Origin of the sequence: Rhizobium leguminosarum, from assembly GCF_004123835.1 — a bacterium.
GTDB classification, from domain to species: Bacteria; Pseudomonadota; Alphaproteobacteria; order Rhizobiales; family Rhizobiaceae; genus Rhizobium; species Rhizobium leguminosarum_M.
The window spans coordinates 284,803-399,897 of record NZ_MZMU01000010.1 but is presented as its reverse complement, the minus strand read 5'-3'; the positions used below and the strand labels follow the sequence as shown (position 1 = coordinate 399,897).

The 115,095-nt window shown below is 61.9% G+C and carries 106 protein-coding genes and 1 pseudogene (2 of these 107 cut by a window edge); 57 read left to right on the top strand and 50 right to left on the bottom strand.

Annotated features, from left to right (window positions below; all coding sequences use genetic code 11):
* A protein-coding gene (gene hutC, locus B5P46_RS15330) for a histidine utilization repressor (protein ID WP_011654961.1) crosses the window boundary here: on the top strand, positions 1-172 show its end. Its footprint begins 584 nt before the window's first position; the window shows 172 of its 756 coding nt (coding positions 585-756); its start codon lies off the left edge, out of view; its stop codon occupies positions 170-172.
* Between the two features lie 35 nt (positions 173-207).
* Here the strand turns inward: hutC (B5P46_RS15330) and hutC (B5P46_RS15325) are convergent, their stop codons facing one another.
* Positions 208-930, bottom strand: coding sequence for a histidine utilization repressor (hutC, locus tag B5P46_RS15325; protein ID WP_129419394.1), 723 nt, complete (start codon positions 928-930; stop codon positions 208-210).
* 60 nt (positions 931-990) lie between these two features.
* A complete protein-coding gene (locus B5P46_RS15320; protein WP_129419393.1) occupies positions 991-2,337 on the bottom strand; it encodes a formimidoylglutamate deiminase in 1,347 nt (448 codons plus the stop codon).
* A gap of 122 nt (positions 2,338-2,459) precedes the next feature.
* Between B5P46_RS15320 and hutI the strand changes: the two genes are divergently transcribed.
* The 6 genes from hutI to B5P46_RS15285 all read left to right on the top strand — a co-directional run bounded on the left by hutI (position 2,460) and on the right by B5P46_RS15285 (position 9,344).
* Positions 2,460-3,722: an imidazolonepropionase gene (gene hutI / locus B5P46_RS15315; RefSeq protein ID WP_129419392.1), complete on the top strand. Its 1,263-nt coding sequence runs from the start codon at positions 2,460-2,462 to the stop codon at positions 3,720-3,722.
* Entirely contained in the window at positions 3,719-5,254 is a 1,536-nt protein-coding gene (hutH, locus tag B5P46_RS15310; RefSeq protein WP_129419391.1) for a histidine ammonia-lyase, read from the top strand. The genes hutI and hutH overlap by 4 nt, the downstream gene beginning before the upstream one ends.
* 202 nt (positions 5,255-5,456) lie before the next feature.
* Positions 5,457-6,260 carry an N-formylglutamate deformylase gene (gene hutG, locus B5P46_RS15300; protein WP_129419390.1) on the top strand — a complete coding sequence of 268 codons (804 nt, stop codon included), beginning with the start codon at positions 5,457-5,459 and terminating at the stop codon, positions 6,258-6,260.
* Positions 6,261-6,284: 24 nt separating this feature from the next.
* Positions 6,285-7,958 (top strand): urocanate hydratase, encoded by a 1,674-nt coding sequence (gene hutU, locus B5P46_RS15295; RefSeq protein ID WP_129419389.1) that lies wholly within the window; start codon positions 6,285-6,287, stop codon positions 7,956-7,958.
* Positions 7,959-7,963: 5 nt separating this feature from the next.
* Positions 7,964-8,539 (top strand): HutD/Ves family protein, encoded by a 576-nt coding sequence (locus B5P46_RS15290; protein ID WP_129419388.1) that lies wholly within the window; start codon positions 7,964-7,966, stop codon positions 8,537-8,539.
* Positions 8,540-8,714: 175 nt separating this feature from the next.
* Entirely contained in the window at positions 8,715-9,344 is a 630-nt protein-coding gene (locus B5P46_RS15285) for a J domain-containing protein (protein ID WP_129419387.1), read from the top strand.
* Positions 9,345-9,358: 14 nt separating this feature from the next.
* Here B5P46_RS15285 and B5P46_RS15280 read toward each other — a convergent pair whose 3' ends face one another.
* Positions 9,359-10,060, bottom strand: a complete 702-nt coding sequence (locus tag B5P46_RS15280; protein ID WP_129419386.1) for a DUF899 family protein — start codon at positions 10,058-10,060, stop codon at positions 9,359-9,361.
* A 288-nt stretch (positions 10,061-10,348) separates the two neighbouring features.
* Entirely contained in the window at positions 10,349-10,609 is a 261-nt protein-coding gene (locus B5P46_RS15275; protein WP_129419385.1) for a DUF982 domain-containing protein, read from the bottom strand.
* Positions 10,610-11,127: 518 nt separating this feature from the next.
* Here B5P46_RS15275 and B5P46_RS15270 point away from each other — a divergent pair.
* From B5P46_RS15270 to B5P46_RS15260, 3 genes are read left to right on the top strand one after another with little or no spacing between them, the layout of a single operon-like run.
* On the top strand, positions 11,128-11,472 hold the full coding sequence (locus tag B5P46_RS15270; RefSeq protein WP_028756051.1) for an ArsR/SmtB family transcription factor: 345 nt from the start codon (positions 11,128-11,130) through the stop codon (positions 11,470-11,472).
* Positions 11,453-11,938, top strand: coding sequence for an SRPBCC family protein (locus B5P46_RS15265; RefSeq protein ID WP_129419384.1), 486 nt, complete (start codon positions 11,453-11,455; stop codon positions 11,936-11,938). The genes B5P46_RS15270 and B5P46_RS15265 overlap by 20 nt, the downstream gene beginning before the upstream one ends.
* Positions 11,931-12,551 (top strand): glutathione S-transferase family protein, encoded by a 621-nt coding sequence (locus B5P46_RS15260; protein WP_206735357.1) that lies wholly within the window; start codon positions 11,931-11,933, stop codon positions 12,549-12,551. The genes B5P46_RS15265 and B5P46_RS15260 overlap by 8 nt, the downstream gene beginning before the upstream one ends.
* A 332-nt stretch (positions 12,552-12,883) precedes the next feature.
* Here the strand turns inward: B5P46_RS15260 and B5P46_RS15255 are convergent, their stop codons facing one another.
* Positions 12,884-13,066 (bottom strand): hypothetical protein, encoded by a 183-nt coding sequence (locus B5P46_RS15255; protein WP_027687741.1) that lies wholly within the window; start codon positions 13,064-13,066, stop codon positions 12,884-12,886.
* Positions 13,067-13,136: 70 nt separating this feature from the next.
* Here B5P46_RS15255 and B5P46_RS15250 point away from each other — a divergent pair, with 70 nt between their 5' ends.
* On the top strand, positions 13,137-13,778 hold the full coding sequence (locus B5P46_RS15250; protein WP_129419383.1) for an alpha/beta hydrolase family protein: 642 nt from the start codon (positions 13,137-13,139) through the stop codon (positions 13,776-13,778).
* 45 nt (positions 13,779-13,823) lie between these two features.
* On the opposite strand, the gene B5P46_RS15245 is transcribed toward B5P46_RS15250, so the two are convergent.
* From B5P46_RS15245 to pcaQ, 3 genes are read right to left on the bottom strand one after another with little or no spacing between them, the layout of a single operon-like run.
* Complete coding sequence (locus B5P46_RS15245; RefSeq protein WP_129419382.1) at positions 13,824-14,495, bottom strand: RES family NAD+ phosphorylase; 672 nt, start codon at positions 14,493-14,495, stop codon at positions 13,824-13,826.
* Positions 14,492-15,013, bottom strand: coding sequence for an MbcA/ParS/Xre antitoxin family protein (locus B5P46_RS15240; protein ID WP_129419381.1), 522 nt, complete (start codon positions 15,011-15,013; stop codon positions 14,492-14,494). The genes B5P46_RS15245 and B5P46_RS15240 overlap by 4 nt, the downstream gene beginning before the upstream one ends.
* 57 nt (positions 15,014-15,070) lie before the next feature.
* The gene (gene pcaQ, locus B5P46_RS15235) at positions 15,071-15,991 is read right to left on the bottom strand and encodes a pca operon transcription factor PcaQ (RefSeq protein WP_129419380.1); all 921 of its coding nucleotides are present in this window, start codon (positions 15,989-15,991) and stop codon (positions 15,071-15,073) included.
* A gap of 95 nt (positions 15,992-16,086) precedes the next feature.
* On the opposite strand from pcaQ, the gene pcaD reads away from it, so the two are divergent.
* The 5 genes from pcaD to B5P46_RS15210 all read left to right on the top strand — a co-directional run bounded on the left by pcaD (position 16,087) and on the right by B5P46_RS15210 (position 19,914).
* The gene (pcaD, locus tag B5P46_RS15230; protein WP_129419379.1) at positions 16,087-16,896 is read left to right on the top strand and encodes a 3-oxoadipate enol-lactonase; all 810 of its coding nucleotides are present in this window, start codon (positions 16,087-16,089) and stop codon (positions 16,894-16,896) included.
* Positions 16,893-17,297 carry a 4-carboxymuconolactone decarboxylase gene (gene pcaC / locus B5P46_RS15225; protein ID WP_128402476.1) on the top strand — a complete coding sequence of 135 codons (405 nt, stop codon included), beginning with the start codon at positions 16,893-16,895 and terminating at the stop codon, positions 17,295-17,297. The genes pcaD and pcaC overlap by 4 nt, the downstream gene beginning before the upstream one ends.
* Positions 17,298-17,306: 9 nt before the next feature.
* The gene (gene pcaH / locus B5P46_RS15220; protein ID WP_129419378.1) at positions 17,307-18,056 is read left to right on the top strand and encodes a protocatechuate 3,4-dioxygenase subunit beta; all 750 of its coding nucleotides are present in this window, start codon (positions 17,307-17,309) and stop codon (positions 18,054-18,056) included.
* Positions 18,057-18,058: 2 nt separating this feature from the next.
* A complete protein-coding gene (gene pcaG / locus B5P46_RS15215; protein ID WP_129419377.1) occupies positions 18,059-18,670 on the top strand; it encodes a protocatechuate 3,4-dioxygenase subunit alpha in 612 nt (203 codons plus the stop codon).
* A 197-nt stretch (positions 18,671-18,867) separates the two neighbouring features.
* Positions 18,868-19,914 carry a 3-carboxy-cis,cis-muconate cycloisomerase gene (locus tag B5P46_RS15210; protein WP_129419376.1) on the top strand — a complete coding sequence of 349 codons (1,047 nt, stop codon included), beginning with the start codon at positions 18,868-18,870 and terminating at the stop codon, positions 19,912-19,914.
* Here B5P46_RS15210 and B5P46_RS15205 read toward each other — a convergent pair.
* Together B5P46_RS15205 and B5P46_RS15200 are read right to left on the bottom strand one after the other, a co-directional pair.
* On the bottom strand, positions 19,911-20,234 hold the full coding sequence (locus B5P46_RS15205) for a helix-turn-helix domain-containing protein (RefSeq protein WP_017991870.1): 324 nt from the start codon (positions 20,232-20,234) through the stop codon (positions 19,911-19,913). The two genes, B5P46_RS15210 and B5P46_RS15205, sit on opposite strands and share 4 nt — an antisense overlap.
* Entirely contained in the window at positions 20,218-20,583 is a 366-nt protein-coding gene (locus B5P46_RS15200; RefSeq protein WP_017991871.1) for a type II toxin-antitoxin system RelE/ParE family toxin, read from the bottom strand. The genes B5P46_RS15205 and B5P46_RS15200 overlap by 17 nt, the downstream gene beginning before the upstream one ends.
* Before the next feature lie 89 nt (positions 20,584-20,672).
* On the opposite strand from B5P46_RS15200, the gene B5P46_RS15195 reads away from it, so the two are divergent.
* Positions 20,673-21,440: an SDR family oxidoreductase gene (locus B5P46_RS15195; protein ID WP_029872176.1), complete on the top strand. Its 768-nt coding sequence runs from the start codon at positions 20,673-20,675 to the stop codon at positions 21,438-21,440.
* A gap of 196 nt (positions 21,441-21,636) precedes the next feature.
* Here B5P46_RS15195 and B5P46_RS15190 read toward each other — a convergent pair whose 3' ends face one another.
* The 8 genes from B5P46_RS15190 to B5P46_RS15155 form a co-directional block, all read right to left on the bottom strand.
* Positions 21,637-21,942, bottom strand: coding sequence for an EthD family reductase (locus B5P46_RS15190; protein WP_129419375.1), 306 nt, complete (start codon positions 21,940-21,942; stop codon positions 21,637-21,639).
* Positions 21,943-22,109: 167 nt separating this feature from the next.
* Positions 22,110-22,940: a shikimate dehydrogenase family protein gene (locus B5P46_RS15185; protein WP_129419374.1), complete on the bottom strand. Its 831-nt coding sequence runs from the start codon at positions 22,938-22,940 to the stop codon at positions 22,110-22,112.
* A gap of 4 nt (positions 22,941-22,944) precedes the next feature.
* A complete protein-coding gene (locus B5P46_RS15180; RefSeq protein WP_129419373.1) occupies positions 22,945-24,012 on the bottom strand; it encodes a Gfo/Idh/MocA family protein in 1,068 nt (355 codons plus the stop codon).
* Between the two features lie 56 nt (positions 24,013-24,068).
* Complete coding sequence (locus B5P46_RS15175; RefSeq protein ID WP_129419372.1) at positions 24,069-24,833, bottom strand: amino acid ABC transporter ATP-binding protein; 765 nt, start codon at positions 24,831-24,833, stop codon at positions 24,069-24,071.
* A 53-nt stretch (positions 24,834-24,886) separates the two neighbouring features.
* Positions 24,887-25,528 carry an amino acid ABC transporter permease gene (locus B5P46_RS15170; RefSeq protein WP_129419371.1) on the bottom strand — a complete coding sequence of 214 codons (642 nt, stop codon included), beginning with the start codon at positions 25,526-25,528 and terminating at the stop codon, positions 24,887-24,889.
* A gap of 10 nt (positions 25,529-25,538) precedes the next feature.
* The gene (locus tag B5P46_RS15165) at positions 25,539-26,207 is read right to left on the bottom strand and encodes an amino acid ABC transporter permease (protein ID WP_003548451.1); all 669 of its coding nucleotides are present in this window, start codon (positions 26,205-26,207) and stop codon (positions 25,539-25,541) included.
* A gap of 32 nt (positions 26,208-26,239) precedes the next feature.
* Complete coding sequence (locus B5P46_RS15160) at positions 26,240-26,683, bottom strand: type II 3-dehydroquinate dehydratase (protein ID WP_129419370.1); 444 nt, start codon at positions 26,681-26,683, stop codon at positions 26,240-26,242.
* Positions 26,684-26,912: 229 nt separating this feature from the next.
* Positions 26,913-27,743, bottom strand: coding sequence for a transporter substrate-binding domain-containing protein (locus tag B5P46_RS15155; protein WP_129419369.1), 831 nt, complete (start codon positions 27,741-27,743; stop codon positions 26,913-26,915).
* 250 nt (positions 27,744-27,993) lie between these two features.
* On the opposite strand from B5P46_RS15155, the gene B5P46_RS15150 reads away from it, so the two are divergent.
* Entirely contained in the window at positions 27,994-29,889 is a 1,896-nt protein-coding gene (locus B5P46_RS15150) for a bifunctional sugar phosphate isomerase/epimerase/4-hydroxyphenylpyruvate dioxygenase family protein (RefSeq protein ID WP_129419368.1), read from the top strand.
* Between the two features lie 11 nt (positions 29,890-29,900).
* Here the strand turns inward: B5P46_RS15150 and B5P46_RS15145 are convergent, their stop codons facing one another.
* Positions 29,901-30,575 (bottom strand): GntR family transcriptional regulator, encoded by a 675-nt coding sequence (locus tag B5P46_RS15145; protein ID WP_129419367.1) that lies wholly within the window; start codon positions 30,573-30,575, stop codon positions 29,901-29,903.
* 75 nt (positions 30,576-30,650) lie between these two features.
* A complete protein-coding gene (locus B5P46_RS15140; protein WP_003548443.1) occupies positions 30,651-31,319 on the bottom strand; it encodes a GntR family transcriptional regulator in 669 nt (222 codons plus the stop codon).
* Positions 31,320-31,827: 508 nt separating this feature from the next.
* Between B5P46_RS15140 and B5P46_RS15135 the strand changes: the two genes are divergently transcribed.
* From B5P46_RS15135 to B5P46_RS15125, 3 genes are all read left to right on the top strand, one after another.
* Positions 31,828-32,658: an MBL fold metallo-hydrolase gene (locus tag B5P46_RS15135; RefSeq protein ID WP_129419366.1), complete on the top strand. Its 831-nt coding sequence runs from the start codon at positions 31,828-31,830 to the stop codon at positions 32,656-32,658.
* Between the two features lie 155 nt (positions 32,659-32,813).
* Positions 32,814-33,188, top strand: coding sequence for a GFA family protein (locus tag B5P46_RS15130; protein ID WP_129419365.1), 375 nt, complete (start codon positions 32,814-32,816; stop codon positions 33,186-33,188).
* Positions 33,185-34,087, top strand: coding sequence for an alpha/beta fold hydrolase (locus B5P46_RS15125; RefSeq protein ID WP_129419364.1), 903 nt, complete (start codon positions 33,185-33,187; stop codon positions 34,085-34,087). The genes B5P46_RS15130 and B5P46_RS15125 overlap by 4 nt, the downstream gene beginning before the upstream one ends.
* Here B5P46_RS15125 and B5P46_RS15120 read toward each other — a convergent pair.
* On the bottom strand, positions 34,044-34,829 hold the full coding sequence (locus B5P46_RS15120; RefSeq protein WP_129419363.1) for a polysaccharide deacetylase family protein: 786 nt from the start codon (positions 34,827-34,829) through the stop codon (positions 34,044-34,046). The two genes, B5P46_RS15125 and B5P46_RS15120, sit on opposite strands and share 44 nt — an antisense overlap.
* Positions 34,829-35,917 carry a glycosyltransferase family 4 protein gene (locus tag B5P46_RS15115; protein WP_129419362.1) on the bottom strand — a complete coding sequence of 363 codons (1,089 nt, stop codon included), beginning with the start codon at positions 35,915-35,917 and terminating at the stop codon, positions 34,829-34,831. Before B5P46_RS15115 ends, B5P46_RS15120 begins: the two co-directional genes overlap by 1 nt.
* Positions 35,918-36,081: 164 nt before the next feature.
* On the opposite strand from B5P46_RS15115, the gene B5P46_RS15110 reads away from it, so the two are divergent.
* Both B5P46_RS15110 and B5P46_RS15105 read left to right on the top strand, forming a co-directional pair.
* Positions 36,082-37,800, top strand: coding sequence for an adenylate/guanylate cyclase domain-containing protein (locus tag B5P46_RS15110; RefSeq protein ID WP_129419361.1), 1,719 nt, complete (start codon positions 36,082-36,084; stop codon positions 37,798-37,800).
* Positions 37,800-38,678, top strand: a complete 879-nt coding sequence (locus tag B5P46_RS15105) for an FkbM family methyltransferase (protein WP_129419360.1) — start codon at positions 37,800-37,802, stop codon at positions 38,676-38,678. The genes B5P46_RS15110 and B5P46_RS15105 overlap by 1 nt, the downstream gene beginning before the upstream one ends.
* Positions 38,679-38,699: 21 nt before the next feature.
* Here the strand turns inward: B5P46_RS15105 and B5P46_RS15100 are convergent, their stop codons facing one another.
* Entirely contained in the window at positions 38,700-39,587 is an 888-nt protein-coding gene (locus B5P46_RS15100) for an NmrA family NAD(P)-binding protein (protein ID WP_129419359.1), read from the bottom strand.
* A gap of 85 nt (positions 39,588-39,672) precedes the next feature.
* Here B5P46_RS15100 and B5P46_RS15095 point away from each other — a divergent pair, with 85 nt between their 5' ends.
* Positions 39,673-40,605: a LysR family transcriptional regulator gene (locus tag B5P46_RS15095; RefSeq protein WP_164986497.1), complete on the top strand. Its 933-nt coding sequence runs from the start codon at positions 39,673-39,675 to the stop codon at positions 40,603-40,605.
* Between the two features lie 185 nt (positions 40,606-40,790).
* Here the strand turns inward: B5P46_RS15095 and B5P46_RS15090 are convergent, their stop codons facing one another.
* The 8 genes from B5P46_RS15090 to B5P46_RS15055 all read right to left on the bottom strand — a co-directional run bounded on the left by B5P46_RS15090 (position 40,791) and on the right by B5P46_RS15055 (position 48,652).
* Entirely contained in the window at positions 40,791-41,690 is a 900-nt protein-coding gene (locus tag B5P46_RS15090; RefSeq protein WP_129419358.1) for an RDD family protein, read from the bottom strand.
* Positions 41,687-42,763 carry a stage II sporulation protein M gene (locus B5P46_RS15085; protein WP_129419465.1) on the bottom strand — a complete coding sequence of 359 codons (1,077 nt, stop codon included), beginning with the start codon at positions 42,761-42,763 and terminating at the stop codon, positions 41,687-41,689. Before B5P46_RS15085 ends, B5P46_RS15090 begins: the two co-directional genes overlap by 4 nt.
* Positions 42,763-44,076: a DUF58 domain-containing protein gene (locus B5P46_RS15080; protein ID WP_129419357.1), complete on the bottom strand. Its 1,314-nt coding sequence runs from the start codon at positions 44,074-44,076 to the stop codon at positions 42,763-42,765. The genes B5P46_RS15085 and B5P46_RS15080 overlap by 1 nt, the downstream gene beginning before the upstream one ends.
* Positions 44,077-45,033 (bottom strand): AAA family ATPase, encoded by a 957-nt coding sequence (locus B5P46_RS15075; RefSeq protein ID WP_064655171.1) that lies wholly within the window; start codon positions 45,031-45,033, stop codon positions 44,077-44,079.
* Positions 45,020-46,294: a hypothetical protein gene (locus B5P46_RS15070; RefSeq protein ID WP_129419356.1), complete on the bottom strand. Its 1,275-nt coding sequence runs from the start codon at positions 46,292-46,294 to the stop codon at positions 45,020-45,022. Before B5P46_RS15070 ends, B5P46_RS15075 begins: the two co-directional genes overlap by 14 nt.
* Positions 46,287-47,042 (bottom strand): hypothetical protein, encoded by a 756-nt coding sequence (locus B5P46_RS15065; RefSeq protein WP_129419355.1) that lies wholly within the window; start codon positions 47,040-47,042, stop codon positions 46,287-46,289. Before B5P46_RS15065 ends, B5P46_RS15070 begins: the two co-directional genes overlap by 8 nt.
* 3 nt (positions 47,043-47,045) lie before the next feature.
* Positions 47,046-47,492: a DUF805 domain-containing protein gene (locus tag B5P46_RS15060; RefSeq protein ID WP_129419354.1), complete on the bottom strand. Its 447-nt coding sequence runs from the start codon at positions 47,490-47,492 to the stop codon at positions 47,046-47,048.
* A gap of 254 nt (positions 47,493-47,746) precedes the next feature.
* Positions 47,747-48,652, bottom strand: a complete 906-nt coding sequence (locus tag B5P46_RS15055; RefSeq protein ID WP_129419353.1) for an NAD(P)/FAD-dependent oxidoreductase — start codon at positions 48,650-48,652, stop codon at positions 47,747-47,749.
* A 131-nt stretch (positions 48,653-48,783) separates the two neighbouring features.
* On the opposite strand from B5P46_RS15055, the gene B5P46_RS15050 reads away from it, so the two are divergent.
* Both B5P46_RS15050 and B5P46_RS15045 read left to right on the top strand, forming a co-directional pair.
* Positions 48,784-49,239, top strand: coding sequence for an Rrf2 family transcriptional regulator (locus B5P46_RS15050; protein ID WP_129419352.1), 456 nt, complete (start codon positions 48,784-48,786; stop codon positions 49,237-49,239).
* A 343-nt stretch (positions 49,240-49,582) separates the two neighbouring features.
* Positions 49,583-51,373 carry an ABC transporter ATP-binding protein gene (locus B5P46_RS15045; RefSeq protein ID WP_129419351.1) on the top strand — a complete coding sequence of 597 codons (1,791 nt, stop codon included), beginning with the start codon at positions 49,583-49,585 and terminating at the stop codon, positions 51,371-51,373.
* 33 nt (positions 51,374-51,406) lie between these two features.
* On the opposite strand, the gene B5P46_RS15040 is transcribed toward B5P46_RS15045, so the two are convergent.
* A complete protein-coding gene (locus B5P46_RS15040; protein WP_129419350.1) occupies positions 51,407-51,886 on the bottom strand; it encodes a class I SAM-dependent methyltransferase in 480 nt (159 codons plus the stop codon).
* A 73-nt stretch (positions 51,887-51,959) separates the two neighbouring features.
* Here B5P46_RS15040 and B5P46_RS15035 point away from each other — a divergent pair, with 73 nt between their 5' ends.
* Complete coding sequence (locus B5P46_RS15035) at positions 51,960-53,186, top strand: DUF3095 domain-containing protein (RefSeq protein WP_129419349.1); 1,227 nt, start codon at positions 51,960-51,962, stop codon at positions 53,184-53,186.
* Between the two features lie 144 nt (positions 53,187-53,330).
* Here the strand turns inward: B5P46_RS15035 and B5P46_RS15030 are convergent, their stop codons facing one another.
* The 4 genes from B5P46_RS15030 to B5P46_RS15015 all read right to left on the bottom strand — a co-directional run bounded on the left by B5P46_RS15030 (position 53,331) and on the right by B5P46_RS15015 (position 55,877).
* Complete coding sequence (locus B5P46_RS15030; RefSeq protein ID WP_129419348.1) at positions 53,331-53,705, bottom strand: tudor domain-containing protein; 375 nt, start codon at positions 53,703-53,705, stop codon at positions 53,331-53,333.
* A 229-nt stretch (positions 53,706-53,934) separates the two neighbouring features.
* Positions 53,935-54,207 carry a Txe/YoeB family addiction module toxin gene (locus B5P46_RS15025; protein ID WP_129419347.1) on the bottom strand — a complete coding sequence of 91 codons (273 nt, stop codon included), beginning with the start codon at positions 54,205-54,207 and terminating at the stop codon, positions 53,935-53,937.
* 1 nt (position 54,208) lies between these two features.
* On the bottom strand, positions 54,209-54,460 hold the full coding sequence (locus B5P46_RS15020; protein ID WP_129419346.1) for a type II toxin-antitoxin system Phd/YefM family antitoxin: 252 nt from the start codon (positions 54,458-54,460) through the stop codon (positions 54,209-54,211).
* A 79-nt stretch (positions 54,461-54,539) separates the two neighbouring features.
* On the bottom strand, positions 54,540-55,877 hold the full coding sequence (locus B5P46_RS15015) for a nucleotide sugar dehydrogenase (protein WP_129419345.1): 1,338 nt from the start codon (positions 55,875-55,877) through the stop codon (positions 54,540-54,542).
* A 752-nt stretch (positions 55,878-56,629) separates the two neighbouring features.
* Between B5P46_RS15015 and B5P46_RS15010 the strand changes: the two genes are divergently transcribed.
* From B5P46_RS15010 to B5P46_RS14965, 10 genes are all read left to right on the top strand, one after another.
* On the top strand, positions 56,630-57,973 hold the full coding sequence (locus B5P46_RS15010; RefSeq protein ID WP_129419344.1) for an adenylate/guanylate cyclase domain-containing protein: 1,344 nt from the start codon (positions 56,630-56,632) through the stop codon (positions 57,971-57,973).
* Positions 57,974-58,127: 154 nt separating this feature from the next.
* The gene (locus tag B5P46_RS15005; protein ID WP_129419343.1) at positions 58,128-60,017 is read left to right on the top strand and encodes an ABC transporter ATP-binding protein; all 1,890 of its coding nucleotides are present in this window, start codon (positions 58,128-58,130) and stop codon (positions 60,015-60,017) included.
* On the top strand, positions 60,017-61,924 hold the full coding sequence (locus B5P46_RS15000) for an ABC transporter substrate-binding protein (RefSeq protein ID WP_129419342.1): 1,908 nt from the start codon (positions 60,017-60,019) through the stop codon (positions 61,922-61,924). Before B5P46_RS15005 ends, B5P46_RS15000 begins: the two co-directional genes overlap by 1 nt.
* Positions 61,925-61,927: 3 nt before the next feature.
* The gene (locus B5P46_RS14995) at positions 61,928-62,926 is read left to right on the top strand and encodes an ABC transporter permease (protein WP_003548391.1); all 999 of its coding nucleotides are present in this window, start codon (positions 61,928-61,930) and stop codon (positions 62,924-62,926) included.
* A complete protein-coding gene (locus tag B5P46_RS14990; protein ID WP_164986494.1) occupies positions 62,926-64,098 on the top strand; it encodes an ABC transporter permease in 1,173 nt (390 codons plus the stop codon). Before B5P46_RS14995 ends, B5P46_RS14990 begins: the two co-directional genes overlap by 1 nt.
* Before the next feature lie 96 nt (positions 64,099-64,194).
* Complete coding sequence (locus tag B5P46_RS14985; RefSeq protein WP_129419340.1) at positions 64,195-65,403, top strand: glycosyltransferase family protein; 1,209 nt, start codon at positions 64,195-64,197, stop codon at positions 65,401-65,403.
* A gap of 9 nt (positions 65,404-65,412) precedes the next feature.
* Positions 65,413-66,660, top strand: coding sequence for a glycosyltransferase (locus B5P46_RS14980; RefSeq protein WP_129419339.1), 1,248 nt, complete (start codon positions 65,413-65,415; stop codon positions 66,658-66,660).
* Positions 66,657-67,802 carry a glycosyltransferase family protein gene (locus tag B5P46_RS14975; RefSeq protein ID WP_129419338.1) on the top strand — a complete coding sequence of 382 codons (1,146 nt, stop codon included), beginning with the start codon at positions 66,657-66,659 and terminating at the stop codon, positions 67,800-67,802. Before B5P46_RS14980 ends, B5P46_RS14975 begins: the two co-directional genes overlap by 4 nt.
* Before the next feature lie 182 nt (positions 67,803-67,984).
* Entirely contained in the window at positions 67,985-70,699 is a 2,715-nt protein-coding gene (locus tag B5P46_RS14970) for an ABC transporter ATP-binding protein (protein ID WP_129419337.1), read from the top strand.
* Positions 70,700-70,801: 102 nt separating this feature from the next.
* Positions 70,802-71,269 carry a cyclic nucleotide-binding domain-containing protein gene (locus B5P46_RS14965; RefSeq protein ID WP_027687699.1) on the top strand — a complete coding sequence of 156 codons (468 nt, stop codon included), beginning with the start codon at positions 70,802-70,804 and terminating at the stop codon, positions 71,267-71,269.
* A 9-nt stretch (positions 71,270-71,278) separates the two neighbouring features.
* Here B5P46_RS14965 and B5P46_RS14960 read toward each other — a convergent pair whose 3' ends face one another.
* The 3 genes from B5P46_RS14960 to B5P46_RS14950 form a co-directional block, all read right to left on the bottom strand.
* Entirely contained in the window at positions 71,279-71,569 is a 291-nt protein-coding gene (locus tag B5P46_RS14960; RefSeq protein WP_129419336.1) for a type II toxin-antitoxin system RelE/ParE family toxin, read from the bottom strand.
* Positions 71,566-72,024, bottom strand: coding sequence for a hypothetical protein (locus B5P46_RS14955; protein WP_129419335.1), 459 nt, complete (start codon positions 72,022-72,024; stop codon positions 71,566-71,568). Before B5P46_RS14955 ends, B5P46_RS14960 begins: the two co-directional genes overlap by 4 nt.
* A 301-nt stretch (positions 72,025-72,325) precedes the next feature.
* Entirely contained in the window at positions 72,326-73,657 is a 1,332-nt protein-coding gene (locus B5P46_RS14950) for an MFS transporter (RefSeq protein WP_129419334.1), read from the bottom strand.
* 377 nt (positions 73,658-74,034) lie between these two features.
* On the opposite strand from B5P46_RS14950, the gene cyoA reads away from it, so the two are divergent.
* Genes cyoA through B5P46_RS14925 form a run of 5 tightly spaced genes read left to right on the top strand, consistent with a single transcriptional unit; the run spans position 74,035 to position 79,065 of the window.
* Entirely contained in the window at positions 74,035-75,219 is a 1,185-nt protein-coding gene (gene cyoA, locus B5P46_RS14945) for a ubiquinol oxidase subunit II (protein WP_129419333.1), read from the top strand.
* Between the two features lie 42 nt (positions 75,220-75,261).
* Complete coding sequence (gene cyoB, locus B5P46_RS14940; RefSeq protein ID WP_129419332.1) at positions 75,262-77,265, top strand: cytochrome o ubiquinol oxidase subunit I; 2,004 nt, start codon at positions 75,262-75,264, stop codon at positions 77,263-77,265.
* A gap of 5 nt (positions 77,266-77,270) precedes the next feature.
* A complete protein-coding gene (gene cyoC, locus B5P46_RS14935) occupies positions 77,271-77,891 on the top strand; it encodes a cytochrome o ubiquinol oxidase subunit III (protein WP_025397699.1) in 621 nt (206 codons plus the stop codon).
* The gene (gene cyoD / locus B5P46_RS14930; RefSeq protein ID WP_129419331.1) at positions 77,888-78,289 is read left to right on the top strand and encodes a cytochrome o ubiquinol oxidase subunit IV; all 402 of its coding nucleotides are present in this window, start codon (positions 77,888-77,890) and stop codon (positions 78,287-78,289) included. The genes cyoC and cyoD overlap by 4 nt, the downstream gene beginning before the upstream one ends.
* A complete protein-coding gene (locus tag B5P46_RS14925) occupies positions 78,286-79,065 on the top strand; it encodes an SURF1 family protein (RefSeq protein ID WP_129419330.1) in 780 nt (259 codons plus the stop codon). Before cyoD ends, B5P46_RS14925 begins: the two co-directional genes overlap by 4 nt.
* A 17-nt stretch (positions 79,066-79,082) precedes the next feature.
* On the opposite strand, the gene B5P46_RS14920 is transcribed toward B5P46_RS14925, so the two are convergent.
* The 3 genes from B5P46_RS14920 to B5P46_RS14910 form a co-directional block, all read right to left on the bottom strand.
* The gene (locus B5P46_RS14920; protein ID WP_129419329.1) at positions 79,083-81,011 is read right to left on the bottom strand and encodes a hybrid sensor histidine kinase/response regulator; all 1,929 of its coding nucleotides are present in this window, start codon (positions 81,009-81,011) and stop codon (positions 79,083-79,085) included.
* A gap of 70 nt (positions 81,012-81,081) precedes the next feature.
* Positions 81,082-82,488 carry an FAD/NAD(P)-binding protein gene (locus B5P46_RS14915; protein WP_129419328.1) on the bottom strand — a complete coding sequence of 469 codons (1,407 nt, stop codon included), beginning with the start codon at positions 82,486-82,488 and terminating at the stop codon, positions 81,082-81,084.
* 349 nt (positions 82,489-82,837) lie between these two features.
* A complete protein-coding gene (locus tag B5P46_RS14910) occupies positions 82,838-83,455 on the bottom strand; it encodes a flavodoxin family protein (RefSeq protein ID WP_129419327.1) in 618 nt (205 codons plus the stop codon).
* A 122-nt stretch (positions 83,456-83,577) separates the two neighbouring features.
* Here B5P46_RS14910 and B5P46_RS14905 point away from each other — a divergent pair, with 122 nt between their 5' ends.
* From B5P46_RS14905 to B5P46_RS14885, 5 genes are all read left to right on the top strand, one after another.
* Complete coding sequence (locus tag B5P46_RS14905) at positions 83,578-85,539, top strand: ABC transporter ATP-binding protein (RefSeq protein ID WP_206735355.1); 1,962 nt, start codon at positions 83,578-83,580, stop codon at positions 85,537-85,539.
* A gap of 91 nt (positions 85,540-85,630) precedes the next feature.
* Positions 85,631-87,529 carry an ABC transporter ATP-binding protein gene (locus tag B5P46_RS14900; protein ID WP_129419326.1) on the top strand — a complete coding sequence of 633 codons (1,899 nt, stop codon included), beginning with the start codon at positions 85,631-85,633 and terminating at the stop codon, positions 87,527-87,529.
* 169 nt (positions 87,530-87,698) lie between these two features.
* Positions 87,699-88,013, top strand: a complete 315-nt coding sequence (locus tag B5P46_RS14895) for a hypothetical protein (protein ID WP_129419325.1) — start codon at positions 87,699-87,701, stop codon at positions 88,011-88,013.
* Between the two features lie 212 nt (positions 88,014-88,225).
* On the top strand, positions 88,226-89,266 hold the full coding sequence (locus B5P46_RS14890; RefSeq protein ID WP_129419324.1) for a LacI family DNA-binding transcriptional regulator: 1,041 nt from the start codon (positions 88,226-88,228) through the stop codon (positions 89,264-89,266).
* A 131-nt stretch (positions 89,267-89,397) separates the two neighbouring features.
* The gene (locus B5P46_RS14885) at positions 89,398-90,435 is read left to right on the top strand and encodes a LacI family DNA-binding transcriptional regulator (protein WP_129419323.1); all 1,038 of its coding nucleotides are present in this window, start codon (positions 89,398-89,400) and stop codon (positions 90,433-90,435) included.
* A 33-nt stretch (positions 90,436-90,468) separates the two neighbouring features.
* Here B5P46_RS14885 and B5P46_RS14880 read toward each other — a convergent pair whose 3' ends face one another.
* Complete coding sequence (locus B5P46_RS14880) at positions 90,469-91,761, bottom strand: MFS transporter (RefSeq protein ID WP_129419322.1); 1,293 nt, start codon at positions 91,759-91,761, stop codon at positions 90,469-90,471.
* Positions 91,762-91,899: 138 nt separating this feature from the next.
* Positions 91,900-93,099, bottom strand: a complete 1,200-nt coding sequence (locus B5P46_RS14875; protein ID WP_029872120.1) for a multidrug effflux MFS transporter — start codon at positions 93,097-93,099, stop codon at positions 91,900-91,902.
* Positions 93,100-93,269: 170 nt separating this feature from the next.
* Between B5P46_RS14875 and B5P46_RS14870 the strand changes: the two genes are divergently transcribed.
* The gene (locus B5P46_RS14870; protein WP_129419321.1) at positions 93,270-94,010 is read left to right on the top strand and encodes a TetR/AcrR family transcriptional regulator; all 741 of its coding nucleotides are present in this window, start codon (positions 93,270-93,272) and stop codon (positions 94,008-94,010) included.
* Positions 94,011-94,038: 28 nt separating this feature from the next.
* On the opposite strand, the gene B5P46_RS14865 is transcribed toward B5P46_RS14870, so the two are convergent.
* Positions 94,039-94,479, bottom strand: coding sequence for a response regulator (locus B5P46_RS14865; protein WP_026158358.1), 441 nt, complete (start codon positions 94,477-94,479; stop codon positions 94,039-94,041).
* A 379-nt stretch (positions 94,480-94,858) separates the two neighbouring features.
* Here B5P46_RS14865 and B5P46_RS14860 point away from each other — a divergent pair.
* Positions 94,859-95,300, top strand: a pseudogene (locus tag B5P46_RS14860) (L,D-transpeptidase family protein).
* A gap of 26 nt (positions 95,301-95,326) precedes the next feature.
* Here the strand turns inward: B5P46_RS14860 and msrA are convergent.
* Complete coding sequence (gene msrA, locus B5P46_RS14855) at positions 95,327-96,031, bottom strand: peptide-methionine (S)-S-oxide reductase MsrA (protein WP_129419320.1); 705 nt, start codon at positions 96,029-96,031, stop codon at positions 95,327-95,329.
* Positions 96,032-96,230: 199 nt separating this feature from the next.
* Here msrA and B5P46_RS14850 point away from each other — a divergent pair, with 199 nt between their 5' ends.
* The 5 genes from B5P46_RS14850 (at position 96,231) to cueR (ending at position 109,518) form a co-directional block, all read left to right on the top strand.
* A complete protein-coding gene (locus B5P46_RS14850) occupies positions 96,231-101,696 on the top strand; it encodes an alpha-2-macroglobulin family protein (protein ID WP_129419319.1) in 5,466 nt (1,821 codons plus the stop codon).
* On the top strand, positions 101,696-103,774 hold the full coding sequence (gene pbpC / locus B5P46_RS14845; protein WP_129419318.1) for a penicillin-binding protein 1C: 2,079 nt from the start codon (positions 101,696-101,698) through the stop codon (positions 103,772-103,774). The genes B5P46_RS14850 and pbpC overlap by 1 nt, the downstream gene beginning before the upstream one ends.
* Before the next feature lie 102 nt (positions 103,775-103,876).
* Complete coding sequence (gene treY / locus B5P46_RS14840) at positions 103,877-106,486, top strand: malto-oligosyltrehalose synthase (RefSeq protein WP_129419317.1); 2,610 nt, start codon at positions 103,877-103,879, stop codon at positions 106,484-106,486.
* Positions 106,487-106,593: 107 nt separating this feature from the next.
* Positions 106,594-109,119 (top strand): heavy metal translocating P-type ATPase, encoded by a 2,526-nt coding sequence (locus B5P46_RS14835; RefSeq protein ID WP_129419316.1) that lies wholly within the window; start codon positions 106,594-106,596, stop codon positions 109,117-109,119.
* 9 nt (positions 109,120-109,128) lie between these two features.
* Positions 109,129-109,518 (top strand): Cu(I)-responsive transcriptional regulator, encoded by a 390-nt coding sequence (gene cueR / locus B5P46_RS14830; protein WP_025397678.1) that lies wholly within the window; start codon positions 109,129-109,131, stop codon positions 109,516-109,518.
* A 19-nt stretch (positions 109,519-109,537) separates the two neighbouring features.
* Here the strand turns inward: cueR and B5P46_RS14825 are convergent, their stop codons facing one another.
* Positions 109,538-109,846, bottom strand: a complete 309-nt coding sequence (locus tag B5P46_RS14825) for a hypothetical protein (RefSeq protein ID WP_027687673.1) — start codon at positions 109,844-109,846, stop codon at positions 109,538-109,540.
* Positions 109,847-110,034: 188 nt separating this feature from the next.
* Between B5P46_RS14825 and B5P46_RS14820 the strand changes: the two genes are divergently transcribed.
* From B5P46_RS14820 to B5P46_RS14810, 3 genes are read left to right on the top strand one after another with little or no spacing between them, the layout of a single operon-like run.
* Positions 110,035-110,574, top strand: a complete 540-nt coding sequence (locus B5P46_RS14820; protein ID WP_064655082.1) for a sigma-70 family RNA polymerase sigma factor — start codon at positions 110,035-110,037, stop codon at positions 110,572-110,574.
* On the top strand, positions 110,561-111,328 hold the full coding sequence (locus tag B5P46_RS14815; protein ID WP_129419315.1) for an anti-sigma factor family protein: 768 nt from the start codon (positions 110,561-110,563) through the stop codon (positions 111,326-111,328). The genes B5P46_RS14820 and B5P46_RS14815 overlap by 14 nt, the downstream gene beginning before the upstream one ends.
* A 20-nt stretch (positions 111,329-111,348) precedes the next feature.
* On the top strand, positions 111,349-112,059 hold the full coding sequence (locus B5P46_RS14810; RefSeq protein ID WP_033183818.1) for a Bax inhibitor-1/YccA family protein: 711 nt from the start codon (positions 111,349-111,351) through the stop codon (positions 112,057-112,059).
* A 219-nt stretch (positions 112,060-112,278) separates the two neighbouring features.
* Here B5P46_RS14810 and B5P46_RS14805 read toward each other — a convergent pair whose 3' ends face one another.
* The 3 genes from B5P46_RS14805 to repB form a co-directional block, all read right to left on the bottom strand.
* Positions 112,279-113,412, bottom strand: coding sequence for an RHE_PE00001 family protein (locus B5P46_RS14805; protein WP_129419314.1), 1,134 nt, complete (start codon positions 113,410-113,412; stop codon positions 112,279-112,281).
* A 180-nt stretch (positions 113,413-113,592) separates the two neighbouring features.
* Positions 113,593-114,807 carry a plasmid replication protein RepC gene (gene repC, locus B5P46_RS14800; RefSeq protein WP_129419313.1) on the bottom strand — a complete coding sequence of 405 codons (1,215 nt, stop codon included), beginning with the start codon at positions 114,805-114,807 and terminating at the stop codon, positions 113,593-113,595.
* 154 nt (positions 114,808-114,961) lie between these two features.
* Positions 114,962-115,095: the final stretch of a plasmid partitioning protein RepB gene (gene repB, locus B5P46_RS14795; protein ID WP_129419312.1), read on the bottom strand. The gene runs 862 nt beyond the window's last position; 134 of the gene's 996 nt are visible here — the last part of the coding sequence; the start codon falls outside the window, past its right edge; the stop codon is at positions 114,962-114,964.

Below are 115,095 nucleotides of genomic sequence, written 5' to 3'. Positions count from 1 at the left end.
GATGCCGCAGGCCTGGGAATGCAAGCTCTTGACCATCATGAAGACCGAGCCGTGCCTGACGATCCGCCGGCGCACATGGTCGGCAAAGCAGGTGGTCTCGACCGCCCGTCTCGTCTATCCCGGCCACCGCTACCGGCTCGAAGCGCGCAGTGGCAAGATGTTCGAGGAATAAAAACACTGCCCATGTTGTATATGGAACATGGGCACTTATTGGGATGCCGGCGTGAAACGGGCCACCAATGCATGACGATCGCCCGGATAGGTGAAGCGCACATGCGTCACCGGGCCGGCGCCGCTCCAGGTGCGGCGTTCGACCACGAGGCAGGCGGTATTGCGCGCTATATCGAGGACGGCGGCCACTTCGGCATTGGCGGAGACGGCATGGATGCGGTGTTCGGCCGTGCTCCACGGCACCTGGTTGAGCAGCCACGGACCCGGCGCCATCGTCAGGAAATCGGCATCGGCGGCTTCAGGAACCGTCGCAAGGCTGATCAGCCGCTCCTCCAGACAGAAGGGCCGCATGCCGGCATTGTGAATGCAGACGACCTCGACGACCGATGAGGCGACCGGCAGTTCCAGCCTTCGACTGTCATCCGCCTTGGCTTTGCGGCTGGTCTTCTTCAAAACCGCATAGGAATAGGGCAGGTTCAGCGACTGCACCTCGGCCTTGATATCGTGGATTTCGAGAATGGCCGATTGCGCCTGCGGCTGGGTGACGAAGCTGCCGGACTTCTTGCGGCGCTCGATAAGGCCGGCCTTGGCGAGCTGGGTCAGCACCTTGTTCACCGTCATGCGCGAGCAGTCATACTGCGTGGCGAGATCGACCTCGAAGGGAATGCGGTGCCCCGGCGGCCAATCGCCCGAGACGATACGACCCTCGATGTCGCTGAGGATGCGCTGATGCAAGGTGGGATCCCTGCTTTGGTTCATCGACACGTTCCGATTGGTCTCCCGCTCTAATTCGAATGTCCGGATAGGAAAAGCTCTTTTTCAGGCGGCCAGCAATTCACCCATGACAGCCAGAAAACGCCGGTCGATGGCGTCGCGCTTGAGATGGCGACCGCCCTTAACCTGCTTGCGGCCGCGGGCCCAGACGCAATCGACGGAAATGCCGCCTGCAAACAGCCAGTGATCGAGGATCTGGTCGCCCGTGAGGTAGGGAATGGCCGTGGCATCGAGCGAAACAATATCGGCGTGATGGCCCTCGACGAGGCCTGCCGGTGCTTTCAATGCGGCACCGCCGCCGGCAAGCGCTTGGCTGAATAGCGAAAGCGCCGTCGAACCGCCGGGTGCTGCGACGACGTTGCGGGCGCGAAGCGCCAGGCGCTGCGAATATTCGAGCTGGCGCAGTTCCTCCGGCACAGAGATCAACACGTTGGAATCCGAACCGATACCGTAACGCCCGCCCTCTTCGAGAAAGAGCGGCGCGGCAAAAGCGCCGTCGCCGAGATTGGCTTCGGTGATTGGGCAGAGGCCGGCGATCGCGCCGCTTTTCGCCATCCGCCGCGTTTCGTCCTCGGTCATGTGCGTCGCATGGATCAGGCACCAGCGCTCATCCACAGGCGCATGATCGAGGAGCCATTCCACTGGCCGCGCGCCGGACCAGGCGATGCAGTCCTCGACCTCCTTCACCTGCTCGGCGACATGAATATGGATGGGACCGTCGCCCGCCATCGGCACGAGCCGTGTGAGCTCGTCCGGGGTTGCGGCGCGCAGGCTGTGCGGCGCCAGCCCGAGCTCGGCGCCATCGAGCCGGCCGGTCACTGCCCGGCATCCCTCCATCAGCCTTTCGAAGCGTTCGAGCGAATTGATGAAACGCCGCTGGCCGTCGATGGGGGCAGCTCCGCCGAAACCGGAATGGGCATAAAAGACCGGCAGCAGCGTCAGGCCAATACCGGTCTCTTCGCTTGCCGCGCCGATGCGTTCAGCAAGCTCGGCGATATTGGCGTAAGTGCCGCCATCCCTGTCGTGGTGGAGATAGTGGAACTCGCCGACGCGGGAAAAACCGGCCTCCAGCATTTCCGCATAAAGCTTGGCCGCGACCGCCTCGACATGCTCCGGCGTCATCGCCAGGGCAAATTTATACATCACCGTGCGCCAGCTCCAGAAGCTGTCATTTGCCGGGCCGCGCACTTCCGCAAGGCCGGCCATCGCCCGCTGGAAGGCATGGCTGTGCAGGTTCGCCATGGCGGGAAGGAGGAGAGCGTGGCGTTCATCGCCGGGTTCGGGAGCAGTGCCGATTTCGACCCGCGCGATGCGCCCGGCTTCAAGCGTCAGCCGCACATCCTTCTGCCAGCCTTGCGGCGTAAGCGCCGTGTCTGCGTGAAGTGTGGTCATGACCTTCCCTCTCCTCTTGCCGTGCCGCCGATCTTTCTTTTCCAGAAAAGCGCACAACATTTCTCTTGTCACCTGTCGATTATGTATATACATGTTTTGGCATAAGGAAAGGCGCAAAGCTGATGACCGGGAACATTTTTTCAGAGGAAACCTCGTCCGCAAAAGCCCGCCCAGTGCTTTGGCGCAATGCGCGGCTGGCCACGCTGGCGCCGACGCAAGCAGGGCTTGGTATCGTCGAAAAGGGCGCCGTGCTGATCGAAAACGGCCGCATCACCTTTGCCGGCGCCGAAAGCGACCTGCCGGCATCGGCCATCGAACATTCCGACATTGTCGATCTCGAAGGCCGCTGGGTAACGCCCGGTCTCGTCGACTGCCACACCCATATCGTTCACGGCGGCAACCGCGCCCGCGAGTTCGAAATGCGCCTTGCAGGCGCGACCTATGAGGAGGTCGCACGCGCCGGCGGCGGCATCGTCTCTTCGGTGAAGGCGACCAATGCGCTGTCGGTCGAGGAGCTTGTCGCCGAGGCTCTGCCGCGGCTCGACACGCTGCTTGCCGAAGGCGTGACCACGATCGAGATCAAATCCGGCTACGGGCTGAACCGGACCGGTGAAGTGAAGATGCTGCAGAGCGCCCGCCTGCTCGGCCATATCCGTCCGGTCCGCGTCGCCACCAGCTATCTCGGCGCGCATGCGACACCTGTGGAATATAAGGGTCGCAACGGCGATTATCTCGATGATGTCGTGCTGCCCGGTCTCGACGACATGCATGGCCTCGGTCTTGCCGATGCCGTCGACGGCTTCTGCGAGGGCATCGCTTTTTCCACGACCGAGATCGCCCGCGTCTTCGACAAGGCCAAAGCGCTTGGCCTGCCGGTCAAGCTGCATGCCGAGCAGCTCTCCAATCTCGGCGGCGCCAGGCTCGCCGCATCCTATGACGCACTTTCAGCCGATCACCTCGAATATCTCGACGAAGATGGCGTTGCGGCGATGGCCGCAGCCGGCACCGTCGCCGTGCTCCTGCCCGGCGCCTTCTACGCCATCCATGAAAAGCAGAAGCCGCCGGTAGAGGCGCTGCGACGGGCAGGCGTGCCGATCGCGATCGCCACCGATTGCAATCCCGGCACCTCGCCGCTCACCTCGATGCTGCTCACCATGAACATGTCGGCGACGCTTTTCGGCCTCACCGTCGAGGAATGCGTCGCCGGCGCCACCCGCGAAGGCGCCCGCGCGCTCGGTCTGCTCGACAAGACAGGAACGCTCGAACCCGGCAAATCCGCCGATCTCGCCATCTGGAATATCGAAAGCCTCGCCGAGCTCGTCTACCGCATCGGCTTCAATCCGCTTCACACACGCGTCTTCAAGGGCGAAAGGAACGGCCGATGACCATCACGCTCCACCCGGGCTCCGTCTCGCTCAACGATTTGGAAATCATCTACTGGACCGGTGTGCCGGCAAGGCTCGATCCCGCTTTCGACGCCGGTATCGCCAAGGCCGCCGCCCGCATCGCCGAGATCGCTGCCGGCAATGCGCCGGTCTACGGCATCAATACCGGCTTCGGCAAACTCGCCTCGATCAAGATCGACAGCGCCGATGTGACAACTTTGCAGCGCAACCTCATTCTGTCGCATTGCTGCGGCGTCGGCGGGCCGCTGCCTGAGAATATCGTGCGGCTGATCATGGCACTGAAGCTGGTCTCGCTCGGGCGCGGCGCCTCCGGCGTGCGGCTGGAGCTGGTGCGGCTGATCGAAGGCATGCTGGAAAAGGGCGTCATCCCGCTGATTCCGGAAAAGGGCTCGGTCGGCGCCTCCGGCGATCTTGCGCCCCTTGCCCATATGGCGGCGGTGATGATGGGCGAGGCCGAAGCCTTCTTCGCCGGCGAACGCCTCTCGGGCGCTGAAGCCCTCGAAAGGGCCGGCCTCAAACCAGTGGTGCTCGCCGCCAAGGAGGGCCTGGCGCTGATCAACGGCACCCAGACCTCGACGGCGCTTGCGCTCGCCGGCCTCTTCCGCGCCCATCGCGCCGCGCAGGCGGCCCTGATCACCGGCGCGATGTCCACCGACGCCGCCATGGGCTCTTCGGCGCCCTTTCATCCGGATATTCACACATTGCGTGGCCATAGGGGCCAGATCGACACGGCGGCCGCGCTTCGCGCCCTGCTCGAAAACTCGATCATTCGCCAGAGCCATATCGAGGGCGACGAGCGTGTGCAGGATCCCTATTGCATCCGCTGCCAGCCGCAGGTCGACGGCGCCTGCCTCGATCTGTTGCGCTCGGTTGCCCGCACGCTCGAGATCGAGGCCAATGCGGTCACCGACAATCCGCTGGTGCTGTCGGACAATTCCGTTGTCTCCGGCGGCAATTTCCACGCCGAACCCGTCGCCTTCGCCGCCGACCAGATCGCGCTCGCCGTCTGCGAGATCGGCGCGATTTCGCAGCGCCGGATCGCACTGCTGGTCGATCCCACCCTCTCCTACGGGCTGCCGGCCTTTCTCGCTAAGAAGCCGGGCCTGAACTCCGGCCTGATGATCGCCGAGGTCACCTCGGCGGCGCTGATGTCGGAAAACAAGCAGATGTCGCATCCGGCCTCGGTCGATTCAACGCCGACCTCGGCCAACCAGGAAGATCACGTCTCGATGGCCTGCCACGGCGCCCGCCGCCTGCTCGGCATGACCGAGAACCTGTTCGGCATCATCGGCATCGAGGCGCTGACTGCCGCCCAAGGCGTCGAACTGCGCGCGCCGCTGTCGACCAGCCCGGAACTCGGCAGGGCGATCGCCACGATCCGCACCAAAGTTCCGAGCCTCGACGTTGACCGCTATATGGCAAACGACCTCGCCGCCGCCGCCGACCTGGTGGCGACGGGCGCGCTGAACGCCTCGGTTTCGAATGGTATTCTGCCGGTTCTGGAGGGTTGATCGTGATGGTTCTGCACTTGGTACCCCCCTCTGCCCTGCCGGGCATCTCCCCCACAAGGGGGGAGATCGACTCGCAGATGGAATCTCCCCAGACAATTGATGTTGGAACAAGCGGGTCCGCCCAGCTGATCTCCCCCCTTGTGGGGGAGATGTCCGGCAGGGCAGAGGGGGGTAACGCCCCAAACGCCGGAGCGCTCTGCCCATGACCACCCCATACGAAATAACGCGGGGCACCTCCCCCATCATCCTCGGCTTCCCCCATACCGGCACCGACGTGCCACCTGAGATCGCCGACCGCCTCAACGACAACGGCCGCATCCTCGCCGACACCGACTGGCACATCCACCACCTCTACGACGGCCTGCTCGACAATGTCACGGTGGTGCGCGCCACCTTCCACCGCTACGTGATCGACGCCAACCGCGATCCCCAAGGCGTCAGCCTCTATCCCGGCCAGAACACCACCGGCCTCGTTCCCCAGACGGATTTCGACGGCAAGGCGATCTGGAAGGATGGGCAGGCGCCTGATGAGGCCGACATCGCGGCGCGGCTGCGGGACTTTCATGCCCCCTATCATGCCGCCCTTGCCGCCGAGATCGAGCGCGTGAGAGCAATCCATGGCGTCGCAATCCTCTACGACTGCCACTCGATCCGGTCGCACATTCCCTTTCTCTTCGAAGGCAAGCTGCCGGATTTCAATATCGGCACCGATATGGGCAAGACCTGCGACAGCGCGATCGAGCAGGCGACGCTGACCGTCGTCGAAGCCGCCGAAGGCTACGACGGCGTGCTCAATGGCCGCTTCAAGGGCGGCTGGACGACACGCCACTATGGTCGGCCCGACACTGGTGTGCACGCGATCCAGATGGAGCTCGCACAATCGACCCATCTCCAGACCGAGACTGCGCCCTTTGCCTACGACGCCGCCAAGGCAGGCAAACTTCGCGTTCATCTCAAAAACATTCTGGTGCGCATCGAACAGATTGCGCCAGGCCTGAAACGATAACGATCTCTCGACAGGGGAACCGCCATGAACAATCCACGCCACAATATCCGCGAAATCCGCGCACCCCGCGGCAACGATCTCAATGCCAAGAGCTGGATGACCGAAGCGCCGCTGCGCATGCTGATGAACAATCTCGACCCCGACGTCGCCGAAAATCCGAACGAGCTCGTCGTCTACGGCGGCATCGGCCGCGCCGCCCGCACCTGGGAGGATTTCGACCGCATCGTCGCAACGCTGAAGACGTTGACGGAAGAAGAAACGCTGGTCGTCCAATCCGGCAAGCCGGTCGGCGTATTCCGCACCCACAAGGATGCGCCGCGGGTGCTGATCGCCAATTCCAACCTCGTACCGCACTGGGCGACCTGGGATCATTTCAACGAGCTGGATAAGAAGGGCCTTGCCATGTACGGCCAGATGACGGCCGGCTCGTGGATCTATATCGGCACGCAGGGCATCGTCCAGGGCACCTACGAGACCTTCGTCGAGGCCGGCCGCCAGCATTACGGCGGCGATCTCAAGGGCAAATGGATCCTGACCGGCGGCCTCGGCGGCATGGGCGGCGCCCAGCCGCTCGCCGCAGTCATGGCGGGCGCCTGCTGCCTCGCCGTCGAATGCAATCCCGACTCGATCGATTTCCGCCTGCGGACCCGCTATGTCGACGCCAAGGCCGAGACGCTCGATGAAGCGCTTGAGATGATCGACCGCTGGACCAAGGCCGGCGAGGCGAAATCCGTCGGCCTGCTCGGCAATGCCGCCGAAATCCTGCCGGAGATGGTCCGCCGCGGCATCCGCCCCGATATCGTCACCGACCAGACCTCGGCGCACGACCCGATCAACGGCTACCTGCCGAAGGGCTGGACGATGGCCGAATGGAAGGCGAAGCGCGAAAGCGATCCGAAGGCTGTGGAAAAAGCGGCGCGCGCCTCGATGCGTGAACATGTCGAAGCGATGATCGCCTTCTGGAATGCCGGCGTGCCGACGCTCGATTACGGCAACAATATCCGTCAGGTCGCCAAGGACGAAGGCCTCGAAAACGCCTTCGCCTTCCCGGGCTTCGTGCCGGCCTATATCCGCCCGCTGTTTTGCCGCGGCATCGGCCCCTTCCGCTGGGCAACCCTTTCCGGCAACCCGGAGGATATCTACAAGACCGATGCCAAGGTGAAGGAATTGCTCCCTGACAACAAGCATCTGCACCATTGGCTCGACATGGCCAGGGAGCGCATCGCCTTTCAGGGCCTGCCGGCGCGCATCTGCTGGGTAGGCTTGGGCGACCGCCACAAGCTCGGTCTCGCCTTCAACGAGATGGTGAGAACAGGCGAACTCTCCGCCCCGATCGTCATCGGCCGCGACCATCTGGACTCCGGCTCCGTCGCTTCGCCGAACCGCGAGACCGAAGCGATGAAGGACGGCTCCGACGCCGTTTCCGACTGGCCGCTGCTCAATGCCCTGCTCAACACCGCCTCCGGCGCCACCTGGGTGTCGCTGCATCACGGCGGCGGCGTCGGCATGGGCTTCTCGCAGCATTCGGGCATGGTCATCTGCGCCGATGGCACGGACGATGCCGCAAGACGCCTCGAGCGCGTGCTCTGGAACGACCCGGCGACCGGCGTCATGCGCCACGCCGATGCCGGTTACGAGATCGCCATCGACTGCGCCAAAGAAAAGGGCCTGCGCCTGCCCGGCATTCTCGGGAACTGAGCCCCATGAGGATCCTGCGCGTCGGCGATCACAAACGCATGCCCTGGAAAAACGGCAAGGGAGAGACGGTGGAGATCGCCGTCTTTCCACCCGGCGCTGCGATCAACGACTTCGACTGGCGCATCAGCATGGCGACGGTCGCAGAGGACGGCCCGTTTTCGATCTTTCCCGGCATCGACCGGACGCTGGCGATCCTCGATGGCAACGGCATGGTACTCGATGTCGCAGGCAGCTTGCCGGTGCTGCTGACAACGGCAAGCGAACCCCTGGCCTTCCCGGCGGATATCGCCGTCGCGGCCAGGCTCCAGGACGGAGCGATCACCGATCTCAACGTCATGACGCGCCGTGTCGGGCTCGCCCATACGCTGATCCGCATCGACGTCGATGGCAGCAAGACCGTGCCGCTGCCGCCCTCGACATGCCTGTTCCTCTGCCATCGCGGCACACTCTCATTCCGGCGGGACGGCAAGAACGGCGCGCTTGCGGCCGGCGATGCGCTGCTGATCGAGGACGCGGCCGCAACCGTGCTGGAAATCGATGGCGAAGCCAAATCTTATCTCGCCTCGGTCACCACAGGCTGATCTTCGAACAACGAATTGAAAACATTAAACAATCGAGGATTTGGCGAAGCATCCGCATAAACCATCGCCATCTCGGGCCATGGACGTCATTCCTCGTTTCGGTCTAAACTTCGCCCTTCTGATGCAGAAGAAGACCTAGACTGCCCGCAACGTGCCGGGGAGCAAGGGAGCAGGCGTGACGGATCCATACGATATTCTCGGCGTTGAACGCGATGCGGACGAGGCGCAGCTGAAGGCCGCCTATCGGCGCCTGGCGAAGGTTGCCCACCCCGATTCGGGTGGTGATTCGGAAGCCTTTGCCACTCTGCAGAAAGCCTATGGGCTGCTTCTCGATCCGGTCCGGCGCAAGGTCTACGACGATACCGGTTACGATGTCGAATTCGCCGATGCGGCCGAATTGCAAGCGCTCGTGATGATCGAGAAGCTCGTCACCGATGCGGTCCTCGACGAGCGCGCACCCGGAAGTTTCGATCCCGTCGCCGTCATGCAGGACAGCCTTTCCGAAGAACTGCGCAAGGCGCGTTTCAGCAAGAGCGAGCTCGAGCGCCACGCCTCGCGCATCGGCCTGCATCTGGAACGGCTCGAAAAACAGTCCGGCCGCGATGTGCTCGCCCACATGTTCCGCGCCCGCATCGAGGCGATCTCCAAGGCGGTCGCGGAAACCGAGGCGAAGATCAAGGCGACGGAACGCGCCGCCGACATGCTCAGCGGCTATGTCTACGACATCGATCCGCCGCCGCTGCCGGATGCCGCGGTCACCAGCATCGAATGGGTCGAGGCCTCAAGAAACCGCTCGACCGGCTGACGCAGCGGCCGGCCTCAATAGGACAGCTTCGGATACCAGTCCGGCGCCCGGCCCTCCGGCGTCGTGTCGATCACGGTCCAGAGCGGCATCAGGTCGGGGGCGCCGCGAGGATCCTCGCCGGGATCGGACGTCACGTCGCCCATTTCCTGGCTCCAGAAATGGCGGATGGTGCCGTCGCGGCGCGTGAAGACATTGTAGGCTGCGTCATCGCCGCCGCCCCTGCCGATGGCGTGGTAGTCGCGGCTGTAATCGCCCGTCGTGTCGGAATAGAGCGGCAGGTGGTGCCAGCCGCGCTCTTTCTTGAAGGCGAGCAGCCTGCCGATCGGCGACAGCGCGACGACGGCAAGGGCGGCGCGCTGCTGGATGTCAGGCACCTCGCCGTCCCAGGCCGACAGCAGCGAAGTGCACATCGGGCATGGGCGCTCGCGTTCCGGGCCGAACATATAGCTGTAGACGATCAGCGCGTCCTTGTCGGCAAAGAGTTCGGTCAGGGATATCGGTCCGCCGGCGCCCTCGAAGCGATAGTCCTTCGTCACTTCGCCGCCCGGCGGCAGCGCCCGACGCTGTTTCGCCACGCGCTCGATGTGCCGGCGCAATTCGATCTCTTCGGCGAGCAGCGCGTCGCGCGCGATGCGATATTCCTCACTCTCATTGGGAAACCGGACGCCGTTCTTGGCCGCAAGCATGGCGGCGGGTATCAGATGCTGATTATCCATGACGATATCCTCCTTCTATTGCCTTAGGACGTGCTGAAGCCACGACCGGGTCGCAGCACATCATTGCAAGGACGATCGGCTGATGCGAAAATCGACAGAGCCGACGGAAGATATTCGCCCCGCGCTTTGGCGGGCTAGGCGCCCGGATCGCCAAAGCCAAGCAGAAGATCGCGCGTTCCGAAATGCGGATCATCGAACCCAGCCGCTCATTGACCTGCGCATGCAGCGGAACCAGAGTGCTGTATCATGAAGGAGCCCGTGAACTCAAATCACCGTCGGCTGCGAAACTCAGTGAACGGTGATCACCGGAATGCCAGCTTCGTCGGCGGCACGGATAAGCGCTGCCCGCGCGTCCTGAGCCGGAATTTCCCCATGAATTGCATTTCGGCACGCCCTAATCGCTATAAGATATTCTTCTCCGTCGTCGATCGGCCAGCCAACTGTCAGCATCTCGGCAGCCTGGCAAAGGGTTGCGACAAGCTTGTATTTTTCCGGCCCATTCACAACGAGCATCAGAGGGGCAAACTCTCCGGATGTGTGCCAATTCATGACATTAGGTCTCCCCACGGTAAACATATTAGTAACCGTGCAAGAACCGTTCCGTGATCTTCGCAGGCGTGCCGAAGCTCGTTTCGGCGGCCGCATAATGGAAAGGAGAACATTTGTTAAAGGGCGCTTTAGTCGCCTCAGCATCGCCCGCGTCAGCATGGGCACCTGTTGGCAGGGAAACGGTTGCCGGCCTCATTACCCGCCATGCTGAAGCCACCAAAGCCGCCGACATCTTTATGCCAGACGTCCTCCCCGGTCTTCTGCCTCCGCAACTCCAACTGATCCGCGGCGGTATCAGCGAACGCGGTGTGCCTCTGCAACCGGAAACACTTCACCAGCAGAGCGGCAAAAAGAGATCCCGTAGTCGCCTCCTGCTCCGGCACGACAGACGCGGGACTTCCCGCTCTGTTGCCAATGCATGAGTCTCTTTCCCGTAGTTGCCAACCTACCGCAAGATTGCCTTTGACACGTCGCGATAAACAATATATCTATACGGTTATATAGCCATGTGGTGATATATGAAAAGCAGCCTCGATGCGATTTTCTCCGCACTCTCAGATCCAACAAGGAGAGCAATTCTTGGGCGGCTTGCTCACGGCAAGGCGACCGTGGCCGAACTCGCAGATCCCTTCGAGTTGTCTCAGCCTGCCATTTCAAAGCATCTCAAGGTCCTGGAACAGGCCGGATTGATCCGCTCCGGCCGTGAAGCGACTTCGCGTCCCCGCGAACTTGAGCCGGACGCATTGAAGAAAATCTCTGATTGGATTGGCGATTACAGACGCTTCTGGGATCAGAGCTTTGATCGTCTCGATGGCTATTTGTCCAAGGTACAAGGATACGAAGATGACAAATCCGGAGACTGATACTGACAACGCCCGCGATCTGGTTTTTGTACGAAGGTTCGATGCCCCATGCGATCTCGTTTTCAAAGCATGGACCGACCCGAAAGCGCTAGCGCAATGGAGCGGTCCTCACGGTTTCAAGGCGGTGGGCGACCAGCTTGAAGTCTGGCCCGGCGGTAGACACCGCGCCTGTCTGATAGCGCCAGATGGAGAGGAGCACTGGGTTAGCGGAAAATACCTTGAGGTCAAGCCTCCGCACAGGCTTGTCTTCACACATGCCTGGGAGATCGGAACCGGCGAAAAAAGCCCGGAAACAGTCGTCACCATCACGTTAAAGGAAAGCGACGGAGGAACGGAAATGACGTTTCGGCAAAGTGGATTTGAAAACGCATCATCACTTAAGGGTCATGAAGTTGGTTGGTCGCAAAGCTTCGAGCGACTGGGCGTTTTTCTGGGGGCTACATCCGAAGGGCCGGATCATGCGTAAGGCGGCGATGAAGCTCTATTATTGCGAGACGCTCAATCCCCGGAAGGCCTGCGCCGCCGCTCGTTTTCTCAAAGCCGACGTCGAGTTCGTCAGGGTTGACCTGGCAAGCGGAGAACAGCGCACCGCAGAATTCCTGGCGCTTAACCCGAACGGGAAAGTCCCGGTGCTGCAGGATGATGCCGGAACTTTATGGGAAGCGAACGCCATCATGTGCAGGCTGTCTGACAGCGTCGAATCGGATTTTTGGCCGCATGACCACCGGCAGATCGACGTGCTGCGCTGGTTGAGTTGGGATGCCAGTCATTTCACCCAGCACGGGGCAACGCTGTGGTTTGAAACCTTGATCAAGCCGTTGTTCGGCGGGGAGCCTGACGTCGCCGTGATCGAAGATGCGAAGACGAGCTTCCGACTACATGCTCGCGTGCTCGACGACCATTTGGCCACCAACAGCGTCGCGGTCGGGAAGACACTGACTGTGGCAGATTTCGCATTGGCCGCTGCACTTCCTTATGCGACTTCTGCTGAGATTCCACTTTCCGAGTTTACGCATATACAGGCGTGGTACGAACGGCTTGAACAACTAGATGCGTGGCGAAACCCTTTCCCGGCGTAGCAAGGTGCGGCCGCTGTTCCGTGCTTATTATTTCCGCCCACATTTCTACAAGTTTTGCCGGTAATTCGCTCCACGGGGCCTCGCTTCTCCGCCGCTGGAATCCCTTCCGCCATCAAACGACAAGACGAAAGCGGTGATATGCGCAAGGGCTGTAAAGCAAAAAGGGCGCTCGACCCTTGCGGGGAGCGCCCTTATCCTGTCGGACAACGAACAGTTCGACGACGTCGATACCGCGCGCATCCATTTTTCAGGCAGGACGGGTATATGGACCCTTTCCGCCGGGGTTTCAAGAGGCGGTTCTGCGGTTTTGCACGACAATTGACCCTAGTCGATCAGGAGGCGACCCCGGTGATCGGATTGACCACAGGTCGTTCGCTTTTGTCCCTGACCCCAGCCGGCTGCACCGCCGGCGGCGCCATCGATTCTGCGTCTGCGGGCTCCGGCTTGTCGGGAACGGCGCCGACATCTTTGGGGCGCCGCTGCTCGGGCTTTACGTTTTGATCATTCGTCGACATTGTCAGTCTCCTTTCCAGGAAGAAGTCACGGCCGTCGACATGGTTCCGGCGATGGGATGGAGGATTACCGATGCTTGACAGGTTTCTGCTGCAGGGGCCTCAGGATGCGCGCTTCACCATCCTTCTTGCGCATGGCGCCGGCGCGCCGATGGATTCGGCATCGATGACATCGGCGGCAAATGCGCTCGCCGGTGTCGGCTTCCGCGTCGCCCGTTTCGAATTCGCCTATATGGCCGCCCGCCGCACCTTAGAAGGTCGCAAGCCGCCGCCACGCGCCGAAACGCTCAATCCCGAATACGAGGCGGCGATTGCCGAGCTCGGCGCCAGCGGCCCGCTGATCATCGGCGGCAAGTCGATGGGCGGCCGGGTCGCCAGCATGGTCGCCGACGATCTCCATCGTCGGGGGAAGATTGCCGGCCTGCTCTGCCTCGGCTATCCCTTCCATCCGCCCGGCCAGCCGGAGAAGCTGCGCACCGGCCATCTCACAGGGCTGACGACGCCCGCCCTGATTTGCCAGGGAACACGCGACGAATTCGGCACACGGGACGAGGTGCCGGGCTACGATCTGTCCGACAGGATCGAGATCCTCTGGCTGGAGGACGGCGACCACGACCTCAAGCCGCGCAAGACGATCTCCGGTTTCTCCAGTGCCGATCACCTCGCCACGATGGCGAAAGCGGTGAAGGCGTGGGCCGAACGACTGCCGGCTTGAGCATCACCATACCCCCGGCGCGGCAGGCGCCTGCGGTTGCCGTTGTCAAGCTGCAAGCTTCCTGACATCGATGCGCCGGTCGGTGGCGGAAACGGTGATTTCGAAGTGGTCGGCCTGCACCACGTCGCGAATATTGCGCGGCCGGTGCGCGACGATCGCCACTCCGCCTTTCAGCCGGACACTGTCATAGAGGATACCGGCGCCGCCGCTCGAGCGCACCTCTTCCCCCAGCACCTGCGACGCCGCATAGCTGGTGCCGTCATAGACATCGGGCCGCAGTCGCTCTTCGCCGCGAATGTCGAGGTAATCGCCGATGAGCGTGGCCGAATAGCTTCGATAGGTCCGTGCCATCGTCGCCACCCCGCGCGCGACAGTCTCGCGCCGGAGATGATGGCCAACCTCGGCGGCGGCTGTGCGGAGATCGTCGGCGGCATACCAGGCGCCGAGATCGGGGCCGTTGAAGCGCATGCCGCCGGGTGCGACATGCAGGAAGGCCGCCATCACAATGCTGGCATTGGCAACGCCGTAAACCCATTCGTCCCTGGGAAGACGCTGAATGCGGTCGGCGACAAGACGGTCGTTGGTCCAGCCGACGAGTTCCATCACGGCTTCGAGATCGGCCACCCTCGTCACCGTCTCAAAAAGTCCGATTGGCGGAAATTGCGAGGGGATCAGCCGGTACGACGGACGCGGCGCCTCTGCAAAACGATCCCTCACCGGAAGACGATGTCCGTATCTTCGTAGGGCGTGAAGGCTTCGTCGAGCATATTCGGCTGCATGTAGAGACCACCGCGGGCGCCATCCAGAAACCGGCGGACGGTCATCAACCCGTCCTGGGTCCCGTTGGTCGCGACATTAATCGGCGGATGCCCGCTGAAAACGAGCGCCTGATGCGGTTTGCGCAGCCAGGCGACGCCGGCGCGTTCATCGGAAAACAGCACGCCGAGCGCCTGATGGATGCCGAGCACGGCCGAGATGCGGGTCAGCGTATCGACATCGAGCGTGAAAGCGCCGTGCTCGCGCGCCTGTTTGGCCCAATTGTGGTAGGTCGACCGGGAGGGATAGCCGAGCATGAGCAGACGCTGCTCCTCGCTCAGCCCCCAGAGATCGGCGATCGCCAGAAAGGTTCGCAGGGCCGGGGCGCTCAGCCTCTTGCGGTTGGCCGGAGCAAACCGCTCCATGTCCAGCCGCTGTGGCCCCTGGTCTTCCCGTTGCTCACGTCGCGCATTCTGCATGAAAGCCTCCTGTCTTGAATTAGACATAGTCCAAATCTGGGCATACATCAAGCAAATTTAAAGGGCCGCCTCGCCTGCCGCCTCCCGAATCGTCTGCATCAGGATCGATTGCGGCAGTGACGGCACGGCATCGGCGCGCATCGTCAACCCGACAGGCCCCTTGGTTTCGCCGGTATCGACCGGCAGAAGCGCCAGCCGCCCGTCGGCGACATCGCCGGCCACGACGCCGTTGGAAATGATCCAGATCGCATCGCTTGCCCTGAGGAAAGCGCGGCCGAAGGAATCCGATACCGTCTCGATCTGGTTCGGCAGGCTGGAGACGCCGTTGGCGATGAGGAAATTTTCGACGACCGGCCGGATGATCGAACCGCGCGTCGGCATCAGCACCGTATAGTTGCCGAAGCCGGCAAACAGCGATTGCCGGCCGTCGAGCAGCGGATGGCCGGCGCGCACGGCAAACACCACCTGCTCGGAATAAAGATGTTCGAAGGAAAAGCCCGCCATCTTCTCGGCGCCGGCCAGACGTCCGACGACGACATCGAGATCGCCGACGCGAAGCTGCTCGAGGAGCACCGCGTTCTCGCCGGTGACGATCTTCACCCGGCTCCAGGTCTTTTCCTTGAGGAACAGTTCCATCGCCCGCGGCATGATGCGCGATGATACCGTCGGCAGCGCGCCGATCCGGATCGGCGGCGCATCGGCGAACTGCTCCTGCGAGACGGAATCGAGGCCCTGGCGCAGCGCCGTCAGCGCCGCCCCGGCGTGCCGCAGGAAGACCTCGCCGTAGCGGGTGATTTTGATGCCGCGGCCGTCGCGCTCGAAGACATCGACACCCAGCACCTGTTCCAGTTCGCGAATCGTCTTGGTGACCGCCGGCTGGCTGACATGCAGCAATTCGGCGGCCTTCATGACGCTCTTCTGCCGCGCCACCTCGACAAAGGTTTGCAGATGGCGGAACTTGACCCGGCTGTCGATCATCGTTCGCATAACTCCAGGGTTATCGAAACGCCAATAAATATCATTTTACTTAACCGGATCAACCAGTCAATTTCACCATTCAGGAGGAGAGTGACGTGCAATTCGCCCGCATAAACGACGTGACGATCCATTATCAGATCATTGGTGCCCCTGCCGACAGGCCGGTGATCGTCTTCGCCAATTCCCTGGGCACGGATTTCCGCATCTGGCGCGACGTCGTGGTGCGGCTTGCCGGCGAATTTGCCATCGTGCTTTACGACAAGCGCGGCCACGGCCTTTCCGATGTCGGCCAGCTCCCCTCGTCGATCGAGGACCATGCGACGGATCTCGCCGGCCTTCTCGATCTGCTGTCGGTCAAGGATGCCGTCATCTGCGGCCTGTCGGTCGGCGGTCTCATCGCCCAGTCGCTCTATCACCGCCGCCCGGATCTGGTCCGCGCGCTCATCCTCTGCGACACCGCCCACAAGATCGGCACGGCGGAGAGCTGGAACGCCCGCATCGCCGCCGTCGAGCAAAACGGCATCGGCAGCATCGTCGACGCGGTCATGGAGCGTTGGTTCACGCCCGCCTTCCGCCGGCCCGAGAGCACCGCCTATGCCGGCTATTGCAACATGCTGACGCGCCAGCCCGTCGAGGGTTATGTCGCCGCCTGCGCCGCGATCCGCGATGCCGATTTCACCGAGGTCGCAAAGACGATCACCGTCCCGACGATCTGTATCGTTGGCGACCAGGATGGCTCGACGCCGCCCGATCTCGTGCTTTCGACCGCGAAGCTGATATCAGGCGCTCGCTACGAAGTGATCCGCGATTGCGCGCACATTCCCTGCGTCGAGCAGCCGGAGGCGCTAACGGCGATCATCCGCGCCTTCCTCACATCCATTCCGCCTGGAGAAGTCAGCCCATGAATGAGACCGCGTCCCCTTCCGAGCGCTATCGCCAGGGCATGGCGACCCGCCGCGCCGTGCTTGGCGACGCCCATGTCGACCGCGCCGCCACCACATCGACGGAGTTCGACCGCCCCTTCCAGGAGCTGATCACCGAAGCTGCCTGGGGCCATGTCTGGTCGCGCCCGGCGCTGACGAAGCGCGAGCGCTCGATCATCACGATCGCTCTGCTTGCCGCGCTCGGCCAGGACGACGAGGTCGCCATGCATGTGCGTGCCACCGCCAATACGGGGGCGACCCGCGAGGATATCTGCGAGGCGCTGTTGCATGTGGCGATCTATGCCGGCGTTCCCGCCGCCAATCACGCGATCAAGATCGCAAAGCAGGCTTTTGAACAGATGGACGCCGAAAAGGCGGCCTGAGGGAGGAACATGTCCGAACGACCGAACCGCAAGCCCGAGATCGGCGGCTTCTTCGCCCGCGACCGCGCCTGGCATGCGCCGGCGCTGACCCCCGGCTACAAGACCTCCGTGCTGCGCGCGCCGCAGCGCGCGCCGCTCTCCCTCGACGGCACGATTTCCGAGACCACCGGTCCGGTCTTCGGCCATTCGATGATCGGCGAACTCGACAACGACCTGATCCTGAACTACGCGCAGCCCGGCGAAAGTGCGATCGGCGAGCGCATCATCGTCCATGGCCGCGTGCTCGACGAGCGCGCCAGGCCGATTGCCGGCGCCTTGGTCGAGTTTTGGCAGGCCAATGCCGGCGGCCGCTATCGCCACAAGAAGGAAACCTATCTGGCGGCGATCGACCCTAATTTCGGTGGCTGCGGCCGCGCCATCACCGACGAGGACGGCCGCTACCATCTCCGCACCGTCCGCCCCGGCGCCTATCCCTGGCCGAACGGCATCAACGATTGGCGTCCGGCCCATATCCATTTCTCGATCTTCGGCCATGGCTTTGCCCAGCGCCTGATCACCCAGATGTATTTCGAAGGCGATCCGATGATCTGGAAATGTCCGATCGTCGGCACCATCCCCGACAAGGCGGCGATCGAGCAGCTGATCGCGCCGCTTGACTGGGGCAACACCATCCCGATGGATTCACGCGCCTATAAATTCGATATCGTGCTGCGCGGCCGCCGCTCGACGATGTTCGAAAACAAATTGGAGGGCAACTGACCATGCAGCAGCTCGGCTACCTCAAGGAAACCCCATCGCAGACGGCCGGTCCCTATGTCCATATCGGCCTGACGCCGAATTTCTGCGACATAACGGGCGTCTACGACACCGATCTCGGCATCGGGATGGTCAACGACAAGACGCTCGGCGAACGCATCACCGTCACCGGCCGGATCTTCGATGGCGCCGGGGCGCTGGTGCGCGATGCGGTCATCGAGATCTGGCAGGCCGACAGCGCCGGCCTCTACAACAGCCCGTCGGAAATGCGTGGCGCCGCCGATCCCAATTTCACTGGCTGGGGCCGCTGCCCAACCCGCGCTGAAGACGGCGTCTACAGCTTCGAGACTGTCAAGCCCGGTCGCGTTCCCTTCAAGGACGGCCGCAGACAAGCCCCGCACATCACCTTCTGGATCGTCGCCCGCGGCATCAATATCGGCCTGCACACGCGCATGTATTTTCCGGAGGAGACGGAGGCCAATGCCGCCGACCCGCTGCTTTCCCGCATCGAACATCGCGAGCGCGTCGCAACGATGGTCGCCACCCGCGACGGCGCAACCTGTCATTTCGACATCTATCTGCAGGGTCCGAAGGAAACGGTGTTTCTGGATATTTGAGGGTGCGCGGGCGGCTCGTTCGGAGAGTTCGGCGCAAGTAGCCCCCTCACCCTGCCCTCTCCCCGAGGGGAGAGGGGAACAGTGCTACAGAGAGTATCTGCCCATAAGGCGCCGACGCCGCCCCGAGTCCCTTCTCCCCAGCGGGGAGAAGGTGGCGGCAGCCGGATGAGGGGGCCACCACCACAAACGAGACGTCCATGACCGCATCTCCCTTCGACCACCCCTTCCTTTCCGGCCTGCTCGGCGACGATGAAATCGCGCCCTATTTCTCTGCCGAGGCGGATATCCGGGCCATGCTCTCCTTCGAGGCCGCGCTCGCCAAGGCCGAAGCCGCTCACGGACTCATTCCTGCCGAAGCGGCAAGGCGCATCGCTAAAACTTGCGCTGCCTTCTCGCCCGATGTCTCCAGTCTTCGATCGGCAACGGCAAGGGACGGTGTCGTCGTTCCCGATCTCATCAAGCAGCTGCGCACTGATGTCGGCGAGGAAGCGGCAAAAAGCCTGCATCTCGGCGCGACCAGCCAGGATGTCATCGATACCAGCCTGATGATCCGCCTGAAGGCCGTCGTCTTCCTGTTTGCCGGCCGGCTTTCCACTATTGCCGCGGGGCTCGATGCGCTGGATCGCCAATTCGGCCGGAATCGGCTGATGGGTCATACCCGCATGCAGGCGGCGATCCCGATCACCGTCTCCGACCGCCTCCGTGCGTGGCGGGAGCCGCTGGCGACCTATCGCGACCGCCTGACCGAACACAGTTTTCCCGTCCAGTTCGGTGGTGCGGCCGGCTCGCTCGACAAGCTCGGGTCGCAGGCCGCCGCAATCCGTGCCTCCCTCGCACAGGAACTCGGCCTCACCGATGCACCGCAATGGCAGAGCGGGCGTCTGCCGATCGCCGATATCGCCGGCCTGTTCGCGTCGATATCGGGCAGTCTCGGCAAGATGGGCCAGGATATCGCGCTGCTTGCCCAGGCCGGCGATGAAATCGAAATCTCGGGCGGCGGCACCTCGTCGGCCATGGCGCACAAGCAGAACCCCGTTTCCGCCGAAGTCCTCGTCTCGCTCGCCCGCTTCAACGCCACGGCTTTATCGGGCGTCCACCAGTCCCTCGTCCACGAACAGGAACGCTCGGGCGCTGCCTGGACGCTCGAATGGCTGCTGCTGCCGCAAATGACGATGGCAACCGCCGCCAGCCTGCGACTGGCGAAGGAGCTGACGGGGAATATCCGGCGGCTCGGATCGCTTTAGCTCAGAACCTGAAGTCCGTGCTTCTGCACGATCGAGAGCAGTTTCAACGCGATTCCGCTCGGCCGCTTGGCACCGCTTTCCCACTTCTGCACCGTGGATTCGCTGGTATTGAGATATCGTGCGAAAACCGGCTGGCTGACGTGATTGCTTTCCCGCAGTGCCTTGATCTCTTCAGGATCGAGTTCGCCGGGCGAAACGAGGCAACTTTCGTCGAAGGAGCGCATCGTTTCCTTGTCGATTGTGCCGGCGTTGTACATGGCCTCGACTGAACTGTGGATCGCTTCGAAAGCATCGCTTTTGAATTTACGCTTCGTCTTCATCATCTACCTCCACGAGCGCGCCGGCTCGAAGTTCGGTTTCGATATCGGATGCTGTTTTCTTGCGGTACAAAGCAGCAAGCGCCTTGAAAGCCACTAGCTCCGCGTCATCGATATTCGCGCGATCCTTCTTGGCGAAAAGATAGGCGAACACCCAAAACCGTCCGGCATTCGCCAAGACGATCGAACGATGACGGTTGTCTTTCAGACGCTTCTTGAAGACACCGCCGCCCAGATCGTCGGCCTTGCCTTCCGCTACCTGCCTGATAGCTTCGCGCAATTCCGAATCCGATATATGCGCCTTGCGCGCCGCCTTGGTAAACCAACCCGTCTTGTATATGCGCCCGACCATAGGTTTATGTAGCACCAGGTGCTATACTTATCAAGACGAGCGTGACCTCCGCTCGCAAGCTTTTCTTCCCCCCTCAACGGAGCAGCCTCGTGACCTTTCCCCTTTTTGACCTCTCCGGCCGCCGCGCCCTTGTCACCGGCTCCAGTCAGGGCATCGGCCGCGCATTGGCGGTCGGGCTTGCCGAGCATGGCGCTTCGATCATCATCAACGGCCGCAACGCGCAGAAGGCGGAGGCCGCCGCCGAGGATATCCGTCGCAGCCATCGCCATGCCGTCAGCGCCGCCTTCGACGTCACCGATGCCGAGGCCAGCCGCACCGCCATCGCCTATATCGAGGCGGAGATCGGCCCGATCGACATCCTCGTCAACAATGCCGGCATGCAGTTTCGCACACCGCTGGAAAACTTCCCGGTCGACAAATGGGACGAGATCTTCAAGACCAATGTCTCCAGCCTGTTCTATGTCAGCCAGCCGGTCGCCCAGGCGATGATATCGCGCGGCCGCGGCAAGATCATCAACATCGCCTCCGTCCAGGCCGAACTCGCCCGCCCCGGCATCGCACCCTATACCGCCACCAAGGGCGCGGTGAAGAACCTCACGCGCGGCATGGCGACCGACTGGGCGAAATACGGCCTGCAGGTCAATGCGATCGCGCCCGGCTATTTCCGCACCCCGCTCAACCAGGCGCTCGTCGACGATCCGAAGTTCTCCGGCTGGCTGGAAACCCGCACGCCGGCCGGCCGCTGGGGCGAGGTCAAGGAGCTCGTCGGCGCCGCCGTCTTTCTCGCTTCGGATGCCTCCTCCTTCGTCAACGGCCACATGCTGACCGTCGACGGCGGCATCACGGCCTCGCTCTAGGTCACCGACTCATCAAGCGCATCCAGATTTTGGCTGAAGCGAGTTTGACGAGAGCAAGGTAGTGTTCGCGTCAACGGCAACCACATGTTCCCGCTCGTCGACCGGTTCGGCACCGGCTACGTCACCATGGATCGGGTGCGCCAGCAGTACGCCGATCCCGGAAAGCTCAACGGTTACGCCTGACGCTCCGAAGTCCCTACTCTCCAACGACTTCGCTGAACTGCACGATGGGTACGATGTCCGTATAGTTGGCGACGTCCGCGCTTATCTCCGCGCGGTGGGGACCGAGGGCCTCCTGGAATGTCTCAAGGGCCGGCGAGTAGACGTGACACGCCGCGACGAACTCCGGCGCGCTTCCAGGTTCGCGACCCCCAAGGCCCTTATCGATCTCGTAGCGGAGGCAGATATCGCCGAGCCGTTCCTGGATCAGTGGCATGTGTCTGGTGCGGTAGTAATCGTGATCGAACTTCGAGCCGCCATCGGCCGGATAGTAGACGCTCATCTTGATCGTGGTCGAGCTCCTGTCTGAACGCCTCTCCGAGCGTCCGTGGGGACTATTTAGCTCACCGACTCGTAACGCGCATCCAGATTTTGGCTGGAGCGAGTTTGGCGAGAACAAGGTCGTTCGAAAACCGCTCACACCTTTCGGCGTCGTGCGCTGAATTCGCATCATCCGAGTTTGGCAATCGCCCGCAGATTGTCGGCCGTCGTCGTCGGGAATTCGAAGAATTCGAGATAGGCGGGGATCTGTTCGAACAACATATCCGTGCCAACCTGAAATGCGCAGCCGCGCGCCCGCACGGCCTCGAGAAAAGGGGTTATCTCCTTCGTCATCACGACTTCGCCGACGAAGGTCGATGGGGAGATGCGGTCGATGTCGATCGGCAGCGGGTCACCCCGTCGCATTCCGAGGGGTGTCGCGTTGACGACGATGTCGAAGCCTGCCGGATCGGCGGAGCCGACCGTCACTTCAAGGTGCGGATAGTATTTCTTCAGCCTGTCCAGCAGCGCGGTCGCGGTCGCCTCGTTGGCGTCGAAGATGGCGAGATGCTCCACGCCCGCCTGCGCCAAGGACGCTGCGATCGCCGAGCCGACGCCACCGGCACCCGCAATGAGCGCATGGGCTCCCTCGACCTTCTTACCCTTGCGCAATACGCCCCGAACGAAGCCCTCGCCATCGAACATGTCACCGATCAGCCTGCCGTCCGAACCGAGACGGACCGCGTTGCACGAGCCGGCGACTTTCGCGTTGGTCGACGTTTCGTCGAGCAGCGCCATCGTCGAAATCTTGTGCGGCATGGTGATCAGAGCACCGTGGATATTGGATAGCCGGAACAGAAGCTTCAGAAACGCCGGATAGTCCTCCGGCCGGCAGCCCATCGGCACGACGACGGCATCAATTCCATTCTTCTCGAAATACGGATTGTAGATCAGCGGCGCCTTGAAGGACTCCGTCGGATAGCCGAGGTGCGCGATGAGTTTGGTCGTCCCGGTGATCATTTGGTCAGACTTTCTGGGGATCGGAAGAGGCGCTGGCGTCCGCGAGGTGGATCATCTGTCCCCAGCGCGCCGATCTATTGATCGCCTCGACGACCCTGAGCGTGGCGAGGCCCTCACGGCCACTCACCAGAGGCGTGGCATCGCCACGAATGACGTCGCAAAAATGTCTGAGCTGAACGCAAAGGGGATCGGCTGCTGCGTAAGGCACACGCTCCTGGGCAAGCTGCTCCAGCCAGTCGGGCCTCGAAGGGCTCGTCCAAAGCGTCAAATCGGGAATTCCGAGCGATCCCTTGGTGCCGCCGATCTGGTAGCAGAATTGATCGTAATGGGGAAAAGCGGAGTTCTCACCGGTGGTCGTCTCCCAGCTCCAGGGCGCGGCCACGGCATCGCTGCCGTTGAGGGTGGCAAGCACCCCGCTTGCAAAACGCAGCGTGACGACGGCCGTATCCTCGACGGCATGGTTCCGCACCGCGTGCGATTCCATCGCATGGACGGCTTCGACCTCGCCGAAGAGATATCGGAAGAGATCGACATCGTGGATCAGGTTGACGAAGACCGGGCCGGCGCCTGCTTCGCGCCGCCAGGGTATATCGAAATAGTCGTCGGGCTTGGCGACCCAGAACGTGCCGTGCACCGCGATAATCCGGCCAAGCCTTCCGCCGTCGACGATCTGTTTGACCGCCTGGATCATCGGATTGTGGCGCCTGTGATGGCCGACCAGCAGCGGTATGCCTGCTTTCTCGCCGGCTGCAACCAGCGCTGCTGCAGCATCGACATCGTCGGCGATCGGTTTCTCGATCAGGACGGGGATGCCGGCGGCGACGATCTCCATTCCGTTCTCGACGTGAAGCTGGTTCGGCGTTGCCACGATGACGCCGTCAGGCCTGTCCTCGACGCGGATGTCTAAGAAGCTCCGGTACCATCGGGCGCCGACAGACTCGGCGAAGTCGCGACCGGCGGCGGAAGGATCGATCACCGCCGAGAGAACGGTTCCGGGCTCGGACATGACACGCTCGACGTGACGCCTGCCGATCAGGCCGGCTCCCATGACTGCAATCTCCAGCGGCTTCATTGCCGGCTCCCGGAATCTGCCAGAGGTATATTTGTCAGACGCATCGACTTGACCCCTTACTTCCGCAGGATTTCTCCGAGGAATTTCCTGGTTCGCTCATGTTGTGGGTTCGTGAAGAACTCGGCCGGCGGGGCTTCCTCGACGATCGCGCCGCTGGCCATGAAGATCACGCGATCGGCGACCTGGCGGGCAAAGCCCATTTCGTGCGTGACGCAGATCATCGTCATGCCCTCGTCGGCCAGCGCGATCATCGTATCCAGCACCTCCTTGACCATCTCCGGATCAAGCGCCGACGTCGGCTCATCGAACAGCATCACTTTCGGCCGCATGCAAAGCGCGCGGGCGATGGCGACACGCTGTTGCTGGCCGCCCGAAAGCTGCACCGGATATTTGTCGGCCTGCTCCAGGATCTTGACCCGCTCGAGCAGCCCGCGTGCCCGTTCCTCGGCCTCCGCCCTACCGACGCCGGCCGCCTTCATCGGTGCCAGCATGCAGTTCTGCAGCACGGTCAGATGCGGAAACAGATTGAACTGCTGGAAGACCATGCCGACCTCGCGACGGATCGCATCGATGGTCTTGGCCTGATTGCCGAGAAGAATCCCGCCGACGCGGATTTCACCTTTTTCGTAGGTCTCGAGATGGTTGATGCAGCGAATGAGCGTCGACTTACCGCTGCCGGAGGGCCCGCACAAGACGATCCTCTCGCCACTGCGAACCGATATGTTGATGTCGCGCAGGGCTTGAAAAGCGCCATACCACTTCTCCACCCGCTCCATGGTGATCATGGTTTCTGCGCCTTGAGCGGGACTGGGACTGGTCATCGGTAGAACTCCATATTGGCGGGCTGGACCGCGTCGAGGACGAGGAATGCGGATCAGCGCGCGGAGGCGGCGAACTTTCGTTCGAGGCGGGCGCCAAGAATCGTCAGTGGGCAGCACATCAGGAAATAGAGAATGCCGACGATGCCGAAGACCGTCAGCGGTTGGAAAATCTGGTTGGAGATGATGTTGCCGGCCCGCGTCAGCTCGGTGAAGCCGACGATCGACGCAAGCGAGGTGCCCTTGATCAACTGCACGAGGAAACCGATCGTGGCTGGCAGCGAAATGCGCAGCGCCTGCGGCAGGATGACATCCTTCATGCGCGAGATGTATCTCAGGCTGAGAGCCTTTGCCGCTTCCGTCTGGCCGCGCGGAACCGCTTCGATCGATCCGCGCCAGATCTCGCCGAGATAGGCGCTGGCGTGCAGCGTCAGTCCGATGGCGACGGCCACCCAGGCATCGAGCATCAGCCCCACCAGCGCCAGGCCGTAATAGACGACGAAAAGCTGCATCAGCAGCGGGGTTCCCTGGAAGACGGCGATATAACCGGCCGTGACGCGTTCCAGCAGCGGTATGCCCGAGGCACGGGCAAGGGCGACGCCGAGCCCCGCGATGCCGCCGCAGACAAAGCCGACGGCGGACAGGAGCACGGTCCATTTCAGGCCGATCAGGAGGAAGACGAATTCTTCGTGACCCATGGAATTCCTCCTACTTGACCGGATATTTGAAGTAGCGCGCCGAAAACAGCGCGAAGATGCGCATCATCAGCCAGGAGATCACGAAATAGAAAACCGTGACGGTGAAGTAGACCTCGAAGCTGCGGAAGCTCTCCGACTCGATGCGCTGCGAAACGGACGTCAGTTCATAGGCCGAAATCGCCGATGCAATGCTGGTGGTCAGCGTCAACAGGACGAACTGGCTGGTCAAGGACGGATAGATCGCCCGCAATGCCGGCTTGAGGATGATCAGCCGGAAGACCTGAGCCTTGTGCAGACCAAGCGCCAGACCCGCTTCCATCTGTCCCTTCGGGATCGACTGGACGCCGCCACGAATAATCTCGATCGCGTAGGCGCCGCCGTTGATGCCGAGCGCGATAATCGCCGTCGGCGTCGGATCCAGCCTGATGCCTGTCAGCGGAAGCGCGAAGTAGATGAAGAAGATCTGCACCAGAAACGGCGTGTTGCGGATCAACTCGACGAAGGCGATAACCAGCCAGCGCGCCGGCTTCAGGGCAGAGTCGCGCAAGGCAACGCCGCCAATTCCGATCACGATCGCCAGCAGCATCCCACAAATGGCAAGCAAGAATGTCCCGAGGCAGCCGAGCAGAAGGCTCGGCAGGCCATCTATGACCGGGGTGAAATCCAACTTATAATTCATGGCGATCCTTCTGGTCCGTCTTCCTGAAAAATTCAGTCCCGCTTGACCATTCCAGCCATCGCCTGGACAGCGAGTTCGTAGCCGTCTGCTCCAAAACCGATCATGATGGCCGTGGCAACGCGTGAGATCAGCGAATTGTGGTAGATGCTTTCGCGGGCATGAACATTGGAGATGTGCAGTTCGATCTTCGGCGGGTCGAACATTTTCAACGCATCGAGAAGGGCGATCGATGTGAACGTATAGCCGGCAGGATTGATGATGATGCCACAGGCGTCGGTCCGGGCCTGGTGCACGCTCTCGACCAGTTCGCCCTCGAAATTGGTCTGCCGAAACTCGACGTCGAATCCCAGGGCCTTTGCCTTGGTCACGCACCGTTTCCTGATGTCGGCAAGAGTCGTGGTTCCATAGATCGCCGGCTCGCGCTGACCCAGCAGGTTCAGGTTCGGTCCGTTGAGCACAAAGATGGTTCTGGTCATGTTGCGCACCTCAAACGGGGCAGAGCCTTAAGCATGGCGGTTGCGTTGCCGGGCATTGCATGCCCGGCCTTGCTTAGTGAGGGTTGCCTCTTTCCGGACGTCATCCTCGGCCTTGTGCCGGGGATCTGCCGCCGTAGATGCTCGGGACGAGCCCGAGCATGACGGAAGAGTGGCTGGCAGGCGCTGTAATCAGCCGGAAGGCCGGGCCTCGTCCGCCTTTGCCGTTGGCTCAGTTCGCCGCGAACGGAATGCCTTCCAGCGTTTCAGGAAATTCCGGGACCGGAACCTTCATCCACTTGTCGTAGACTGCCTTGAGTTCGCCGTTGGCCTTGATCTTGTCGATGAAGGTGTTGAGCGCCGCATTGATTTCCTTTTCGCCGAGACGCGTACAAGCACCGTTGTAGAGCTTCTGGAATTCAAGCTTGTTTTCGAATTCGCCCGGACGGGCCTTCTCCACCCGGTCCATGTAGAAGATGTTGCCACCAAGCGTCTCGACCTGGCCGGACACCAGCGCCTGGACGCTCGCGGCGTCTCCATCATAGCGGCGGATGGTCGTGCTCGCCGGTGCGTTCTTGGTCACCTGCGTGTCCTGGGCAGCCCCCTTGGCGACGCCGACTGTGAACTTGGCCATGTCGTCATTCGTCTTGATCTCAGCCGATTTCGGACCAATCAGAACGATGGCATTGGCAACATAGGGCTTGCTGAACTGCACCGCCTTTGCACGATCCGGCAGCATCGCCATCGTTGCGAAGAGAACGTCGACGCGGCCGGCCGTCAGTGCGGGAATGCGGTTATTGACTTCAAGCGGCACGAACTCGACCGAAACACCCAGTTCCTTGGCAAACAGCGTTGCGATGTCTGCATCGAGGCCGTCCTGTTTGCCGCCGCTGGTCACAAAGCCCCAGGGCGGGTTGTCACCCTGAATTCCGACGATGATCTTGCCGCGAGCCTTGATTTCATCAGGCGTGATGGCGGCGGCCGGTTGCGCCAGGGTGACGGCAGCCACCAGGGCCGCGGCTCCGAGCATCGCGTTTCGGCGCGTCAACATAGATTTGAACATGTGATTTCCTCCTCCTTTTGGCGGTCACTCGACCGGACAGCCACCTCACCTTTTGACTGTGAGAGGAATGATTGCCAGAGACGAGTGCTCAAATCAACAGAGTTTTTCAAAATCATATGAGAATTTATAATAAGACACGCTATTTGAATTCCTCACGACATTTGCCATAATAGTAGCGAGCGATTTTCCGGGACGCATCGCCGTGTTGGGCGCTCGTTTAATCTCGCACGGATATCGGAAGGGCTTTGACATGAGGACCTCGATTGCGACTGTAACGATCAGCGGCGAACTCCCGGAGAAGCTCGAGGCGATCGCCCGAGCGGGCTTCGACGGCGTCGAGATCTTCGAGAATGATTTCCTCGCCTTCGACGGAAGCCCGGCTGATGTCGGAAAACTCGTCCGCGACCATGGCCTGGAGATCACCCTGTTTCAGCCATTTCGTGATTTCGAGGGCATGCCGGAGCCGCTGCGAAGCCGCACGTTTGACCGCGCGGAACGGAAGTTCGACGTGATGCAGCAGCTTGGAACGGATCTGGTGCTCGTCTGCTCCAACGTCTCGCCGGCCGCCATCGGCGGCATCGACCGGGCGGCGGCGGACTTTCATGAACTCGGCGAGCGTGCCGCCAGGCGTGGACTGAGGGTGGGCTACGAGGCGCTTGCCTGGGGCCGCCATATCAGCGACCACCGCGACGCCTGGGAGATCGTCCGTCGCGCCGATCATCCGAATGTCGGTCTTATCCTCGACAGCTTTCACACTTTGTCGCGCAAGATCGACGTCAATTCGATCCGCTCGATTCCCAAAGAGAAAATCTTCATCGTCCAGCTTGCCGATGCTCCGCTGATCGACATGGACCTGCTCTATTGGAGCCGCCACTTCCGAAATATGCCGGGTGAAGGCGACCTCCCCGTCACGGCGTTCACCGAAGCCGTCGCGGCAACAGGTTATGACGGGTATTTCTCCTTGGAAATCTTCAACGACCAGTTCCGAGGCGGTTTGTCGCGTGCGATTGCGGCCGATGGCCACCGCTCCCTGATCTATCTTGGTGATCAGGTACGCCGCCATCTCGGCATCGGCAGCATGACCGGAGCGGCGATGCCGGAAAGGCCCTCCGTAAAGGGGGTCGGCTTCGTCGAGTTTGCCACGGACGAACAGGATGAAGTCGAGCTGGTTGCATTGCTGCGCACCCTCGGATTCAAAAAGACGGCAATCCACCGCACGAAGAAAGTCTCTCTTTTCGAGCAGGGCGAGATACGGATCCTCGTCAATGTCGATCAGGCAGGATTCGCCAATGCGGCCTACGCCGTTCACGGTACTTTTGCATATGCCATGGCTCTGGTCGTCGACGATGCCGCCAAGGCCTATGAGCGCGCGCTTGCCTTGGATGCCGAGCCATTCACCCAGCCTGTCGCGGAGGGTGAGCTAGAGCTGCCTGCCATTCGGGGCGTGGGAGGCGGGATCATCTATCTCATCGACGACAAGAGCGCATTGGGTCGCTTCTCGGAAATCGACTTTCAGCCGGTCACCGATGACAGCGACGCGCCGTCGGCAGGCCTTTTGCGCATTGATCACGTCGCCCAGACGGTCGGTTACGATGAAATGCTCACCTGGCTTCTGTTCTACACGTCCATTTTCGAGACGCGGAAGACCCCGATGGTCGATATCATCGATCCGGCCGGGGTGGTGCGCAGTCAAGTCCTCGAGAACGACACCGGGGCGCTGCGCATTACCATGAACGGCGCCGAGAATCGCCGCACTCTGGCGGGACATTTCATCGCCGAGAAATTCGGGGCCGGCATCCAGCATCTGGCGTTTATGACCGACGACATCTTTGCAACCGCCGAAAGTCTTCGTGTTTGCGGTTTCAGATCGCTGCACATTTCGCCGAACTACTACGACGACGTCGAAGCCCGCTTCGGCCTCGATCCTGCATTGACCGAGCGGCTGAAGGCGGAGAACATCCTCTATGACCGCGACGAGCATGGCGAATATTTCCAGCTCTATAGCGGAACCTATGGGGAGGGTTTCTTTTTCGAGATCGTCGAGCGCCGCGGCTACCGCGGCTACGGCGCCCCGAACGCAATTTTCCGGATCGCCGCTCTGAAGAAACTGATGCGACCGGAGGGAATTCCGAAAGACGCCTTTTGAGACTGGCTTAGTTAGAGAATCTGGCCGCTCTTCAGCACATGGTCAACGCCGCTTTGAACGTGCCGTCTGACGACGTCGGTCGCGCCAGCGACGTCGCGCTGAATGGAAAGCTCAAACAGAAGCCTGTGGTCATCGACAACTGGCTTTCCGCGAAAACTCTCGGCCAGCATATGGTAGCGGAGAAAGCGGTCGAAGACGGACGACAATGTCGCCATCAGCGTCGCTGAATTGCAGGCCGAGACAATCGCCTGATGGAACTCCCAGTCGTATCGGACCCAGTCGACGGTCCGCGAGACGTCGCCCGCGAGGAGCTTGCGTTCCGCGGCGGCCAGCCGGTGATGGGCAGCGACGATGCGCCCCTCCCATTCAAGATTTCCGGCAGCGAAGGCAAGGCCGATCGCATGCGTCTCAAGAACGATCCGGAGGTCGGCGAGTTCCAGGAGTTCGCGGCGCGAAGCAGGGCTGACTTCAAAGCCACGCTGCCCCTCGGCGACAACGAGGTTTTCCGTGGTCAGGCGGCTCAGGATTTCGCGCAGCGAAGAAATCCCGATGGAATAGCGTTCCTTTGCCTGCTCCAGCTTGATCTTGGCCCCCGGCGGCAATGTGCCCGATATGATATCCTCGCGTATCTGCCGGAAGACGACATCGCTTACTGTTTCAGCCGGGTCGTGGACTTGCTTGAGCATGGCTTTTCCTGGTTCTGCCGAAACATATTCTGTGTTGGGTAAACTTAAAGCTCGAAGGGAAACGTCCGGATCATTCTATTTCAGCGTCCCTCTTGCCAGCGCATGTTCGACCCCGCCCTGGATATGCAGCACGAGCACCCGCTTGGCCGTCTCTGCGTCACGTCGCAATGCTGCATCCAAAAGCTGCTGGTGTTCATTGGCCGCGACATCGCCTCGATAGGACAAGGCAACCATCTGATACCTGAGATATCTGTCGAAGATCACCGAATGCGTCTCCATCAGCAGTTTCGATCCACAGGCGGATATCAGCGCTTGGTGAAACTCCCAGTCGTAGCGCTTCCAGTCCTCGGCCCTGCTGGTGTCGCCGGATGCCATCACCTGTTCCATCCGAGCCAATTTGTAATGCGCCGATACCAGGGGAGCTTCCCACTCCACGTCGCCATGCACGAAGGACTGCTCCAGGGCATGTGTTTCCAGCAGAAGCCTCAGCGCCGCCGTCTCCTTGAGGTCTGAAACCGACACCGGGGACACTTCGAAACCTTTCTGCCCCTCGGCGAGGACAAGTCCCTCGGAGGACAGCCGGTTCAGCACTTCCCGAAGTGTGCTGATGCTGGTCTCGTAAGACTCCTTCAGGCTTTCCAGCTTCAATTTTTGTCCGGGAGCCAGCCGGCCAAAAATGATGTCGGCCCGAATGCGCCTGTAGCTGCTCTCGGCAATGGTCTCGTTGATAACCGGCTGCAGCATAGCGACTCTCTTATATTTCTTGTATCGTCGGATATATCGCCTTTTGGCATTCTCAATCAAGGAAACATTCGCGGAATAGGAACCCCAATTTTCTCATATGATGCGGATTTTCCCGGAGAACGCGGGAGAAGTCGGGGCGGTAGGACTGACCACAATAAACGTGCCCCATGCTGTCGGGCCTGGCCCTTTGGCGCCGGCTTTCGTGCTGCTCTTAAAATTGGACTTTCGGCTAGACTTGGCGGCAATTGTTTTTTCAATCGCGCGCAACCATCTAATAGGCATGACTTACGGGAAAATGTCCCCACCCTCAGCAGCGTGTTTACCGAAAACCAACCATACTGGCTTGCTTTCCGAGCCGAAAGCCGATTGCTTAGGAAAATCTACTTCTTCTTCCGCTAGCGGTTAGGAGAATACAAAGGGGAACAGACAAACCCGTGGAATTCTGCTGCTTCGCATCGAGACGAACTATGACTACGATGGCGACGCGGGAAGGCCGGTTTGAAGAACGATGACGACAGAACTGTTTCAGGTAAAATTTTGGGGCGTCCGCGGCAGTATTCCCGTGTCAGGCCCCGAGTTCGATCGCTACGGCGGTAACACTTCCTGCATCGAGATTCGCTGCGGAGAACATCGGATGATCTTCGACGCAGGCTCCGGCCTGCGCGAGGCCGGGCTTTCGATGCTCGCCGACAGCGTCAGCGACGTCGACCTGTTTTTCAGCCACTGCCATTATGATCACATCATCGGTCTGCCTTTCTTCAAGGCAATCTATTATCCGTCGATCAACGTCAACATCTGGTCCGGCCATCTCGATGGCAAAATGAGCACCCGGGAAATGGTCGAGCAGTTCATCAGCCCGCCCTGGTTTCCCGTCAAGACCGATATCTGTCAGGCGACGATGAATTTCAGCGATTTTCATGCCGGTCAGGTGCTGAACCCGCGCCCGGGCATTGAAATCAAGACCTTCATGCTGAACCATCCGGGCGGCGCCATCGGCTACCGCATCGAATGGCAGGGCCGTTCGATCGCTCTCGTCTATGACATCGAGCATATTCCCGGCAGCTATGATCCGGTCTCGCTGGAGATGATGCAGGACGCCGATCTCGTCGTCTACGACTGCACCTACAATGAAGACGAGATGCAGCGTTTCAAGGGCTTCGGCCATTCGACCTGGCAGCATGGCACCGAGCTTGCGAAGATGGCAGGCGCCAAGCGCTTCGCGCTCTTCCACCACGCCCCTTCCCGGACGGACGAACAGCTGGCGCAGATGGAAGCGCAGGCGCAGGCCGCCTTCCCCGAATCCTTCGCCGCGCGCGACAATCAGACTGTAGTGATCTAGCAGGCTGCTGAAGGCCGGTTCGTCTTGTGCAGTCCGAAGCTCTTCGGCAGAGAGCCTATCTATCGACCTGAGCAGGTTTGCGACGTCTCGACGGAACAGATGCTGGGCCGGACCGTTTTCCCCGCAGCGCAAAATCAACGAAAACAGGATCAGTCATGACCGTGCTTTCCGGAAAGTGTCTCTGCGGGCAGGTGCGTATTTCCGTCCGAGGCGAACCTTTACGCGTTGGGATCTGTCATTGTACGGACTGTCGGCAGGAAAGCGGTTCGGCCTTTACCTTCTATGGCATCTGGCCCGCCGGCCAATTCGAACATTCAGGGGAAACCGCCGCATTCCAAGGTCGGCATTTCTGCACAAGTTGCGGTTCGCGCCTGTTTTCCGCCGATGGTCAGGAGGCGGAAATCAAGCTTGGAATCCTCTCCGAAGCGCCGACGCCGCTTGTGCCGAGCTACGAACTCTGGATCAAACGCCGCGAGCCGTGGCTGCGGCCAGTGGAAGGCGCCGAACAGTATGACGAAGACCGAAAATGAAGAACGGTTCTGAGGAGGTTCCCGTGACCATTCTTGTCCGACATCGCTGGATTACTGTTGCCGGCGTCGAAACCTTTTACCGTGAGGCCGGCCGGGAAGATGCTCCGGTCTTATTGCTGCCGCACGGATATCCCTGCTCTTCCTATGAATTTCGCAATCTCATGCCGCGCCTTGCCGACTGCTGGCGCCTGATTGCGCCTGATTTCCCGGGTGCGGGCTACAGCGGCACGCCGGATGATTTCGACTACAGTTTCGATGGATACGCCGCCTGGCTGGAGGCCTTCGTCAGTGCGATGAATGTCGACTGGTTCGTCCTCTACCTCCACGACTTCGGCTCGCCGATCGGTGCCCGGCTGGCGATCAGAGGCCCTCGGCGCATTGCGGGGCTGATCATACAGAATGGCGATATCCCCTATGAAGATGCCCTTGGACCGAAATATGCGGATATCGAGGCGACGTGGACGCTTCCGAGATCGGAGATGAGGAGGGTGCTGGCGGAGGCGATCAGCGAGGAGACTTTCAAGGAGGAGTTCCTCAACGATCTGCCGCCTCCTCTGGCCGATACCATCCCGCCCGATCTCTGGAAGCTGCATAGGTCGCTGATCACGCCGCGGCGCAAGGAAATCGCCATAGACCTGATCGCCGGACTGAAGGAGAACCGGGCCTGGTTTCCGGAACACCGCAAATACTTGCGCGAATACCGGCCGCCCACCTTGATCGTCTGGGGTCCCAACGACCACTACATGCCGGAAAAATCGGCGCGGGCCTATCTGCGCGATCTGCCGGATGCCGAACTCCATCTGCTCGGCGGCGGGCACTGGCTGCTCGAGACGCATCTCGATGGCGTCGTCGCGCTCATGCGCGAGTTCCTTGAACGGGTTCACGCGCCTGAGCCTTGAGAAGTGTCGCCGCCGGCGACCAGCGGACGGCGGGATGCCGGCCCGTCGTCGCAAACAAGGCCGACAGGAAATTCCATGCGGCCGTATCATGCGCCAGATGGTGAGTGAGCACGCCGACAGGCTCGTCGCTGCCGGCAAACCGGTGGCAAAGCTCGGCGACCAGCTCGGTCACCAATTCCTCCTCGCTCCGTCCGCCGCGCGTGCCGTGCCAGTCGATGATGTCGACATGGGTGTTGAGAAGCGGCATCGGGCCGTCCTGCTTTGCCCGCCCATAGACCGAAAGTGCTGCAAATCCGAGGGCCGGCAGCGCCGGAATGAGGGCCGCGTCGATCCGGTTCCACGGCGGCACCAGCACCGGCAGGAAGCGGGCCGGATGCAGCCGCTCCAGTAGCCGGAACCCGTCACCCAACTCGCCGAGCACGGCCTCCGCCGACCGCTCGCCGCCGAGTTCCTGCTTCTTCGCCTCCGGCCCCGCATGGTTCGTATGAGACCAGCCATGCACGGCGACAACGACGGCTGTTTCCCCTGCCAGCCGCGCGGCCAACGCCTCGCCGGTCAGGCCGGGAATGACGGCGAGCGTCAGCGGAATCTCGCTTTCACCGGCCAGCGCCATCAGCGTCTCCAGCGCCTGCGTCGGCTCGACGGCGTCGTCATCCCGCAGCCAGAACCGCGCCACGCGGCCGACGGCCTGCCAGCGGTCAAGCTCGCGGCGCAAGGGGTCCCAGGCCATTCTGTCGGTCATCACGTCACTCCTGTTGCTGCGCTGTCCCGCAAAATTCCGTTCAATAGCTGCGCCGCCATCGCAAGCGAGCGTTGCCCAAGCACGAAGCGCCGCGCCGCCTGTCCCATGGCGTCGCGCCTTTGCCTGTCGTCAAGCAGGGCAGCCACGGCCTCGGCATAGGCGGCGACATCACCATCCGGCGTCAGCAGGCCGGTCGCGCCAGCCTCGACCACCGCCGGCACGCCTGCCGTTTCCTGTGCGACGACAGGCAGGCCGGCGGCCTGGGCCTCCAGATAGGCAAGACCATAGGCCTCGCCGCAGCCGGGCCAGACATAGATACCGCCGCGCCCGAGCAGTTCGGCGATCTGAACGGCATCCCGCTCGCCCAGCCATTCGATGCGGCCGGCAAGGCCGGCAAACAGCACCTGCACCTCCTGGCGCATCGGACCATCGCCGATGACGGCAAGCGTCCAGGGCCGGTCTTCGATCAGTCGCAACGCTTTTGCAAGCATCGTATAACTGTCCATCTTGTCGCCGGCCCGCATCATCGCGACCGTTATCAGCCGGCGCGGATCAGGCGCCGGCGACACCCTCTCGAAGTGCGCGGTGTCGATGAAGGGTTTCAGCCTGGCAAGCCGCGCCTGCGGAAAGGCGGTTGCAAGCCCGGCCCGGTCGCGCTCGGTGAAGCTGATATTGACCGCCGCCCGCATGATCGCCTCGCCCACGAGCTTCTGTGAAGCAGCCCAGCCGGTTCGGTCGCGTTTTGCCGCATAGGAGGCTTCGGCAGTGACATAGGGAATGGCGAATTCGGCAGAAATCGCCGGCCCGAAGGAATCGGGCGATTTGTAATAGGGGTGGTAGCAGAACCAGAGTTCCGGCCGCGGCGCGGATTTCCATCTTAGCCACAGCCGCTCCAGTTCGGCGGAGATGGCGGGTTCGAGTGCCTCTGCCGCCTCCGGTGTCGAGGCATAGGTGCGGAATTCGGAGGCGATGTCGACCTGATGCCCGCCAAGTTCCAGCGCCCGGATCAACAGTCGCGCCATCAGCCGGTCGCCCGACGGCACCGGATGGTTCGGCGATTTCATCGGCGCGTAGAAAGCCACCCGCATTGACACCTCACGTAAGACAGACTGTTTACAACTGGCACTCGTGCTATCACGAAAAATTCCGCTATTGTCCCTTTCCCTAAAACTTGCGCATAAACATATGGAATGTGATCGCGATCGAAGCAATCTCTATGGGCCTGCGGTTACATCGACAAGAACGGGAATGAATGACGACGGTCTCGGCCACAGGGTTTTTTTCGGAACGTACGATCAGAAGGGCGAGGCTCGGTTCCGGCCTCGTCATTTTCATCTTCGTCCTGCTGCATTTGTCGAACCATGCGATTGGCCTGATTTCCGTCGCTGCCGCCGATAAAGCCGCCCACCTCTTTCTGGCGATCTGGCGCAATCCTCTGGGGACCGCCATCTTCTATTCGTCGGTCCTCATCCATATCGCGCTGGTGCTACGCGCCATCTACATGCGCCGCAGTCTCGTCATGCCGAAGGGGGAAATGGCGCAGATCGTGCTCGGCCTGATGATCCCGCTGCTTCTCCTCGATCATGTCATCAGCACGCGCATCGCCCACGAGTTCTATGGCTACATCGACGACTACGAGACGGTCGTCGGTTCCCTGTGGATCAGGTCTCCAGCAAACGGCGCGCGGCAGGCGCTCGCCGTCGTCGCCGTCTGGATCCACGGCTGCATCGGCATCCATTTCTGGCTGCGCTACCGCTCCTGGTACCCAGACTTCGCACCGCTAATGCTGGCGCTCGCCATCCTCGTGCCGGTGCTCGCGCTGCTTGGCTTCGTCGAAATGGGCCGGACTCTTGCCGATCCTTCCTACCAGCAGTCCATGACGATCGGCGCTTACAAGGAGGGCATCAACACCCGTTACGCCTCGAACCCGGAAGTTCACCGGCAGGTCGCCATGATCCGCGCCGGGCTCTACGGCGCCTTCTCGACCTCGCTGCTCATCGTCGTCGTCGCCCGCGCCCGGCGCAAGCTGAAAGAGCGGCTGGACCAGGTCGCCGTGCATTATCCGGGCGGCGAGGTGATCCGCGTGCCGCGCGGCTTCTCCGTGCTGGAAGCGAGCCGGCTCGGCGGCCTGCCGCATTATTCCGTCTGCGGCGGCAAGGGTCAGTGCTCCACCTGCCGCGTGCAGATTCTCGGCGACTACGAAAGCCTGCCTGCCCCCGACAAGATGGAACAGACGACGCTGAAGCGCATCAATGCGGGCCCGGATGTCCGGCTCGCCTGCCAGCTTCGTCCGAACCGCGACATTGCCGTCGCGCCACTTCTCGTGCCGGCGATCGAGGCTGCACTTCCCGCCAACAGCCAGGAGACGAGCCCCGGCCGCGAGCGCGAGATCGCCGTGCTCTTCGTCGATATCCGCCATTTCACCACGCTGACGGAAACCCGACTGCCCTTCGATGTCGTCTTCCTGCTGAACCGCTATTTCGCCATTATCGGCAAGGCGGTGGAGCAGTCGGGCGGACGGCTGGACAAGTTCATCGGCGACGGCGCCATGGCGCTCTTCGGCCTCAACACCGCGCCGGAGGAAGCCTGCCGCCAGGCGCTCAACGCAGCAGCGGCGATCGTCGCCGAGATCGAGAAACTCGCCGCCGAGCTGGCCGACGAACTGGCGCTGCCGCTGCGCATCGCGATCGGCATTCACACCGGCCCAGCCGTCGTCGGCACGATGGGATACGGCCGGGTGCGCAGCATGACGGCGATCGGCGATACCGTGAATGTTGCGAGCCGGTTGGAAAGCGCTGCCAAGGAATTCGAGGCGGCGATCGTCATCTCCGAACCGGTGGCGAGCCTTTCCGGCGCCGATCTTTCCGGCATCGAAAGCCGTGAAATCAGTGTGCGCGGCCGGGCCCTGCCCTTGAAAGTCTACGTCATTCCAAGAGAGAAAGCGGCAAAGCCGCTCGAAGGAAAAGACTGATGCCCGGCAAGCCCTGGCTGACCGCCAAATACTGGAGCCGTCGCCTGCGCAAGGCGCGCAATGCGGCCGCTTCGCGTTTCTTCGACAGCCGCTTCGGCCGCCGCCTGCTGATCGAGAATATCGGCCCGCGCGTCGTCTCGATGACGGTCGACGCCGGCGACCATCTGATGACCTTCTCGCCCGCCGACTATATCGGCCGCAAGGTTTTCCGGAAGGGCCATTTCGAGCGCGAGGCCGTCGACCGGCTGATCGTCATCCTGCGCGAGCGCGGCCTCTTGCGAAAGGACGCAACGCTGCTCGAGATCGGCGGCAATATCGGCACCCAGACCGTCTATTTCGCCCTCAGCGACACCTACATCAAGATCGTCAGCATCGAGCCCGATCCGCGCAATTTCCCGCTGCTTACCCTCAACATTCGCCAGAACCGGCTGGAGGAGAAGGTCCGGCTCGTCAATTGCGCCGCCGGCGAGAGTGAAGGCGAGATCGACTTTTTTCTCAACCTCAACAATCACGGCAAGAGCAGCGCCATCCGTCAAAGCCCGACAGACAAGAGGATCAGCGTGCCGGTGAAGCCGGTTTCCGAGATCCTTGCCGGACTTTCGGTCGATCCGGCCGCGATCGGCCTCGTCTGGATGGATATCGAGGGCTACGAGCCGGTCGCCTGCCGCTCAATGCAGCCGCTGCTTGCCCGCCGCGTGCCGCTGTACATGGAATTCACGCCGCTGTTCTACGGCCCGGAAGGAACGAAAGCCTTTATATCCACGCTGTCCGGCTTCTACGAGGATTGCCTCGTCCTCTTCGAGGACCGCGAGGTGGAGATGAAGGTCCGCGACCTGCCGGGCGAGTTCGATCAGTACAACGTGCTGTTCCTGCCATAGAGCAGATTCGACTTATTCCGGTCATATCCGGCCGCCGCCGGCTGGTTCAACCGTTGCGGCAATGCGCTCTATCGCTGTCGTCAGAGAAATCGTGCCGCGCCGGCGTTCGCTGTCGTTCTGGTGCATGAACAGGCCGTTGGCGATTCCCTCATACATGCCGAGAAACGCCCTGGCCACCTCGGGGGGAAGGCCTTCCTCGGCGAGCAGCGCGGCGCGGCGCTCCGGCGGGACAAGCACCGGCACCACCGGGCGGCCGAGAACCTCCGCGAAGGCCGACGCCACATCGCCAGCGCTCCAGTCTTCCGGTCCGCTCAACTCAACGACCCGCTTCCCGGTCCATTCCTCGCGCAACACGATTGCCGCGGCGCGCCCGACATCGATTGTGCTCACCATCGGAATTCTCTGGGAGGGTTCGAGAAAGGTCGGCAGCACGCTTTGCGACATGACAGCTTCCGCCACCTCGCCCCAGGTCTCGATAAAATAGCCCGACCGCAGGAAGGCGGTCGCCGGCGCCACCCCATCAAGTAGCGCCTCGAACCGGTTGAGGGTGGCGATGACGCCAGTGCCGGAGACATGCTGCGCTCCGATGGACGACAGGACAACGGCCTTGGGCAGACGCGCCCGCCGTGCTGCATCGGTCAGCGCCGCGCCAAGTTCTTCAGTGCGTGCATAGGGATCATCGCTCACCGGCGGCGGATTGAGTAGGAACGCTCCCGACGCGCCCTTCAGCGCCTCGGCCATCGCCTCGGCATCCTCGATGCTCGCGACGGCCACCTCAGCGCCGAGGGCTGTCCACTTTTCACCCTGCTCCTTGCAACGCAGGACGACACGCACGGCCTCGCCGAGTTCGATAAGGGCGCGCGCTACCTCGCCGCCGGCCCGCCCGTTTGCTCCAAGTACAACATACATGATTGCCACTCCGTCAGCTCACTCGATAGAGGAACCAATAGGCGCGGAGTTGTCATGCGTCTAATGCATGATGTATATAGTGAGCATGCACCAAGTGAATTTACGCCGGATCGACCTAAACCTGTTGGTGGCGCTTGAGGCGCTGCTGGATGAGAAGAACGTCACACGGGCCGCCCACCGGCTCGGCTTGAGCCAGCCGGCCGCGAGCCGTGCGTTAGGCCGATTGCGCACGCTGTTTTCGGACGCGCTGCTGGTCGATGGGCCGGGCGGCTACGTCCTCAGCTCTCGTGCCGAAGAGGTGCGTCCGGCGCTGCGCAGGATACTGGCAGGCGTAGGAGAATTGTTGGAAGCGAACTCGTTCGATCCCGCGACGGCGACGGGTCGAATCCGGCTGCTTATGCCTGATCTCCAGGCCGCCACGCTCACGCCGCATTTGCTCGCTCGCCTTGCCCGCGAGGCACCGTCCCTCGATCTCGATATTGTCGCGCCGGGCACGAACGGGATCGAAGCGCTGGAGCACGGCGTGGCGGATGCGATGGTGGCGCTGATCGACGACGCGCCGGCCGGCATTCGTCGACGCGGCCTCTATGACGAAGAACTCGTGACGCTCATGCGGGCGCATCACCCTGCGCTCGCCGAAAAACTCACGCTCGACCGCTTTCTGGCGCTTGAGCATATCGTGGTGAGCGTTACCGGCGTCGGGCTTGCACCTGTCGATGAGGTACTTGCGCGGATGGGGCGAACGCGACGAGTGAAGCTGCGCGTGCCGAACTTCTTCGCGGCGGTCGAGATCGCCGCTCGCTCGGACCTCATCATGACCCTGCCATCGAGCCTGGCACGAGCCGCCGCCAACATGAGGCGCTTCGTATCGTTGCCGCCGCCCCTCGATCTTGGGATCTTCACGATGAGCCTCGCCTGGCACGCGCGCCAGCAAGACGCGCCCAGGCATATATGGTTGAGACGTGCCATTGTCGCGGCGGCGATGGATATGTCATCGGCGATTGACGTTGGAAGCTGAGTCCGTAAGCGCGCTGTCTCTCGCATAACTCCTCAAGCCGACTCCGCGTTTATCGAAGATGCTTTAGATGTCTCCTTGAGCGCACAAGTCGCCAGAGGGGAAATATGCGTATGCCGCATATATCGCAGCAGGGAACAGAACACTCAGGGAGAGGAGGCGGGCAATTTCGGGCGATGTGGCTCGCTTCAAACCAGTTTCTTCGCCTCTGATCGCGAATGCTCATGATATTTGTTTTCGCGAAGCGTGCCGAAAAGCTTCAAGCTTTCCAGATGCTCGCGCTGGGCGCGGTAGAACTCATTCAGGAAAACCAGTTCCTGGCCGCGCTTCACGGTGTCTTCATACCGGATCCTTCGGGTAATGGTTCGCACGATCTGTTCGATCTCTTTGTGATTGGACGTCTTTGTCGAGTCGCGAAGCACGTCCTCCAGGGTCTGCAGCTCAAATTTGCCGTAGATATCGAGATGCTCGGCCAAGAATTCGAATTCCGCCTGCGACGAGACGGCGGCAGGAGCAGACAGCGCGAGGTCGGCGAGCAGCACGGAGCGCGGAGTGTCGACCACCAGGGTGCCGGCAATGATGTCGCCAAGCCTTTGCCGGCGTCGGTTGGTGAAGGGGACGATGACCACCACTAGAAGCCAGAGGCTCGTCAGACCGTTTTCCCAGGCAGACTGCGTGCCGACCGAAGCCAAGAGGCCCATGGGGGCGAAAATCTCCACCTGTTTCATCAGGTTGCGTGCAGTCACCTGGTGCGGCGTCAGCCGCCGTCCGTCCATGTTGATGACACGGATCCCCGTGATTTTTTTTCCGAGCGTGCGTCCGTTCCAGATGAGCTCCGAGAGAATGTAGTAGGGGGTCTGCACCAAAAAACCGAGCATCACCAAGAGCATCGCCTCCGCCGTCATGGGCAGCACGCCTGTAAAGAGGATGGCGATAGCAACGATGAATATGATGATCGAAGTAAAGACGATGTCGAGGAATTGCGCGCCGAAACGGGTTCCGATCGAGGCAATGGCGAAGGTGATCGGGACGCCCTCCGGCGGGATGAACTGCTCGACGCGCTTGCCTTCCTTGTCTGTTCGGTTCATCGCACTACCTCACGCGAAGCTTTGCTTTGGCGACCTCCAAGCAGCAGCCAGCTCACCCAGAAGAGGCCCATCCCCCAACCGATGACGATGCGCCAGAGCGGATCCTGTATCAGCTGGCGCAGGAACCCTTCGATGAAGGCGGCGGCGACGAGCATCAGCGCCGCCAGGATGGCGAGCTTGACGGCATCATGCGCCTGGTGGCGCAAGGCTTCCTTTCGCGTTCTGGCACCGGGAAGGAGAACGGCAAGTCCGAGCCTTGCCCCACCGGCGCAGGCAATGGCGATAGCCGCAAGCTCGGTGACGCCGTGGATCGAGAGCCAGGCGAAGACGTCGTAACCCAGCCCCCTCTGATTAAACATCGCGAAGAACGCGCCGAGGATCAGACCATTGTAAAAGGTCAGGATGAAGCTCGGCACCGACACGAAAACACCCAGCGTGAAGATCAGGATGACGATGGTGGTGTTGTGAGAAAAGAGAAACGCGGAAAATGCGGCCAGCCGGTCGCTGTCATGCCCTTCATCGCCATAGATGGTCGAGCGGAGGTACTCGGTCGAGGCATCAGGCGTGCGCTGGTCGGCCATCTCGGGCGGCACCAAGGTATAGAACCAGCTCGGGTCGTTGGTGCAGAGCCTGTATCCGGCCAGCGCGCCTAGAATGAGCGCCAGGAAGCCGATGAACAAAGGCAGGGCAGAGCGCCGCACGGCCTGGGGAATGCCGTGCAACAGCAGGCGCGACATCAGGCCGCCCAGGCTTTCCTGCGGGGCGTAGACGACGAGATAGGCCCGAGCGCAGAGGCTTTCCAGATAGGCGATCAGAGCGCGATCGAGAGAGATATCGCGCGCCACGCTCAACGAGTTCATCGCCTGCCTGTATCCGGTGGCGAGATTGCGGACTTCATCATAGCCGAGCGTGGCTGCGCCCCCTTTCTCGGCACGCGTCACGAGTTCGTCCAGTTGACGCCAGTGTGCCTCGCGCTCCAGCCGGAAGCGGGCCGAGCGAAGCGTATCGTTCTGAACAGCCGCGGCATTCGCCGCAATACCCTTCTCTATCCTGCCGTCGATACCGATATCCATCATATCATCTCACGGGATTTGATTTCGATGTAGCGCGCAATGAGATCCGAGGTCAGTGCCTCCGGCGTACTGTCGAGGCAAAGCACGCCGAGACGCGCCAGCTTTTCCATGACGGCGCGCCTCTCCTGAAGGATCTGGCGCGCCGCAACCGATCGGGCGACGGCATCGAGCGTCGTTTCCTCGGGTTCGATGAGCTTGGCCAGCATCGGATCGCGCAGGGCGACATAGACAACGAAGTGATGCCGGGCGAGCACCTGTATGTTCTCGATCATCAGCTCCGCCGTGATGGTGTCGACGAAATCGGAGAATATCACAATCAGCGAACGTCGCTTCAGGCGTCCCGAAAGGTGGGTCAGTCCCAGCGTATGGTTGGTCTCCTGCGTTTCGTAGCGCAGACCGGCGCACACCGTCTGCAGCCGCGGAAAGGCTGCTCGGCCGGGCAAGGCCGGCACGAAGAGACGCGGGCGGCTGTCGAAGCTATAAAAACCCACAAGATCGCCGGCAAGGCCTGCGCCCCAGCACATGGCCAGCGCCGCATTGATGGCGCGATCGAGCTTCGTGAAGCCGGCTAGCTGTTCGGCCATCAGCCGTCCGGAATCGACGCAGAGGATGATTTGGTGGTTTCGCTCGGCCCTCATCTCGCGCACGACGAGACTGCGCATGCGCGCCGACCGCTTCCAATCGATGCTGCGCGGATCCATGCCGCTTACAAATTCACGCAGCTGGTGGAACTCCGATCCTTCGCCACGCAACCGCAAATCCTTCTGGCCGGCCTCCAGCGGCAGGATCTGGGTCTTGATCGCTCCCGACAGCACCGGCGATATGTCGGGCTGGACGGCGATCTCTTTCCCGACGGGCATCTTCGCGATCATCTCGAGCAGCTTCAATCGCGATGGCCACTTCAGCCACAAGTCGTTGATCGCGTATCGTCCCCGCCGGGTCAGATGAAGGTCCAGAGTGGCCTTGACCTCCCCGGCACCCGATGCTGGGTTGAGCCATCTGATTTCGTCGACGACCAGCTCGGGAGCGAGATCGAGCCGGATTTCGATTTTCTGAGGCAGCGCGCCCTTTCGCGGCCGGATGCCGACCGTGAACGCGGTGGTGTGGCCGACAAAGCCTTGCGGCGGCAGATCGAAATCGATCGTCATCCTGCCCGCCAGGTTGGAGATGACCAGATCGGCGACCGTGAGGGCTGCAAGAACAAGCCACATGAGGAGCAAGAGGTAGCTCATGTCGCGCCACCACACGCTGGTGAAGACCGTCACCGCGGCGGACATCAGAACGAGCGCGATCAGAGTGGAGGATGGCCGCATTTAACGGGGCGCATCCACGCGGTTCATGATATTGCGCAGCACCTCGTCCGGCGTGCGCCCGTCAATTTCCGCGGAGGGCGAAAGCACGATGCGATGACGTAAGGCAGGCACCAGCAACGCCTGGACATCGTCCGGCAAGCCGTAATCCCTTCCCTCGAAAGCCGCGCGCACGCGCACTGCCGATGCAACAGCGTCGGCCGCGCGGGTGGACGCACCGTAGAGAATGTCGGGATCGGAGCGGGTGGCGCGCACCAGGTCGACGATATAGGTCAGGATCGTGTTGTCCAGATGGATCGCATCGATCAGCGCCCGCCCTTCGGCAAGTGCGGCACTGGTGACAAGCGGACGGATGCCGGCATTGCGCAGGTCTGATTTCAGCGCCTGCGTCGCGTGTTTGGACAGAATGGCAATTTCCGTATCGCGGCTGGGAAAATCGACGACAAGCTTGAACAGGAAGCGATCGAGCTGTGCTTCGGGCAGAGGATAGGTGCCCTGCTGCTCGATCGGGTTCTGTGTGGCAAGCACGAAGAAATCCGGCCCGAGGGAATAATCGGTTCCGTCAAGCGTGACCATCCGCTCGTTCATCGCCTGCAGCAGGGCCGATTGCGTCTTCGGCGGGGCGCGATTGATCTCATCGGCGAGAAGAATGTCGGTAAAGACCGGGCCCTTGGTCAGGTGGAACTGATTTGTCTGGAAATTGAAGAGATTGACGCCCAGAACATCGCCGGGCATCAGGTCGGGCGTGAACTGGATGCGCCGATATTGCAGCGCCATGGCGGCAGAGACCGACCGGGCCAGCAGGGTTTTGGCCGTGCCGGGCGGACCTTCGACCAGGCAATGTCCGCCGGCAAAGATCGAGATCAGGACGAGATCGATGATCGCATCCTGCCCCTGCACCGCTTTGCCGATTTCGCCACGAACCGCAGCGATAAGATTGCGAAATTCACCTAGATCCAAGGTCAGTGCTCCCCAGCGATTTTCTAAAAATTTCGAGGTTGCGGTGCAGATCCGCCCGCGTCATCCGATGTCCACGATCAATCAGCGCCTGCGCTGACGAATGCAGTGCCTTCGCCGCCGCCTGATCGCGGCGCGCCAGGCGTTGAAACAGCCGCTCTATGCCCGCCTCGTTTCCGGCTCCGGGGCCGAAGACCAGTTGCGCCTTGTCCGCCAGCAGATGCAGCACGAACTGTCCGGTCATTCGGCCATCATTGCCCGACAGGCGCAGCAGACGCGCCGTCGCCTCGATCGCGGCGGTCTTCGACAGCTCGGTGTTTGCGGATGCCTCCGGCAAAGCCGGCCCGAAGCGATGGGCCCCGCGCCAGAAACAAATGGCCGCAACGACGAGCAGCACTCCCCAGATGACGGACAGCGGATAAGCGAAAAACCGCTTGAAATCGGAGGCCGAGCGCTCGTAAGTCCGGCCCTCATCCACCGGTTTCTCGCTATCCAAAGGCAAGCCGGCCGTATCCAGATAGACCGGCCGTTTCTCGCTCGCACCGCGCAACAGCGTGACGAGCGACACGGCAAAGGAGGCGTTATCGGCGAGAGCCAATCCGTGATTGTTCAACAGGTCCGGATCCGATAGCAGATAGACGTTGGGGTCGTCCTCGCCACGCAGGAGCAGTGCACCCGATGCCGTGCCCGCGAGCTCCTCCCAACCGCTCGGGAGGCTCGATCGTTCGAAGGTTTGCGCCTGATAGAGGGCGATCTTGATGGGCTGGCCCGATTTCAGCTGCGGCTGCGCCTCTGCAAAATCGGTGCTGCTGCGGGCGAAGCCAAAATCTGAATAACCGATCGTGTCGAGTTCGCCGCCGATATCGGCGAGATCGACCAGTCTCGATGTGCTGGCAACACCATCCGTCGACACGCTGCCGCGCCATTTCGGCAAAATGATCAGCGTCGGCAGCGCATAGCGGTTTGACTCCCGGATCGGGCTTTCCGGGCCTGCGTCATCCGCTTCCTCGTTTGCCTGAGGTGCGACAGCCTCGCCTTGGCCTATCGACAAGGGAATGATCCGCAGCGAGATTTCCGAACGTGCCCGGGCGACATGGGGATCGGATCGGACGACAGGGATACCCTTGGCTTGCAGCCACGATTCCAACCCCTTGTTGCCAAGCGGCGAGCGGTCGAAATCGCTGCCGCGCGACAGCACAAAGACTGCCAGCGCCGCCAGCACAAGCAACAGCCCCAGAAACAGAAGAGGCCCCGAGTTACGCATTGGCCACTCGGCCCGATGACAGCAAGCCGCGCGCCGTAGCGAGAAGGACGCCGAAATGGCTTTCCGCGAGCGTGCGGCCGCCGTAGTGAACGAGTTCCACTGCAGTCAGAAAATTTTCGAGGCGATCGCGGTCGGGCATGTTTTCCGGCAGGCGGGCGAAAACGGCCCGTTCCGTATCCGAACGGAAAAGCCGTGTTCCCGTCACATCAGCCGCGTGAAGCAGGCAATGTCTGAGCAGCAGGACCAGCGCCTGCCGGCGATCCGCCATGGCGGCAATGCGTAGCAGGAAGTCGCTCGGCTTTTCCTGGGCTTCGTCTGCGGATGTGCGCCAGCTTTCCGGCGCCTCACCCTGCCGCTTGATGTCGCGTGGAGCAGACGAGAGCAAGACACCGCCATTTCCGAAGCGTATCCACAAGCCGACGGCCACGATGAGACCGACAAGCACGATGGCAACCGCCAGAGGACCACTGACGACCGGCTCTCGCGGGATCATCAACGGCTTGCGTTGTGGCGACGATTTGGTCGTATTCGACGCCGGTTCGGGTTTTACAGAGGCGTCGCCATAGACGAGCGTGCAGCGCAATCCATTCAGCTGGCACTGCGAGGCATAATCGGCTCCGGCGGCGCTCCTTTGATGATCGCCGCCGCCCACCTGCTGACTGTCGCTGTCCTGCGCCTGTACGGGCGAAAACTGAGCTGAGGTGGCGAGCAAAGGAGCCACCAGCAGGCCGAGGTTGCGGATGGCCATGCTCTAGGCAAAGACCTCTGCTCTTATTTCCGGACGCAGCGGATCCGGCCCGAACTTGTTTGGGCCTTCTGTGCCCCTGAGCACGGTAATCACCAGCATCGCGATGCCCGCAATGAACCCGACGGCGGGAATCATGCTCAGGATAAACAGTGCGAGATACCACCAAGCGGAAATGTTGCGATCATGGAAGCGGCGAACCTGAAGAGATATCTGCGGCAAAAACATTGCAAGCGCGAACAATCCGCCAACGCCCCCGAAAGCGAATAACAGCGACGAAGGTCCATCCTGAGTATCGGAAAAGGCACCGGCCAAACCGGCCACGATTAAAAATGCGATCAGTACAAGCACGTAGAACAGCTGAAACCACCAGAACTCCGAGCGGGAGGCCCGGCCAGAGAAGGTTGCATATTTCTGCGTCAGAACTGTCCGAACAGCTTCAGTAAACCCCATTTTAATACCCCCGTTTCTGCTCGCTGCAAGCGCGGTGATCCACGGTCTCACCATCGTCTTGCTTGATAGTCATTCAGATCAAAACAGCTACAATTCAAACGTAGAAATTGCAATAAGTCGGTTGCATCGGCTCATTATTTTAAAAGCAATGATTAACGCGTTGAGATTTTCACCCTCGAGGGTTACGAGGGTGGACGTGAAGGTCCTTGACCTGCTGGGGAAGAATTCAATCCGTTTAACTTGCTGTTTCTGCCTTAGGCGACCGACTGCATGACAAGCGATTGATGGCAGTGCACGCCGGCGAGCACGCCTGAGGCGGAGGCGAGCGTGGCATTGTGCATGGCGCTTGCCGCATCGCCGGCGGCAAAGACACCCTTGATGGTGGTTTCCTTGTTGTCACCGGTCCGGATGACCGGCCCGAACGGGCCGTCGTCGAAGGTGCAGCCGAGCTGGTCGGCAACCGGGCTCGCCATCGTCGTTTTCGGCGCGACGAAGACGGCATCGAGCGGCACGACGCGGCCATCGGCGAGGCGAACGGCCTCAAGCTTCGGATCGTCGCCCAACAATTCGACGATAGGGCTGCGTTCGACGCGGACGCCACGGGCGGTCAACTTCACCAACTGCTCTTCATCGGGCTCGAACAGCGTTTGGCTGAAAAAGGTGGTTGTGCCCCAGTCCGGGATCATCATGGCCGAATGGGCCGAATGCGGATGGTTTGCGAGAACGCCGAGCTTGCCGCCGCCGACCTCAAAACCGTGGCAATAGGGGCAGTGCAGCGCGGAGCGGCCCCATCGCTCCTTGAGGCCGGGGATTTCGGGCAGCGTGTCGCTGACGCCGGTTGCGAGCACGATGCGCGCGGCTCGTTCTTCACCGCCGTCTTCGGTGCCGACGATGAAGGCGTCACCATCGCTTTGCGCCCGGACGACTTTCCCCTCGCGGATGGTGATGGTCGGATAAAGCGAAAGCTGCCGTTTTCCCTCCCGCATGATCGCCGCCGGCGTTTGTCCATCCTGGCCGAGGAACCCGTGCGAGGCTTCAGAAAAACGATTGCGCGGCGCGCCGGCATCGACAAGCAGAACCCGCCGCCGCGCCCGGGCCAGTTGCATGGCTGCCGACAGGCCCGCAAAATTTCCGCCGATGATGATGGCTTCGAACGGCATGGAATTCTCCTCGGATATTGAACTCATGGATCAACATAAGTTACATGAGATGGCGCCGTCAAGTATCATGTTACTTGTCTTGTTACGATTTGCTTGCGATAATGACCCGCCCGATCGACAGGAAGAGAATCATGCGCAATGACAGCCGCCTTTCACGCATGCTGCACGTGCTGATCCACATGGATAAGCACCAGCATTCGGCGACCTCCGACATGATTGCCAAGATGCTGAACACCAATCCCGTCGTCGTCCGCCGCACCATGGCCGGCCTTCGCGAACAGGGCTACGTCCGCTCCGAAAAGGGCCATGGCGGCGGCTGGACGCTGGTGCGTCCCTTGTCTGACATCACCCTGCTCGACGTCTACCGCGCCATCGGCGAACCGCATCTCTTCGCCATCGGCCCAGCCGATGATCAGCCGCAGTGTCTGGTGGAACAGGCGGTGAATATCGCTCTCGGCGACGCGATGAAGGAGGCCCAGGCCCTGCTCCTGCGGCGGTTGGACAGCGTGACGCTGGACAAAATCGCGGCCGACTTCGAGGCCAAACTGACCGCACACCCGGCCACATCCTATTCCTGCGCCTCCTGAGCGGTCGCAAGCGCACAAGGTGTGTCGTTTTCGCATCACTTTCCGTCAGGTTGCAAATATCCGCTTGGCAATAGCGAATTGGTTCGGTAGAAAACGCTCACCGCTTTAGATCGAACAAGGGAGGCGTTGCATGACACCAGCATTCATCGAAACCTTCCGATGTGGCATGTCCCGACACTAGGTCATTGCCATTCGCGGCCCGCCTCGGGCGCGCCACATGCGGTTTTCTCTTCCTTCATAGCCCGATTGATCCGACGGGATCATTTCGTCTCCCGCTCGGGCTGTGCCGTCTAACTCTCGATTTTGAGGACCGGTTGCCGAAAGACGGGCCGGGCTGGTTAAAATGACTCGCAAGAAGCTCGATTTCCGCGCCGATGCCTATCGCAACGTGCTCGGCTTTGTTTTTCAACACTGGCGCCATCGGCCTGGTTTGGTGGGCCTTATCGTCGTGCTGGTGATATTAAGCACGCTCGCCGAAGTCATGGTGCCGGTGTTCTCAGGCCGGATCGTCGATGCCATCGCCGGCGGCAATGCGGCTGATGATGCGCTCAGCGCCTTTGTCGTCGTCGTGGCTCTGGGCATGACCAGCGTGGCGCTGCGCTGGTTCATCTTCAACGGCATTATCCGGCTGACGCTGCGCACCATGGCGGACGTGGTCAATAACGGCTTCCACAAGGTGCAGCGGTTCTCGACCGACTGGCACGCCAACAGCTTTGCCGGTTCGACGGTGCGCAAGATCACCCGCGGCATGTGGGCGCTCGACTCGCTCAACGACCTGCTGCTGGTCGCCCTGCTGCCCTCCATCGTCATGCTGGTCGGCGCCAGTATCGTGCTCGGCAGCTACTGGCCGGTCATGGGCCTGATCGTGGCCGCGGGATCGCTGATCTACATCGGCGTGACCGTGGCGCTTTCCATGGGTTTCGTGTCGCCTGCGGCAAGACTTGCCAATGCCTGGGACACCAAGCTCGGTGGTGCGCTGGCGGATGCCATCAGCTGCAATGCGGTGGTCAAAGCCTTCGGCGCCGAAAACCGCGAAGAGGCACGCTTGCGCCACGTGCTGGCCAAATGGGACAGCCGCACACGACGGACATGGAAGCGCGGCACAGCGAGCGGCACGATCCAGGGCTTCATGATGGTTTCCATGCAGGCCGGCATTCTGGGAACGGGCCTGGTCATGTGGCGGCAGGGACTGGCGACGCCTGGCGACGTCACCTTCGTGCTGGCCATGTTCTTCGTTCTGCAAGGCTATCTGCGCAATGTCGGCCAGGACATCCGCAATCTGCAGCGGGCCGTCAACGACATGGAAGAGCTGGTGCTGCTCGACAAGATGCCGCTCGGCATCGAGGACAGGCCGAACGCCACGCCGATCAGGATTGGCGAAGGCGAGATCGTCTTCGATCGCGTCACCTTCCAATATGGCGCTCACCCCAACCCGCTTTATGAGGACTTCTCCGTCACCATCAAGCCGGGCGAGCGCGTGGGACTGGTGGGGCATTCGGGCTCGGGCAAGACGACTTTCGTCAAGCTCATCCAGCGCCTCCACGACGTGACGTCGGGCTCGATCCGCATCGACGGGCAAGATATCGCGGGGGTCAGGCAATCAAGCCTGCGCGGCCAGATCGCCATCGTGCAGCAGGAGCCCATCCTGTTCCACCGCACGTTGGCTGAGAACATCGCCTATGGCCGGCCGAACGCCTCGCGCCGCGAGATCGAGCAGGCGGCGAAACAGGCAAGCGCCCACGACTTCATCATGGACCTTCCCAAGGGCTATGAGACGATGGTGGGAGAGCGCGGCGTCAAACTGTCGGGCGGCGAGCGGCAGCGTGTCGCCATTGCCCGGGCTTTCCTCGCCGACGCGCCGGTGCTGATCCTCGACGAGGCGACGTCGAGCCTCGACAGCGAGAGCGAAGTTCAGATCCAGCAGGCCATGGAACGCCTGATGAACGGCCGCACCACGCTGGTCATCGCGCATCGGCTGTCGACGGTCAGGGCGCTGGACCGGCTACTGGTCTTCGACAAGGGAAATATTGTCGAAGAAGGCGACCACCAGGCGCTGATCCGGCTTAACAACGGCATCTATCGCCGGCTGTTCGAACGGCAGGCGCTGGAACTGACCAAGGGTCTGGTGGCGTGAACCGCAATACGCCAGGGCTGATGCTCTGGCGTATTACGTCCTGCGATAGAGGAAATAACGGCCTTCCTTGATGCCATTGGGCAGCGGCAGTGCCATCAGCTCGGGATGCTCCAGCGGCAGGCCGCTGACGGCGATGCCGTTATGGGCAAGCACGCCGGCCATCAGTTGCGGCAGCCAGGTCAGCGTCACCGCGTCGATCTCGTCATGACCGGTGCCGATATCGGCATGGGCGAGTGCTGCGCCGATGCCGACGAAGGCCTGGCCGGACTCGCGGATATTGCCGGTCACCATGTCTTCTATCTCTGGTGTCGAGGCCGAATAGGAACGGACTTCCCAGTCGAAAGCGACGATGCGCCGACCGGGAAAGTTCTCGCGCAAGTGATCATAGGTGCGGCCGTTGCCGAGGCCGAACTCCAGCACCGGGCCTGGCGTTTCCCCCACCAGATCGGTGATCGAGTTCAGAATGTCGCGTTGGGCCGTCAACCGGCGAATGAAGCTGTCGAGGCGGCTCATCGTAATCCGTATCCGTGATGAAAATCGTGAGCGCGTGCTAACACATGAAACCTTGCCAAGTCGATTGCCGTAAATGGGAATTGGCGTTGCAGTGGCGACATGGGTCTGTGCTAAGCTGGACGATATGAAAACCGTGACCGACGAAGATTTCTTTGCCGCCGTGCCGCTCTTCAGCGAATTCGCGGGCGTGACCGATGCTGCCAACTACCGGCCACTGCCGGACGGTTGGGTGCTGGCGCTGGCCGACATCGTCGGCTCGACGCCGGCGATCGCCGCCGGCCGTTACAAGGACGTTAACATGGCGGGCGCCAGCGTCATATCAGCGGTGTTGAATTCCGTCGGCAAGGGCGATTATCCCTTCGTCTTCGGCGGCGACGGCGCGCTGATTGCGCTTCCGGGGTCGCTGGAACAGGCAGCGCGCGACGCACTTGCCGCCGTGCAGGTCTGGGTCGAGGAGGATTTGGGCCTGGTGCTGCGCATCGCCATCGTGCCGGTCGCCGACACCCGCGCCGAGGGCCTCGACGTTCGCGTCGCACGTTACTCCGCAAGCCCTTATGTCACCTATGCGATGTTCTGGGGCGGCGGCACCAGCTGGGCTGAAAAACAGATGAAGCTCGGCCGGTACCGTGTTGCCCGCGCGGCCCCGGGAACGCGCCCCGATCTCAACGGCCTTTCCTGCCGCTGGAGCCCGATCGACGCCAGGCACGGCGAGATCGTCTCGATCATCGCAGTTCCCGGCGAAGGCCGGCCGGGACAGGAATTCCGGGACCTCGTCAACGGCATCGTCGCCATCACCACCGAGCAGAACCGGGACAGCCATCCGGTGCCGGCTGATGGTCCGAACCTTGCCTTCTCGCTGCACGGCATCAACCGCGAAGCCAAGGCCACCGCGCCGGCTGGCCGGCGATTGCGGCAGAAGCTCATCATCTTCCTGCAGCTCGCCATCACGGTCGTGTGCTACAAGCTCGGCATTCCACTCGGCCGCTTCGACGCCCGCCGCTACAAGCGCGACGTCGCCGGCAATTCCGATTTCCGCAAGTTCGACGACGGGCTGAAGATGACGATCGACGTCGACGCCGAACACCTGAAACGGATCGAGACGCTGCTGGAAGCGGCGCGGGCCAAGGGCATTGCGCGCTACGGCCTGCATCGGCAGGCCTCGGCGCTGATGACCTGCTTCGTGCCGACGCCGATCTCGCGCGACCACATGCATTTCATCGATGGTGCGGCCGGCGGTTATGCCGTGGCCGCAAGCCGGATGACCGGCAAGGTGCTTTCTACAGCGCCGCATCAAACCTGATTCATGCAACGCGCTTTGGCTCTTTGTTTTGATGTGTGTCGTTATCGCAGAACCGCTGCACACTTTCTTCCGATCGTCCGAAGAAAAGTAAACCCGTCGCTTTGAGGGCGACGGGCTGATCTCGCATGGGTTTATGCAACGACTTTATCGGGAACGGCAACGACCGGTTCGGGTGGTTTCCTTGTCGCCGTCATCGTAGGCAATACCGATCTTCTCGCCGCCAAGCGAGGTGATCTTGCCTGCATACCAATCGCCGGCACCCTTGTAGTTGCACTCCACCTTCATCCCGATGACCCAGTTGTAAGGGCGCACGTCGCTCAAAGGAACGGTTTCCTTATCGCCGTCATCATATCGGATGGTGACCTTCCCGCCGGAGGTGTTGTCGATAACGCCAGGGAACCAATAACCGGCCCCCTTCCAGTTTCCGAGAACCCAGTCGCCCTTCGTCTGTGCAGATGCGACAGAAACGCCGGAGCACATGACACCGATGGCGATGGCCGCAGCAACAAAACTCTTCAAGATATTCCTCCCTCAGAACTATTCCAATCCGCCCCCGAAATGGTTGTGGCGAGCTCGGCATGTTTAAAGCGTAGGGATGAAGTCTGCCTTAACAAAAGAAATCTGCGCGGATTAATACTTCGAGTTGCTGTATAATTCCTTAAATCGATGTCTATGGAATTTCGATCACGCCTCGGTGACGTGTTCGTGCATCTTTCGGATCATCGCGATCACCAGATGCGCCAGACAACTATCCTTCATAATGAAATCGGCACTGGATGATTTCCAATTGCTGGTTGGAGCCCTTACCTGTGACGCAGTACACGAGTCGATGCTCTCCAAGGATGCGCCTTGACCAGAATCCCGAGAGATCGCCCTTCAGCGGCTCCGGCTTTCCAAGACCTTTAAAGGGTGACCTTTTTGTATCCTTGAGCAGTTCATTGATTTTCTCGACCATCTTCTGGTCGGTTTTCTGCCAGTATTCGTATTCTCCCCAGGAATTCGGGGTCCATAGCAGCTTCATGTCAGAGAGTTGGATCGCTCTCTATCACCTGGCCCTTGCGAAGCTGTCCGATACTTTCGCGCAGCCGGGCGGAATTGGCAGGCGTCGAGAGCAGGTGCAGCGTCTCTTGCATACTCTCGTATTCGCCTTCGGCAATTAGGACCATTGCTTCCGAACCTTGACGGGTCACGAGCAGAGGAGCCCGAGAAGACAGGACCTGATCGAAATAGGTTGCAATGTTCTGCCGGAACTCCGTCAAACGAACATGTGCCACCGAGCATCCTTTCCTGGTCACCAATGTACGTATATGTGTACATATTTCTTCAAAAGTCAAATACGCGGTCGTGTTTCCGTCACGCCTTGATGAGGTGATCGGCCGAGAGGCCGAGCCGGTTGAAGACGTTGCGCGTGTCGACGATCAGCGCCGCATTTTTCGACAGAGCCGCATAATCCACCCTGTCGTGATCGGTCGCGACCAGCACCGCATCGTAGCCGGCAATGGCGTCCGGCGTCAGCGTCACCGATTTGCGGCCCTTCAGCGCCTGGTATTCGCGCGTCGGCGGGATCTCGGCGACGAAGGGATCATGGTAATCTGCGTGTCCGCCACGCTCCTCGATGATCTCGATCAGCCGTAGCGACGGGCTCTCACGGATATCGGCGACATTCTTCTTGTAAGCGAGCCCGAGCACCAGCACCCTGCTGCGGCTCAATGCCTTGCCGGCGCGGATGTCGAGGGCTTCGGCAAGCTTGCCGACGACATAACGCGGCATTGCCGAATTGATCTCGCCGGCAAGCTCGATGAAGCGGGTCGGCAGCTCGTACTCACGCGATTTCCAGGTGAGATAGAAGGGATCGATCGGGATACAATGGCCGCCGAGGCCGGGGCCGGGATAGAAGGGCATGTAGCCGAAGGGCTTGGTCTTGGCCGCGTCGATGACCTCCCAGACGTCGATGCCCATGGCCGCATAGACGGTCTTCAGCTCGTTGACGAGGGCGATGTTGACCGAGCGGAAGATGTTTTCGGTGAGCTTCACGGCCTCGGCCGTCGCATTCGAAGAGACCGGAACGACGGATGATACCGCCGCACCGTAGAAGGCCTTCATCAGCGCCAGTGCCTCGGCGCCGTCGCCGGCGACGACCTTGGGAATCGTGGCTGTGTGATAATGCTGGTTGCCGGGATCCTCGCGCTCCGGCGAAAAGCCGACGAAGAAGTCCGCGCCGGATTTCAGCCCGGTGCCTTCGAGAATGACTTTCACCACATCGTCGGTCGTGCCGGGATAGGTGGTCGATTCCAGCACGACGAGCTGACCGGGGCGCAAATGCGCGGCGATCGAGCGCGACGTCGCCTCGACGAAGGAAAGGTCGGGATCGCGATGCTTGGTGAGCGGCGTCGGCACGCAGATGATGACGACGTCGCACTCGGCAAGGCCAGCGAAATCGGTCGTCGCCTTGAAGCGGCCCGCATCGATCTCGGTGGACAGCGCCTCGTCGCTCACCGCGTCGATATAGGAGCGGCGGGCATCGAGCGCCACCATCTTGGAGGGATCGATGTCGAAGCCAGTGACCGCAAAGCCGCTGCGCGCCACCGCCATCGCCAGCGGCAGGCCGACATAGCCGAGGCCGATGATGCCGGCACGGGCCGTGCGGGTTTCGATCTTTTGCAAAAGCGTATCGAAGGAGGAGCTGGCCAAGGCGGGATCTTTCAAACGGGGAAGAGAAGGCTGATCTAATGCATGATCCAGGCAAATTAAACCCAGGCGCCGATCTTCCTCTTATCGCCGGCGGTGCTGCTGTCGTGTTCGCGCCCGTGGCTGCCCCTCACTCGGCTGCCGCCACCTCTAGTCGGGTCGGTGCCCGTAGGGCGGATGACGGGGCTGACGAAGCCCGCGTAAAAATCGCAGCTGCGCTCGTATTCCTGGCTGGCCTTGCTCCAGAAGCCACCCCACGCTCCGTCATCCTCGGGCTCGGCCCGAGGATCTACGCTGGCCTCTATCAGGAGCGGGCATGGATCCCAGGCTCATCAAGGCTTGGGATGACGGAGAGTGGCGCCTGTTTTTGCCAAACTCACCGTCGGCGCAGCGGATGATGCGTCACACTTCCTGGCGCCGATCTCCAGCAGGACAACACCCTTAGCCGGGTGTGGCGGAAATGACTCAGGCCGCGCCGTTTGCTGCAACTTCAGCGCACAAAAAAATGCCGATCCATTGTTTCGCATTTGCAGCATCCCTATTTTGAGTTTTGATAATGAACCACCGTGAAAGGACTACCCGTCCGATCCCGCTATGGGGAGCTGAGGGGCGCCGCTGCCGGGCTTTCGGCAGATCGTTGACACAATAATACCGCTCGTACATCCTGATTTCCTTGGGACCTGCGCATGAAAATGTGCCGGCCGAGGGACTTTTGGCTCTTGGGGATGGCGTGCCTTATGAGGATCATACCGAGAATGAGCACGATCGAATCCAGCGTGTCCTCCATCCTGTTGGACCGGGTCGCTGAATGGCTGACGAACTCTTCGCTGGCCGGAGACGAGCTTGAAAACATCGTGCGTGGTTTCTGCGAAAGGCTCACTGCTGCGGGCCTGCCGCTTGCGCGCGTGCATCTTTCTTTTTCGATGCTGCATCCGCTCTACGATGCGCTCAGCTTCACCTGGCGGCGCGCCAGCGGCGTCACCATCGAGGGCTTCCGCATGCCCGCCGGCCAAAAGCCGGACCGCTTCCTGCAGAGCCCATATTATTACTTGCTCGACAACAATCTGCAGCATATCCGCCGCCGGCTGATGCAAGAAGGGCCGAACGAATTCCCGATTTTCGAGGACCTGCGCAAGGACAGCATCACCGATTACCTGGCCTTCGTGCAGCCCTTCGGCGACGGCTCGGTGCAGGGCATGATGGGTTCCTGGTCGACGGACCATAACACCGGCTTTTCCGACGACATGATCGATGCGCTGCTCAGGATGCAGAACCATCTGGCGGTTGCCGCCAAGATGGCGGTGCTCGGCAAGCTCGCCAACAACATGCTGACCACCTATCTCGGCGGCGACGCCGGCAAGCGGGTGCTGAACGGCCAGATCCGCCGCGGCGACGGTGAGACGATCCGCGCGGCCCTCGTCATGGGCGACATGCGCGAATCCACCATGTATGCCGAAAAGGAAGGCCGGCAGGCCTATATCGACACGCTGAACCAGTTCTTCGACGCGATCGCCGCCCCATTCAACCGCAATGGCGGCGAAATCCTGAGTTTCCTCGGCGACGGCTTCCTCGCCGTCTATCCTTGCGGACGTCACAAGGATCCATCGAAAATTGCCTGCGAGGCGGCTCTTTCGGCCGTCCATCAGGCCCAGGCGCGGGTCGCCGAGCTCAACAGGGACCGTGAGCAGAAGGGCCTGACCAGGGTCGGCTACGGCATCGGCTTGCATGTCGGCAACGTCATGTTCGGCAATGTCGGCCTCAAGGACCGCCTGACCTTCTCCGCCTTCGGCTCGGCGGTCAACGAGGTCCAACGTCTGCAGATCCTGACCAAGAAATACGGCCGCGAGGTCGTCGCCAGCCAGGCCTTCGCCGGCTATTGCGGCGGCGAATGGACGACGCTCGGCGAAGAGAAGCTGCGCGGCATCCGTCAGAAGGTGACCGTGCTGCAGCCGCGCGCGCCGGCGCCGGCAATCAATGTCGACGAGAGCTTCCGCGAGGCCGTGCAGAACGGACTTTCAGAAGCCGAGCAGGTCATTCTCCTGCATCGCGACGCCAAGAATCAGGTCAAGCGCACCAGCATGGAGAAATTCATCCAGTAAGAGCTTACAACCCCTGTCATAATCTGCGCGTCTCGCCCGGGGAACTTCGGCGGGACATGCTGGTTTATCTATGATTGTCATCAGCTAGACACCCTGTTTGCGGTACGATAGTGTGCCTTAACGGGAACATAGAAGACTGGGGAATTTCATTGGTATGGCGTCTGCAGCGGATCTGTTGCGTATTGAAAATCTCGACGTCTCCTTCTCGGTTTTCGGTGACCGGCTACGCGTCGTAAAGCAAGCCAATCTTCGTATTCTTCCGGGCAAGGTCACCGCTCTCGTCGGTGAATCCGGCTCAGGAAAATCGGTGATCAGCCAGTCGATCATGGGCATCCTGCCCAATCCGGCCAAGGCCTCGGGCAGCATCCTTTTCACCGATCCGCTCGACGGCAGCACGACCGATATCCTGTCCTTTCCGCGCGACAGCGAGGAAATGCGCGACCTGCGCGGCCGCCGCATGGCGACGATCTTCCAGGAGCCGATGACCTCGCTCTCGCCGCTGCATACGATCGGCAATCAGATCAGCGAAGTGCTGCTGATCCATACCGAAGCCGACAAGCAGGAAGCCCGTGAAAAGACCGAGGAGATGCTCGGCCTGGTCGGCTTCTCCAATCCACATCGCACCTACGACATGTATCCGTTCGAACTGTCCGGCGGCATGCGCCAGCGCGCGATGATCGCCATGGCGCTGATCTGCAAGCCGGCGCTGTTGATCGCCGATGAGCCGACGACAGCGCTCGACGTGACGATCCAGGCGCAGATCCTGGAACTGCTCCGCGAGCTGCAGGCCAAGCTCGGCATGGCGATGCTGCTGATCACCCACGATCTCGGCATCGTCGCCAACATGGCCGACGAGGTGGTCGTCATCTATCACGGCGAGATCATGGAGGCCGGGCCGGTCGAGGATATCTTCCGCAATCCGCAGCATCCCTATCTCAAGGGCCTGATGGCCGCCGTCCCGCATTTCGACATGAAACCCGGCGAGCGGCTGAAAGCGCTGCGCGATGTAACGGTCAATCTCGAGTCCCTGGTCGGCAAGAAAAAGCCGCTCCAGGCAGAGGCGCCGGGCATCCTGCTTTCCGTCGCCAATCTCTCGAAGACCTACAAGACACGCAAGCGCAGTTTCTTCGGCAAGCACGAAGCCACAGTCTTGCGCGCCGTCGACGACGTCAGCTTCGACATCTGGCGCGGCGAATGTCTCGGCCTGGTCGGGGAGTCCGGCTGCGGCAAGACGACGCTCAGCAAGATCCTGATGCGCGCCATCACGCCGGACAGCGGCGCGGTGGTGTTCAATGACGGCAAGGAGGTCGTCGACGTCCTCTCCGTCAAAGGCGCCGAACTGCAGGACATGCGGACCAAGATCCAGATGGTGTTCCAGGATCCGGTCTCCTCGCTCTCGCCGCGCATGACGGTGCGCAACATCCTGAGTGAACCGCTCGAGATCCATGACCGCGGCGACAGTGACGAGCGCAAGCGCAAGGTCGAAGGGCTGATGGCGGCAATCGGCCTCGACAAGCGTTATCTCAGCCGCTATCCGCACAGTTTTTCCGGCGGCCAGCGCCAGCGCATCGGCATCGCGCGGGCGCTCGCGCTCGGCCCGAAGCTCGTCATCCTCGACGAGCCGGTCTCGGCGCTTGACGTCTCCGTGCAGGCGCAGATCAACAACCTGTTGAAGGACCTGCAGAAGGAACTGGGGCTTACCTATCTGTTCATTTCGCACAATCTCGCCGTCGTCGATTACATGGCCGACCGCATCGCGGTGATGTGCAAGGGCCGCATCGTCGAGATTGCGCCGCGCGAGATCATCCTGCGCGATCCGGTGCACCCCTATACGAAATCGCTGCTCGCCGCCGTCCCCTTCCCCGATCTCGACCGGCCGCTCGATTTCAAGGCGCTTAGGGAAAACGGTGCCGCCGACAAGCAGAATTGGGGGGTGACCTTCACCGCCGAGCATGACGACGCTTCCGAACTTGCCTATGCCGACCTCGGCGACGGGCATTTGGTGCGCGCCCGCAAAGGCGCCGATGCCAAGGAGTTGCGCTGATGGTGACGCGTCGCACGTTTCTCGGCGGCCTCGTCGGCGCGGCGATCGCGCCCGCGGTGCTTCGCGCCGGACAGGTCGGCGAGCCGGAATTCCTGAAGGAGCGGCTGACAGCAGGCAGCTTGCCGCCGATGGCCGAACGCATTCCCGTCCGCCCACGCATCGTCAACCTGAAGGAGATGGGGCTCGAACCGGGTGCCTACGGCGGCACGGTGCGCACCATCATCGGCAGCCAGCGCGACATCCGCTTCATGACGATCTACGGCTATGCCCGCCTGGTCGGCTACAACAAGCACCTGCAGTTCCAGCCGGACATCCTGGCCGGTTTCCAGTCCGAGGACGACACGGTCTTCACCTTCACGCTGCGCGAGGGCCATAAATGGTCCGACGGCCAGCCGTTCACGGCCGACGATTTCCGCTACTGGTGGGAAGACGTCATCCTGAACGACAAGCTGACGCCCGGCGGCGGCGCACTGGAGCTTCGTCCGCACGGCAGCCTGCCGCGCTTCGAAATGCTCGATCCGCTGACCGTGCGTTACACCTGGGAAAAACCCAACCCGATGTTCCTGCCGACGCTGGCAGGCCCGCAGCCGCTCGTCATCTTCGGCCCTGGTCATTATCTCAAGCAGTTCCACAAGAAATTCCAGCCCGACCAGGCGAAGATGGACGAGCTGATGAAGACCTACCGCGTCAAGAAATGGCAGGATCTGCACATCAAGATGGCGCGTTCCTACCGTCCGGAAAATCCGAACCTGCCGACGCTCGATCCCTGGCGCAATACGACGCCGCTGCCGTCCGAGCAGTTCGTCTTCGAGCGCAACCCGTTCTTCCACCGCATCGACGAGACCGGCAGGCAGCTACCCTATCTCGACCGCTTCATCCTCAACGTCTCCTCCTCATCGATCATCGCCGCCAAGGCGGGGGCAGGCGAAGCCGACCTACAGGTGACCGGCATCGATTTCAACGACTACACCTTCCTGAAGGAGGCCGAGAAGCGCTTCCCGGTGAAGGTCAATCTCTGGAAGCTCGCGCGCGGCTCGCGCATCACGCTGCTGCCGAACCTCAACTGTGCTGACGAAGTGTGGCGCGGCCTTTTCCGCGACGTGCGCCTGCGCCGCGCTTTGTCGTTGGCGATCGACCGGCACGAGATCAACATGGTCGCCTTCTACGGCCTCGGCACGCCAAGCGCCGATACCGTCCTGCCCGATAGCCCGCTCTTCAAGCAGGAATATGCCGATGCCTTCGTGAAGTTCGATCCCGACGAGGCCAACCGCCTGCTCGACGAACTCGGCTTGACCAAACGCGGCGACGACGGCATTCGGCTGCTGCCGGACGGGCGTCGCGCCGAGATCACCGTCGAGACCGCCGGCGAGAGCAATTTGGACACTGACGTGCTGGAACTGGTGCGAGATCACTGGGCCAATATCGGCCTGGCGCTCTATACCCGGACCTCGCAGCGCGATGTCTTCCGCAATCGCGCTATGAGCGGTTCGATCATGATGTCGATCTGGTACGGCCTCGACAATGGCGTGCCGACGGCCGACATGTCGCCGGCCGGCCTTGCGCCGACACTCGACGATCAGTTGCAATGGCCGCTCTGGGGCATGCATTACCTCTCCGCCGGCCAGGAGGGGGTCGCGCCCGACCTGCCGGAGGCAGCCGAGCTGGTCAACCTGCTCAGCCAATGGGGCTCGACGGCGAAATTCGAGGAGCGCCAGGTGATCTGGCACAAGATGCTGTCGCTCTATACGCAGCAGGTATTCTCGATCGGCCTCATCAACAGCACGCTGCAGCCGATCCTTCGCGCCGCCAAGCTGCAGAACCTGCCGGAAAAAGCGCTCTACGGCTTCGATCCCACCTCCTATCTCGGCGTCTACATGCCGGATGCATTCTGGTACAAGGAGGCCTGAGGCGTGCTCAGATACATTCTCTGGCGCATCGCCGCCATGGTGCCGACGCTCTTCGTCATTTCGGCGCTGGTCTTCACCATCATCGAGCTGCCGCCCGGCGACTTCTTCGAGAGCCAGATCGCCGAGCTGCGTGCCTCCGGCGAGACCGCCAACCTCCAGGAAATCGAGGAGATGCGCCAGCAATACGGCTTCGACAAGCCGGAGATCGTGCGTTATTTCTACTGGGTCGGCGGCATGCTGCACGGCGATTTCGGCTATTCCTTCGAATATCAGCTGCCGGTCTCCGACGTGGTCGGCGATCGCCTCTGGCTGACGATGCTCGTCTCCTTCACGACGATCCTGCTCACCTGGCTGATCGCCTTTCCGATCGGCATCTATTCGGCCACGCACCAGTACAGCTGGGGTGATTACGGGCTGACGTTCCTCGGCCTGCTCGGCATCGCCATTCCGAACTTCATGCTGGCGCTGATCCTGATGTATTTCGCCAATATCTGGTTCGGCATCTCGATCGGCCACCTGATGGACCAGCAATATATCTCGGCGCCGATGAGCTGGGAGAAGGCGCGGTCGATCCTCTCTCACCTGTGGATCCCCGTGATCATCGTCGGCACGGCCGGCACGGCCGGCATGATCCGGCGGCTGCGCGCCAACCTGCTCGACGAGATGCAGAAACAGTATGTCGTCACCGCCCGCGCCAAGGGCCTGCCGCCGCTGAAGGCGCTGGTCAAATACCCGCTGCGCATGGCGCTCAACTTCTTCGTCGCCGATATCGGCTCGATCCTGCCGTCGATCATCTCGGGCGCCGAGATCGTCGCGATCGTGCTGTCGCTGGAGACGACGGGGCCGATGCTGATCAAGGCGCTGCAGAGCCAGGACATGTATCTCGCCGGTTCCTTCCTGATGTTCCTGGCCTTCCTCAATGTCATCGGCGTGCTGATCTCCGACATCGCGCTCGGCTTCCTTGATCCCCGCATCCGTCTGCAAGGCAGGAGCACCAAATAATGTCGCCCCTTCCCGCACCCGGCGCGCCGCTTCCGCATTACGTCTCTACAGCTCCTTTCGATCCGCTTGCGACCGAATCGATGACGGCGGCGCAATCGCGCATCCATCTCGCCTCGCAGAAGCAGCTGATGTGGTGGAAGTTCAAGCAGCACAAGCTGGCTTTGATCTCCGGCATCTTTCTCGCCGCCGTCTACCTAATGATCCTGATCGTCGAGTTCCTGGCGCCCTACGGCCTGCACACGCGCAATGTCGATTTCATCCACGCGCCGCCGCAACCCATCCACTTCTTCGACAAGGGCAGCTTCGTCGGTCCCTTCGTATACGGCCGCAGCATGACGCTCGATCTCGACACGCTGCACCGTGTCTATACGGACAGGCCGAACGACGTGCAGCCGATCCGCTTCTTCTGCCGCGGCGATGCCTACAAGTTCTGGGGTCTCGTCACGTCGAACTATCATCTCGTTTGCCCGGCGATCGGCGGGCAGATGTTCCTGCTTGGCACCGACCGGCTCGGCCGCGACGTGCTCTCGCGCATCCTCTACGGCGCGCGCATATCGCTGACGATCGGTCTGATCGGCATTTCGATCAGTTTCGTGCTCGGCATCGTCATTGGCGGCCTTGCCGGTTATCGCGGCGGCATTTTCGACCTCATCGTCCAGCGCCTGATTGAAGTGCTGCAATCGCTGCCAAGCCTGCCGCTGTGGATGGCGCTGGCCGCCATCATGCCGGTGACGTGGAGCCCGATCGTCATCTATTTCGGCATCACCGTCATCCTCGGCATCATCGACTGGACGGGGCTGGCGCGTGCCGTACGCTCCAAACTCCTGGCGCTGCGCGAGGAGGATTATGTCCAGGCCGCACAGCTGATGGGCGCCAGCACGCCGCGCATCATCGGCCGGCATCTAGTGCCGGGCTTCATGTCGCATCTCATTGCTTCGGCGACGATTTCAATCCCCGGCATGATCCTTGGAGAGACCGCGCTCTCCTTCCTCGGCCTCGGCCTTCGTCCGCCGATCACCAGCTGGGGCATTCTGCTGACCGAGGCAAAAAGCGTCAGCGTCATCGCCTTCTATCCATGGCTGCTCTATCCGATCATTCCTGTTGTTCTTGTCATTTTGGCGTTCAACTTTCTGGGAGACGGCTTGCGTGATGCGGCAGATCCCTACAAATAGCAGGAAACGCGGCGGCGCATCACGGCACCGCCCCCACCTCTTGGCCTCCGGACGGTGGGGGTACTAAATATGTTGCTGAGCCCAGAAGGGATGCCCATGTCCAGACGTCTCGAAGATGCGCGCATCCTCATGTACAGCCACGATACTTTCGGTCTCGGCCATCTGCGCCGCTGTCGCGCCATCGCCCATGCGCTGGTCGAGGATTATCGCGGCCTCAATATTCTGATCATTTCGGGTGCCACAATCGCCGGCGCCTTCGACTACCGCGCCCGTGTCGACTTCGTGAAGATCCCGAGCGTCATCAAGCTCCGCAACGGCGAATATACCTCTCTCGCCAGCCATATCGACCTGCACGAGACGCTGAAGATGCGCGAATCGAGCATCCGCCACACGGCCGAGACCTTCCAGCCCGATATCTTCATCGTCGACAAGGAACCGATGGGGCTGAAGGGCGAGGTCGAGGATACGCTCGCCTATCTCAAGGCCCGCGGCACCGTTCTGGTGCTGGGGCTTCGCGAGATCATGGATGCGCCGCATCTGCTCGAAGCCGAGTGGAAGAAGAACAGCATCATGCAGAAGATCGACCAGTATTACGACAGCGTCTGGGTCTACGGTCCGCCGGATTTCTACGATCCGCTGATCGGCCTCGACGTGCCGCAAAGCCTGCGCCGGAAGATGGATTTCGTCGGCTTCCTGCAGCGCAGCGTCTCCAGGGGCAAGACCTCGATCAACGCCCGCAAGGATAATTACATCCTCGTCACGACAGGCGGCGGCGGCGACGGCTCCGATCTCGTCCACGACGTCATGAACGCCTACGAGGCCGACCCGACGCTGACGCAGAAGGCGCTCGTCGTGCTCGGCCCTTATATGCCGGCCGCCGAGCGGGCCAAGCTGGTGCAGAAGGGAGAAGCGATCCCCTATATCGAGGTGATCGAGTTCGATAACCACATGGAAGAGCTGATCGACGGCGCCACCGGCGTCGTCGCCATGGGCGGCTACAACACCTATTGCGAGATCCTCTCCTTCGACAAGCCGGCCCTCATCGTGCCGCGCGTCAAGCCGCGCGAGGAGCAGCTGCTGCGCGCCCAGCGGGCAAGCGAGCTCGGCCTCGTCGACATGCTGCTACCGGACCAGTCGGTCGACCCCACAATCATGGCCGAAGCGCTGAAGCGCCTGCCCTCCCGCCAGCCGCCGTCGAAGAGCGGCGGCAATATGCGTCTCGAAGGACTAGACCACATCTCGCAGACCGTCGGCCGTTGGATCGACGGCCGCGGCAGCCACCTTTCCCTCGTCGGCGCGGAATAGAGCAAAGCCTTGCCGCCACGCCGCAAGATCCTCGTCGTGCTGAAGGGCTATCCCCGCCTTTCGGAAACCTTCATCGCCCAGGAGCTGCTCGGCCTCGAGAAGGCCGGCTTCGACCTCACGCTGATTTCGATGCGCCGGCCGACCGACAAGAAGCGCCATCCCGTGCACGACGAGATCCGGGCGCGCGTCGTCTATCTGCCGGAATATCTGCACGAGGAGCCGATCCGCGTGCTGAAGGGTCTCATCGCCGGTTTCTCCAAACCCGGCTTCAAGGCGCTGATGAAACGCTTTCTCGCCGACCTCAAGCGCGACCTCTCCCGCAACCGCTTCCGCCGTCTCGGCCAGGCGCTGGTGCTGGGGCGCGAATGGCCGGACGAGGGTGAATGGCTGCATGCCCATTTCATCCACACACCGGCCTCGGTGACGGAATATGCAAGCATCCTCACGGGCACGCCCTGGACCTGTTCGGCGCACGCCAAGGACATATGGACGTCGCCCGACTGGGAGCTGAACGAGAAACTCGGCAGCGCCCGCTGGACCGTTACCTGCACCAGGACGGGCTACGACCATATGCGCACGCTGACGTCACGCAAGGCGGCCGTGCACTTGAGTTACCACGGTCTCGATCTTGCCCGCTTCGGCCATTTTGCCGGCGAGCGCTCGAACCGGACCGGCAGCGACCCCGACGACCCGGCCTTCATCCTCAGCGTCGGCCGCGCGGTCGAGAAGAAGGGCTACGACGTGCTGCTGCGGGCGCTGGCGCTACTGCCTGCCGACCTTAACTGGCGCATGGACCATATCGGCGGCGGCGAGGAGCTTGCGAAACTGAAGGCACTGGCCACCGAACTCGGCATCTCCGACCGCATCGTCTGGAAGGGCGCCATGTCGCAGGAAGACGTGCTCGATCATTACCGCCGCGCCGACCTCTTCGCGCTTGCCTGCCGCATCGCCGCCAACGGCGACCGCGACGGCCTGCCGAACGTCCTGGTCGAGGCCTCGAGCCAGCGGCTCGTCTGCCTCTCGACCGAAGTATCCGGCGTGCCGGAGCTCCTGAAGAACGGTGAAAACGGCCTCGTCGTGCCGCCGGAGGACCCGGCGCTACTGGCCGGAGCGCTGGAAGCGGCGATCCGCGACCCAGCACTGCGCAAGCGCCTCGGCGACGCCGCCGAAAGCCAGGTGCGCGAATATTTCGACTATCACTCCAGCATCAGACAGCTCACCGGCCTGTTCGAGGCCGAATGGCAGAAGGCGTTATGACGGCACCGCGTATCTTCTTCTACGTCCAGCACCTGCTCGGCATCGGCCACATAGCCCGCGCCAGCCGCATCGCCAATGCTCTGGTCAAGGACGGTTTTGATGTCACTGTCGTGACCGGCGGGCTGCCGGTGCCGGGCTTTCCCGGCGAGGGTGTGAAGACCGTGGCCTTGCCGGCGGTCGTTGCCAGCAATGCCGGTTTCTCCGGTCTCGCCGATGCAGATGGCCGGCCGGCGGGCGAGGATTTCCTCAACGCCCGCCGCGAACTGCTGCTTGACGCCTTTCATGCAGTAAGGCCCGATGTCGTGATTATCGAAGCCTTCCCCTTCGGCCGGCGACAGATGCGCTTCGAATTGCTGCCGCTGCTCGAGGCGATCGAAAAGGCCGAACCCCGGCCGAAACTGTTAAGCTCGGTGCGCGATATCCTGCAGGAAAACCGCAAGGCCGGCCGCGACGCGGAGACGGTCACGCTGGTCAGGGATCATTTCGACGCCGTGCTCGTCCATGGCGATCCCGATTTTGTCAGGCTCGAGGACACTTTCCCGCTGACAGCCGAGATCGCCGACAGGCTGCGTTATACCGGCCTCGTCGCAGCCCCGCCGGCGCCGGAACCGACCGAGACCTTCGACATCATCGCATCGGCGGGCGGCGGCGCGGTCGGCGCCGCGCTGATCGGCGCGGCGAAAGAGGCGGCAGGGCTGCTGCCGGACAATCTTCGCTGGCTGCTGGTCGCCGGCCCGAACCTGCCCGAGGCCGATTTCGCCGCGCTGTCTGAGGACGCGGCCCCGAATGTGACGCTGGTGCGCTTCCGCAAGGATTTTCCCTCGCTACTGCGCGGTGCGAAAGTCTCGATCTCGCAGGCAGGCTACAACACGGTCGGCGACCTGCTGCGCACCGAATGCCGGGCGATCCTCATCCCCTTCGTCGCCGGCGGCGAAACCGAGCAGACGGTACGCGCCGAACGGCTGCAGACGCTCGGCCTCGCCGATATCCTGCCGGAAAACGGACTGACGGCGGGCCACGTGAAAGAGGCGGTCGAAAAGGCGCTCGCCGCACAGCCACGGGGGCCGGTCTTGCTCGACCTCGACGGGGCGGAGAAAACCGCCCTCATCATTCGCTCCATGATTGCCGAATCCCTCGCCTAATCCAAAATTCCTGTGATATAAGCAATGTTCCGGCGAGAATCGGCATTTTTGCAGCCGGTCGCTTCGCCTTGTTTTCATTGCGATATCGGCGGTCCGGCTGCATGATCCTGTTCTCAAAATTCCTTCCCGTCCCGGCGCCCGGATCGCGCCCCCGGAATTTCCCAGCAAGCTGACGGTTAGCCATGGAAAAAAGCCTCGCCCGCTACATCTGGAAGAACACGCGGCTGCAGCAGCTGTGGATTCTGGCTGTCGTCGCCGCATCGATGGTGCCCTACTTCCTGTCCTTCGACCTGCCGAAGCAGATCGTCAACGGACCAATCCAGGGTGACGGCTTCGAAGGTCCGGGCGCAACGCAGACTTTCATGCACATTGCCTACGACCTGCCGCTGATCGGCCATGTCGAGTTCTTTCAAGGGTTGCAGCTCAACCGCTTCCAGATGCTGATGGCCCTCAGCCTGGTGTTTCTGGCGCTGGTAGTGCTGAACGGCCTCTTCAAGTTCTACATCAACACTTATAAGGGCCGGCTCGGCGAGCGCATGCTGCGCCGTATCCGTTTCGAGCTGATCGACCGGGTGCTGCGCTTTCCGCCCATTCACTTCAAGCGGGTGAAATCGGCCGAAATCGCCACCATGATCAAGGACGAGGTGGAGCCGATGGGCGGCTTCACCGGCGATGCCTTCGTCTCCCCTGCCCTTCTCGGCGGCCAAGCGATCACGGCGCTCGCCTTCATCATCGTCCAGAATTTCTGGCTCGGCATGATCGCCGCCGGCATCGTCGGCGTCCAGGCGGTCGTCATTCCCCGCATGCGCAAGCGCCTGCTGGATCTCGGCCGCCAGCGGCAGCTGACGGCGCGCGAGCTCTCCGGCCGCGTCGGCGAAATCGTCGAGGGTATCGGGACGATCCACGGCAACGACACATCCAACCTCGAACGCGCCGACATCGCCTCGCGGCTCGGCCGGATCTTCTCGATCCGCTACGACCTTTACCAGTGGAAGTTCCTGGTAAAGTTCATCAACAACTTCCTCGCCCAGGTCACGCCTTTCCTGTTTTACGCGATCGGCGGCTACCTGGCGCTGCAGGGCCGGCTCGACATCGGCCAGCTCGTCGCCGTCATATCAGCCTACAAGGACCTGCCCGGTCCGCTGAAGGAACTGATCGACTGGGACCAGATGCGCCAGGACGTGCAGGTGAAGTACCAGCAGGTCTACGAGCAGTTCAATGTCGAGCCGCTGATCGACAGCCGCATCCAGGAACTCGCAACCGCCCCGGTCGGCGCGCTGACGGGCGCATTCGTCGTCACCAACCTGTCGCTCTCCGACGACAGCGGCGCCCGCCTCGTCGACCACGTCTCCGTCGAGATCAAGCCGAACGAGACGGTGGCGATCGTCGGGCCGAACGGCAGCGGCGCGGAAGCCTTCGCCGAAGCGCTCGGCCGCATGGTCTGGCCGGACGCCGGCCGCATCACCATCGACGGCCGCGATCTCCTGGACATGCCGGAATCGATTACCGGCCGGCGGATCTCCTATGCCTCGTCCGACACCTTCTTCTTCCACGGCACGCTCGCCAGCAATCTGCTCTACGGCCTGAAACATGCGCCGATGACCGATCCCGTTTACGACGAGCGGGAAGCGCTTGAGTATAAATGGCATTCCGCCGAGGCGGAGAAGGCCGGCAATCCGACGCTCGACCTCAACAGTGACTGGGTGGACTACAAGGCGGCCGGCGCCAGCGGGCCCGAGGACATTCTGAAAGCGATCCGTCCGGTGCTCGACGCCGTGTTGATCTCGCAGGACATCCTCGATCTGGCGCTGCGCTCGACCGTCAACACCGACGTGCATGTGGCGCTCGGCGGCCACGTCGTCGCGCTGCGCGCCTCGCTCAGGGATCGGCTGCGCGACGAGGGGCTCGACACGATCGTCGTGCCTTTCGATTTCGATGCCTATAACGCCCAGGCGACGGTCGGCGAGAACCTGCTCTTCGGCACGATGAAGCGGCCATTGATGACCAACCGCAGGCTTGCCGCGCATCCCTATTTCCAGCAGCTCTTCCGTGAGACCGGCCTCAGCACCGATCTCTACGCCATGGGCCTCGAGATCGCCGAGAACGCGGTGGAACTCTTCCACGACCTGCCGCCGGACCATCCCTTCTTCCAGCAGCTGACCTTCATGACGGCGGATGACATTCCGACCTACCAGGCGCTGCTGCAGAAGCTGCAGAGCCGCCGCTTCGAGGACGCCACGCCCGAGGAACGTTCGGCCATCATCCGGCTGAGCTTTGCCTATATCGAGCCGCGCCATCGCTTCGGCTTGCTGACCGACGAGCTCATGGACAAGATCGTCAGCGCCCGCAAGCAGTTCCACGAGCATATTCCGGCCGATCTCGCCGAGCTGATCGAGCGCTACGACGCGGAGCGTTTCACCCCGTCGGCAAGCCTGATGGACAATGTGCTCTTCGGCCGTATCGCCTATCAGCAGGCCGACGCCTCCGACCGCATCCGCGGCATCATGGGCGAACTCTTCGATGCGCTCGACCTTTATGACGACGTGCTGTCGATCGGCCTCGAATTCGACGTCGGCTCCGGCGGCAAGCGACTGACCATGGTGCAGCGGCAGAAGCTGAACCTTGCCCGCGCGCTGTTGAAGCGCTCGGACTATTTCATCTTCAATCGGCCGCTGTCGGCGCTCGACCAGCGCGTTCAGGATCAGATCACCCGCAACATCATCGAAGGCCTGCACGAAGAAGGCCATCGGCCGGCGATCATCTGGGTGCTCTCCAATGCCCGGCTGGCGGAGATGTTCGACCGGATTCTGCTCTTCGACCGCGGCGGATTGGCGGAAGCCGGAAACTATCCGGAACTTTCCGAGAAAAACGGGATGTTCAAGGAACTGTTATCGTAATATTCTATAGGGGCGGCGATGGTGGGTGTTCCCGATGGGGAACGCCTCGGAGTTTGAAGATGCCTGGTCCTGCGGACCCTGCGTCAGGGGATTGAAACGCTCATGCTGTTGAGAGACGAAGTCGAAATGCTGCGAAGGGTGCCGATCTTTTCAAGGATCGCGCCAGCAAAGCTCAAGCTTTTGGCCTTTACCTCCGACCGCATGACCTACAAGGCCGGGCAGAACCTCTTTCATCAGGGCGATGTCGGTGATGCCGCCTATGTCATCCTCTCGGGTACCGCCGATATCGTCGTCTCCTCGCCGGCGGGCGAGATCAAGGTCGCCGACGTCGAACCCAATTCCATCGTCGGCGAAATCGCCATCCTCTGCGATGTCTCGCGCACGGCAACGGTGCGCGCCACATCGCCGCTCGAGGTGCTACGCATCAGCAAGGAGCACTTCCTGAAGCTGCTCAGCGACTTCCCCGAGATGGCCGTGGAAATCATGCGGGTGCTGGCCGACCGCCTAAACCACACCACCGCGGAGTTGACCGCGGCCCGCGCGGCAAAGCAGCCGCAGATGGCGCAGTAAGGTTTCAAATCAAGATTTGGGCGGCCATTTCTGCGCGCCGTGGACGAGGCGCAAAATTTCCACCTGTTGGATTTTCTGGCGAACACGATAGATCACGATAAAAGATGTGCGTGAAATGACCAGTTCGCGCGTTCCATCAATTCGTCCGGGCCGGCCGATCTCCGGCTGATCGATGAGCAAATCGGTCTGACGCTCGATCTCATCAAGCTGGCTTATCGCGGCGGCGACATTCTGGTCGGCGATAAACTGAATTGCTTTCTTGCGATCTGATGCAGCTTTCGCACGCCAGACGAGCTTCACTTGGTCTCGCCCTTAAGCCGCGCCAGCAACTCCGCCCGTTCGCGCGCCATCTCTTCCTTGACGACTTCGTGCGGGATCCAGACCGTACTGGGATCATCGGCCTCCCGGATCGCTTCCTCGACCTGTTCGCGGAACCACTTGTCGTATTCCGCCGCCTCATGGGTCCGACGCAGAGCTGCGGCCCGGTCCGGCCGCGATGCCGTCCCCGGAGCGTAATCGGCCGCATCGACATCGAACTGCAAGATGCCGAGATCCTTGAGATAAGAAACCAAGGTCTCCATGCGCTTGAACACGCGCACCTGCCGGCTGCGTTGAGCGGCGAGCGGGCGCTCGGCCTTGCCGTAGCGGATGACGACGGACCAGCCGCCGGTTTTACCGACGACATGCGCGGCATTCACCGCGCCCGCTTCGACAAGGCGGGAAAGGGTAGAATGATCGATGGTTTCCGCTGTCATCGCATATCCTCGCTGATCGCGAACATGATATGCATTTAATTATAGATTGCAATGCATTCAATAATTGGAATTGCGCAGCCGAAACCAAAGCCGGCTTTCCCGCTACTGTCCGATTCGCGCCGATAGCTGCCCCTCACCCTAGCCCTCCCCGTAAACGGGGCGAGGGGACGTGCCCTGCGAGAGGGCGGCGGGGGACGGAGGTTGCGGCATTGTCCCTTCGCCCCGTTTACGGGGAGAAGGTGCCGGCAGGCGGATGAGGGGCCGGCATCCTGGGCGTGCAGCCTGTCCCGTTCGAATCCACCTATTCGCGCTGTTCCAGCGCCCTGCTAAAGGCCAGCGCCGCCAGCGTGCAGATGGCGCCGGAAAGCAGGTAGTAGCCGACGAAGGGCAGGCCGAAGCGGCTGGAGAGACCGAGCGCCACCAGTGGTGCAAAACCGGCGCCGATCAGCCAGGCGAGGTCCGAGGTGAAGGCAGCGCCGGTATAGCGATAGCCGCGGCCGAAACGGGACGAGATCGAGCCCGTCGCCTGGCCGAAGGAAAGTCCGAGCACGCCGAAGCCGATGATGACGAAGGCGTCATGGCCGCTGTTGCCGGATGCGATCAGGCTCGGCCCGATAAAGCTGAAGACGGCGATGATAACGGCGCAGATGGCAAGCTGGGCCCGCCGGCCGATACGGTCGGCGATCAGGCCCGAGGCGATGATAGTGAGGATGCCGACCACGGCGCCGATCACCTGCACCACCATGAAGGCGCCGATCGGCTGGTTGCCGTAAAGGCTCATCCAGCCGAGCGGGAAGATGGTGACGAGGTGGAACATCGCAAAACTCGCGAGCGGCACGAAGGCGCCGATTAGAATGTCACGGCCGTGAACGCGCAGCACGTCGAGGATGGGTGCTGCTTCCAGCTCATGCTGCTCCAGCAGCGTGCCGAATTCCTTGGTCATGACGAGACGCAACCGCGCAAACAGCGCCACGACGTTGATCGCGAAGGCGACGAAGAAGGGATAACGCCAGCCCCATGAGAGGAAATCCTCACTGGAAAGATTGGCGACGAAATAACCGAACAGCGTGCTTGCCAGCGCAAAGCCGATCGGCGCGCCGAGCTGCGGGATCATCGCATACCAGCCGCGGTGCTTGGCCGGCGCATTGAGCGCAAGCAGCGAAGCAAGGCCGTCCCAGGCGCCGCCCAGCGCGAAGCCCTGGCCGAGACGGAAAAGCGCCAGCAACGCGATAGACCAGACGCCGATCTCGTTGTAACCCGGCAGGAAGGCGATCGAGGCCGTGGAGCCGCCGAGCAGGAAAAGTGCGATGGTCAGCTTGGTGCCACGGCCGTACAGCCGGTCGATCGTCATGAAGACGACGGAGCCGACGGGGCGGGCCAGGAAGGCCAGCGAGAAGATGGCGAAGGAATAGAGCGTGCCGGTCAGCCTGTCCGGCGCGAAGGGGAAAATCAGCTGTGGAAAGACCAGGACCGAGGCCAGGCCATAGACGAAGAAATCGAAGAATTCCGACATGCGGCCGATCACCACGCCGATGGCGATGCTGCCCGGCGAAACCGGTTTGTCGTCGTGAATGCGCCGCGCGTCGCGTTCCAGCGACGACGACGACGGTCCGTAATTCGATGTTGTAGCCATAAACGCCTCCCTCGTTGAAGCGCTTTCGCCAAGGCGCCTCAGCGTGATCTTGATCAAACCTGCAGGCTTATCAAGTCCGTAAGACCTAAATAGTTCATCATCGCGGCTCAAAATGAGGCGTGAATGGAAAAAATAGCGTGATCACGAGCGCGATTTTCCCATGGGAACGCTGGCGTGGCCGGCTCTCGCGGATATATTGATTGAAACATGCGCTCGCGAAGAATCCTTCTTGATTTCATCAGGATTTCAAAGCTGTAGTGCAACATGATTTGTGCCGCAGTGCGGCATGCTTGCTGCACTGCGACCAAACACCTCATGTCGCTATCAGGTTCAGTGCGTTAGTCGCGGAACGAACGAAACAACAAGAGCTTAGAGACGTGCCAAAACTCATGAAGTTTTCCCGCCTTCTATCCGTCTTGCCGCTGCTTTTCCTGGCAGGATGCAACATGGTGGTCATGGCGCCTTCCGGCGACATCGCCGTGCAACAGCGCGATCTCATCGTCATCTCGACGGTGCTGATGCTTCTGATCATCATACCGGTGATCTTCCTGACGCTGTACTTCGCCTGGCGCTACCGCCGCTCCAATACGGCCGCCACCTACGCGCCGGAATGGCACCATTCGACCCGTCTCGAAATCGTGATCTGGGCAGCACCGCTTGCGATCATCATCGCGCTCGGCGCCGTGACCTGGATTTCCACCCATAAGCTCGATCCCTATCGCCCGCTCGACCGCCTCGATGCGGAGCGCCCCATTCCGGCCGATACCAAGCCTCTGACCGTCGAGGTCGTGGCGCTCGACTGGAAGTGGCTGTTCTTCTATCCCGAACTCGGCATTGCGACCGTCAACGAGCTCGCTGCCCCGGTCGACATGCCGATCAATTTCAAGATCACCGCCTCCTCGGTGATGAACTCCTTCTACATCCCTGCCCTTGCCGGCCAGATCTATGCGATGCCCGGCATGGAGACGAAGCTGCATGCCGTCATCAACAAAGAGGGCGAGTATGAGGGCTTCTCCGCCAATTACAGCGGCGCAGGCTTCTCGCATATGCGCTTCAAATTCCACGGCCTCAACCGGGAGGGCTTTGACGCCTGGGTGGCGCAGGTCAAGCAGCAGGGCACGATGCTCAACCGCGACGCCTATCTGAAGCTCGAGAAGCCGAGCGAGAAGGAACCGGTGCGTTATTATGCCGGAGCCGACGCCGACCTTTACAACGCCATCCTCAACATGTGCGCCACTCCGGGCAAGATGTGCATGAACGAGATGATGCACATCGACATGATGGGCGGCGGCGGCAAGGAAAGTGCCGAGAACCGCGAGAAGCTGCGATACGACGACCGTCATGCCGACGAAGGCATCGTGGCGCCCGCCGCCACCGTGCCGGCGACAGGGGCTCCGGCACGCAGCGAGCCTGCGGAGCGGACCGACGGCAACAGCATGCAGCACGACATGCCCGGCATGCCTAGCACGCCCGGAATGGACATGCAGCATGAGGGTCACTCCATGCCCGGCATGAGCAATGGCGCCGATCCGGCGCCGGCGCAGCTCAACAATAACAATTAACCTGGCGCTTTGCGTCGCAAGACATAATGAACGGGTTGTTCCATGTTTTCCAATCCTGACCTCCTGAAGTTCGTCTTCGGCCGGTTGACCCTCGATGCCATCCCCTATCACGAGCCGATCCTGGTCGTGACCTTCATCGGCGTCGTCATCGGCGCCATCGCGTTGCTCGGCATCATCACCTATTTCAAGTTCTGGGGCCCGCTCTGGCGGGACTGGATCTGCAGCGTCGATCACAAGAAGATCGGCATTATGTATGTGATCCTGGCCGTCATCATGCTGTTGCGCGGCTTCTCCGACGCGATCCTGATGCGCATCCAGCAGGCGATCGCCTTCAACGGTTCGGAGGGCTATCTGCCGCCGCACCACTACGACCAGATCTTCACCGCCCACGGCGTCATCATGATCTTCTTCGTGGCGATGCCCTTCGTCACCGGTTTGATGAACTTCGTGGTGCCGCTGCAGATCGGCGCGCGCGACGTCTCCTTCCCCTTCCTCAACAACTTCTCTTTCTGGATGACCACCGCCGGCGCTATCATCATCATGCTGTCGCTGTTCATCGGCGAATTCGCCCAGACCGGCTGGCTCGCCTACCCGCCACTGTCGGGCGCGGCCTATAGTCCGGGCGTCGGCGTCGACTATTATATCTGGGGCCTGCAGGTGGCCGGCGTCGGAACGACGCTTTCGGGCATCAACCTGATCGCCACCATCGTCAAGATGCGTGCTCCGGGCATGACCTTCATGAAGATGCCGGTCTTCACCTGGACGGCACTCTGCACCAACGTGCTGATCGTCGCCTCCTTCCCGATCCTGACGGCGACGCTGGCGCTGCTGTCGCTCGACCGTTATGCGGGAACGAACTTCTTTACCAACGACCTCGGCGGCAATCCGATGATGTACATCAACCTCATCTGGATCTGGGGTCATCCGGAGGTCTACATCCTGGTGCTGCCGGCCTTCGGCATCTTCTCGGAAGTGGTCGCCACCTTCTCCGGCAAGCGCCTGTTCGGCTACGCCTCGATGGTCTACGCGACCTGCGTGATCATGATCCTGTCCTACATCGTCTGGCTGCACCATTTCTTCACCATGGGCTCGGGCGCCAGCGTCAACTCCTTCTTCGGCATCACCACGATGATCATCTCGATCCCGACGGGGGCGAAGATGTTCAACTGGCTCTTCACCATGTATCGCGGCCGCATCCGCTATGAGGTGCCGATGCTGTGGACGGTCGGCTTCATGGTGACCTTCGTCATCGGCGGTATGACCGGCGTCATGCTTGCCGTGCCGCCGGCCGACTTCGTGCTGCACAATTCGCTGTTCCTCATTGCCCACTTCCACAACGTCATCATCGGCGGCGTTCTCTTCGGCATGTTCGCCGGCGTGAACTACTGGTTCCCGAAGGCGTTCGGTTTCAAGCTCGATCCCTTCTGGGGCAAGATGAGCTTCTGGTTCTGGCAGATCGGATTCTGGTTCGCCTTCATGCCGCTCTACGTGCTGGGTCTGATGGGTGTCACCCGCCGCATGAGCCAGTTCGAGGACCCGTCGATACAGATCTGGTTCATCATCGCCGCTTTCGGCGTCGGCCTGATTGCGCTTGGCATTGCCGCCTTCCTGATCCAGATCGTCGTCAGCTTCATGAGGCGCGAGGAATTGCGCGACGACAGCGGTGATCCCTGGGACGGCCGCACGCTGGAATGGTCGACCTCCTCGCCGCCGCCGGAATACAACTTCGCCTTGACGCCTGTCGTGCACGATCATGACGGCTGGTACGACATGAAGAACCGCGGTTATGCGCGTCCGCTGGAAGGCTTCCGGCCGATCCACATGCCGAAGAACACCGGCACCGGCGCGATCCTGTCGGGCATCAGTATCGCACTCGCCTTCGGCCTGATCTGGTACATGTGGTGGCTGGTCGTCGTCTCCTTCGTCGCCATGCTCGTCGTCGCGATCGGCCATACTTTCAACTACAGACGCGACTTCTACATCCCCGCCGAAGAGGTAACCGAAACGGAAGGCAAGCGCACCGCGCTGCTTGCCGAGCAGGTGTGATGACCATGAGCGATCAGACCATCGACACGGCCGAAAAGCCTGAATTCTACCTGACGGAAGACCATCATCCGGAAAACAGCACCAATCTCGGCTTCTGGCTCTACCTGATGAGCGACTGCCTGATCTTCGCGGTGCTGTTTGCAACGCACGGCGTGCTCGGCCGCAATTATGCCGCCGGCCCCTCGCCCGCCGATCTCTTCGATCTGCCGATCGTTGCCCTCAACACCTCGATGCTGCTGTTCTCCTCGATCACCTACGGCTTCGCGATGCTGCAGATGGAGCGGAACGCAAAGGCGGAAACGCTGTTCTGGCTTGGTGTGACCGGCCTGTTCGGCGCGGCTTTCATCGGGCTCGAGCTCTACGAGTTCATCCACCTGATCCATGAAGGCGCCGGGCCGACGCGCAGCGCCTTCCTCTCCTCCTTCTTCACCCTGGTCGGCACGCACGGGCTGCACGTCACCTTCGGCATCATCTGGCTGATCACGCTGATGGTGCAGGTGTCGATGCACGGGTTGATCGAGGCCAACCGCCGCCGCCTGATGTGCCTTTCGATGTTCTGGCACTTCCTCGACGTCGTCTGGATCGGCGTCTTTTCCTTCGTCTATCTGTTGGGAGTTCTCGGATGAGTTCGCAAGCACCTGCACATGAGGATGCCCACGAGGCTCATCACGGCCACAGCCACGGCCACCAGGCCGGCCATGGCACGTTCCGCAGCTACATGACGGGCTTCGTGCTCTCCGTCATCCTGACCGCCATTCCCTTCTGGCTGGTCATGTCAGGCGTGTTCGCCAGCCCGACGCTGACGGCGGTGCTGGTGATGGGCCTCGGGGCGATCCAGATCGTCGTCCATATGGTCTTCTTCCTGCACATGAATACCAGGAGCGAGGGCGGCTGGACGATCATGGCGCTGATCTTCACCCTCATCATCGTCGCCATCGCGCTCTCCGGTTCGCTCTGGGTCATGCATCATCTCAACACCAACATGATGCCGATGAGCCCCGAGATGATGAAGAACATGCCGTGACGGTCACCAAGGGTCGGCGGCAGCGTCACCCGCAGGCTCCCTCGGAAAAATCGGAAAGAGGGCGTCATCGGGTAAAACGCGCGATCTTCGCCGTCTGTCTGGTGCTGCTTGCCGCGGCACTCGCGGCACTCGGCACCTGGCAGGTTGAGCGCCTCGCCTGGAAACGCGACCTCATCGCCCGCGTCGACCAGCGTGTGCATGCGGCACCCGTGCCGGCCCCGGCACGCGCCGACTGGAACAAGGTCAATGCGACCGATGACGAATACCGGCGGGTGACCGCGGTGGGGATGCTGGCGAACGACAAGGAGACGCTGGTCTATGCCTCGACCGCGCTTGGTCCGGGTTATTGGGTGATCACGCCGCTGTCGCTTGCCGACGGTACATCAATCCTCGTCAATCGCGGCTTCGTGCCGACCGACAGGCGCGATCCGGCCTCGCGCCGCGAGGGTGAAGTCTCAGGCCCGGTCGGGATCACCGGGCTGATGCGGATGACGGAGCCGAAGGGATCGCTGCTGCAGTCCAATGACGTCGTAGCCGACCGCTGGTATTCGCGCGATGTCGCAGCGATTGCTGAAAAGCGCGGCGTCAGTGCAGTCGCGCCTTATTTCATCGACGCCGATGCAGCTGCCAATCCGGGCGGCCTGCCTGTCGGCGGCCTGACTGTCATCGATTTCCCGAACAACCATCTCGTCTACGCGATCACCTGGTACGGGCTGGCGGCGATGGTACTGGCATTGCTGGTGTTCATTCTTCGCGGCGAGAGGGCCACTGCATAATGCAGCAGTGCTCAGCCTTATGAAGCGATCCGGCTGATCGCCTCCGCGAGCTGCGCCTGCGAGAAGGGCTTGCCGAGGCGCGGCAGGTCGACGATGCCGGCCCCTTCGGGGATCTCGGCGTAACCGGTTGCGAGGATGATCGGCATATCAGGCCATTCGTCGCGGATCGCCTGGGCGAGCTGCGCGCCCGTCATGCGCGGCATGGCATGGTCGCAAATCACCAGGTCGACCTGCTGCTTGTGCAGGATGTCGAGCGCCTCGGAACCCGCCATCGCCTCGAATACGGTATGGCCGAGATCCTCGAGCATCAGTGTCGTATTCATCAGCACTAGACCATCATCATCGACGGCAACGATGCGCAGCCGGGGCGTCGCGTTTTCCTCCTGCCGCGGTCGGTCGGCGGTGGCCTCGGTCGTCTGTTCAACACTTGCGACCGGGAACCACAATTCGACCGTCGTGCCTTCGCCGAGGCTGCTCTTCATCATCAGCCGACCACCGGACTGGGACGCAAGGCCCTGCACCATGGACAGGCCGAGGCCGGTGCCCTTGCCGACACCCTTGGTGGTGAAGAACGGCGTGATTGCCTGCTCCAGCGTCTTGGCATCCATGCCCTCGCCTTCATCGACCACCGCGATGCGGACATAGCGGCCAGGCGGCAGCGGGCTCTTGCCTGACGACACCGATTCCTCGGAAGCGCGAAGCACGATCCGGCCGCCGGATGGCATCGCATCGCGGGCGTTGACGACGAGGTTCAGGATTGCCATCTCCAGCTGGTTCGGATCGGTCATGATCGTCGGCAGCCTGACGGGGAACGAGGTCTCGATCACGGTGAGCGGGCCGAGCGAACGGCTCAGAATATCCATCATACCACGGACCAGTCCGGAGACGTCGATCGGCTCCATGTGCAGTTCCTGCCGGCGGGAAAAGGCCAGCATGCGCTGCGTCAGCGCGGCACCCCGCTGGGCGCCCTGCATGGCGTTGTCGACCAGCGATGTCAGCGAGAGATCCTGCGGCATGCGCTTCTTCAGGATTTCGAGACTGCCGAGCACAGCCATCAGCAGATTGTTGAAATCATGGGCGATACCGCCGGTCAATTGACCGATCGCCTCCATCTTCTGCGACTGGAAGAGCTCTTCGCGCGCCTGCTCCAGTGCCCGCTGGGTCTCCATCTTCTCGGTGATATCGCGGGTGATCTTCGCGAAACCGAGCACATCGCCTTCGTCGTCCCGAATGACGTCGATGACGACGCTGGCCCAAAAACGGGTGCCGTCCTTGCGGACGCGCCAGCCTTCCCTCTCGAACCGGCCCTCGGCGCGCGCAATGTCGAGCGCGGTCTGCGGCACGCCGGCTTCGCGGTCCTCGGGGGTATAGAAGGTCGAGAAATGCCGGCCGATGATTTCTTGCGGTCGATAGCCCTTGATACGCTCTGCGCCGAAATTCCAACTGCTGACATTGCCGTCGGGATCGAGCATGTAGATCGCATAATCCGAGACGCCCTGGACGAGCCGGCGGAATTGTTCCTCGCTCTGGCGGATCGTTTGTTCAGCTGCTCTGCGTTCGGTCAGGTCACGGGTGATCTTGGCATAGCCGATGAGCTCGCCGGAGGGACGACGGATCGGATCGATGATCACATGCGCCCAGAAGCGGGTTCCATCCTTGCGCTGGCGCCAGCCTTCCCCCTCGAACCGGCCGTGCTCCTCCGCCGTGGCGAGCGCGCGCGCCGGTATTCCCGCGGCGCGGTCCTCTTCCAGATAGAAACGGGAAAAATGCTCGCCGAGAATTTCGGAAGGTTTGTAACCTTTGAAGCGCTGGGCGCCGGTATTCCAGCTGGTTACGATGCCTTCGGGGCTTAGCATATAGATGGCGTAGTCGGTGATGGCATCGACCAGAAGGCGAAAGCGTCCCTCTTCGTTAAGAGACGTATCATGTCGATTCAATACTTCCATCGGCCCCTCGGAGTCACCAGCGCTTTATAACGCCGCGGCAGGCGGATGGTTCCGATTCAGCCTCAAATTTTCAGACGGCCTTGACCTGCGGATAGAACCTCTCACTGATCCGCTCGGCAGCGGCATAGGCCTGCGAGACGATCTCCGGCACGAGATCGATATCGGGCAGGCTTCCGAGACCGAGCGGGCCGACGGCAAACAGCCCGGCGACCGTCGAACCATCCTCCAGGAAGGGCTCACCGCGCGCATTGACCGCGAGCCCGAGCGAGAGCTCGTCCGGCATGGCGAGGCCGGCGGAAAGCAGGCTTTGCATCAGCGGCGCTGAAAGATCAGGCGCCTGGCAGCGGCAATCGATGATGCGCTCGGCATGGATGACTTCCTCGGCAGCGGAACCGGCCGGCGTGAAGAACAACCCGCTCAGGCCCCGGCGGCCGGCCCGGCCGCGGCGCAGCACCGTGCGGCCTTCGGCGAGCTCGCGTTTCAGCCGCAGGTGCATAGCCTCCGGCAAGCGGTTGCGATGGCTGTCGTAGATTGCCCTGAGATGGCGGTTGAACTGATGCTTGTCGCGCGCCGGCAGCGAGCGCCAGAGCGAGCGGGCATGTTTTCTGAGGCCGTTCATCACCGATTGCCAGCTTCGCCCCGCTTCCTCCGCCTCGCGACAGGCTTCACGGATGAAGCGGACGATCTCCGGCAGGCCCCGAGGCAGCGCTTCGGCAGGGAAGACCGGATCGGCGGAATTCGGCGTATGGCTCTGGGGCAGGAATCCGCGCCGGGAAATGATCGTCACCTGGCCGGCATAACCGGAATCGCGCAGCTGCAGCAGCTGGTCGACGACGCGGATGCCGCTGCCGAGCAACACCGCATGCGGCCGCGCGACGAGGCGCTGGGCCCTGATCGGCGAAACGTCCTCGCCGCCGGCATCCGGCGCAGTCAGGCCGTAGCCGGTGGCGAGGATGACGGTATCAAACAGCGGATTAGCTGGATTGGCGCTTTCGAGCAGGAAGCGGTTGCCGTGGCTCCTGCGGATCGCCACGACCGGATCGTTGCAGACCTGGACGGTGATGTCCCTACGCGCGGCAAGCGCTTCCGAAAAGCGCTGGTAGACATAATCGCTGAAGATTTCCTTCGGCACGAAGATCTGCCGGAATCCGGGAATGGCGGCCGGCACGGCGGCGCGGAAGGCGGCGTTGCCGCAGAGCCAGTCGTTGAAATCGTCGTTGTCGCCGACCGAAACAGAGAGATCGCGGACGCGGGTATTGAGGATCGTCGAGGAGCGAGCCGAGGCCAGCGCCTGCCCACCGCTGACCGACGAATTCGGATCGAACAGTTGCAGGTGGAAGGGCGCGCGCACCGTCTTCATCAGCGCGATAGCCGTCATCATGCCGGAAAAGCCGCGCCCGACGATCGCAATGCGCGGTACGGCTGATATCTGCGCCGCCGCGTTGGCTCTGGCGGAAAAAAGTCCCTGAACCGTCATCGCAACTCCTTTGCGGCTTCATCCGCACCGTGGGTCGATCAAGGTTTCAACGCATAAAACAGCGGTTCACGCGTTGATGAGCTCATGCGGCCATTCACAACACCTGCCGCGGCATCGGGTCCGAACCAGCGGCCCCGCAAGAGAACTGGGGGAGCAATTAGGCTCGTCCATAGTCTATCAAACTAGTAGTGTATGAAAGCGCTAAATGGCGCAGGTGGCAAGAGGTTTGTTGCCACATCACTTCAAGTGATTGAAATACAACATAATTTAGAAATGTTCCGTGGAAGTCTGGGCGAGTTTTGCATCCCGGACTGCGAATTGATCTTAAAACGTCAGCTCGGCAGCGCCCTCAGCTGCCCTCGCCCGGATATTGTTTTGCCTTCAGCAGGCCCGCCAGATGCACCGTGTTGCGCGCCAGCATGTCGACGGCTTTCGTCACGACCTTCGGCACCTTGTCGAGATCGACGAAATTGGTGGAACCCATTGCCTCGCCGACCCAATAGGCGACCGCGTTGGCCGGAATGGTGAAGCCGACGTCGTTCAGCGCCTGGTAGAGCTCGGCCGACACATGATGGGCGCCGTCCTCGTTGCCGACGACGGCGACGGCCGCGACCTTGCCATAGGAAACCATGCGGCCCTGATCGTCGGTCTCCTCGAGAAAGGCGTCCATGCGCTCCAGCGCCCGCTTGCAGACACTGGATGGCTGACCGAGCCAGATCGGCGTTGCCATCAGCAGGATATCGGCGGAGAGCACCTTGGCGCGAATGTCAGGCCAGTCATCGCCGGCGCCTTCGTCGGAGGTGACGCCCGGCTTGACGTTGAAATCGGCGAGCCGGAGCACTTCGGTCACAACGCCGTGCGCGGACATCGCCTTGTCGATGAGGCCGATCATCCGGTCAGTCGAGGACGCGTCCTTGGCGTCGCTGCTCTTCAGCGTGGCGTTGAGGGCGAGAGCTTTCAGCGGCATGGGTCTCTCCGGTAGCGGTCGGCGGTTGGCATTCGCCAGCTGCAACCAGTTCGCGCACAGATTGTTCCAGCCGGGATGCGAGGAGACCTCACGTAAAAATAACCAACTGGTGAATTCTTTACTTGAACCCCCAAATGGAATCGGCAAAAGTGAAGGTGCAATCAATCCCTTCATGGATTTGCCGTCTTTTCGGGCCAGCGTCCGACCACACATCTATTGGAAAAAATACCGTGAGCAGCGATGCGTTAACACGCGCGACGAAGCCTTCGGCTTCGATGGCGCTTGCAACTGCGGCAGGCTGGGGCCGAGGCCTCTTCACATTGGTGCGCATCACCATGATGGCCTTCCGCCACCCCTGGCAATCCGGCTTTGCGATCGGCGCCACGCTTGTGGCCTCCACCTTCCAGCTGATGATCCCGCGCCTTCTCGGCCAGGCGGTCGACCATACGCAGACGGCGATGAGCGGTGGTGCGGCGGGTCTGCTGGCACAGGACGCGCTTTTGACCACGGCATTGCTGCTGCTTGGCGCCAGCGTGCTGCGCGGCCTCTTCACCATGGTCCAGAACTATTACAGCGAAGCGGTCGGCCATCACATCGGTTATGAGTTGCGGCTGGCCTGCTACGAGAAGATCCAGCGGCTCTCCTTCAGCTTTCATGACACCGTTCATTCCGGCGACCTGATCACTGTCGGCCTGCTCGATCTCGAAGGCGTGCGCATGTATTTTTCCACCGCACTCGTCCGGATGATCCTGCTGTCGATCCTGATCGGCATCGGCGCCTATATGTTGCTGTCGACCGATATCGTGCTCGGCCTGCTGGCGCTCTCCTTCGTGCCCTTCGTCGGCTGGCGCTCGTCGGTGACGCAGCTCAAGCTACGCGCCACCTGGCTCGACCTGCAGGAGCGGCTTTCGGTGCTGACCCGCATCATGGAGGAAAATCTCGGCGGCATTCGCGTCGTCCGCGCCTTTGCCGCCCACGAACACGAGATCTCTAAATTCGAGGCGGCGTCGAAGAGCGCGCTCGCACTCGCGCATCAGCGCGTCGGCATCCGCGTCACCAATACCAGCGCCATGACCTTCTCCTTCTTCGCGGCGATGGGCCTCGTGCTCTGGGTCGGCGGCGGCAAGGTGATGTCGGGCGAGATCACCGTCGGCACGCTGGCCTCGTTCCTGACCTTCATGACCATCCTGCAGATGCCGGTGCGCCAGCTCGGCCTGATGGTCAATGCCTTTGCCCGCGCCTCCACCTGCGGCTCACGCCTCTTTGCCCTTCTCGACCTCGACATCGCGATCAAGGATGCGCCGGATGCCAAGGAATTGGCGGTGACGGACGGCGTGCTGCGCTTCGAGAATGTCAGCTTCGCCTATCCGGGTTCCGAAAAGCGCACAGTGCTCGACGATGTTTCCTTCGAAGCCAGGCGCGGCCAGACGATCGGCATTGTCGGGCCTCCGGGCAGCGGCAAGTCGACGATCGCGCATCTCATTCCCCGCTTCTACGACGTCAGCGGCGGCAAAATCACGATCGATGGCCAGGACATCCGCAAGGCGACGCTGCAATCGCTGCGCCGGGCGGTTGCCGTCGTGCAGCAGGACTCCTTCCTGTTCACGACGACGATCGAGAACAACATCGCCTATGGCGATCCGTGGGCGAAGGAAGGCCGCATCGAACGCGCCAGTGAAAGCGCCCAGCTGCACAATTACGTGCTCGGCCTTCCCATAGGTTATGGCACCGTCGTCGGCGAGCGCGGCGTTTCGCTGTCCGGCGGCCAGCGCCAGCGTCTTTCGATCGCCCGTGCGCTGATGCTGAAACCGGCGGTGATGGTATTCGACGATTCGACGGCGGCAATCGACGCCGCCACCGAACAGCGCATCCGCGGCGCCATGCGCCGCTATGCCGCCGACCGCGTGACGATCATCGTCGCCCACCGCCTGAGCTCGCTGATGCATGCCGACCAGATCCTGTTCGTCGAAGACGGCCGGATCGTCGAGCGCGGAACGCATGAAGCGCTGCTTTCGCTCGGCGGGCGCTACAAGGCGCTCTACGACTTGCAGGTGCGGCCGGGCGACGAGGTCTTGAGCGCCTAGCAAGAATTCCCTTCTTCTGCCCACCGGGGAGAAGAGTGGACAAGCAATGACTATGCAGGCCACCTGAAGTGATGGCCGCGGGAGGAATGGCATGGCCGAGGAACTGGAAACCGAGCGTCCCGACGTTCGCGAGGATGGACGCCGCCCGCCGCGGGCGGTGGTCGGTTCGCATCGCGTCGAGGAGGAGATGTTCGGCAAGGCCTTCGACGGCAACATCGTCAAGCGCATCTGGGTTTTCGTTCACCCCTATCGCCGCCAGGTCCTCTGGTCCGTCGTCGCCGTTCTGACCTTCACGATGATGCAGCTCGCCATCCCGCTGATCATCCGTTATGCCATCGACCACGGCATGTCGCCGGGCGGCAACCATTCAGCCTTGGTCTGGTCGATCGTCGCCTTCACCATCGCCATCCTCATCAATTATGCGGCAAGTTACGCGCAGGAGACGCTGGTCGGCGGCGTAGCCGAAGAGGTGCTCTTCGATATCCGCAAGGCGATGTTTTCGCATCTCCAGCGCGTCTCGCTTTCCTTCATGGACAAGACCGAAGTCGGCCGGCTGATGTCGCGCCTGCAGGGCGACGTCAACTCGATGCAGGAATTCCTCGAAACCTCGGTGCTCTCCGTCGGCGACATCGTGCTGCTCTTCGGCATCGTCTTCGTGATGCTCTATCTCGATTTCAAATTGGGACTGCTGACGCTCTCGGTGCTGCCGGTGCTCTTCATCGTCCGGCTGTTCTGGCTACCGCTGGCGCGCAAATCCTTCATGGCCGCGCACGAGACCAATTCGGTCGCGAACGGTGCGCTTGCAGAAGCGATCCACGGCGTGCGTGCCGTCCAGAGCATGGATAGGCAGGGCGTCAACTTCACGCTTTACGACGACAAGGCGCATGCCAACCTCAAAACGCATCTGACGGCGGCGCGCTATGCGCAGGTGATGGTGCCGATCGTCGACAGCCTGACCGGTGTGGCGATGGCGCTCGTCATCGTCGTCGGCGGCGCCCGCGTTCTCAATCAGGCACTCGATGTCGGCGTGCTCGTCGCCTTCCTGTTCTACATCCAGCGCTTCTTCGACCCGATCCGTTCGCTGACCCTGCAATATTCGGTGATGCAGCGCGCCATGGCGTCGGGCCAGCGGCTGACCGAAGTGCTCGACGTGCCTGTCGACATCAAGGACGCGCCCGACGCCAAAGCCTTGTCGCGCGACATGGACGGATCGGTGGAATTCAAGGACGTCGTCTTCGGCTACAATCCGAAACATCCGGTGCTGAAGCACGTCAGCTTCAAGGTCAATCCCGGCGAGACGGTAGCGCTGGTCGGGCCGACAGGGTCCGGCAAATCGAGCTGCATGTCGCTGATCCATCGCTTCTACGACGTGCAGCAGGGCCAGGTGCTGGTCGGCGGCGACGATGTGCGGGCGCTGACGCAGGATTCGCTCGGAGCGCAGATCGCCATGGTGCTGCAGGAGCCCTTCCTCTTCACCGGCACCGTCTTCGAAAACATCCGCTACCACAAGCTGGAGGCGACGCGCGAACAGGTGATCGAGGCGGCCAAAGCCGTCGGCGCGCATGACTTCGTGATGCGCCTGCCCGATGGTTACGATAGTGTCCTCGGCGAGCGCGGCGGCAACCTTTCGCTCGGCCAGCGCCAGCTTTTGAGCTTTGCCCGCGCATTGGTGGCGGACGCGAAGATCCTCGTCCTCGACGAAGCGACGGCCAATATCGACAGCTATACCGAGATGCTGATCCAGAAGGCGCTGGTGAAGCTGCTCGAAAACCGCACCGGCCTCGTCATCGCCCATCGCCTCGCGACGATCCGTGAGGCGGACCGCATCATCGTGCTGCAGAACGGCGAAATCATCGAAAGCGGCGACCACCGCCAGCTGATGAAGAACGGCAAGCTCTATTCCAAGCTCTACAACCTGAACTACTCCTCCTTCGACGACATTCCCGAAGACGTGCTGGAAGAGACGACGGCAGCGGAGTCGGCGACCTAGCATCGTGCGAGGATTGAAAGTGTTAGAGCGACCTTTGTGCGTCCGTGAGGACGCACGGCGCTCTAATCTCAGGATATGCATTAATGGCTGTCGCAAAGTTTGAACGAACAAACGCCTTGCTGCCGCATTTATTTCCTATCGGGGGACGAGTGCCACTGAGGAGAATGTTATGAAGAGAGTTATTAGCAGCCTGTTGATCGCAACGGCCCTTGTTGGATCGGCCATTCAGCCCGCTGCCGCGCGTGATCGCCATCATCACGATGACACGGGCCGGGCTATCGCTGGCGGCGTTGCCGCAGGCGTCGTCGGCGGTCTGATCGGTGGCGCGATCGCCAATAGCGGCCCTCGCTACGTCGATGGTCCGCGTTATGTCGATGGTCCCCGCTATGTCGAACCGGCGCCGAGATGCTGGTATGAGGACCGCGATGTCCGCAACCGCTATGACGGCGGCTATCATACCGAAACCGTGCAGGTCTGCGAGTAGCGGGCGGACCTTACCTCCTATGGCGTCGCGGATCTGATGATTCGTCGCCGCCGCTGATTTTCGCCCATCAACCGAGGCTGCATCCGCCAGCCTCGGTTTTTTTCTGCTTGGGCCAATGCAGTTGGTTCGCAGTCACTCCCCACAGCAAAAATTTCTGGCTGCTTCGTCCACCTGTCATCCGGCTGTTAGAAACGACCAATAGCTGAAAGCCGATGAATGATGGTCCAGTGAATGGCGGCAAGACGCCAAAGAAAGAACGCATGCGCTTCGTCAGCGCCGAGCAGGTGGCGCAATTGGCGGGCGTTTCGCGCTCCGCCGTCTCGCGTACCTTCACGCCGGGCACCAGCGTGGCGCCTGCAACGCGCGAAAAGGTGCTGCGGGCGGCGGAAGAACTCGGCTACCATGTCAACGACCTGGCGCGCGGCGTGCTTGCCAACCAGAGCCGCCTCGTCGGCATCGTCGCGACCCGGCCGGAAGTGGGTTTTCGCGCACATCTAGCGGCAGCCCTTGCCAAATGCCTGATCAAACGCGGCAGCATTCCGATCCTCATCAATACCGGCCAGACCGAAGATGAGCTGCTCGCCGCCCAGAAGATGCTGATCGGCCATCGTGCCGAGGCAATCATCATCCTGTCCGGCTCGCCGCCGGCGAGTTTCTTCGAACTCGCACAGCGAAATGGCCAGCCGCTCGTCGTGATCGGCCGTTCGGAACTAGGCGCCGACCATGTGCGCGTCGGCAACTCCGAGGCCTCCCGCAAGGCGGCGACCGCCTTTTACGAAAGCGGCAGACGGCGGCTGGCGGTCATCGGCTCCAACACCGGAACGCCTTCCATCATCCAGCGCGAAAGCGCCTTCCTGTCGACAGCCGAATCGCTCGGCACATCCGTCGTCGTCGGACGCGGCGGCGATTCCGACTATGACGGCGGCGTCACCGCCGCACGCGCGCTCTTCTCGCAGACAATAAAGCCAGACGCCGTTTTCTGCGCCAACGACCAGATTGCCTTCGGACTGATGGATGTCGTGCGCCTGGAAGCGCGGCTGCGCATCCCCGAAGACGTCGCCGTCATCGGCTTCGACGACGTACCGGAATCCTCCTGGCTGAGCTATCAGCTGACCACCTTCCGCCAGGATCCGTTGACCATGGCGCAGCGCGCCGTCGAGCTGATGGAGCGGCGGCTTGAAAACCCGGGCTTGCCTCCGGGTTACGAACGCGTCATTCCGGAGCTTGTCATCCGCCAGAGCTTCAGACCCTGACCCTCCCCCACGGCTTTTCGCAGGCTCCATCCTGTGGCAAGAAGGGTTGACGGTTTATTTGACGCATGTCGTTATCCCAAAACCGCTGCACACTTTTGGGCGACATGCATTGGGGAGGAAGATCGCCGGAGATGAAGGGAATTCGCCAGCTCGCCGAGCATCTCGACATTTCGATCGGGACCGTGTCCCGCGCGCTGAACGGCAAGCCCGACGTCAACGACGAAACGCGCCGGCGCGTGCTCGCCGCCGCCGAAGAGCTCGGTTACGTCGCCAATCAATCGGGCCGCAGCCTTCGCCAGGGCATGACCAACGTCATCGGGCTGATGCTCGAAGTGAGCCGCGAGACGGTCGAAAACAGCGACGACTTCTTCCTTGGCGTCACCGACGGCCTGCAGAGCGTCTTTTCCCGCCACAAACTCGATCTCGTCATGCTGCCCTGCCCCGATGACGAGGACCCGCATGAATATCTGAAGCGCATGGTGGCGCGCCGGCTTGTCGACGCGCTGATCCTCTCGGCGACACGACGCACCGATAGGCGCATCGAGCTTCTGGAAAAGGCCCGCATCCCCTTCGTGGCACTCGGTCGTAGCGCGTCGGGCGGCAGCTACACCTGGATGGACCTCGATTTCGAGGGCGTGGCGGCGCGCGGCGTCGACCGGTTGGTCGCCAAAGGCCATCGGCGGATCGCCGTGGCCGCCCCCTCCTCCGACATCAATCTCGGCTATCTCTTCCTCGACGCCTACCGCCAGGCGCTTCAACGGCACGATATTCCCTTCGACCCGGCCTTCGTCATCCGGGTCAAGTCGAGCGAACAGGGCGGCTATCAGGCCGGCCACGAATTGCTGATGATCGAGCCGCGGCCGACGGCGATCATCCTGATCCACGAACTGATGGCGATCGGGCTTTACCGCCGGCTTGCCGAGGCCGGCATCGTGCCCGGCCGCGACCTCGCCGTCGTCGGTTTTCGCGAGGAGCCGCGCACGCATTTCCTGCAGCCGACGCTGACCTCCTTCCGCATGTCGCTGCGCGATCTCGGCGCGCAGCTCGGCGAAACCCTGCTCGCCACCATGCCGGCCTATGCCGATCACTATCCGCAGGGCGCCCGCAACAGGATCTGGCCGCTGGAACTCGTTCCCGGCGAAAGCGACGCGTTCACGCTGACGGCCTGAAGCCCGTCGCGTAGAGTACTTTTGACGGCTTGATCAGACCCGGCTCGGAGCCGCCGAATGCTCCCTGTGCGACAGCTGACGCGTGACGACGAAGACCAGCAGGGCTCCGGCAGCCAGGCAGGCCGCCAGGAAGAACATCGGTGCGATCGTGCTGCCGCTCGCTTCCTTGATCCAGGGCACGACGTTCTGGGCGACGAAACCGCCGAGATTTCCGACCGAATTGATGGCGGCAAGGCCGGCTGCAGCACCCGCCCCCTTGAGGAAACGTGAGGGCAGGCTCCAGAACACCGGCTGGGGCGCGAAAATCCCGGCAGCGGCGACGCAGAGGAAGGCGAATTGCAAAGTGTGGTTCGGGATCAGCGCCGAGAGCAGCAGGCAGGCGGCGCCGATGAAAGCCGGAATGACGATATAGGGCGTCTTCGATTGCGCCTTGTCGGCCATGGCGGGAACGGCATAGAGCGCGATCGCGACCAGCACCCAGGGAATGATGTTGAGGAAACCGTTCACCGTGTTGCTGACGCCGAAAGCCTTGACGATGGTCGGCAGCCAATAGCTGAGGCCATAGGCCGAAAGCGGAAAGGCGATATAGCAGAGCGCCATCAAAAGGACACGCGGATCGATGAGCGCCTTGAAGCCGTTTCCGGCATGCTCGCCCATGCCGGCATTTTCGGAAGTGAGCCTTCGTTCCAGCCACTGCTTCTCCTCGTCATTCAGGAAGCTTGCATTTTCAGGCCGGCCGGGGAGATAGAAGAAGGTGAAGATGCCGGCGATCACAGCCGGAACGCCCGTCGCCAGGAAGACCCACTCCCAGCCGGCAAAGCCGTAGAGACCGTCGAGATCGAGCAGCACACCGCCGAGCGGCGCACCGACGGCATTGGCGATGGCGCTGAAGATCATGAACAGCCCGACCATCCTGCCGCGATAGGTCGACGGAAACCATAGCGTCAGCAGATAGAGGACGCCGGGAAAGAAGCCGGCTTCGCAGACACCGAGTAAAAAGCGCAGGATATAGAACATCGTCGCGTTCTGCGTGAAGGCGAGCGCGATGGTGACGATACCCCAGGAGACCAGGATGCGGGCGAACCAGACACGGGCGCCGAGCCTGTCGAGGAAGAGGTTGCTCGGCACCTCGAAGAGAAAATAGCCGATGAAGAAGAGCGATGCGCCAAGACCATAGGCATATTCGCTCATTCCAAGGGCATCGACCATCTGCAGCTTGGCGAAACTGACGTTCTGCCGGTCGATATAGGCGATGAGATAAAGGATGCCGAGAAACGGCATCAGCTTCCAGGTGATTTTCGAGATCAGCCGCTTCTCGTCGACCATAAGTATTCTCCGGTATGACCATGCTTGGGGATCGGGTTAAATAGCGCGGCCAGCCGATATTCAATCGGGCGCGGCATTTTCTCGCAGCCGCAACCCTGATGATGTGACCGTACCCGAAGCCGGGTACGGTCACTTTGATCATTCGGCAGCGGCGACGGCGGCGCGGCGGCCAATCGTCGCCTGGGTCAGCACGAAGGCTGCGAAGGCGCAGAGCGCGATGCCGGCGGCCATCGGAACGGCTGTGCCGTCGAAGAAGACGCTCGATATGACCATGGCGACGGCGGCGATCACGAAATGCAACGTGCCCATCAGCGACGAGGCGGTGCCGGCGATCTCGCCGTGATCCTCGAGCGCGAGCACCGCGCTCGTCGGGATGACGAGGCCGAGGAAGCCGTAGCCGATGAACAGGAAGGTCGCCAGGACAGGCAGCTGGTTGAAGCCCGCGGCCATCACCACCGCCATGACGACCATGGCAAGGGCAAAAGCGCTGACCGCAATCCGCATGACGCGCACGAGGCCGAAACGCTCGCCGAGCCAACCCGTCGCCTGCGATACCGCGAAAAAGGACACGGCATTGATCGAGAAGGCGAAACTGTATTGCGTCGGCGTCAGCCCGTAATGCTGGATCAGCACGAAGGGCGAGTTGGCGAGGTAGACGAGGAAGCTGGAAATGCCGAGGCCGCCGATGAAGGTCAGCGTCAGGAAATTGCGATCGGCAAGCAGCAGGCGGTAGGCCGCCATGGCGCTCTTCAGACCGCTGCCGCTGCGTTCGGCCGGTGAACGGGTTTCGTCAAGCTGGGTGGCGAGCAGGACGAGGCCGATGAAGGCGGCGATGGTCACGGCCCAGAATACGCCGCGCCAGCCGTAGAATTCGATGACGGCGCTGCCCGTCAACGGCGCCAGGATCGGCGAGATCGAAAAGACCAGCATCAAGAGTGACATCAGGCGGGCGGCCTGCACACCGGTATGCATGTCGCGGACGATGGCGCGCGGAATGACCATGCCGGCGGCACCGCCGATACCCTGAACGAAACGGAAGGCGATCAGCGTTTCGATATCGGTCGCCAGCGCACAGCCGATCGAGGCGACGGAAAAAAGGCCGATGCCCAGATAGAGCGGCAGCTTGCGGCCCCACATATCCGACAACGGACCATAGACCAACTGGGCGAGCGCAAAGGAGATGAAGAAAGCGAGAAGGGTGAGCTGGGTGACATTGTTATCGGCATGCAGGTCCTGTCCAATGGACGGCAGCGCAGGCAGATACATGTCGATGGCAAAGGGCCCGATGGCCGACAGAAGGCCGAGAATGAGGGCAATGCGAAAGAAGGGAGCCGTCATAATGGTGATCTTTCATAAAAGCGCGGCGGAGGTACCGGATCGTCGCTCCGCCACATTGCTCTCAGGGTTGAATGATGATCGTTCGCGCGAAGACGAAGTTGGGAGCTCAAATCTCCAGCGGAAGCCAAGAGTGTCAATAAATTTGGACACAGATGTAAATCTAGACGCCATTGTCTAAAACGTCAAGACGTCTTATCTTCGCACTCATGAAAGATCGCATGACATCGGCAGCCCGGATAACGGGGCATACGCAGCGCGGACAATGCGCCAAGCGCATGTCGATCCTCGATGCCGCGGCCGACGTATTCTGCCGCCAGGGCTTTGCCGGCGCCAGCATCGACGAGATCGCCGCCGTGGCCTGCGTATCCCGCCAGACGATCTACAATCACTATCGCGAGAAGGAGACGCTGTTCGTCGCAGTCATCGAAGATGTCATGAACCGCGCCAACGCCATGCTCTTCTCTGTGTTGTCGACCTTCCCCGATCGTGCCGACAATCTGGAGGACGAGCTGACGGCGTTTGCCGTGCGCCTCAACAAGAACTGCATCTGCAACCACGACGGAAAATTCCTGCGCAAGCTGGTGCAGACCGAAGGCGAGCGATACCCGCACCTCTTCGAAAGCTGGCGCCAGCAGGGACCGGGCAAGCTGACCACCGCACTGTCCGCACTTTTCGGACGGCTTGCCCATAAGGGCGCGCTCACCATCGACGATTTCGACGTCGCGGCGAGGCAGTTCGTGGCACTCGGCAATGCCGATCTGCAGATGATGATCCTTCTCGGAGGCACACCCACCGATGAAGAGCTGGAAAAGGCGGCGCGCAACGCCGTCCATACCTTTCTCAAGGCCTATGGCAGACCGGAGGCGGAAGAGGCCGACCATCCGCCGCAGCTCGCAGCCATATCCGGCTGATCAGGCCTTTACGTCAGGCCCCGTCCGATCAGGCAAAGACCGTCATTTGTGATGGTACGACCGCAAACATGCCGACACGGCGCGCGGCAAGATATTTCACCAGCTGTTCGACAACCGAAGGCATGACCGGCTTCTGGACCACGCCGACCGCGCCCTTGACGCCGTCAGCCACCACTTCGGGATTGCCGGTCATGAAGACGACGGCAATGCCATGCTCTTGCGCCAGCTGTCGGCCGATCTCAGGCCCTGTCGGGCCGTCGGCAAGATTGATATCGACGAAAGCGATATCGGCAAGCGGCGCCAGCCGCAACGCCTGTTCGCGATCATTCGCAAGGCCCGCGACCTGCATGCCCATGCCTTCCACCGTCGCCTCGAGATCCAGGGCGATCAGGAATTCATCTTCGACGATCAATACTCTCTGTTTCATGAGATCATCTCGTTGCCAGCGCCGCACAACATTGGTGGCCATGATACGTCCCCTTGGTTACGCCTGTACTTCTAAAGAGGGATCCGCTCCGGCAGCCTATCCCACGCGAAACTCACGGTGGTAACGGGCGACTCTATGATATGTTCCGCAGTGGAACGTGATTTCCTGTATTTAAGATATTGTTAACGTTGACAAATCCTTAAAGTGACGGATTTGAAGCAAAAAGAGGCGCCCGGAGTGTTCGATCTCAAGTGTGCGCCTTCTGGATGAGGGGGCGATAGGACGGTATAATCCTTCCGTTTGCTTAAAGATGAGAATCATATTGAGAAACAAATTTATCGTTTTAGCCGCCGTGCTCATCAGCATGTTCGCCTACACGAAATTGATGGCCAAGGTCGGCTCAGGCTCGCCACCTCCCGATATGTCGTTGGAGCAACGGGCCGACCTCATTCGCGTTTACAAATCCGAACGTCGCATGGTCCTTTTCAGAGGCGAGACTCCCATCTCAACATACCGCATTTCTCTTGGGCGGGCTGCCGATGAGGGTCCCAAGCAACGAGAAGGTGACGAGAAAACACCTGAAGGCCATTATGAAATTGACTGGCGAAAATCCCAAGTCCATGGCGCATCTGAGCCTGCACATTTCATATCCAAATCCGGAGGATCGCCGCAACGCTCAGGCGAATGGCTTTCCTCCCGGCGGCAATATCATGATCCACGGCCTTCCCAATGGCTGGGGCTTATTCGGAAACGTCCATCAACTACTGGATTGGACGGATGGGTGTATTGCGGTCACCAACGCGGAGATGCGCGATATTTGGGCCCGGGTCCCCAACCATACGCCGATAGAAATTGTGCCCTGAACTATCGCTCTAAGCTGTCGGCTTCATCAGCTCTTGGTTTTCAGCACGAGGACCGGTTTGCCGCGGTAGTCGGCGGGAAATAACGACTTCAGGTTCTCGATTTTCGGCAGGTCGTTGTAGACGATATAGGGATAGGTCGGATTGAGCGTCAGGAAATCCTGATGATAGGCCTCGGCCGGATAGAAGCCGGTGGCTTCAGACACCTTGGTGACGATCGGCTGCGGGAAGACATGCGCTTTGTCCAGCTGGCCGATATAGCTCTCCGCAACCTTGCGCTGCTCGGGATCGGAGACGAACAGCGCCGAACGGTATTGCGTTCCCTGGTCCGGTCCCTGGAAATTCAGCTGCGTCGGGTTGTGCGCTACAGAGAAGAAGATCTGCAGCAACTTGCCGTAGGTGACCTGTTTCGGATCGAACGTCACCTGGACGGCTTCGGCATGGCCCGTCGAGCCGGTGCTGACGGTTTCGTACTGCGCCGTTTTGGCGTCGCCGCCCGCATAACCGGAGACGGCGTTCTCGACACCCTTCACGTGCTGGAAGACGCCCTGGACACCCCAGAAACAGCCGCCGGCGAAAATGGCAGTCTCGGTGCTTGAGCCGGCCACCTCGTCAACGGCGGGCGGCGGGATGACGACGGCATCCTCGGCCGCGTCCGCCACACACACGCCTAGCGAGAATAAAGTGGCGGCAAGGAGCGCGGCAAGGCTCCTGCGGTGGGAAGACGTGGACATGGCGCTACCTCCTGCGATTGCCCAAATCCTTGCTCATCCCCGCCAAAGCCGCAAATCACAAGGCGGTCACTCACGCCGATGTGACAGCCAGACGAAAGCGCCTGTGCGAACATGAAACAGCGCTCAACTTGAGTTGACAATCTCGCGAGGAGTGAGGAGAGTGCCCGCCGGTCAGAGCCAGCATTTCCGGGGGGAACCTATGTCCGTGCGCTCATTCTTTGCTTTCGCGACAATCGCATTTTCCATGATCGCCATCAGCTTTCCCGCCGCCGCTGCGGATACCAAGCGCGACATCCAGACGATCAAGGACGCCGATTTCTTCGGCTTCGATCTTCGCACCGAGCAGAACGTCTCGCTCGATCAGTGCAAGACCTCCTGCATCGGCGACAAGAGCTGCAAGGCCTTCACCTACAATCCCAAGGTGAAATGGTGCTTCCTGAAATCCGATTTCAAGACGATGAACGCCTTCCCCGGCGCCATCGCCGGCAAGATCGTCGAAACGGCCGGCCAGCAGGAGCGGGATATCGGCGCGGCGCCGCGCCTGACCTTCCTGAGCAACGATCTCATCCAGCAGGCCCACGACTTCAAGGACAATCTTACCCTCGCCGACGACCAGCAGGGCCAGGGCGTCGACAGCCTGACGGCCAACGCCCGCCTCGACCTCACCGCCAACAACCTGGCCGACGCGCTGAAGTCCTTCCATGGTGCGCTGTCGATCACGCCTGACGATGCCGATCTCTGGCTCGAAACCGCTCGCGCCGCAGCGTCGCTCGGCAGCGCCGAGAGCAGCACAACGGGACAAGCGGTGGTCGACGCGCTGAACGGCTACGAGCTGACGCGCACCAAGGCCAAACGCGCCGAGGCGCTGACCGTGCTCGCCACTGCGCTGGAGCGGAACGCCAATTACCGCCCGGCGCTCGACGCCTACAAGGCGAGCCTGGCACTCGTCGCCGCCGAGGATGTGCAGGCGGCCTATCTGCAGCTGAAATCGACGCGGGGCTTCCGCATCACCGAACACACGGTCGATGCCGACAGCGCCACGCCGCGCGCCTGCGTCACCTTCTCCGAAGCGCTCGTCAAGACCACCGACTACACGCCCTTCGTGACGCTGAACGGCGAAGCGCCGAAGGCTTTGGAAACCAAGGACAAGCAGATCTGCGTCGAGGGACTGACGCACGGCCAGACCTATAAGATCGGCTTCCGCACCGGCCTGCCGTCATCAGTCGACGAAGCGCTCGAAGCAGCCGTCAGCATCGACGTCTATATCAAGGACCGCAGCCAGATGGTGCGCTTCACCGGCGACAGCTTCGTGCTGCCGTCGACGGCGCGCCGCGGCATCCCGATCGTCTCGGTCAACATGGCCTCGGCCAACCTCAAACTCTACCGCATCGGCGATCGCGCCATTGCACCGCTGCTGACCAATTCGCAGTTCCTGAGCCAGCTCGACGGCTACAGCGCCCAGAACATCCAGGATCAAAGCGGTGAACTCGTCTGGCAGGGCTCAATCGACATCGCCAACGAGCTCAACAAGGACATCGTCACCAGCTTCCCGGTCGACGAGGCGCTGCCCGAGCGCAAGCCCGGCATCTACGTGATGACAGCAACGGCGGCAAACGGCCCGGCGCAGGAGTGGAATTCGCAGGCGACGCAGTGGTTCCTGGTCTCCGATATCGGCGTCACCACCTATGCCGGCACGGACGGGCTCAACGTCTTTACCCGCTCGCTGGCCTCGGCAAAGCCGATCGCCGGCGTCGAGCTGCAGCTGCTCGCCAAGAACAACGAAGTACTCGGCACCGCGACGACCGACGCGGACGGCCGAGCCACATTCACCGCCGGCCTGATCCGCGGCACGGCGGCGCTAACGCCCGCCGTCATTGCCGCCACGAACGGCACATCGGACTACGTCTTCCTCGACATGACGCGTGCCGGCTTCGACCTTTCCGACCGCGGCGTGACCGGCCGCGCAGCACCCGGTGCGATCGACGTGCTGACGTTTACCGAACGCGGCATCTACCGCGCCGGCGAGACGGTGCATGCGCAGTCGCTCGCCCGCGACACCGATGGAAACGCCATCGAGAAGCTGCCGCTCACCTTCATCTTCAGCCGCCCCGACGGTGTCGAAGACCGGCGGATCGTCAGCCAGACCAGCAATCTCGGCGGTTATACCGTCGATTTCCCGACCCAGGAAAACGCCATGCGCGGCACCTGGACGATGAACATCTATACCGATCCCAAGGGCAGCGCGATCGCCACCAAGAGTTTCCTCGTCGACGATTTCGTGCCCGATCGCACCGACATGGAGATCAAGACCGAGTCCAAGGAAGTCGGTCCAGACACACCGGCGACGATCACCGTATCGGGCAAATATCTCTACGGCGCCCCAGCCGCCGGCCTGACGCTCGAAGGCGACGTCGTCGTCAAGCCGACGCGTGAGAGTGCGGCCTATAAGGGCTTCCTCTTCGGCCTCGCCGACGAGGAGGCGAGCGAGGATTCGCGCCAGCCGATCGGCGGCCTGCCGGAACTCGATGAGAATGGCGAAGCCTCGACGGATCTCACCATCAGCGAGCTGCCGGCCACGACGCAGTTGCTCAACGCCACTGTCTATATGCGCATGCAGGAGGCGGGCGGCCGGGCCATCGAGCGATCCCTGACCATTCCGGTGAAGAACGAGCGCGCTTCGATCGGAATAAAGCCGGAATTTTCCGACGATCTGCAGGAGAACTCGATCGCCAACTTCACGGTGATCGGCGTCAATGCCGCCGGACAGAAGCAGGAGGCGAAGGGCCTGCGCTGGAAATTCTATAGTCTCAACCGGCAATACCAATGGTATCGCGAGGGAACGGCCTGGAAATATGAACCGGTCTACACCGCCGAGCAGATCTCCAACGGCAGCGTCGACGCGACGATGGACGGCGGCAAGATCTCCGTGCCGGTGACCTGGGGCCGCTATCGCCTCGAAGTGGAAAGCCCGGATGCCGACGGCCCGACCTCCAGCGTCGAATTCGACGCCGGCTGGTTCGTGACCTCGACCTCGACCGAAACGCCCGACGGGCTGGAGATCGCCCTCGACAAGAGCAGCTACAAGATCGGCGAAACGGCCAAGCTGAAAGTCACCTCGCGTTATGGCGGCGAGCTGATGGTGACGGCCGGAACCGAAAAGCTGGTTGCCGTACAGAACGCCACGATCGGCGAGACCGGCGGCGAGGTCGACATCCCCGTTACATCAGATTGGGGTGCCGGCGCCTATGTGACCGCCACGCTCTTCCGCCCCGGCGACGCCCAGGACAGCCACATGCCGATGCGCTCGATCGGCATCAAATGGCTGAAAATCGATCCCGAACAGCGGGCGCTGCAGGTGACGCTCGACACGCCGGAAAAGATGTTGCCGCGCGGGCCACTGGACATTGGCCTGCAGGTGGCGGGCGCCGGCGCCAACGAGGATGCCTATGTGACGGTTGCCGCCGTCGATGTCGGCATTCTCAACCTGACGCGCTACGAACCGCCGAACCCGGAGGACTGGTATTTCGGCCAGCGCCAGCTCGGCCTTGAAATCCGCGACCTCTATGGCCGCCTGATCGATGGCTCGCTGGGTGCGACCGGCAAGCTCCGGACCGGCGGCGATGGCGGCGCCATCGCGCTGCAGGCAAGCCCGCCGACGCAGAAACTCGTCGCCTTCTTCTCCGGGCCGGTGAAGCTCGACGCAGAAGGCAAGGCCAATGTCTCCTTCGACATCCCGCAGTTCAACGGCACGGCGCGCGTCATGGCGGTCGCCTGGTCGAAATCAGGCGTCGGCCACGGCGTCAAGGACGTCATCATCCGCGATCCCGTTGTGGTGACCGCAAGCCTGCCGAAGTTCCTCTCCCCCGGCGACAAGGCCAATCTGCGCCTCGATATCGCCAATACCGATGCGCCGGCCGGCGACTACAAGCTGCAACTGACCGGCAATGACGCGGTCGGCATCGAAGAAGCGTCCGCCTCGCAGACGATCCGCCTCGAGGCCGGCGCGAAATCCGAGCTGACGCTTTCGCTCATCGGCAAACAGCCGGGCGCCGGCAGTGTCTCGATCAATCTCTCCGACGCTTCCGGCCTTTCGCTCGACCAGACGGTCGACGTGCCGGTGCGCCCGGCCTCCTTGCCGATCACCGAACGCAGGGTGCTGGCGCTGAAGCCGGGGGCAAAGCTCACCGTCGACAAGAACCTGCTGGCCGACAGCGTGCTGCCCGGCGCTTCGATCAGCGTCAACGTCACCCGTTCGGCCGCCTTCGATATCCCAGCCCTGCTGATGACGCTCGACCGCTATCCCTTGGGATGCGCCGAGCAGACCACCAGCCGGGCGCTGCCGCTGCTCTACCTCGCCGAAGTGGCGAAGCAGGCGGGCATGGAAAACGACGAGGATGTGCAGAAGCGCGTGCAGGATGCGATCTACCGCGTGCTCTCCTATCAGGCCTCGGCCGGCAGCTTCGGTCTCTGGGGACCGGATTCGGGCGATGTATGGCTCGATTCCTACGTCACCGATTTCCTGACGCGGGCCCGCGAAATGAAATATGACGTACCGGAAAGGGCTTTCGTGCAGGCGCTCGAAAACCTGCAGAACACGCTGTCCTACACAACCGACATCAAGGGCCAGGGCGACCAGATCGCCTATGCCATCTACGTCCTTGCGCGCAACAAGAAGGCCGCGATCAGCGATCTGCGCTACTATGCCGATACGATGATCAACGACTTCCCGACGCCGCTCGCCAAGGCGCATATCGCCGCCGCGCTGGCGCTCTACGGCGATGCACAGCGTTCGAAGACCATTTTCCTCGACGCGCTGCAGATGTCGGAGCAGTCGATGGTGTCACGCGTGAACCTGTCGCGCACCGATTATGGCACGATCCTGCGCGATGGTGCGGCGATCCTGGCGCTCGCCGCCGAAAGCCGGCCGGTGCCGCCCGTCATCCCGGAACTCGCCAAGGCGGTCGGCAAGGAATGGGAGCGCAGCAAATACAAGAGCACGCAGGAAGAAACCTGGATGCTGCTTGCCGCGCGCGCCATCCAGGGCGGTGACGATGGTCTGAAGGTCGATGTCAATGGCGCCGCACACACCGGTGCCTACATGGCACGCATGACCGGCGATGCCCTGGCCGACCATCCGTTAACGCTGACCAACCAGACCAACGACGCGGTTTCGGCTGTCGTCACCACCGTTGCCGCCCCGACAGTGCCGCTGCCGGCCGGCGGCGACGGCTTCCTCATCGAGCGCAGCTATTACACGCTCGACGGCGAGCAGGCGAATGTCAGCGAGGCGAAGCAGAACGAACGCTACGTCGTCGTCATCCATGTGCGCGAAACCAATGACTGGCCGTCGCGCATCGTCATCACCGACCTTCTGCCCGCCGGCTTCGAGATCGACAATCCCAATCTCGTCGACAGCGCCCAGATGACGAATTTCGATTGGATCGGCGAGATCTCCGCTGCCCATACCGAATTCCGCTACGACCGCTTCGTCGCCGCCTTCAACCGCGCAGCAGGCGACAATCGCGAATTCAACGTCGCCTATGTCGTGCGCGCCGTCACCCCCGGCACCTACGACCATCCGGCCGCAAATGTCGAGGACATGTACCGGCCGGAGCTTTCGGCCCGCACGGCGACCGGCAAGATGGAGGTCGTGGCAGCGCAATAATGAAGCGGTGGCACAAGTTTGCGATCGGATCCGCGGCCGGCATTGCTTTTGCCGGCGCGGCTCTCTTTGCGCTCGACGCTGCCGACAAGGCCTATCCGCCGCCACTGGACAGGGCGAATGCCGTGTCGGCCGAAGTGCTGGATGCCGATCGGCAATTGTTGCGTGCGTTTGCGACGTCGGAGGGCCGATGGCGGCTGAAGACGACGGTCCCCGACGTCGATCCGCAATTCCTGCGCATGCTGATCGCCTATGAGGACCAGCGTTTCTACGACCACCGCGGCGTCGACCCCTGGGCGCTCGGGCGCGCTGCCGTGCAACTGATCAGCAATGGCCGCATCGTCTCCGGCGCCTCGACGCTATCGATGCAGGTGGCGCGGCTGATCGAGCCGCGCGAAGGACGCTCGCTTTCGGCAAAGCTCCTGCAGCTGGTGCGCGCCGTGCAGATCGAGCGGCGGCTGTCGAAGGAGGAGATTCTCGACCTCTATCTGACGCATGCGCCCTATGGCGGCAATCTCGAAGGCGTGCGGGCCGCAAGCCTTGCCTATTTCGGCAAGGAACCGCGCCGCCTGACGGTCGCCGAGGCGGCGCTGCTCGTCGCCCTGCCGCAATTGCCGGAACGGCGCCGGCCGGACCGCAATCTCAAGGCGGCCGAGGCCGCGCGCAAGCGTGTGCTCGACCGCGTGGCGGTCGCCGAGGCCGTTGGCGACGGCGAAGCGGAGCGAGCTGAAGGTGTTGCAGTCCCATCGCGGCGCATGCGATTGCCCGCACTGGCCGCCCATGTCGCCGAAGCGGCGCTGCGCAAGGAGGCGACGGTCCTCAAGCATCAGACGACGTTGAAGAAACAGGTGCAGCAGGGGCTGGAGGCGGTTGCGCGGGCAGCGGCCATGAAGCTCGGGCCGAAGCTTTCGCTCGCCATGGTGATGGCGGATGCGCAAACCGGCGCGATCGTCGGCGAGGTCGGCTCGGCCGATTATTTCGACGCCAACCGCTCCGGCTGGATCGACATGACGCGCGTCAATCGCTCGCCGGGCTCGACGCTGAAGCCCTTCATCTACGGGCTCGCCTTCGAGCAGGGCCTGGTGTCCCAGGAGACGATCATCGAAGACCGGCCCGCCGATTTCTTCGGCTACCGGCCGCGCAATTTCGACATGAGCTATCAGGGCGACGTCACCGTGCGCGAGGCGCTGCAGCTTTCACTGAACGTGCCGGCCGTCAAGCTGCTCGATGCCGTCGGCCCGTCGCGGCTGATGGTACGCTTCCGCCGCGCCGAGGTACGCCCGGTGCTGCCGCCGAATGAGACGCCGGGGCTTGCGATCGGGCTTGGCGGCGTCGGCATCACCCTGAAGGATCTGGTGCAACTCTATACGGCGCTCGCCAATCGCGGTCAGCCGGTTAGGCTCGGCGACGGCGTCACCGGCGCACCGGCCAAGCTCGACAGCGAACCGCTGCTGGAGCCGGTCGCGGTCTGGAACGTCGCCGATATTCTCTCCGGCGTCATTCCCCCCGCCGGCGCGCCGCAGCGCGGCATCGCCTACAAGACCGGCACGAGTTACGGCTATCGCGACGCCTGGTCGGTCGGCTATGATGGGCGTTATGTGCTCGGCGTCTGGGTCGGACGGCCTGATAACAGCGCCGTGCCGGGGTTGACCGGCTACGGCACTGCCGCACCGATCCTGTTTGAAGGTTTCGCCAAATCCGGCATTGCGACGACGCCGCTGCCCCGCCCGCCTGCAGGCGCCGTGCGCATCGCCCAGTCCGAGCTGCCGATCAGCCAGCGGCGTTTCGCCCTCAATGCCAGCGGCCTGCTCGCCTCCGGCCGCGAGGCCGCGCCGCAGATCATCTATCCGCCCGAGGGCGCGCATGTCGATCTCGGCGCTGGGCAAGGCAGGCTGTCACCGCTGATGCTGAAGCTCCAGGGCGGCCGCGCGCCCTTCCGCTGGCTTGCCAACGGCAAGCCGCTGCCCGACCTCTCCCGCCGGCGCATCCAGCAATGGCTGCCCGATGGCGGCGGCTACTCCAAACTGACCGTCATCGACTCGGCCGGACGCGCCGCAAGCGTCGGCGTCTTTATCGACTAGCGCATCGTGCTTTGCGCGTCTCAAAAGACGCGCGGCGCTGTAAGGGAACAAAAACCCCGCTGCAACCGTTCGGGAGGGTCTCTTTCCAACATCAGCGGCCTCATGACACTCCCGACAGCGACCTACCGGATACAATTCCGCAACGGCATGACCTTCGATCGCGCCTGCGACCTCGTCCCCTACCTCAAGACGCTCGGCATCAGCCACCTCTACGCCTCTCCGATCTTCACCGCCGTCAGTGGCTCGACCCACGGCTATGACGTCACCGACGCCAACGAAATCGATCCGGCGCTCGGCGGCCGGGCCGGATTCGAGCGGCTGACGGTAAGCCTTTCCGCCGCAGGCATGGGATTGATCCTCGACGTCGTCCCGAACCACATGGCGGCCTCGCCGGAAAACGGCTGGTGGCGCGACGTACTGGCATTCGGCCGGCAGAGCGCCTATGCCCGCCACTTCGACATCGACTGGAGCGAACCGCTGACCCTGCCGCAGCTCGGTCAGGATTTCGATCGCGCGCTGGCCGATGGCGAGCTGCGCATCGCGCTCGACGAAACACATGGCAATTTCGCGCTCGGTTACTTCGAGACGCTGTTGCCGTTAAACCCCAGCAGTTACGGCGCACTCGCCAACCGGCTCGATGACCCGGTCGCAACGAGAATGGCGGAGGCTGCGGCCGTGACGTCAGGCGAGGACTTCGCCCGGGCGATGCGTGACATTCTTTTCGAAGGCGGCGATGGGGCACTCCTCCGGCAAAAACTCGAAGACGTCTCGTCCGACCGCGATTTCCTCAAAAGCCTGCTTGAGGGACAGCATTGGCGGCTGACCCACTGGAAGGATGCGGCACGGCATCTGAGCTATCGCCGTTTTTTTGAGGTGACCGGCTTGGTCGGCATCCGCGTCGAAGATCCAGCCGTGTTCGCGGATATGCACCGGCTGGTGATCGAGCTGGTGCGCCATGGCAAGGTCCAGGGCCTGCGCATCGACCATGTCGACGGGCTCGCCGAACCCACGGCCTATCTCGACAGGCTGCGGGAGGCGGCCGGACCGGACACCTATATCGTCGTGGAAAAGATCCTCGGCACCGGTGAGGTCCTGCCGGAGAGCTGGCCGGTCGCCGGCACCACGGGATATGAATTCATCGCCGCACTGAGCGAGCTGTTCATCGACTCCGGCGGTCTGCGCATATTGGACGATGCCTATCGCAGCATCGCCGGCGACACGGGTGATCTTGAGACGGGCCGGCGAATTGCCAAGCGTCTGATGGTCGAACGCAATTTCGCCGGCGAGACCGACAGGCTGGTGTCGATCGCGGCAGGTATCTTTCCCGAGCTAAAAAGAGACGAGATCGCCACCGCGCTCAGCGAGTTGCTGATCGCCTTTCCCGTCTACCGCACCTATGGCGACGGCGGCCCGCTTTCCTGGCAGGATTCAGCGGTGCTTGCGGCGACCGCCTCGCAAGCCATGGCGCGGCTCGACGATCGGCGTGCATGCGACCATGTGCTGAAGCTTCTCGAAGGCAAGGTCGAAGGTGACGCGGCCCACGACTTCCGTATCCGCTTCCAGCAATTGAGCGGGCCGGTGATGGCGAAGGCGACAGAAGATACGTTGTTTTACCGCTATAACAGGCTGCTTGCCGCAAACGAAGTCGGCGGCGAACCGGGCAAGGCGCCTGGCGGCCCGGAGGAATTCCACCGCCGCATGGCCGAGCGGGCGCGGCTGCAGCCGCATGGGCTTTCGGCAAGCGCCACCCACGACACCAAACGCGGCGAGGATGCGCGCGCGAGGCTTTATGCCCTGAGCGAGGGTGCGGATGTTTTTGCCCAGGCGGTCGAGCGTTGGCGAGAGATGAACCGGCCGTGGCTCAAGGATCTGCCGGAGGATGCCGCGCCGGAACCAAATGTCGAATGGATGCTTTATCAGGCGCTGGCCGGCATCTGGCCGGAGGATTTCGACAGAGGACAGACGGAAGAACTCCGCGAACGCTTCACCGATTATGCGGTCAAGGCGGTGCGCGAGGCAAAACTGCGCAGCGGCTGGACGGAACAGGATGCCGCTTACGAGGAAGCGGTCACCACCTATGCTGCGGCGCTGGTTTCGCCTGACAATGATGTCTTTCTCGAGGATTTCGAAAGGGTGCTGCAGCCTTTCATCGCGGCGGGTTACCTCAACAGCCTGTCGCAGACGCTGCTCAAGCTGTCGGCCCCCGGCATTCCCGATATCTACCAGGGTGCGGAGGGCTTCGATTTCAGCCTCGTCGATCCCGACAACCGCCGGCCGGTCGATCATCTGCGGCTGACGGCCTGGCTTGATGAAGCCGGGCCGATCGCCAGGCTGCAGGCGGCGGCGCTGAAGCAGCGCATCGTCGGGATCGGCCTGCAGCTGCGCCAGCGGCACGCGGACCTCTTTGCGAGAGGCGACTATCTGCCGCTGAAGGTGACGGGCAACCGGCGCGACCATGTGCTTGCCTTTGCCCGGGTGCATAAGGGTGATTTCGCCATCGTCGCGGCGCCGCGGCTGATGTTCGGTTGGCTAGATCCCGGCGTGCTCTTTGCCGGCCCGGAGTTCTGGGAAGATACGGCGATCGCCGTCCCCTCACCGCTCCACGGTCTGAAGGCGGATCTGGTGACCGGAAAGACGATCGAGCCCGGGGGCAGCATTTCGGTCGCCGCCCTGCTGGGGAGCCAGCCGGTTGGGCTGATTACTCCAATCTGAGGATCAGCCGCCGCAAAAATGGCGTCCATGAAAATAGTGCTTGACCTTCCAGTCGCTGGAAGGTTGATAAGCATATCCAAGCGCCCCTCCGGGCGCCGGAGATAGTCATGGATATCAAGCACGAACACGATCACCATCACAGCCACGCCGATGGCGATAATCATTGCCATTGCGGCCATGAACAGGAGAAGGCTGAAAGCGCCATGATCCGTGATCCTGTCTGCGGCATGACGGTCGATCCGCAAGCCGGCAAGCCCTCGCTCGATTATAACGGCCGCACCTATCATTTCTGCTCGGAGGGCTGCCGGACGAAGTTTGCGGCGGCACCTGAGGATTACCTCACCGCGAAGGACCCCGTCTGCGGCATGACCGTCGATCGCTCGACGGCGAAACAATTCCTGAAGCACGAAGGCGAGAAATACTATTTCTGCTCGGCCGCCTGCCAAGCGAAGTTCGAAGCTGACCCCGCAGCCTATCGCGACGGTAAACGCCCGGCGGCAAAACCGGCGCCCAAGGGTACGCTTTATACCTGCCCGATGCATCCTGAAGTCATCAACGATCGTCCGGGCGACTGCCCGAAATGCGGCATGGCGCTGGAGCCGACGGGCATTCCGCCTGATGACGAAGGCCCGAACCCGGAACTCGTCGATTTCGTCAGGCGGCTCTGGGCCAGCGCCATTCTCGCTATACCGCTGCTGGCGCTGAGCATGGGGCCGATGCTCGGCCTGCCGCTCCGGGAAGCGATCGGCGAGCCGCAGGCGACGTTCATCGAATTGCTGCTGGCAACGCCGGTGGTGCTCTGGGCGGCCCTGCCCTTCTTCCGCCGCGCTTGGGCGTCGCTTGCCAACCGCAGCCCGAATATGTGGACGCTGATCGGTCTCGGCGTCGGCACCGCCTATCTCTACAGCGTCGTCGCCACGCTTGCACCCGGCATCTTCCCGATGAGCTTCCATGGCCATGGCGCGGCCGTGCCCGTCTATTTCGAGGCGGCGGCCGTCATCGTCGCGCTCGTCTTCGTCGGCCAGGTGCTGGAATTGAAAGCGCGCGAACGCACCGGCTCGGCAATTCGCGCTTTGCTCGACCTTGCGCCGAAGACGGCGCGGCGCATCGATGCCGAGGGTAGCGAGAGCGACGTGCCGGTGGACGATCTCCAGACCGGTGACCGGCTGCGCGTGCGCCCCGGCGAGCGGGTGCCGGTGGACGGCTCTATCCTCGAAGGCCAGTCGACCGTCGACGAATCGATGATCACTGGTGAGCCCCTGCCCCTGGAAAAGTCGAAGGGCGACCCGCTGACCGGCGGCACGATCAACAGGAACGGCACCTTCGTCATGGCGGCCGAGAAAGTCGGCGCCGACATGGTGCTGTCGCGCATCGTCGACATGGTCGCCAAGGCGCAACGTTCGCGGGCGCCGATCCAGGGTGCGGTCGACCGGGTGTCGGCCGTCTTCGTGCCGGCGGTGATCGCCGCCGCCATCCTTGCCTTCCTCGTCTGGGCCGCGATCGGGCCGGAGCCGCGCATGGCGAATGCGCTGCTTGCCGCCGTCGCCGTTCTCATCATCGCCTGCCCCTGTGCGCTCGGCCTTGCGACGCCGATGTCGATCATGATCGCGACCGGGCGCGGCGCGCAGGAAGGCGTGCTGATCAAGGGCGCCCAAGCGCTGGAGCGTTTTTCCAAGGTCGACACGCTGATCGTCGACAAGACCGGAACGCTGACTGAAGGCCAGCCGAAGCTTACCGATATCGTCGCCTTCGGCGGAGTCGAGGAAAACAGGCTGCTGTCGCTGGCGGCAAGCCTGGAGCGCGGCTCGGAACATCCGCTGGCCGAAGCGATCGTTTCCGGTGCCGAGGAGCGCGGCGTCCCCTTCGTCGAGGTCACCGGATTCGAGGCAAAGACCGGCAAGGGCGTTCAGGGCCTTGCCGGCGGCACGTCGGTGGCGCTTGGCAATGCGGCGATGCTCGCCGATCTCAGCATTGATCCGGCGGTACTTGCCGAGAAGACCGAAGCCCTGCGCGGCGACGGCAAGACGGTGATGTTCGTGGTGTTCGACGGCGCGCTTGCCGGTCTTGTCGCCGTTGCCGACAGGATCAAGCCGACGACAGCAGCCGCCATCAAGGCGCTGCACCAAAGCGGTCTGAAGATCATCATGGCGACGGGCGACAACGAGCGCACGGCGCGTGCGGTGGCAAAGAGCCTCGGCATCGACGAGGTTCGCGCCGATCTGCTTCCGGAAGGCAAGAAGGCGCTGATCGACGAGTTGCGTGCCGAAGGCGCCATCATCGCCATGGCCGGTGACGGCGTCAACGACGCGCCGGCGCTTGCCGCCGCCGATGTCGGCATTGCCATGGGTGCTGGCGCCGACGTCGCGATGGAAAGCGCCGGCATCACATTGGTGAAGGGCGATCTCACCGGCATCGTCAGGGCGCGACGGCTGGCGGAGGCGACGATGCAAAACATCCGCCAGAATCTCGGCTTCGCCTTCGGCTATAATGCGCTCGGCGTGCCGATCGCGGCCGGCATACTCTATCCGATCTTCGGGCTGCTGCTGTCGCCGATGATCGCAGCGGCAGCAATGAGCCTGTCGTCCGTCTCGGTCATTGCCAATGCGCTGAGACTGCGCTTTGCAAAATTATAGGAGATGGCGATGAATATCGGCGAAGCATCGGAACGGTCCGGCCTGCCTTCCAAGACCATCCGCTACTACGAGGATATCGGTCTCATCCGCCCCGAAAGGGGCGGAAACGGCTATCGCGACTATGCCGCAACCGACATCCACAAACTGCGCTTCCTGCAGCGCTCGCGCGGCCTCGGCTTTTCGGTCGAGGAATGCCGACAATTGCTGGCGCTCTACGAGGACAAGGATCGGGCGAGCGCCGACGTCAAGGATATTGCCGAGACCAAGCTTGCCGAGATCGACCGCAAGATCCGCGAACTGACGGAACTGCGCCGGACGCTGGAGCATCTCGTGCATGCCTGTCACGGCAACGACAGGCCGGACTGTCCGATCCTCGAAGAGCTTTCGGACGGCGGCTGACCATTTCAGGCGACCTGCATCAGGAAAGCTGGGGCATGTTCTGGTTGGCTGCCTGCGCGGGTTGAGCCCGCTCGTCGGGCTCCTCGTCTTCGCCGTCGTCCAGCACGCCGTCATCCAGCCGATGCTTGATCGCCAGCGCATAGATCACGTCGAGAATATTGCGGTCCCTGAGATGAGGATCCATCAGGGCGAGAAGCGAGGCCCGGACGATCTTCTTGCTGGTGGCCTTCGGACAACGCGCCTTGACGAAATCATAGAGCGCCTCATCCGTCAGCCCTTCCATGGCGCCGTCCACGAGAGCTTCGTAGACTCGCTTCTTTTCCTTCATTCTTGATTTTCCCCTGCAAATCAGCGGCGTCATGATCTGTCATGTAATTGTCATAAACAATCGCGGATTTGAGGCACCTGTCCGCTTGAGAAGACTATTTTGATGATGATCCGGCGACGGTCTTCGGTCCGTATGATTTTTTTACGTCCGCCGGGAATAAAACCCGCCGCACTTGCGTATACTCAATCATGGAACGCAGAGAACGCCCCTTCGACGTCATCGGACAGCTTGCAGCGCTGAGGCGCTACGCTCGCTCGCTGGTGCGCAATTCGGACGAGGCGGAGGATCTGGTGCATGATGCGCTGGTGCGCGCCTTCGAGAAGCGAAAGAGCTTCCGCAGCGGCGGCAACCTGCGCACTTGGCTGCTCTCCATCCTGCACAATGCCCATATCGATCGTCTTCGCCGGAACCGGTCGCTGACGCGCCGCCACGATGAGGCGGCTGTCGAAGCCGAGCAGTCACTGCCGGCCGGCCAGGAACATGCCGTGCGCCTGCAGCAGGTGCGAGATGCCTTCTTCGACCTGCCGGAGGAACAGCGCGAGGCGCTGCATCTCGTTGCGATCGAAGACCTTTCCTACCAGGAAGCCGCCCAGGCGCTCGGCATTCCTGTGGGGACGCTGATGTCGCGTATCTCCCGCGCCCGCGCTCAACTGCGCGAATTCGAGGAGAAGACCCCGCGAGTTTCGCATCTGAGAATCATCGGAGGGAACGGCAATGAAAGCAATTGATCCGATCCTCGATGCCGATCTCGACGCCTATGTGGATGGCGAGCTCGATGTCGCCCGTCGCATCCAGGTGGAATCCTATCTTTCCGAGCATCCGGCGATTGCCGCCAAGGTCATGGCCGACCTCAGCGTCAAGGGCGAACTGCGTCTGGCGCTGGCCGGCGAAAGTGCCTTTGGCCGCCCCGAGACCCGCGATGCCGCCCGCCGGCTGGAACGTGGCCTTTCCTATGGCCGCATCTTCCATTCCATGCAGCGCATTGCCGCCGTCGGCATTCTGATCGCGGCCGGCTGGGTGGCGCATAATTCCTTCGGCGCCTTCTCGGCGACTGAGGTGGTGGCATCGGTTCCGGCACCCGCCTATGTCGAGGATGCCGTTCGCGCCTATCAGACCGCGGCCCTGCGCCAATCGATGCCTCCGCAGACGCCGGCCACCTATAGCGCCGACGATATTCGCGCCGCCACCGCGATCGTGATGCCCGAGCTGCCTAGGGATTGGAAGGTCGCCGACGTGCAGATCTTTCCGTCCGAATTCGGCCCCAGCGTCGAGATGGCGATCGAACAAGCAGATGGAAAGCGACTGTCGCTTTTCGCCGTCCGTCCGGGCGCCTTCGAGGTCAAGCCGGTCAGTCATCTCACGCTGGAAAAAGCAGAAGCCGCCTATTGGCAGATCGGCGAGGTCGCTTATGCGCTGATCGCCGACGATAGCGGTCTCAATCTCGACCAGGCGGCTGAACGGCTCGCCCGCTCGCTCTATTAATTCAAACCGAGGAGATCAGCATGAACCCGATCAATCCCCGCTACGGTGCCGTCGCCGGCTCCCAGGCCCTCTTCGACGAAGGGCTGCGCCAGCATATGCTGCGCGTCTACAACTATATGGCTCTCGGCCTTGTCATCACAGGCCTCGTCGCCTTTGTCGTCGGCTCGACGCCGGCACTCTATGTCCCGATCTTCGGCTCGCCGTTGAAGTGGGTGGTGATGCTTGCTCCGCTCGCCTTCGTCTTCTTCTTCTCGTTCAAGATCCAGACGATGTCGGCCAGCACCGCACAGATCACCTTCTGGGCCTTCTGCGCCGTGATGGGCCTGTCGCTCGCTTCCGTCTTCCTGGTCTTCACCGGAGCGAGCATCGCGCGGACCTTCTTCATCACCGCCACAATGTTCGGCGCCACCAGCCTCTACGGCTATGCGACGAAGCGTGATCTCTCGCGCATGGGCTCGTTCCTGATGATGGGCCTCTTCGGCGTCATCATCGCCTCGGTCGTCAACATCTTCCTGGGTTCGAGCGCGCTGCAGTTTGCGATCTCGGTGATCGGCATCGTCGTCTTCGTCGGCCTCACTGCCTACGATACGCAGAACATCAAGGAACAGTATTCGGAAAACTTTGATCAGGAATCGAACCAGAAGCTTGCCGTCTTCGGTGCGCTCTCGCTCTACCTGAACTTCGTCAACATCTTCCAGCTTCTGCTCAACTTTACGGGCGAGCGGGAATAGGACTGCGCTTCTGGGGGCAATGGAAGCGCAAGAGCGCCTGGTCTGCAGTCTGTGACAGGATGGCCGACTGGGTGCTCACCTAAAGGAAACGGCCGGGCCAACGCCCGGCCGTTTTCGTTTTCAAAGCCCATCGCGTCAAATCGGAATCATGCGACGCGCTTTAAGTTTTTGTTCTATGCATGTCGCCCAAAACCGCTGCACACTTTTGGGCGACATGCATTAGATTATGCCCCAGGCGCGATAGCGGCCGCGGCCGGTGATTTCACGAATGCCGATGTCGTTGACGAGGTTCAGCGCGCCGCGCGGCGTGATGCGCAGATGACGGGCGATCATCGCCGCCGAGACCATTGGCCGCGACAGGATGAAATCGGCAAGCTCCGGCAGGCTGCTGTTCGAACGGCGGCCGCGAAAGCGCAGCTCCATCTGCGTGCGCGCCAAGGTCAAGCGGTCGATTTCCTTGAGGCCGGCCACAGCACCCAGATGCATCGCCTCCAGAAAGGCTTGCAGCCGCGTGGCCCGATCGCGCGCCCGACGACGCTCATGGCGCACCAGCTTCAGCCCGCCGTAAAAAGAAAACAGATGCGAGGCGACCTTGTCGCGGGCGCGTAGATGGCTTGCGACCAGAAGACCGCCGAGCCAGTGCTGACGCCGCAATGGCTCGATCCTTTCCCAGGCTTCGAAGAGGATGATGGCGCCGAGAACCGGCGGCAAGCTATCGGCCAATGGCTGGACGCTTCGCCACTCCGCAAGCCGCTGTTCTTCGTCCCACTCGTCGTCACCGAGCAAACCGAGAGGATCTTCGTTGCGCCTTGCCGGAGTAACGGCGGCCGTCTCGCTTGCCGGCGTTTTCCCTGTATGGATATCGAGCAGCTTCTGCGAGCGGGCAAGCAGCGCATCGATCTCCGCCATCTCGGCAGCGAGCGGCCCGTCCTCATCCTCGCCCTCTCCGTCGGTCTCGAGCGGAACTGCGCCGCTCTTGGCGTCCTGCGCCTTCCCCTCCCCTTCCCCGCCGGTCGCAGTCAGCGTCGCAAGGCCCGAGACGCCGAGTGCCCAGGAGGGATCGCCGGTCCAGATGCGCCGACGTGCCCGCAGCACGGCATGGGCGATCGTCAGTTCGTGGGTGGGAGCGCGGCTATCCATATGCGCATCATGCAAAACGAGATCCTCGACATGCACGAGTTCGCCGGCCACCCAGAGCGCGCCGGCAGCGTCGAAAAAATGGCTGCGTTCGGCAAATCCCTCGCCGACCGGCGAGCGCAACACCCGTTCGTCCAGTCGCGCCACCGCATCCTCCGCAGCGGTAAGGGAGGAAAGCAGGGTTTGAAGCATCGTACCGTCGATATCGTAGCGCATTGTTAAGCTTTACGGTTTTTCACAAATGGAAGCAAAACGCGGGTTTCCTTCCGCCATCTATGACATGGTTAACAGCGTATTTCAACAAAACTGCGGAAAAGGAAGCCGTTAAGCTGGCAGATCGACCGGCCGCATATCCTTCTAACCGTCGCAGCTGGCGCGAAACTTTTTCATAGCGGCTCATCCGGTTTTCCTCGCTATCGGACCATTTGCCCGCATCAGCGCCATCAGCATCGGTCCGAGCGAGAATTCGCCGCGCTCCGCCCGCCGCGTCAGATCACGCAGGTAGCCGCCGGCCGAGTTGATATGTCCGCCCCTTTCCAGGATGCAGGCGATCACAGTGGCGGCGTTTTCCGGCCCCATGACATCGCAAGCCAGCTGATAGGCGCTGGGGCTGACGCCAAGAGTAGAACGGACGATGACGGCCGCGGCCATCAGATCGCGCCAGCTGCCAATGCTGCCGCCCGGGCCGTAAGCGATGATCTCCGGGCAGGCCTGCAACACCATGGCAAGGGGGAAGGATTTCGGCGGCTCCCGCCACGGCTGCGGTTCTTCCTCCGGCTTTGCGCCCTGCTTCGGGTCGAAGCTTGGTTCAAGTTCAGGATTAGGGTTTGGGTTTGAATTATGTATGTGCCGACCGTTTTGGTTATCATTGCCGTCTGTTTTTTCTGTTTTCGACTTCGATTTCAGCGTCTTGACGATTAATTCCCGGAAAGCTTCGAGATCAGCCAGCAGGCTTTCCATCTCGGCAACTGAGGGGCGGCGCGGCAGGCTTGTGGAAAGCAGATTGAAATGCTTCTGCATCTCGATCCATTCGCCGGCAATTTCCTCTTCCAGCGCGATCTCGATGAGCTTGGTGATGTCACGCCGGCAAAGTGTCAGCCGCTCCCTCAGGCGCTTCCATTCGAGTTTGGCGGCCATCACCTGAGCTGCCTGCGCCTCGATCTCACGAGCGCGCACCAGGAGTGGCGCCAAGCTGAAGCCATAGGCCTCACCAAGCCCGCCCTCGCCGTTGCGACGGGCAAAACGTTTCCCGTTCGGACTATCCCGCCGGATGATCAGGCCGGCTTCCACCAGCATCGCCAGGTTCCGCCGCAACGTCGTGCCGGCCATGCCGTGCGTGCGAAGCGACAGCTGCTCGTTCGACGGAAAGACGACGAAGCCGTTGGCCTCGGCAATCTCGTTCTTCGGGTAGAAGGTCAACAGCGCGTTGAGAACAGCCAGGGCACGGTCCGTTACGCCGACCATGTCCTTTGCTTCGCAGAGCGCACGAAAAATCTTCCACTTGTCGACCGAAGCGTCCGGATCGATCTTGCTGGTGCTTTCCTGACTTGCCAGCATGCCACGCGTCATCGATCGCCGCCCAAAGGGCGTCGATATATATTGAGGCTCCATGTCCCTCACCTTTTTTCAAGGCAAAAGAAACCTACCACCCAAAAGGATGCCGAAGACGCTTGACAGTGATTCGAGGAAGTGCGATTCTCAGATTGTCCAGATATGAGAAAGGCTTCCGCGGCGGCAACGTTCGGAGGCTTTTTTCTTTTGCGGTCTACTCTCCTGCTTGCAATTTGCCGGCCCGATAGGCTTCGTAAAGCTCATCGAGACGGCGTGAAATATAAGCGCCGAAATCCGGCGCTTCGCCGGTCTTCAACGCGATCGTGAAGGAATTGCCGGCGCTCTTGA

Coding starts and splice junctions, on each gene's coding strand:
- hutC (WP_129419394.1), bottom strand. CDS start 930: ATGAACCAAAGCAGGGATCCCACCTTGCATCAGCGCATCCTCAGCGAC.
- B5P46_RS15320 (WP_129419393.1), bottom strand. CDS start 2,337: ATGACCACACTTCACGCAGACACGGCGCTTACGCCGCAAGGCTGGCAG.
- hutI (WP_129419392.1), top strand. CDS start 2,460: ATGACCGGGAACATTTTTTCAGAGGAAACCTCGTCCGCAAAAGCCCGC.
- hutH (WP_129419391.1), top strand. CDS start 3,719: ATGACCATCACGCTCCACCCGGGCTCCGTCTCGCTCAACGATTTGGAA.
- hutG (WP_129419390.1), top strand. CDS start 5,457: ATGACCACCCCATACGAAATAACGCGGGGCACCTCCCCCATCATCCTC.
- hutU (WP_129419389.1), top strand. CDS start 6,285: ATGAACAATCCACGCCACAATATCCGCGAAATCCGCGCACCCCGCGGC.
- B5P46_RS15290 (WP_129419388.1), top strand. CDS start 7,964: ATGAGGATCCTGCGCGTCGGCGATCACAAACGCATGCCCTGGAAAAAC.
- B5P46_RS15280 (WP_129419386.1), bottom strand. CDS start 10,060: ATGGATAATCAGCATCTGATACCCGCCGCCATGCTTGCGGCCAAGAAC.
- B5P46_RS15275 (WP_129419385.1), bottom strand. CDS start 10,609: ATGAATTGGCACACATCCGGAGAGTTTGCCCCTCTGATGCTCGTTGTG.
- B5P46_RS15270 (WP_028756051.1), top strand. CDS start 11,128: ATGAAAAGCAGCCTCGATGCGATTTTCTCCGCACTCTCAGATCCAACA.
- B5P46_RS15265 (WP_129419384.1), top strand. CDS start 11,453: ATGACAAATCCGGAGACTGATACTGACAACGCCCGCGATCTGGTTTTT.
- B5P46_RS15260 (WP_206735357.1), top strand. CDS start 11,931: ATGCGTAAGGCGGCGATGAAGCTCTATTATTGCGAGACGCTCAATCCC.
- B5P46_RS15255 (WP_027687741.1), bottom strand. CDS start 13,066: ATGTCGACGAATGATCAAAACGTAAAGCCCGAGCAGCGGCGCCCCAAA.
- B5P46_RS15250 (WP_129419383.1), top strand. CDS start 13,137: ATGCTTGACAGGTTTCTGCTGCAGGGGCCTCAGGATGCGCGCTTCACC.
- B5P46_RS15240 (WP_129419381.1), bottom strand. CDS start 15,013: ATGCAGAATGCGCGACGTGAGCAACGGGAAGACCAGGGGCCACAGCGG.
- pcaQ (WP_129419380.1), bottom strand. CDS start 15,991: ATGATCGACAGCCGGGTCAAGTTCCGCCATCTGCAAACCTTTGTCGAG.
- pcaC (WP_128402476.1), top strand. CDS start 16,893: ATGAATGAGACCGCGTCCCCTTCCGAGCGCTATCGCCAGGGCATGGCG.
- pcaH (WP_129419378.1), top strand. CDS start 17,307: ATGTCCGAACGACCGAACCGCAAGCCCGAGATCGGCGGCTTCTTCGCC.
- pcaG (WP_129419377.1), top strand. CDS start 18,059: ATGCAGCAGCTCGGCTACCTCAAGGAAACCCCATCGCAGACGGCCGGT.
- B5P46_RS15210 (WP_129419376.1), top strand. CDS start 18,868: ATGACCGCATCTCCCTTCGACCACCCCTTCCTTTCCGGCCTGCTCGGC.
- B5P46_RS15205 (WP_017991870.1), bottom strand. CDS start 20,234: ATGAAGACGAAGCGTAAATTCAAAAGCGATGCTTTCGAAGCGATCCAC.
- B5P46_RS15200 (WP_017991871.1), bottom strand. CDS start 20,583: ATGGTCGGGCGCATATACAAGACGGGTTGGTTTACCAAGGCGGCGCGC.
- B5P46_RS15190 (WP_129419375.1), bottom strand. CDS start 21,942: ATGAGCGTCTACTATCCGGCCGATGGCGGCTCGAAGTTCGATCACGAT.
- B5P46_RS15185 (WP_129419374.1), bottom strand. CDS start 22,940: ATGATCACCGGGACGACCAAACTCATCGCGCACCTCGGCTATCCGACG.
- B5P46_RS15180 (WP_129419373.1), bottom strand. CDS start 24,012: ATGAAGCCGCTGGAGATTGCAGTCATGGGAGCCGGCCTGATCGGCAGG.
- B5P46_RS15175 (WP_129419372.1), bottom strand. CDS start 24,833: ATGACCAGTCCCAGTCCCGCTCAAGGCGCAGAAACCATGATCACCATG.
- B5P46_RS15170 (WP_129419371.1), bottom strand. CDS start 25,528: ATGGGTCACGAAGAATTCGTCTTCCTCCTGATCGGCCTGAAATGGACC.
- B5P46_RS15165 (WP_003548451.1), bottom strand. CDS start 26,207: ATGAATTATAAGTTGGATTTCACCCCGGTCATAGATGGCCTGCCGAGC.
- B5P46_RS15160 (WP_129419370.1), bottom strand. CDS start 26,683: ATGACCAGAACCATCTTTGTGCTCAACGGACCGAACCTGAACCTGCTG.
- B5P46_RS15155 (WP_129419369.1), bottom strand. CDS start 27,743: ATGTTCAAATCTATGTTGACGCGCCGAAACGCGATGCTCGGAGCCGCG.
- B5P46_RS15150 (WP_129419368.1), top strand. CDS start 27,994: ATGAGGACCTCGATTGCGACTGTAACGATCAGCGGCGAACTCCCGGAG.
- B5P46_RS15145 (WP_129419367.1), bottom strand. CDS start 30,575: ATGCTCAAGCAAGTCCACGACCCGGCTGAAACAGTAAGCGATGTCGTC.
- B5P46_RS15140 (WP_003548443.1), bottom strand. CDS start 31,319: ATGCTGCAGCCGGTTATCAACGAGACCATTGCCGAGAGCAGCTACAGG.
- B5P46_RS15135 (WP_129419366.1), top strand. CDS start 31,828: ATGACGACAGAACTGTTTCAGGTAAAATTTTGGGGCGTCCGCGGCAGT.
- B5P46_RS15130 (WP_129419365.1), top strand. CDS start 32,814: ATGACCGTGCTTTCCGGAAAGTGTCTCTGCGGGCAGGTGCGTATTTCC.
- B5P46_RS15125 (WP_129419364.1), top strand. CDS start 33,185: ATGAAGAACGGTTCTGAGGAGGTTCCCGTGACCATTCTTGTCCGACAT.
- B5P46_RS15120 (WP_129419363.1), bottom strand. CDS start 34,829: ATGACCGACAGAATGGCCTGGGACCCCTTGCGCCGCGAGCTTGACCGC.
- B5P46_RS15115 (WP_129419362.1), bottom strand. CDS start 35,917: ATGCGGGTGGCTTTCTACGCGCCGATGAAATCGCCGAACCATCCGGTG.
- B5P46_RS15110 (WP_129419361.1), top strand. CDS start 36,082: ATGACGACGGTCTCGGCCACAGGGTTTTTTTCGGAACGTACGATCAGA.
- B5P46_RS15105 (WP_129419360.1), top strand. CDS start 37,800: ATGCCCGGCAAGCCCTGGCTGACCGCCAAATACTGGAGCCGTCGCCTG.
- B5P46_RS15100 (WP_129419359.1), bottom strand. CDS start 39,587: ATGTATGTTGTACTTGGAGCAAACGGGCGGGCCGGCGGCGAGGTAGCG.
- B5P46_RS15095 (WP_164986497.1), top strand. CDS start 39,673: ATGCACCAAGTGAATTTACGCCGGATCGACCTAAACCTGTTGGTGGCG.
- B5P46_RS15090 (WP_129419358.1), bottom strand. CDS start 41,690: ATGAACCGAACAGACAAGGAAGGCAAGCGCGTCGAGCAGTTCATCCCG.
- B5P46_RS15085 (WP_129419465.1), bottom strand. CDS start 42,763: ATGGATATCGGTATCGACGGCAGGATAGAGAAGGGTATTGCGGCGAAT.
- B5P46_RS15080 (WP_129419357.1), bottom strand. CDS start 44,076: ATGCGGCCATCCTCCACTCTGATCGCGCTCGTTCTGATGTCCGCCGCG.
- B5P46_RS15070 (WP_129419356.1), bottom strand. CDS start 46,294: ATGCGTAACTCGGGGCCTCTTCTGTTTCTGGGGCTGTTGCTTGTGCTG.
- B5P46_RS15065 (WP_129419355.1), bottom strand. CDS start 47,042: ATGGCCATCCGCAACCTCGGCCTGCTGGTGGCTCCTTTGCTCGCCACC.
- B5P46_RS15060 (WP_129419354.1), bottom strand. CDS start 47,492: ATGGGGTTTACTGAAGCTGTTCGGACAGTTCTGACGCAGAAATATGCA.
- B5P46_RS15055 (WP_129419353.1), bottom strand. CDS start 48,652: ATGCCGTTCGAAGCCATCATCATCGGCGGAAATTTTGCGGGCCTGTCG.
- B5P46_RS15050 (WP_129419352.1), top strand. CDS start 48,784: ATGCGCAATGACAGCCGCCTTTCACGCATGCTGCACGTGCTGATCCAC.
- B5P46_RS15045 (WP_129419351.1), top strand. CDS start 49,583: ATGACTCGCAAGAAGCTCGATTTCCGCGCCGATGCCTATCGCAACGTG.
- B5P46_RS15040 (WP_129419350.1), bottom strand. CDS start 51,886: ATGAGCCGCCTCGACAGCTTCATTCGCCGGTTGACGGCCCAACGCGAC.
- B5P46_RS15035 (WP_129419349.1), top strand. CDS start 51,960: ATGGGAATTGGCGTTGCAGTGGCGACATGGGTCTGTGCTAAGCTGGAC.
- B5P46_RS15025 (WP_129419347.1), bottom strand. CDS start 54,207: ATGAAGCTGCTATGGACCCCGAATTCCTGGGGAGAATACGAATACTGG.
- B5P46_RS15010 (WP_129419344.1), top strand. CDS start 56,630: ATGAGCACGATCGAATCCAGCGTGTCCTCCATCCTGTTGGACCGGGTC.
- B5P46_RS15005 (WP_129419343.1), top strand. CDS start 58,128: ATGGCGTCTGCAGCGGATCTGTTGCGTATTGAAAATCTCGACGTCTCC.
- B5P46_RS15000 (WP_129419342.1), top strand. CDS start 60,017: ATGGTGACGCGTCGCACGTTTCTCGGCGGCCTCGTCGGCGCGGCGATC.
- B5P46_RS14990 (WP_164986494.1), top strand. CDS start 62,926: ATGTCGCCCCTTCCCGCACCCGGCGCGCCGCTTCCGCATTACGTCTCT.
- B5P46_RS14985 (WP_129419340.1), top strand. CDS start 64,195: ATGTCCAGACGTCTCGAAGATGCGCGCATCCTCATGTACAGCCACGAT.
- B5P46_RS14975 (WP_129419338.1), top strand. CDS start 66,657: ATGACGGCACCGCGTATCTTCTTCTACGTCCAGCACCTGCTCGGCATC.
- B5P46_RS14970 (WP_129419337.1), top strand. CDS start 67,985: ATGGAAAAAAGCCTCGCCCGCTACATCTGGAAGAACACGCGGCTGCAG.
- B5P46_RS14965 (WP_027687699.1), top strand. CDS start 70,802: ATGCTGTTGAGAGACGAAGTCGAAATGCTGCGAAGGGTGCCGATCTTT.
- B5P46_RS14955 (WP_129419335.1), bottom strand. CDS start 72,024: ATGACAGCGGAAACCATCGATCATTCTACCCTTTCCCGCCTTGTCGAA.
- B5P46_RS14950 (WP_129419334.1), bottom strand. CDS start 73,657: ATGGCTACAACATCGAATTACGGACCGTCGTCGTCGTCGCTGGAACGC.
- cyoB (WP_129419332.1), top strand. CDS start 75,262: ATGTTTTCCAATCCTGACCTCCTGAAGTTCGTCTTCGGCCGGTTGACC.
- cyoC (WP_025397699.1), top strand. CDS start 77,271: ATGAGCGATCAGACCATCGACACGGCCGAAAAGCCTGAATTCTACCTG.
- cyoD (WP_129419331.1), top strand. CDS start 77,888: ATGAGTTCGCAAGCACCTGCACATGAGGATGCCCACGAGGCTCATCAC.
- B5P46_RS14920 (WP_129419329.1), bottom strand. CDS start 81,011: ATGGAAGTATTGAATCGACATGATACGTCTCTTAACGAAGAGGGACGC.
- B5P46_RS14915 (WP_129419328.1), bottom strand. CDS start 82,488: ATGACGGTTCAGGGACTTTTTTCCGCCAGAGCCAACGCGGCGGCGCAG.
- B5P46_RS14910 (WP_129419327.1), bottom strand. CDS start 83,455: ATGCCGCTGAAAGCTCTCGCCCTCAACGCCACGCTGAAGAGCAGCGAC.
- B5P46_RS14900 (WP_129419326.1), top strand. CDS start 85,631: ATGGCCGAGGAACTGGAAACCGAGCGTCCCGACGTTCGCGAGGATGGA.
- B5P46_RS14895 (WP_129419325.1), top strand. CDS start 87,699: ATGAAGAGAGTTATTAGCAGCCTGTTGATCGCAACGGCCCTTGTTGGA.
- B5P46_RS14890 (WP_129419324.1), top strand. CDS start 88,226: ATGAATGATGGTCCAGTGAATGGCGGCAAGACGCCAAAGAAAGAACGC.
- B5P46_RS14885 (WP_129419323.1), top strand. CDS start 89,398: ATGAAGGGAATTCGCCAGCTCGCCGAGCATCTCGACATTTCGATCGGG.
- B5P46_RS14880 (WP_129419322.1), bottom strand. CDS start 91,761: ATGGTCGACGAGAAGCGGCTGATCTCGAAAATCACCTGGAAGCTGATG.
- B5P46_RS14875 (WP_029872120.1), bottom strand. CDS start 93,099: ATGACGGCTCCCTTCTTTCGCATTGCCCTCATTCTCGGCCTTCTGTCG.
- B5P46_RS14865 (WP_026158358.1), bottom strand. CDS start 94,479: ATGGCCACCAATGTTGTGCGGCGCTGGCAACGAGATGATCTCATGAAA.
- msrA (WP_129419320.1), bottom strand. CDS start 96,031: ATGTCCACGTCTTCCCACCGCAGGAGCCTTGCCGCGCTCCTTGCCGCC.
- B5P46_RS14850 (WP_129419319.1), top strand. CDS start 96,231: ATGTCCGTGCGCTCATTCTTTGCTTTCGCGACAATCGCATTTTCCATG.
- pbpC (WP_129419318.1), top strand. CDS start 101,696: ATGAAGCGGTGGCACAAGTTTGCGATCGGATCCGCGGCCGGCATTGCT.
- treY (WP_129419317.1), top strand. CDS start 103,877: ATGACACTCCCGACAGCGACCTACCGGATACAATTCCGCAACGGCATG.
- B5P46_RS14835 (WP_129419316.1), top strand. CDS start 106,594: ATGGATATCAAGCACGAACACGATCACCATCACAGCCACGCCGATGGC.
- cueR (WP_025397678.1), top strand. CDS start 109,129: ATGAATATCGGCGAAGCATCGGAACGGTCCGGCCTGCCTTCCAAGACC.
- B5P46_RS14825 (WP_027687673.1), bottom strand. CDS start 109,846: ATGAAGGAAAAGAAGCGAGTCTACGAAGCTCTCGTGGACGGCGCCATG.
- B5P46_RS14820 (WP_064655082.1), top strand. CDS start 110,035: ATGGAACGCAGAGAACGCCCCTTCGACGTCATCGGACAGCTTGCAGCG.
- B5P46_RS14815 (WP_129419315.1), top strand. CDS start 110,561: ATGAAAGCAATTGATCCGATCCTCGATGCCGATCTCGACGCCTATGTG.
- B5P46_RS14810 (WP_033183818.1), top strand. CDS start 111,349: ATGAACCCGATCAATCCCCGCTACGGTGCCGTCGCCGGCTCCCAGGCC.
- B5P46_RS14805 (WP_129419314.1), bottom strand. CDS start 113,412: ATGCGCTACGATATCGACGGTACGATGCTTCAAACCCTGCTTTCCTCC.
- repC (WP_129419313.1), bottom strand. CDS start 114,807: ATGGAGCCTCAATATATATCGACGCCCTTTGGGCGGCGATCGATGACG.